The sequence below is a fragment of the Bacteriovorax sp. PP10 genome (genome assembly GCF_035013165.1).
GTDB classification, from domain to species: domain Bacteria; phylum Bdellovibrionota; class Bacteriovoracia; order Bacteriovoracales; family Bacteriovoracaceae; genus Bacteriovorax; species Bacteriovorax antarcticus.
In genome coordinates, this window is sequence record NZ_JAYGJQ010000002.1 from 287,623 (window position 1) to 402,965 (window position 115,343).

108 protein-coding genes (1 of these 108 running past the window's edge) are annotated in these 115,343 nt (G+C 38.9%); 56 read left to right on the forward strand and 52 right to left on the reverse strand.

What is annotated here, in order from left to right:
* Positions 1-19: 19 nt before the first annotated feature.
* The 5 genes from SHI21_RS11390 to SHI21_RS20690 all read left to right on the forward strand — a co-directional run bounded on the left by SHI21_RS11390 (position 20) and on the right by SHI21_RS20690 (position 4,865).
* Positions 20-445: a TIGR02530 family flagellar biosynthesis protein gene (locus tag SHI21_RS11390; RefSeq protein WP_323576709.1), complete on the forward strand. Its 426-nt coding sequence runs from the start codon at positions 20-22 to the stop codon at positions 443-445.
* Positions 446-560: 115 nt separating this feature from the next.
* Positions 561-1,841 (forward strand): flagellar hook protein FlgE, encoded by a 1,281-nt coding sequence (locus SHI21_RS11395; protein WP_323576710.1) that lies wholly within the window; start codon positions 561-563, stop codon positions 1,839-1,841.
* 140 nt (positions 1,842-1,981) lie between these two features.
* Positions 1,982-3,259 (forward strand): hypothetical protein, encoded by a 1,278-nt coding sequence (locus SHI21_RS11400; protein WP_323576711.1) that lies wholly within the window; start codon positions 1,982-1,984, stop codon positions 3,257-3,259.
* Between the two features lie 94 nt (positions 3,260-3,353).
* Positions 3,354-4,487 (forward strand): metallophosphoesterase family protein, encoded by a 1,134-nt coding sequence (locus SHI21_RS11405; protein WP_323576712.1) that lies wholly within the window; start codon positions 3,354-3,356, stop codon positions 4,485-4,487.
* A gap of 120 nt (positions 4,488-4,607) precedes the next feature.
* Complete coding sequence (locus SHI21_RS20690; protein WP_410198821.1) at positions 4,608-4,865, forward strand: catalase; 258 nt, start codon at positions 4,608-4,610, stop codon at positions 4,863-4,865.
* On the opposite strand, the gene SHI21_RS11410 is transcribed toward SHI21_RS20690, so the two are convergent.
* A complete protein-coding gene (locus SHI21_RS11410; protein WP_323576713.1) occupies positions 4,778-5,011 on the reverse strand; it encodes a ferredoxin in 234 nt (77 codons plus the stop codon). The genes SHI21_RS20690 and SHI21_RS11410 overlap by 88 nt on opposite strands.
* A gap of 22 nt (positions 5,012-5,033) precedes the next feature.
* Complete coding sequence (locus tag SHI21_RS11415) at positions 5,034-6,533, reverse strand: peptidylprolyl isomerase (RefSeq protein WP_323576714.1); 1,500 nt, start codon at positions 6,531-6,533, stop codon at positions 5,034-5,036.
* A 190-nt stretch (positions 6,534-6,723) separates the two neighbouring features.
* On the opposite strand from SHI21_RS11415, the gene mreC reads away from it, so the two are divergent.
* The 7 genes from mreC (at position 6,724) to feoB (ending at position 14,193) form a co-directional block, all read left to right on the forward strand.
* A complete protein-coding gene (gene mreC, locus SHI21_RS11420; protein WP_323578341.1) occupies positions 6,724-7,575 on the forward strand; it encodes a rod shape-determining protein MreC in 852 nt (283 codons plus the stop codon).
* Positions 7,572-8,105, forward strand: coding sequence for a hypothetical protein (locus tag SHI21_RS11425; protein WP_323576715.1), 534 nt, complete (start codon positions 7,572-7,574; stop codon positions 8,103-8,105). Before mreC ends, SHI21_RS11425 begins: the two co-directional genes overlap by 4 nt.
* Before the next feature lies 1 nt (position 8,106).
* Positions 8,107-10,182 carry a penicillin-binding protein 2 gene (gene mrdA, locus SHI21_RS11430; RefSeq protein ID WP_323576716.1) on the forward strand — a complete coding sequence of 692 codons (2,076 nt, stop codon included), beginning with the start codon at positions 8,107-8,109 and terminating at the stop codon, positions 10,180-10,182.
* The gene (rodA, locus tag SHI21_RS11435) at positions 10,182-11,288 is read left to right on the forward strand and encodes a rod shape-determining protein RodA (RefSeq protein ID WP_323576717.1); all 1,107 of its coding nucleotides are present in this window, start codon (positions 10,182-10,184) and stop codon (positions 11,286-11,288) included. Before mrdA ends, rodA begins: the two co-directional genes overlap by 1 nt.
* Positions 11,289-11,409: 121 nt before the next feature.
* Positions 11,410-11,874, forward strand: a complete 465-nt coding sequence (locus tag SHI21_RS11440) for a MarR family winged helix-turn-helix transcriptional regulator (RefSeq protein WP_323576718.1) — start codon at positions 11,410-11,412, stop codon at positions 11,872-11,874.
* A gap of 119 nt (positions 11,875-11,993) precedes the next feature.
* Positions 11,994-12,233, forward strand: a complete 240-nt coding sequence (locus tag SHI21_RS11445) for a FeoA family protein (protein ID WP_323576719.1) — start codon at positions 11,994-11,996, stop codon at positions 12,231-12,233.
* Position 12,234: 1 nt separating this feature from the next.
* Positions 12,235-14,193 carry a ferrous iron transport protein B gene (gene feoB / locus SHI21_RS11450; RefSeq protein WP_323576720.1) on the forward strand — a complete coding sequence of 653 codons (1,959 nt, stop codon included), beginning with the start codon at positions 12,235-12,237 and terminating at the stop codon, positions 14,191-14,193.
* Between the two features lie 4 nt (positions 14,194-14,197).
* Here the strand turns inward: feoB and SHI21_RS11455 are convergent, their stop codons facing one another.
* The 5 genes from SHI21_RS11455 to SHI21_RS11475 form a co-directional block, all read right to left on the reverse strand.
* Positions 14,198-14,704, reverse strand: coding sequence for a rhodanese-like domain-containing protein (locus tag SHI21_RS11455; RefSeq protein ID WP_323576721.1), 507 nt, complete (start codon positions 14,702-14,704; stop codon positions 14,198-14,200).
* A gap of 89 nt (positions 14,705-14,793) precedes the next feature.
* Entirely contained in the window at positions 14,794-16,101 is a 1,308-nt protein-coding gene (locus SHI21_RS11460; protein ID WP_323576722.1) for an HD domain-containing protein, read from the reverse strand.
* A 24-nt stretch (positions 16,102-16,125) separates the two neighbouring features.
* Positions 16,126-16,383, reverse strand: coding sequence for a glutaredoxin family protein (locus SHI21_RS11465; protein WP_323576723.1), 258 nt, complete (start codon positions 16,381-16,383; stop codon positions 16,126-16,128).
* A 56-nt stretch (positions 16,384-16,439) separates the two neighbouring features.
* Positions 16,440-17,225 (reverse strand): histone protein, encoded by a 786-nt coding sequence (locus SHI21_RS11470; protein WP_323576724.1) that lies wholly within the window; start codon positions 17,223-17,225, stop codon positions 16,440-16,442.
* A gap of 89 nt (positions 17,226-17,314) precedes the next feature.
* Entirely contained in the window at positions 17,315-19,993 is a 2,679-nt protein-coding gene (locus SHI21_RS11475; RefSeq protein ID WP_323576725.1) for a TadE/TadG family type IV pilus assembly protein, read from the reverse strand.
* 333 nt (positions 19,994-20,326) lie between these two features.
* Here SHI21_RS11475 and SHI21_RS11480 point away from each other — a divergent pair, with 333 nt between their 5' ends.
* From SHI21_RS11480 to SHI21_RS11490, 3 genes are all read left to right on the forward strand, one after another.
* Complete coding sequence (locus SHI21_RS11480; RefSeq protein WP_323576726.1) at positions 20,327-20,893, forward strand: YqaA family protein; 567 nt, start codon at positions 20,327-20,329, stop codon at positions 20,891-20,893.
* An 83-nt stretch (positions 20,894-20,976) separates the two neighbouring features.
* Complete coding sequence (locus tag SHI21_RS11485) at positions 20,977-21,372, forward strand: hypothetical protein (RefSeq protein ID WP_323576727.1); 396 nt, start codon at positions 20,977-20,979, stop codon at positions 21,370-21,372.
* Between the two features lie 142 nt (positions 21,373-21,514).
* Positions 21,515-21,970 (forward strand): single-stranded DNA-binding protein, encoded by a 456-nt coding sequence (locus SHI21_RS11490; RefSeq protein WP_323576728.1) that lies wholly within the window; start codon positions 21,515-21,517, stop codon positions 21,968-21,970.
* 62 nt (positions 21,971-22,032) lie between these two features.
* On the opposite strand, the gene SHI21_RS11495 is transcribed toward SHI21_RS11490, so the two are convergent.
* Positions 22,033-22,467, reverse strand: coding sequence for a hypothetical protein (locus tag SHI21_RS11495; RefSeq protein WP_323576729.1), 435 nt, complete (start codon positions 22,465-22,467; stop codon positions 22,033-22,035).
* Positions 22,468-22,703: 236 nt separating this feature from the next.
* Here SHI21_RS11495 and SHI21_RS11500 point away from each other — a divergent pair, with 236 nt between their 5' ends.
* The 3 genes from SHI21_RS11500 (at position 22,704) to SHI21_RS11510 (ending at position 26,714) form a co-directional block, all read left to right on the forward strand.
* Positions 22,704-23,060: a hypothetical protein gene (locus tag SHI21_RS11500; RefSeq protein ID WP_323576730.1), complete on the forward strand. Its 357-nt coding sequence runs from the start codon at positions 22,704-22,706 to the stop codon at positions 23,058-23,060.
* An 84-nt stretch (positions 23,061-23,144) separates the two neighbouring features.
* A complete protein-coding gene (locus SHI21_RS11505; protein ID WP_323576731.1) occupies positions 23,145-24,929 on the forward strand; it encodes a hypothetical protein in 1,785 nt (594 codons plus the stop codon).
* 195 nt (positions 24,930-25,124) lie between these two features.
* Positions 25,125-26,714, forward strand: a complete 1,590-nt coding sequence (locus tag SHI21_RS11510; RefSeq protein WP_323576732.1) for a methyl-accepting chemotaxis protein — start codon at positions 25,125-25,127, stop codon at positions 26,712-26,714.
* Positions 26,715-26,816: 102 nt separating this feature from the next.
* Here SHI21_RS11510 and SHI21_RS11515 read toward each other — a convergent pair whose 3' ends face one another.
* From SHI21_RS11515 to SHI21_RS11525, 3 genes are all read right to left on the reverse strand, one after another.
* Positions 26,817-27,845: a radical SAM protein gene (locus tag SHI21_RS11515; protein WP_323576733.1), complete on the reverse strand. Its 1,029-nt coding sequence runs from the start codon at positions 27,843-27,845 to the stop codon at positions 26,817-26,819.
* Between the two features lie 151 nt (positions 27,846-27,996).
* Entirely contained in the window at positions 27,997-28,962 is a 966-nt protein-coding gene (locus tag SHI21_RS11520; protein WP_323576734.1) for a thioesterase domain-containing protein, read from the reverse strand.
* 72 nt (positions 28,963-29,034) lie between these two features.
* Complete coding sequence (locus tag SHI21_RS11525) at positions 29,035-30,123, reverse strand: 3'-5' exoribonuclease YhaM family protein (RefSeq protein ID WP_323576735.1); 1,089 nt, start codon at positions 30,121-30,123, stop codon at positions 29,035-29,037.
* 56 nt (positions 30,124-30,179) lie between these two features.
* Here SHI21_RS11525 and SHI21_RS11530 point away from each other — a divergent pair, with 56 nt between their 5' ends.
* The 7 genes from SHI21_RS11530 to SHI21_RS11560 all read left to right on the forward strand — a co-directional run bounded on the left by SHI21_RS11530 (position 30,180) and on the right by SHI21_RS11560 (position 36,643).
* The gene (locus SHI21_RS11530; RefSeq protein ID WP_323576736.1) at positions 30,180-30,641 is read left to right on the forward strand and encodes a hypothetical protein; all 462 of its coding nucleotides are present in this window, start codon (positions 30,180-30,182) and stop codon (positions 30,639-30,641) included.
* 4 nt (positions 30,642-30,645) lie between these two features.
* A complete protein-coding gene (locus tag SHI21_RS11535; RefSeq protein WP_323576737.1) occupies positions 30,646-31,701 on the forward strand; it encodes a hypothetical protein in 1,056 nt (351 codons plus the stop codon).
* Positions 31,702-31,878: 177 nt separating this feature from the next.
* A complete protein-coding gene (gap, locus tag SHI21_RS11540) occupies positions 31,879-32,895 on the forward strand; it encodes a type I glyceraldehyde-3-phosphate dehydrogenase (RefSeq protein WP_323576738.1) in 1,017 nt (338 codons plus the stop codon).
* Between the two features lie 4 nt (positions 32,896-32,899).
* Positions 32,900-34,108, forward strand: coding sequence for a phosphoglycerate kinase (locus tag SHI21_RS11545; RefSeq protein WP_323576739.1), 1,209 nt, complete (start codon positions 32,900-32,902; stop codon positions 34,106-34,108).
* Between the two features lie 87 nt (positions 34,109-34,195).
* Positions 34,196-34,951: a triose-phosphate isomerase gene (tpiA, locus tag SHI21_RS11550; RefSeq protein ID WP_323576740.1), complete on the forward strand. Its 756-nt coding sequence runs from the start codon at positions 34,196-34,198 to the stop codon at positions 34,949-34,951.
* A gap of 72 nt (positions 34,952-35,023) precedes the next feature.
* On the forward strand, positions 35,024-35,485 hold the full coding sequence (gene secG, locus SHI21_RS11555; RefSeq protein ID WP_323576741.1) for a preprotein translocase subunit SecG: 462 nt from the start codon (positions 35,024-35,026) through the stop codon (positions 35,483-35,485).
* 6 nt (positions 35,486-35,491) lie between these two features.
* Positions 35,492-36,643: an aminotransferase class V-fold PLP-dependent enzyme gene (locus SHI21_RS11560; protein WP_323576742.1), complete on the forward strand. Its 1,152-nt coding sequence runs from the start codon at positions 35,492-35,494 to the stop codon at positions 36,641-36,643.
* 21 nt (positions 36,644-36,664) lie between these two features.
* Here SHI21_RS11560 and SHI21_RS11565 read toward each other — a convergent pair whose 3' ends face one another.
* On the reverse strand, positions 36,665-37,807 hold the full coding sequence (locus SHI21_RS11565) for an HD-GYP domain-containing protein (RefSeq protein WP_323576743.1): 1,143 nt from the start codon (positions 37,805-37,807) through the stop codon (positions 36,665-36,667).
* 126 nt (positions 37,808-37,933) lie between these two features.
* On the opposite strand from SHI21_RS11565, the gene SHI21_RS11570 reads away from it, so the two are divergent.
* Positions 37,934-39,169, forward strand: a complete 1,236-nt coding sequence (locus SHI21_RS11570; protein WP_323576744.1) for an MFS transporter — start codon at positions 37,934-37,936, stop codon at positions 39,167-39,169.
* A gap of 71 nt (positions 39,170-39,240) precedes the next feature.
* Entirely contained in the window at positions 39,241-42,360 is a 3,120-nt protein-coding gene (locus tag SHI21_RS11575; RefSeq protein ID WP_323576745.1) for a S8 family serine peptidase, read from the forward strand.
* A 42-nt stretch (positions 42,361-42,402) separates the two neighbouring features.
* Here SHI21_RS11575 and SHI21_RS11580 read toward each other — a convergent pair whose 3' ends face one another.
* The 5 genes from SHI21_RS11580 to SHI21_RS11600 all read right to left on the reverse strand — a co-directional run bounded on the left by SHI21_RS11580 (position 42,403) and on the right by SHI21_RS11600 (position 45,706).
* Positions 42,403-43,245: a S1 family peptidase gene (locus SHI21_RS11580; protein ID WP_323576746.1), complete on the reverse strand. Its 843-nt coding sequence runs from the start codon at positions 43,243-43,245 to the stop codon at positions 42,403-42,405.
* Between the two features lie 166 nt (positions 43,246-43,411).
* Positions 43,412-43,801: a hypothetical protein gene (locus SHI21_RS11585; RefSeq protein WP_323576747.1), complete on the reverse strand. Its 390-nt coding sequence runs from the start codon at positions 43,799-43,801 to the stop codon at positions 43,412-43,414.
* Between the two features lie 18 nt (positions 43,802-43,819).
* Positions 43,820-44,131, reverse strand: coding sequence for a hypothetical protein (locus SHI21_RS11590; RefSeq protein ID WP_323576748.1), 312 nt, complete (start codon positions 44,129-44,131; stop codon positions 43,820-43,822).
* Positions 44,132-44,356: 225 nt separating this feature from the next.
* A complete protein-coding gene (locus tag SHI21_RS11595) occupies positions 44,357-44,812 on the reverse strand; it encodes a hypothetical protein (RefSeq protein WP_323576749.1) in 456 nt (151 codons plus the stop codon).
* Positions 44,813-44,866: 54 nt separating this feature from the next.
* Complete coding sequence (locus SHI21_RS11600; RefSeq protein ID WP_323576750.1) at positions 44,867-45,706, reverse strand: S1 family peptidase; 840 nt, start codon at positions 45,704-45,706, stop codon at positions 44,867-44,869.
* A gap of 481 nt (positions 45,707-46,187) precedes the next feature.
* Here SHI21_RS11600 and SHI21_RS11605 point away from each other — a divergent pair, with 481 nt between their 5' ends.
* The gene (locus SHI21_RS11605) at positions 46,188-48,254 is read left to right on the forward strand and encodes a sodium-translocating pyrophosphatase (protein ID WP_323576751.1); all 2,067 of its coding nucleotides are present in this window, start codon (positions 46,188-46,190) and stop codon (positions 48,252-48,254) included.
* A gap of 115 nt (positions 48,255-48,369) precedes the next feature.
* Positions 48,370-48,726 (forward strand): hypothetical protein, encoded by a 357-nt coding sequence (locus SHI21_RS11610; protein ID WP_323576752.1) that lies wholly within the window; start codon positions 48,370-48,372, stop codon positions 48,724-48,726.
* Here the strand turns inward: SHI21_RS11610 and SHI21_RS11615 are convergent.
* Positions 48,723-49,154, reverse strand: coding sequence for a hypothetical protein (locus tag SHI21_RS11615; protein WP_323576753.1), 432 nt, complete (start codon positions 49,152-49,154; stop codon positions 48,723-48,725). The two genes, SHI21_RS11610 and SHI21_RS11615, sit on opposite strands and share 4 nt — an antisense overlap.
* A gap of 328 nt (positions 49,155-49,482) precedes the next feature.
* Between SHI21_RS11615 and SHI21_RS11620 the strand changes: the two genes are divergently transcribed.
* Positions 49,483-50,979: an FMN-binding glutamate synthase family protein gene (locus SHI21_RS11620; protein WP_323576754.1), complete on the forward strand. Its 1,497-nt coding sequence runs from the start codon at positions 49,483-49,485 to the stop codon at positions 50,977-50,979.
* On the opposite strand, the gene SHI21_RS11625 is transcribed toward SHI21_RS11620, so the two are convergent.
* The 4 genes from SHI21_RS11625 to SHI21_RS11640 all read right to left on the reverse strand — a co-directional run bounded on the left by SHI21_RS11625 (position 50,969) and on the right by SHI21_RS11640 (position 52,930).
* On the reverse strand, positions 50,969-51,781 hold the full coding sequence (locus SHI21_RS11625; protein ID WP_323576755.1) for a TatD family hydrolase: 813 nt from the start codon (positions 51,779-51,781) through the stop codon (positions 50,969-50,971). The genes SHI21_RS11620 and SHI21_RS11625 overlap by 11 nt on opposite strands.
* Before the next feature lie 50 nt (positions 51,782-51,831).
* Complete coding sequence (locus tag SHI21_RS11630; RefSeq protein WP_323576756.1) at positions 51,832-52,140, reverse strand: helix-turn-helix transcriptional regulator; 309 nt, start codon at positions 52,138-52,140, stop codon at positions 51,832-51,834.
* The gene (locus tag SHI21_RS11635; RefSeq protein ID WP_323576757.1) at positions 52,130-52,297 is read right to left on the reverse strand and encodes a hypothetical protein; all 168 of its coding nucleotides are present in this window, start codon (positions 52,295-52,297) and stop codon (positions 52,130-52,132) included. Before SHI21_RS11635 ends, SHI21_RS11630 begins: the two co-directional genes overlap by 11 nt.
* Positions 52,298-52,501: 204 nt before the next feature.
* The gene (locus SHI21_RS11640; RefSeq protein WP_323576758.1) at positions 52,502-52,930 is read right to left on the reverse strand and encodes a response regulator; all 429 of its coding nucleotides are present in this window, start codon (positions 52,928-52,930) and stop codon (positions 52,502-52,504) included.
* Positions 52,931-53,215: 285 nt separating this feature from the next.
* On the opposite strand from SHI21_RS11640, the gene SHI21_RS11645 reads away from it, so the two are divergent.
* Both SHI21_RS11645 and SHI21_RS11650 read left to right on the forward strand, forming a co-directional pair.
* A complete protein-coding gene (locus SHI21_RS11645; RefSeq protein ID WP_323576759.1) occupies positions 53,216-55,111 on the forward strand; it encodes a collagen-like protein in 1,896 nt (631 codons plus the stop codon).
* 44 nt (positions 55,112-55,155) lie between these two features.
* Positions 55,156-56,349 carry a hypothetical protein gene (locus SHI21_RS11650; RefSeq protein ID WP_323576760.1) on the forward strand — a complete coding sequence of 398 codons (1,194 nt, stop codon included), beginning with the start codon at positions 55,156-55,158 and terminating at the stop codon, positions 56,347-56,349.
* On the opposite strand, the gene SHI21_RS11655 is transcribed toward SHI21_RS11650, so the two are convergent.
* Complete coding sequence (locus tag SHI21_RS11655) at positions 56,319-59,330, reverse strand: hypothetical protein (protein ID WP_323576761.1); 3,012 nt, start codon at positions 59,328-59,330, stop codon at positions 56,319-56,321. The two genes, SHI21_RS11650 and SHI21_RS11655, sit on opposite strands and share 31 nt — an antisense overlap.
* A gap of 75 nt (positions 59,331-59,405) precedes the next feature.
* On the opposite strand from SHI21_RS11655, the gene SHI21_RS11660 reads away from it, so the two are divergent.
* The 4 genes from SHI21_RS11660 to SHI21_RS11675 are packed head-to-tail and all read left to right on the forward strand — an operon-like array spanning position 59,406 to position 64,338.
* A complete protein-coding gene (locus SHI21_RS11660; protein ID WP_323576762.1) occupies positions 59,406-61,961 on the forward strand; it encodes a SpoIIE family protein phosphatase in 2,556 nt (851 codons plus the stop codon).
* A gap of 1 nt (position 61,962) precedes the next feature.
* Positions 61,963-62,433 (forward strand): hypothetical protein, encoded by a 471-nt coding sequence (locus SHI21_RS11665; protein WP_323576763.1) that lies wholly within the window; start codon positions 61,963-61,965, stop codon positions 62,431-62,433.
* 1 nt (position 62,434) lies between these two features.
* Positions 62,435-63,943 (forward strand): ATP-binding protein, encoded by a 1,509-nt coding sequence (locus SHI21_RS11670; protein WP_323576764.1) that lies wholly within the window; start codon positions 62,435-62,437, stop codon positions 63,941-63,943.
* Positions 63,940-64,338 carry a response regulator gene (locus SHI21_RS11675; protein WP_323576765.1) on the forward strand — a complete coding sequence of 133 codons (399 nt, stop codon included), beginning with the start codon at positions 63,940-63,942 and terminating at the stop codon, positions 64,336-64,338. Before SHI21_RS11670 ends, SHI21_RS11675 begins: the two co-directional genes overlap by 4 nt.
* Before the next feature lie 5 nt (positions 64,339-64,343).
* On the opposite strand, the gene SHI21_RS11680 is transcribed toward SHI21_RS11675, so the two are convergent.
* The 6 genes from SHI21_RS11680 to SHI21_RS11705 form a co-directional block, all read right to left on the reverse strand.
* Positions 64,344-65,795: a hypothetical protein gene (locus tag SHI21_RS11680; protein WP_323576766.1), complete on the reverse strand. Its 1,452-nt coding sequence runs from the start codon at positions 65,793-65,795 to the stop codon at positions 64,344-64,346.
* Between the two features lie 137 nt (positions 65,796-65,932).
* A complete protein-coding gene (locus SHI21_RS11685; RefSeq protein ID WP_323576767.1) occupies positions 65,933-67,066 on the reverse strand; it encodes a vitamin K epoxide reductase/DsbA family protein in 1,134 nt (377 codons plus the stop codon).
* Positions 67,067-67,079: 13 nt separating this feature from the next.
* Complete coding sequence (locus SHI21_RS11690; RefSeq protein ID WP_323576768.1) at positions 67,080-67,667, reverse strand: polyphenol oxidase family protein; 588 nt, start codon at positions 67,665-67,667, stop codon at positions 67,080-67,082.
* Complete coding sequence (locus SHI21_RS11695; RefSeq protein WP_323576769.1) at positions 67,657-68,730, reverse strand: RluA family pseudouridine synthase; 1,074 nt, start codon at positions 68,728-68,730, stop codon at positions 67,657-67,659. Before SHI21_RS11695 ends, SHI21_RS11690 begins: the two co-directional genes overlap by 11 nt.
* 2 nt (positions 68,731-68,732) lie before the next feature.
* Positions 68,733-69,515: a helix-turn-helix domain-containing protein gene (locus SHI21_RS11700; protein WP_323576770.1), complete on the reverse strand. Its 783-nt coding sequence runs from the start codon at positions 69,513-69,515 to the stop codon at positions 68,733-68,735.
* Positions 69,516-69,539: 24 nt separating this feature from the next.
* Positions 69,540-70,496 carry a P-loop NTPase gene (locus tag SHI21_RS11705; RefSeq protein ID WP_323576771.1) on the reverse strand — a complete coding sequence of 319 codons (957 nt, stop codon included), beginning with the start codon at positions 70,494-70,496 and terminating at the stop codon, positions 69,540-69,542.
* Between the two features lie 252 nt (positions 70,497-70,748).
* Between SHI21_RS11705 and SHI21_RS11710 the strand changes: the two genes are divergently transcribed.
* Positions 70,749-71,414: a diacylglycerol/polyprenol kinase family protein gene (locus SHI21_RS11710; protein ID WP_323576772.1), complete on the forward strand. Its 666-nt coding sequence runs from the start codon at positions 70,749-70,751 to the stop codon at positions 71,412-71,414.
* On the opposite strand, the gene SHI21_RS11715 is transcribed toward SHI21_RS11710, so the two are convergent.
* Complete coding sequence (locus SHI21_RS11715; RefSeq protein ID WP_323576773.1) at positions 71,415-72,068, reverse strand: LON peptidase substrate-binding domain-containing protein; 654 nt, start codon at positions 72,066-72,068, stop codon at positions 71,415-71,417. It lies immediately after the preceding gene.
* A gap of 105 nt (positions 72,069-72,173) precedes the next feature.
* Between SHI21_RS11715 and SHI21_RS11720 the strand changes: the two genes are divergently transcribed.
* Entirely contained in the window at positions 72,174-73,088 is a 915-nt protein-coding gene (locus SHI21_RS11720) for a type I phosphomannose isomerase catalytic subunit (RefSeq protein ID WP_323576774.1), read from the forward strand.
* Positions 73,089-73,208: 120 nt separating this feature from the next.
* On the opposite strand, the gene SHI21_RS11725 is transcribed toward SHI21_RS11720, so the two are convergent.
* The 3 genes from SHI21_RS11725 to SHI21_RS11735 form a co-directional block, all read right to left on the reverse strand.
* Positions 73,209-73,550 carry a hypothetical protein gene (locus SHI21_RS11725; protein ID WP_323576775.1) on the reverse strand — a complete coding sequence of 114 codons (342 nt, stop codon included), beginning with the start codon at positions 73,548-73,550 and terminating at the stop codon, positions 73,209-73,211.
* 155 nt (positions 73,551-73,705) lie between these two features.
* Positions 73,706-74,116, reverse strand: coding sequence for a hypothetical protein (locus tag SHI21_RS11730; RefSeq protein WP_323576776.1), 411 nt, complete (start codon positions 74,114-74,116; stop codon positions 73,706-73,708).
* 90 nt (positions 74,117-74,206) lie between these two features.
* The gene (locus SHI21_RS11735; protein WP_323576777.1) at positions 74,207-75,304 is read right to left on the reverse strand and encodes an esterase-like activity of phytase family protein; all 1,098 of its coding nucleotides are present in this window, start codon (positions 75,302-75,304) and stop codon (positions 74,207-74,209) included.
* Between the two features lie 90 nt (positions 75,305-75,394).
* On the opposite strand from SHI21_RS11735, the gene dacB reads away from it, so the two are divergent.
* From dacB to SHI21_RS11760, 5 genes are read left to right on the forward strand one after another with little or no spacing between them, the layout of a single operon-like run.
* Entirely contained in the window at positions 75,395-76,786 is a 1,392-nt protein-coding gene (gene dacB / locus SHI21_RS11740) for a D-alanyl-D-alanine carboxypeptidase/D-alanyl-D-alanine endopeptidase (RefSeq protein ID WP_323576778.1), read from the forward strand.
* Between the two features lie 8 nt (positions 76,787-76,794).
* Positions 76,795-78,561, forward strand: a complete 1,767-nt coding sequence (adeD, locus tag SHI21_RS11745; RefSeq protein WP_323576779.1) for an adenine deaminase — start codon at positions 76,795-76,797, stop codon at positions 78,559-78,561.
* Complete coding sequence (locus tag SHI21_RS11750) at positions 78,558-78,830, forward strand: GIY-YIG nuclease family protein (protein ID WP_323576780.1); 273 nt, start codon at positions 78,558-78,560, stop codon at positions 78,828-78,830. The genes adeD and SHI21_RS11750 overlap by 4 nt, the downstream gene beginning before the upstream one ends.
* Positions 78,827-79,453: an HD domain-containing protein gene (locus SHI21_RS11755; protein ID WP_323576781.1), complete on the forward strand. Its 627-nt coding sequence runs from the start codon at positions 78,827-78,829 to the stop codon at positions 79,451-79,453. The genes SHI21_RS11750 and SHI21_RS11755 overlap by 4 nt, the downstream gene beginning before the upstream one ends.
* A gap of 23 nt (positions 79,454-79,476) precedes the next feature.
* Positions 79,477-80,082, forward strand: coding sequence for a carbonic anhydrase (locus SHI21_RS11760; protein WP_323576782.1), 606 nt, complete (start codon positions 79,477-79,479; stop codon positions 80,080-80,082).
* Here the strand turns inward: SHI21_RS11760 and SHI21_RS11765 are convergent.
* The 3 genes from SHI21_RS11765 to SHI21_RS11775 form a co-directional block, all read right to left on the reverse strand.
* A complete protein-coding gene (locus SHI21_RS11765) occupies positions 80,075-81,517 on the reverse strand; it encodes a phytoene desaturase family protein (protein WP_323576783.1) in 1,443 nt (480 codons plus the stop codon). The genes SHI21_RS11760 and SHI21_RS11765 overlap by 8 nt on opposite strands.
* Positions 81,518-81,568: 51 nt before the next feature.
* Positions 81,569-81,793 (reverse strand): DUF5522 domain-containing protein, encoded by a 225-nt coding sequence (locus SHI21_RS11770; protein WP_323576784.1) that lies wholly within the window; start codon positions 81,791-81,793, stop codon positions 81,569-81,571.
* A gap of 69 nt (positions 81,794-81,862) precedes the next feature.
* Positions 81,863-82,249 carry an RNA recognition motif domain-containing protein gene (locus tag SHI21_RS11775; protein ID WP_323576785.1) on the reverse strand — a complete coding sequence of 129 codons (387 nt, stop codon included), beginning with the start codon at positions 82,247-82,249 and terminating at the stop codon, positions 81,863-81,865.
* A 187-nt stretch (positions 82,250-82,436) separates the two neighbouring features.
* On the opposite strand from SHI21_RS11775, the gene SHI21_RS11780 reads away from it, so the two are divergent.
* Positions 82,437-84,098, forward strand: coding sequence for an AMP-binding protein (locus tag SHI21_RS11780; RefSeq protein ID WP_323576786.1), 1,662 nt, complete (start codon positions 82,437-82,439; stop codon positions 84,096-84,098).
* 29 nt (positions 84,099-84,127) lie between these two features.
* Here SHI21_RS11780 and SHI21_RS11785 read toward each other — a convergent pair whose 3' ends face one another.
* On the reverse strand, positions 84,128-85,492 hold the full coding sequence (locus SHI21_RS11785; RefSeq protein ID WP_323576787.1) for a hypothetical protein: 1,365 nt from the start codon (positions 85,490-85,492) through the stop codon (positions 84,128-84,130).
* Positions 85,493-85,624: 132 nt separating this feature from the next.
* Here SHI21_RS11785 and SHI21_RS11790 point away from each other — a divergent pair, with 132 nt between their 5' ends.
* The gene (locus SHI21_RS11790) at positions 85,625-89,983 is read left to right on the forward strand and encodes a hypothetical protein (RefSeq protein WP_323576788.1); all 4,359 of its coding nucleotides are present in this window, start codon (positions 85,625-85,627) and stop codon (positions 89,981-89,983) included.
* A gap of 50 nt (positions 89,984-90,033) precedes the next feature.
* Here SHI21_RS11790 and SHI21_RS11795 read toward each other — a convergent pair whose 3' ends face one another.
* The 6 genes from SHI21_RS11795 to SHI21_RS11820 form a co-directional block, all read right to left on the reverse strand.
* On the reverse strand, positions 90,034-90,501 hold the full coding sequence (locus SHI21_RS11795; protein WP_323576789.1) for a hypothetical protein: 468 nt from the start codon (positions 90,499-90,501) through the stop codon (positions 90,034-90,036).
* 135 nt (positions 90,502-90,636) lie between these two features.
* Positions 90,637-91,473 (reverse strand): signal peptidase II, encoded by an 837-nt coding sequence (locus SHI21_RS11800; RefSeq protein WP_323576790.1) that lies wholly within the window; start codon positions 91,471-91,473, stop codon positions 90,637-90,639.
* The gene (locus SHI21_RS11805) at positions 91,473-93,179 is read right to left on the reverse strand and encodes a hypothetical protein (RefSeq protein ID WP_323576791.1); all 1,707 of its coding nucleotides are present in this window, start codon (positions 93,177-93,179) and stop codon (positions 91,473-91,475) included. Before SHI21_RS11805 ends, SHI21_RS11800 begins: the two co-directional genes overlap by 1 nt.
* An 18-nt stretch (positions 93,180-93,197) precedes the next feature.
* Positions 93,198-94,673 (reverse strand): hypothetical protein, encoded by a 1,476-nt coding sequence (locus SHI21_RS11810; protein ID WP_323576792.1) that lies wholly within the window; start codon positions 94,671-94,673, stop codon positions 93,198-93,200.
* 12 nt (positions 94,674-94,685) lie between these two features.
* Complete coding sequence (locus SHI21_RS11815; protein WP_323576793.1) at positions 94,686-95,435, reverse strand: hypothetical protein; 750 nt, start codon at positions 95,433-95,435, stop codon at positions 94,686-94,688.
* A complete protein-coding gene (locus tag SHI21_RS11820; protein WP_323576794.1) occupies positions 95,436-96,557 on the reverse strand; it encodes a hypothetical protein in 1,122 nt (373 codons plus the stop codon).
* Between the two features lie 227 nt (positions 96,558-96,784).
* Here SHI21_RS11820 and SHI21_RS11825 point away from each other — a divergent pair, with 227 nt between their 5' ends.
* From SHI21_RS11825 to SHI21_RS11840, 4 genes are read left to right on the forward strand one after another with little or no spacing between them, the layout of a single operon-like run.
* Entirely contained in the window at positions 96,785-97,960 is a 1,176-nt protein-coding gene (locus SHI21_RS11825) for a hypothetical protein (protein WP_323576795.1), read from the forward strand.
* A gap of 3 nt (positions 97,961-97,963) precedes the next feature.
* Entirely contained in the window at positions 97,964-99,025 is a 1,062-nt protein-coding gene (locus tag SHI21_RS11830) for a tetratricopeptide repeat protein (RefSeq protein ID WP_323576796.1), read from the forward strand.
* Positions 99,026-99,034: 9 nt separating this feature from the next.
* Positions 99,035-99,514 (forward strand): YceI family protein, encoded by a 480-nt coding sequence (locus SHI21_RS11835; protein WP_323576797.1) that lies wholly within the window; start codon positions 99,035-99,037, stop codon positions 99,512-99,514.
* Between the two features lie 4 nt (positions 99,515-99,518).
* Positions 99,519-99,884 (forward strand): hypothetical protein, encoded by a 366-nt coding sequence (locus SHI21_RS11840; protein ID WP_323576798.1) that lies wholly within the window; start codon positions 99,519-99,521, stop codon positions 99,882-99,884.
* A 57-nt stretch (positions 99,885-99,941) separates the two neighbouring features.
* Here the strand turns inward: SHI21_RS11840 and SHI21_RS11845 are convergent, their stop codons facing one another.
* The gene (locus tag SHI21_RS11845) at positions 99,942-100,877 is read right to left on the reverse strand and encodes a hypothetical protein (protein ID WP_323576799.1); all 936 of its coding nucleotides are present in this window, start codon (positions 100,875-100,877) and stop codon (positions 99,942-99,944) included.
* Positions 100,878-101,099: 222 nt separating this feature from the next.
* On the opposite strand from SHI21_RS11845, the gene SHI21_RS11850 reads away from it, so the two are divergent.
* Positions 101,100-102,821 (forward strand): exonuclease/endonuclease/phosphatase family protein, encoded by a 1,722-nt coding sequence (locus SHI21_RS11850; RefSeq protein ID WP_323576800.1) that lies wholly within the window; start codon positions 101,100-101,102, stop codon positions 102,819-102,821.
* A 58-nt stretch (positions 102,822-102,879) separates the two neighbouring features.
* Here SHI21_RS11850 and SHI21_RS11855 read toward each other — a convergent pair whose 3' ends face one another.
* The 4 genes from SHI21_RS11855 to leuS all read right to left on the reverse strand — a co-directional run bounded on the left by SHI21_RS11855 (position 102,880) and on the right by leuS (position 107,961).
* Positions 102,880-103,293: a GatB/YqeY domain-containing protein gene (locus tag SHI21_RS11855; protein ID WP_323576801.1), complete on the reverse strand. Its 414-nt coding sequence runs from the start codon at positions 103,291-103,293 to the stop codon at positions 102,880-102,882.
* Positions 103,294-103,348: 55 nt separating this feature from the next.
* Positions 103,349-103,603, reverse strand: coding sequence for a hypothetical protein (locus tag SHI21_RS11860; RefSeq protein ID WP_323576802.1), 255 nt, complete (start codon positions 103,601-103,603; stop codon positions 103,349-103,351).
* Between the two features lie 255 nt (positions 103,604-103,858).
* The gene (gene metG, locus SHI21_RS11865; protein WP_323576803.1) at positions 103,859-105,412 is read right to left on the reverse strand and encodes a methionine--tRNA ligase; all 1,554 of its coding nucleotides are present in this window, start codon (positions 105,410-105,412) and stop codon (positions 103,859-103,861) included.
* 8 nt (positions 105,413-105,420) lie between these two features.
* Positions 105,421-107,961 carry a leucine--tRNA ligase gene (leuS, locus tag SHI21_RS11870; protein ID WP_410198822.1) on the reverse strand — a complete coding sequence of 847 codons (2,541 nt, stop codon included), beginning with the start codon at positions 107,959-107,961 and terminating at the stop codon, positions 105,421-105,423.
* Positions 107,962-108,072: 111 nt separating this feature from the next.
* Between leuS and coaD the strand changes: the two genes are divergently transcribed.
* From coaD to SHI21_RS11885, 3 genes are read left to right on the forward strand one after another with little or no spacing between them, the layout of a single operon-like run.
* Positions 108,073-108,579: a pantetheine-phosphate adenylyltransferase gene (gene coaD / locus SHI21_RS11875; RefSeq protein ID WP_323576804.1), complete on the forward strand. Its 507-nt coding sequence runs from the start codon at positions 108,073-108,075 to the stop codon at positions 108,577-108,579.
* Positions 108,576-109,151, forward strand: a complete 576-nt coding sequence (locus SHI21_RS11880; protein ID WP_323576805.1) for an NAD(P)H-dependent oxidoreductase — start codon at positions 108,576-108,578, stop codon at positions 109,149-109,151. The genes coaD and SHI21_RS11880 overlap by 4 nt, the downstream gene beginning before the upstream one ends.
* Entirely contained in the window at positions 109,148-109,468 is a 321-nt protein-coding gene (locus SHI21_RS11885) for a hypothetical protein (RefSeq protein ID WP_323576806.1), read from the forward strand. Before SHI21_RS11880 ends, SHI21_RS11885 begins: the two co-directional genes overlap by 4 nt.
* A 10-nt stretch (positions 109,469-109,478) precedes the next feature.
* On the opposite strand, the gene SHI21_RS11890 is transcribed toward SHI21_RS11885, so the two are convergent.
* Complete coding sequence (locus SHI21_RS11890) at positions 109,479-110,345, reverse strand: hypothetical protein (protein WP_323576807.1); 867 nt, start codon at positions 110,343-110,345, stop codon at positions 109,479-109,481.
* Positions 110,346-110,601: 256 nt separating this feature from the next.
* Here SHI21_RS11890 and SHI21_RS11895 point away from each other — a divergent pair, with 256 nt between their 5' ends.
* Positions 110,602-112,197, forward strand: a complete 1,596-nt coding sequence (locus tag SHI21_RS11895) for a hypothetical protein (RefSeq protein ID WP_323576808.1) — start codon at positions 110,602-110,604, stop codon at positions 112,195-112,197.
* Positions 112,198-112,274: 77 nt separating this feature from the next.
* Positions 112,275-113,381, forward strand: coding sequence for a hypothetical protein (locus SHI21_RS11900; protein ID WP_323576809.1), 1,107 nt, complete (start codon positions 112,275-112,277; stop codon positions 113,379-113,381).
* A 2-nt stretch (positions 113,382-113,383) separates the two neighbouring features.
* On the opposite strand, the gene SHI21_RS11905 is transcribed toward SHI21_RS11900, so the two are convergent.
* Entirely contained in the window at positions 113,384-114,190 is an 807-nt protein-coding gene (locus SHI21_RS11905; RefSeq protein ID WP_410198827.1) for a tRNA threonylcarbamoyladenosine dehydratase, read from the reverse strand.
* A 139-nt stretch (positions 114,191-114,329) separates the two neighbouring features.
* Between SHI21_RS11905 and SHI21_RS11910 the strand changes: the two genes are divergently transcribed.
* The gene (locus SHI21_RS11910) at positions 114,330-114,626 is read left to right on the forward strand and encodes a hypothetical protein (RefSeq protein WP_323576811.1); all 297 of its coding nucleotides are present in this window, start codon (positions 114,330-114,332) and stop codon (positions 114,624-114,626) included.
* Here SHI21_RS11910 and SHI21_RS11915 read toward each other — a convergent pair.
* Together SHI21_RS11915 and panB are read right to left on the reverse strand one after the other, a co-directional pair.
* Positions 114,538-115,224, reverse strand: coding sequence for a type III pantothenate kinase (locus tag SHI21_RS11915; RefSeq protein WP_323576812.1), 687 nt, complete (start codon positions 115,222-115,224; stop codon positions 114,538-114,540). The genes SHI21_RS11910 and SHI21_RS11915 overlap by 89 nt on opposite strands.
* Positions 115,221-115,343 carry the end of a 3-methyl-2-oxobutanoate hydroxymethyltransferase gene (gene panB, locus SHI21_RS11920; RefSeq protein WP_323576813.1) on the reverse strand. The gene runs 636 nt beyond the window's last position, so 123 of the gene's 759 nt are visible here — the last part of the coding sequence; its start codon lies beyond the right edge, outside the window; its stop codon occupies positions 115,221-115,223. The genes SHI21_RS11915 and panB overlap by 4 nt, the downstream gene beginning before the upstream one ends.

Here is a 115,343-nt window from a genome sequence, read left to right on the forward strand (position 1 = left end):
AGAGAAAAGAAAAAAGAAAATGGCGAATCCAAAAATTAACAACATTTTAATCCCGAATGTAACATCGTTACCTTCGAACAAAAATGTTGAAAATACTAATAAGCTGAAGTCTGGGGAAACCTCAGAGTTCAAAGGCCTGTTAGATGGAGCTATTGATCAGTCTCAACCTCAAGTCACAAAACAAGATAAAGGTATTCAATTGTCAACTCATGCAATGAGAAGACTGCAAGAAAGAAATATTACAATCGATAAAGATGAATACGCAAAATTACAAACAGCAATGGATCGCCTGAAACTTAAAGGAGGGCAGGATTCGCTAGTTATCACGGGTAAAGCGGCTTACATAGTAGATGTTCCGAAAAACACGATAGTAACAGCGATAGATAAAGATAGTATTGGTGAGAATGTTTTTACGAAAATTGATTCGACGATATTAATGAATTAAAAATTTTAATAATAATAAAAGTCTTAAAGAAAACGGTTGGTCCTTTCCGGAAACCTTAGTTTAAAGCCTGTAGTGCTATAAACGTCTTTAAGCGATTTGGTCTAGGAGGGACAAAATGGGTATTCTACGTTCATTCACAATTGGTGTTTCTGGTTTAAATGCTTCTGGTCAGGGTATGGGAGTTATCGGTGATAACATCGCCAACGCAGGAACAAACGGTTTCAAATCTTCTAGAGCAGAATTTCAAGACGTATTAGCAGTATCACTTAAAGGAATCGAAGGGGGAGACCAGTTCGGTGCCGGTACAAAATTAGGTCACATTAAGCCTCTAATGACTCAAGGGGATATCTCAAGAACAGATTCAGTAACAGATCTAGCACTTTCGGGTGACGGTATGTTCACAATCGACGCTCCAGCAGGAAGAACATTTTCACGTGACGGATCTTTTCACTTTGATAAAGAAGGACAACTTACGACTATGGATGGTTATAAGGTTCTTGGTTTCCAAGCTGATGAGAACGGAAAAATCGTAAATAAAGTAGATGCAATTAAACTTGGTAACACAACAATCGCTGCAAAAGGAACAAAAGACGTAACTATGTCGATGAACCTTGATTCACGTGTTAACAAAATGGAATTCAACATCGAAAGCCCGGAAAAAACTTCTAACTTTTCTAACTCGATGACGATCTACGATAACATCGGTACAGCTAGAACTGTAACTGCTTACTACAATAAAAAAGATAACAACTCATGGGAATACCATATTGGTGTTGATGGGAAAGATGTTGAAGGTGGAAAACCGGATACAATGTACGAGATGGCCTCTGGATCTCTTAAGTTCAATGACAAAGGTCAACTTGAAGAAGAGAGTGTTGGAAAGAACTCTTTCAACTTCAATAAAGGTGCAGCTAAAGATCAAAAAATCGCTTTCAACTGGGGTCAATCTCTTAAAGAAGGTGGAAACGGTCTTGATGCTTCTACTCAGTACGGATCTGATTCAGCAATGGCACGTCACACTCAAGATGGTTCATCGGCTGCAACATTAACTTCTCTTTCGTTCAACGATAAAGGGATTTTAACAGCATCTTACGATAACGGTGAGACGAGAGACGTAGCTCAAATCGCAGTAGCGAAATTTGAAAACAACGAAGGATTATTTAAAATTGGTAAGAACCTATTTAAAGAATCTAAGTCTTCAGGACAAGCTGCACTTGGGAAACCAGGGGAGTCTGGACGTGGAGAAGTTCTAGCTAAGTCTATCGAGCTTTCAAACGTAGATATCGCGAACGAATTCGTTAACCTTATGACTGCTCAAAGAAACTTCCAAGCTAACGCGAAGACGTTAACAACAGCGGACGAAATGCTACAACAAGTTCTACAAATTAAGAGATAATCTTAATTGATTGATAAGGGCCGCTTATGCGGCCCTTTTTTTTTGTCTTTTTCATTCGCGGGATCTAGAATTTGCAGATGAAAAGCCTGGTTTTTGTCCTATTCATATTTTTATCTACTAATATTCAAGCCGAGAGTTGTATGAAAGATTTTGATAAGCTCATCAAGAAGTACACTCTAGACCCTAAAAAAAGCGATATAGAGAATTTTCAAAAGAATGGACAGGCATTGCTCAACGAATCGTTTAGCGAGCGTATAGAGCTGCATAAGACTCTTAAGGATTTGTCTAACGAATGCAAAGTGAAGATGAAAGATGTCTTTTTAAAAATGCGTGAAAGAGAAGACTTTATCGGCGCTCATTATTATACAACTCCTCAGATTTCTGCCGACTCTATTGAATACAAAAAAACTCCACTACCTATTTATGAGCCTAAGGCCTATGCGCCTTTTCATCTGGCCAATAGTGAAGAGAAGTTTGAGTTTAAGACTGGCGATATTCTGATTACGAAAGGGATTAGTTTTACCTCGGCCACTATTTCTGAAGTGGCGTCTCAAAGAGCACTCTTTAGTCATATCGTTTTTATCTACGTGGATGAAAAAACCAAGAAAGTCTCTACGATGGAGTCGTACATTGGTTACGGAGTCAAAACTTATACTATTGAAGAAGCACTAAAAAATGAAAATGCCCGCATTCTGGTTTTAAGAATGAAGGATCAAAAAGCGGCCGCAACTGCTGCGAGCTTCATGTATGAAAAAATCATGAAACTAAAAAGTGAAGATAAAACTATTCCTTACGACTATGAATTGAACTTTGAAGATAATTCAAAATTATCATGCGAAGAGATTGCTTACGATGCTTTTAAAGAAACCAGTAAGGGCAAAATTATTCTTCCGGAAAATAGATCAATTGTTAAAGTACAAGACACAGAGTTTTTAAAAAAGATTGGGGTGAAGCCTGGAGCTTTAATGCTGCCGGCAGATTTAGAAATCGACTCACGTTTTAATGTCGTGCTTGATTGGACAGATTATAAAATTATCCGCGACTCCCTGAGAAAAGACGCCATCATGGGAGTGATGTTTCAATGGATGAATGAACGCAACTATAGAATTCATCAAAATTTCAGATCTATTGCAGCAAGAATAGTTTGGTCTACGCGTTTTATTCCGGGCCTTTGGAATTTAATGTCATCTCTGTCAGGGATCCCAACTGACTTCAAAAAAGATGTCCCTCCTGCGGCCATCTCAACTATCGAAGGCCTTAAAAGTATTGCTGGTGTGATGCTAGAATTTACTACTTTGGCAGACGAAGAGTTTCATCGTCAAAACAATCGTTGGATGACTCCAGCTGAATTGCGCCAGACGATTGATACTTATCTTAAAACTTATCCTCAAGATATCATCAATAACTTTCACGAATAGAGATCTGACAGAATCTCAACAAAACGCTTGCTTGAATATCCAGATTTTTGTCGATAAGATTTTTTAGACGCAATTTTGATCAAGGATGTTCATAATGTTTTCTAAATACTTTTTACTACTGGCCCTGATAATAACTACGGCCGAATCTTTTGGCGCCGATCTTTTTAAAATAGCCCCTTACTCTTTAAAAAATACCAATGGTCATATGCTGCTTAATTTTCAATTAAATGAGGATAAGAAACTGAGTATTGAAGATGGAGTAAAATTAATCAACGAGCGTGATTATAAAAAAGATGTTCATTATCAAATAGAGTTAAGTCTGGTCGATTGTGGAGTGACAAAAGATCTTCGTATTAAAGATAACAATGAAATTATTTTCTCAAAAAATTTCACCCAACCAGCTTGTGCTTCAACACCTGCTGAAAGTGAGTATGTTTTTGGTTTTATCAGCGATACTCAACAGTATACACAAAGACATGAAGCCGTAGCGAAGGTCATTGCTTATCACCACGCGCTTGAGCCACTTCAATTCATTATCAATGGTGGGGATGTTGTTCAAAACGGTCAGAAAGAAGAAGAGTGGATTGAATACTTCAAAGGTGGAAGTGCTTACCTGATGGATATCCCGCAAATTGCGGCCATCGGAAATCACGACTATCGTGGACAAGAGGATAAAGCTCTTCCCAAGTATTTTCAAAAATATATGAGATGGACGGGAACTCCGACGAACGGAAATCTATTTTTCGAAATGCCAGGCCTTCAATTAGTCATCTGGAACAGTAATTCATCTGATTTAACAAGTGCTCAGGAAACAGAGATGTGGGCGTGGCTTGAAGAAAAAATGAAGATAGCAAGAAAATCTGGAACTCCATTAATTCTCGCGACTCATTTTCCGGTTTTTTCTTCTTCTCTAAATCGGTTTACAAGTGCCAGTGTTAGGAAACTTAAATCACATCTTGTTCCACTTGCTGAAAAATATGGAATAAAATTAATTTTAAGTGGTCACACTCATATGTTTGAAAGGTCTTATAAAGATGGAGTGAATTACCTGGTGGCAGGTCCTGCTGGCGGAAGAGCTAATAGCCCATCAATGACAAATAAATACCAACAAAGTTTTGATTCAAGTGCTTTAACGTTTACTAAAATTAAATACAGTAACAAAACGTTAAAACTGGAAACTTTTAATCAAGACAACGCGCTTATTGATCAGCTTTTCATTAATCTATAAATCCAGCGATCTATAACTTGGTTCACTAAAAGGAACCGGGTTATAGGTTTTCTCTATAAGCTCATAACTATTTAATCATTCTAAATTATCGTGGATGCAACGATACTCTTTTTAGAGTCAGTGATAATTAATATTCTTAAAACGGCGGGTGAGCGTGGGTCTTTATCTATTCAAAAAATGTATTGTATTGAAAAATTGGTTTACTTCAACCGTGCAAGAATTCAGGAAAGAGTTGCTTACGCAAAAGGATCTGGAACATACAGAGCTTTAACAATCACAGAAAAGAAATTCTATTCGCCGTCTTCGCCAATCGCTTCAACCGGACAAGCTTCCATCGCACTTCTGCATTCTTCTAGTTCTTGTGGAGTCTTAGGTTGAAGTTTGACATAAGCGTGGCCGTCATCATCGTTCATTGTGAAAAAATTCGGGGCTTCCATCACACATGCATCGCAAGCAATACATTGATCATCTACGTAGAACTTCCCCGGTTTGTTTTCACTAAATTTCGATTTCTTGTCGGCCATCGCTCACTATCTCTTTCGTTTATTACATTCTAATTGCGTTATGATTGATCTTGATTCTTGTATTAGCTTCAAGTTCCTTTAAAACGTTATCCATCATCTTTTTAGCTAATGTGTTTTGCAGGCTTGCCGTATCTGTTGCAGCTTTCGCAGCAGCGTTCAGGTCGGCCACTACAGCACCTGGAGTCGTTCTTATCATGACTAAGTTTGCACCGTCATCAAAAGAATGGAACTGAGGCTTAGTTAAATCAGATGAAAAGATCGTTTTCATGTTGTCAGCTGACAGGTAAGTACCAGCATCTACGCCATCAATACGATTAATTGAGCTTTTGTTATACGCCAGCTTGTATTTTGCTACGATATTCTTAACTTCTGACTCGTTTCCAGCTTCTAGTGCTTTTCTAAGTTCGTTAGCGATTGAAACAGTTAACGTCTTTAGAGACTCAACTTTATCTTTTTGGATTGTTTCACGAGCAAATTTCTCGCGGAAGTCTTCAAATTTCGCTTTCACTTCTGGTGTCTTGTTTTCAACTAAAATCAGGTGGTACCCGTAAGCAGTCTTGATTGGAGCTGAGATTGTCCCAGGTTTTTGCGAGAAGGCCGCTTCATCAAATTCAGGAACCATTTGTCCTTTTGAAAATGCTTTAAGTTCTCCGCCTTTTCCTTTTCCAGATGGATCTTCAGTGTACTGGTTAGCTTTAGCAGCGAAGTTTGCTGGAGTTACTTCTTTAGCGATTTTTTCAATTTGAGCTTTTACGTCAGCATCAGCTTTACCTTGAGACATAATCAGGATGTGGCGAGCTGTAACAGTTTCTGGTTTATCCAGGCTTGATTGTCTTTCTTTAAACATTGATTCAAGTCTTTTTAGATTTGTATCAACAGTAAGAAATCTTGCCACTTCATCGCTTGAAACATCAATGAACTGATTTAGTGAATTTTTAGAGATTGTCACGATTTCAGCATTCACTTTTTCAGCGCGGAATTTTGCCATGTCAGCAATATACCCTTTTGAAAGAGGGAAGTGATTCGTTAGGTCTGCCATTTGCTTCATTCTGATTTGATCAATAACATCTTGCTCGAACTCAAGTGGAGTTAAGCGGTTTGCTTGAAGGACACCTTTGTAGCGAGTGATATCGAACTGGCCATTTGTCTGGAAGTAAGGAAGACCTTTAATTTCAGCTTTCACTTCTTCTTCTGATGGAAAAGTTCCGAGATCTTTAGCGAATTTCACTAATAGTTTTCTCTGAACGATGTTTTTGATAACCATATCTTTGATTTTCATCTCTTCAAGTTGTTTTGCAGAAATGTCATCACCGTAAATTTGTTTATAGAACTGAAGTTGACGATTATACTCTTGTTCATATTCTTCAGGCTTAATTGGTGATCCACCAACTGATCCTACGTTAGAGGCCGATCCTCCACCTTCAAATTGCTGGTAGCCAGTAAACATGAAAGCAAGAATGATAATACCGATTAAAACAGTCGCGAAAACGCCGGCCGTTTTGTTCTTTGTGAATTCAGACATACATTTGATCCTTTTGGTTTTCTAGAGTTCAAAATTTTTAATATTGTAACGATTAAAAAGTTAGTTCGTAAAGTTTATTGGCTTTTTAATAGAGATTGCTTAAGCTTAATTACTATTTGAATTTCTATTAAATTTCTCGGGAGTGAATCAGTTGAGATTGTCTGACTCAGAAGAGCGCCGAACCAAGATTGTGATCAACAGCATAATACTTGCAATATCCCTGTATGGGATGTCGCAGCGAGATTATGTGTTTCAAAAAACTTCTATTGCTGAAAGAGTCATTATTGACCTTATGGCGCCAGTGCAAACATTTGTCACCGGCGTGCAAGAGGGAATGAGCTCTTATGTTGAGCACTATGTTGCCAATTTAAACGCAAGCAAAGAGAACAAAGTTTTGAAATCAAAAATTTCTGATCTTCAGAACGAAGTTTTCAGTTATCAAGAAGCTGTCAAAGAAAGTGACCGTCTTCGCGAGCTGATTAACTACGGTGAAAATCTAGAAAGAAAGAAAATTGTTGCCCGCGTAGTGTCGTGGGATTCAGCGGATGACTACAAAGTTGTTCGTATCAACAAAGGTCTTAAAAATGGAATCAAGCTTCAATCGGTTGTTACATCAGCAGAAGGATTAGTTGGGTACGTATATCGTCTGACAGATCACTTCGCCGACGTTATTACGATTTTAGATGCTAACAACCGCGTTGACGGTGTTGTTGAAAGACTTCGCTCTCACGGTGTCGTTGAAGGTTATAGCCGCGGCCGCTGTATCATGAAGTACGTTAACAGAACTGAGCCAATCATTCTAAACGACATGGTATTAACAGCTGGTTTAGGAAACGTTTATCCAAAAGGTCTGAAGATCGGATACATCTCTAGAATTGAGAGAGAAAGTTACGGTATCACTCAGCACGTAGAAATCACTCCATTAGTAAACTTCTCAAAACTTGAAGAAGTTTTAGTTCTTGTTCACGAGCAAGAAGAACACAAGCAATTAGAGTGGCGCGCTCTTGATGAACAACTGAACTCTGGAGAGGTGAAGAGATGAAAACTAACTTAAAAGACATCATCGTCCCTCTAATTAAGACACTTATTTTGTTGTTCTTCTTAGAAGTTATGACGACTGCTGTATTCCCGAACATCGGGTTAATGAACTATAGAATTCCGTTTAACATCCTTTTAGTTTTATTCTTAGGATTAAGACTAGAAACTCCATACCTTGCGATCATTATTATGATCGTTCAGTACTTTCACGGATTTTTCTCCGTTGAAGGTTGGGAGATGGGAACTGTTACGGGAATCGTAATCTGTGTTGTCGTATCTTACGTTAGAGAGATGATCCATTTTTCTTCGTGGACTATGACGATCTTAATTACTCAAGTCTTCCAGTTACTATGGTTTTTTGTTCAATCCATCCTGATTTACATTCAGTTAGGAAGTTTGAACTATATTTTCGAAAAAGGATGGCGTTTCCTTCCTCAAAGCGTAATTATCGCTCTTTTATCGCCACTCTTTTTCTACTTACTAAACCGCATTTGGAATGTGGATGAGCGTGGAATGTTAGGAGACAAGGTATAAAATGTTTGGTGAAGATGACCTGGTCAAGTCCCATCAGGAAAGAGCAGACGTAATATTCAATATTATTGTCATTGCATTTGCTATTTTACTGGCGCGACTTTGGTACCTACAAATATATCGTGGAAAGCAGTTCTTTAACTACTCACTAGAAAACCGTCTTCGAAAAGACGTCGTGCGTGCTCCGCGCGGGATGATTTTCTCGAGAAACAACGTTCTTCTTACTCATAACGTCCCTCGTTTTGATGCCATCGTGACTCCTCAGTACCTGGAGAGTTCAGATGAAACTGTTGAATACTTAGCAGAAATTTTAGGGACAACTCCAGATTCAATTAAAAAGACTCTTAAAAAATTCCAGGGACAAGCAACTTATATCCCGGTTGTTATTAAGAAGAATATTTCAAGAAAAGAAGTAGCGATTATTGAAACTGAATCAAGCCGTCTTCCGGGTGTATCAGTTGAAACATTTATCTCACGTGAGTACACGGATAGAGATACCGGAGCTCACTTACTTGGGTATATTTCAGAAATTTCTCAGGAAAAACTTCCGCGCTTAAGAGAGCGCGATAAATACGATTACAAACAAGGTGATTTTATCGGGCAAGCTGGTATTGAGCAGCAGTTCGATTTAGATATCAGAGGACAAGACGGCTACCAGTTCATGGAAGTTGATGCCAGAGGACGCGCCAGAAGACACGTTACATCTGATGACCTTTATACTGGTATTGAAAACAAAATCGCTGAGCCAGGAAAAAATATTCGTCTGACAATCGACCGCGATGTGCAGCTTGCTGCTTACCACGCGCTTGATGGAAAAGACGGTGCGGCCGTAGCTCTTGATATCGAAACTGGTGAAGTTTTGGCCATGGTTTCTCGTCCGGCCTACGACCCAGGAAACTTCTCGACAGGATTAACATCGAATTACTGGGGAAGCCTTGTAATGGATGAAAAACGTCCTCTGAGAGATAGAACAATCCAGGAGCATTACTCTCCAGGATCTACATTTAAAACCCTGACTCACATCGCGGCCCTTGAAGAAGGACTGATCAACGAGAATACAAAAATCGTTTGTAATGGTGGATATAGAATGGGTGGACGTGTATTCCACTGTTGGAAAAAAGAAGGTCACGGAGTTGTAGACGTTATTAAAGCGCTTCAGTCTTCATGTGACGTTTTCTATTATATGATCGGTAACAGAATCGACATCGACGTTATTTATAAATACGCGACGATGTTTGGTATGGGACAAAGATCAGGGATCATTCTTCCTCGTGAAACAAGTGGTCTAATTCCCAATCAAGAATGGAAGAAAAAACGTACGGGTGTCGAGTGGCAAAGAGGGGAGACTCTTTCTTGCGTAATCGGTCAGTCATTCGTCAACGTAACTCCACTTCAACTAGCAATGTTCTATTCGACATTAGCAAACGAAGGAAAGTTATTCAGACCTCACGTTGTTAAAGAAGTATTCTCGAATACTGGTCAGGTTCTAAAACGTTACGAACCAGAACTAATCAACGAGTTTAAAATTTCTAAGAAGACAATCGACCTTGTTAAGCATGCTCTTTTTGATACTGCTAACGTTCAAGGTGGTACAGCTTTCGCTCAAAAAGGTGTTGGTCTTCAAATGTCAGCTAAAACAGGTACCGCTCAGGTTATCGGGTTCTCTGCTGATAAAATTTTCAACAAGTGTGAAAACCAGGAATATAGATTCCGTCACCACGGTTTATTTACAGCGTACGCACCAAGTATCAATCCTAAAATTGCAGTAGCAGTTGTTATTGAACATGGTTGCCACGGTGGATCTGCAGCAGGTCCGGTTGCAAAAGCAATGATCGCTGCTTATTTAAATAAGTATTATCCAAAATATCAAGAGAAGCTGGTCGCTCAAGACAAGATGACTTATCAAGAAGCACTTGACGACACCAGAGCTAATCCTGTGCCTATTATCATGGAAACAAATCCAAAAGATTTCTTCGATGAACAAGGTGTTTTAGTGAAGAATTTTTTCCTGGATAAGAGTGGGAAAAACGCAGCGATTGTACCAGTTCCAGCGGCCAGTGCGGCCTCTGAGGGAGAATAATGATTAACTTTAGAGAAGAGCTTAAACGATACGACTATTCTTTCTTCGGAATTTGTACCGCTATTTTTATTATTGGTATTTTAAACCTGTATTCTGCGACACACTCACATGGAGTTGGTCCGGAACAAGGGATTTATAAAACTCAAATCCTGTGGTTCTGTTTGTCATGGATGGCCGGTATTGTTGTCAGTTTTATTCAACCAAAAAACTTTTACCGTTTAGCTTATCCGTCTTACTTAATTTGTATCATGTTCCTCATCATGGTTTTATTCGTCGGTCACTCTGCTTTAGGGGGACAAAGATGGATTGGGATCGCCGGGATGAAATTCCAGCCTTCCGAGTTAGTTAAGATGTCAGTTGTTCTCGTTCTGGCCCGTTGGTATGCGAAAGCTTCACCCGAGCAGGAAACCGGATTCAAAGAACTGATCATTCCATTTTTAATTACGTTCGTTCCGGCCATTATGGTTATTATTCAGCCCGATCTTGGAACGGGGATGTTAACGCTTTTAATTTTCTTCCTAATCACTTTCTACAGAAAGCTAAAATGGAAGACGATTGTTATCATCGGAATTATGGGAATCGTTACTGGTACGGTCATGTACAACTTCGGTTTACGTGAATACCAAAAGAAAAGGATCATCACTTTCATCGATCCAGAGTTCGATGCAAAGGGGTCTGGTTACAACGCTATTCAATCTAAGATTGCTATTGGTTCAGGACAGTTTTTTGGAAAAGGTTTCCGTCAGTCATCTCAGGGTGCACTTAACTACCTTCCGGAAAATCACACTGACTTTATTTTCGCGATTTTCAATGAAGAGCACGGATTCGTTGGATCAGTTTTCCTGATCGCACTTTATCTCGCTCTTTTCTACAGACTCTTGTGGCTGGCCTCCAACGTGAATAAGATGTTCGACTCCATTGTCGTCGTCGGAGTTCTCGCGATTTTCTTCTGGCACACGATTGTTAACATGAGTATGGTTTCCGGATTAATGCCTATTGTTGGTATTCCCCTCCCACTGATGTCCTATGGGGGATCTAACCTCCTCACATTCGGTATTTGCTGCGGAGTGGTGACGTCAATTAGTAATGCGAGAAATTTATTCTAATGTCTGTCATTTAATTAAATGTCAGCATTAGTACTGATGTAAGACTTGACTCTATTGGAATCTTCGTGGGAAAATATTTTAGTCTCAGTAAGGGACTATCAATTATAACCACGGACGTTTCATGAAGAAAGTTTCGAGTATCGGCAGTCTAGTTAAGAAAATCTACCGCACTTATTCAGCAGAACTTTTAATCTCACTTCAGGCGAGAGGGTTTACTGATTTAAGGCCTTCATTTCTTGAAGTACTTCTGTTCATCTGTGAACACGACGGTCCTTCTATTAAAGAAATTGGTGGGGGATGCGGACTTAAAAAACAAACAATGACATCACACTTAAATGAATTGGAAAACCGCGGGTATATTGAACGCAAAATCAATTCACATGATAAACGCGAGCAAAATATCTTTTTGACTGAATACGGCCTGAAATTCAAATTGAATCTTTTTGAATGTATTGGCGATATTGAAAAGAAGTATACCGATCTAATCGGTGACCTGGAATTAAACAGAGTTGAGTTGATTTTAAAGAACTTTCACTCAAAACTCTTAATTCAGCCAGGACTTTTCGAGCATTTCTCTGATCACTGATAAAGATTAGAAAACCATCTATTGAAAAACTCCTCTCATCTGTACTAGTATGACCTTATGTTTGATTATTCAAATTTTTATTTCACGTAGAATAAAAATATTCATCATAAGGACATACCGTGAGTCTTACTCTTGCTGATATTGAAGTTGGAACCAAAGTCGAAGTTGTGAGCTATGAAGGCGAAGGCCTTTATGAGTTCAAGTTCATTTCACTGGGAATTCTTCCAGGCGATCAAGTTATTGTTCAGTCTAAAAGTTTGTTCGGAGGACCGATCGCCATTAAGCATGGTGAGTGGAGCTTTTTTGCTTTGAGAAAAGAGTACGCAAAAAAAATTATTGTTAAAAGGTTGGGGTTATAAAATGGAAAATATTTTACTAGTTGGATTTCCCAATTCAGGTAAGTCGACTATTTATAATATGCTTACTGGGCAGCTGCGAAAAGTTTCTAACTACTCAGGTGTAACAGTAGACTCAGCAAGCTCTGAGTTAATTTCAAATAGTATTAATGATAAAAAATTAAGTGTTGTTGATTTACCAGGAATCTACAGTTTAGTTCCTACCAGTCCTGATGAAGGCGTAACAACAACATCGCTTATCAAAGACTGCGCAAAATATAAAACAATTGCCATGATTTTTGATCTTGATCGTTTCGAAGCTTCACTGTCACTTATGCTGGCAGTGAAAGAACTTTTGAATAAAAGAATTGTTGTTATTGTTAACAAGAATGACCACCATCTTTTAACCAGCGATCATGTAAAAAAATTAGAGAAGAGACTTGGGGTTCCAGTATTAAGTATTTCAGCTATTAATGATGATGAAAAAGACTTAGATACATTCATTAGAACTCACATCGACTCTGAAGTGCATTTCAAGGAAGTGATTCCACAAGTTAAAGTTCATGCTGAATCAAAACAATTCATGCCAGATTTGGTTGAAAGTGAACACTTTGTAGAAATACCTGCAGATGAAGTTATTAAAAGCATAAAGGCACATCAGGCCGAAGCGAGAGATATTATTAGTAATATTTACTCTCATTCTTCTGAGAAAACGAAACTGACTCAAGGAATAGATGCTATCGTTCTTCATAAATTTTGGGGAAGCCTAATTTTCATTGCTATCTTCTATTTCATTTTTCATGCGATCTATTCTTGGGCCGGACCATTGATGGATCTGTCTGAGCAACTTGTGACATCATTGGGGGATTTGGTTGCACCATATTTGGGCAATGGATTTCTTAAGAGTTTAGTTATTGATGGAATCTTTGCAGGAGTTGGAGGGGTCGTTGTCTTTCTTCCTCAGATTATGATTCTTTTCTTTCTTTTGAGCTTACTTGAGCAATCAGGGTATATTTCTAGGGCCGCTGTATTAACTGACAAGTTAATGAGTGTGTTTGGTCTAAATGGAAAAGCTTTTCTTCCTTATATGTCAGGCTTTGCCTGTTCTATTCCAGCAATTATGGCAGCGAGGAGCATTCCCAATCACAAGGAAAGAGCATGTACAATCATGACTATTCCATTGATCACTTGTAGTGCGAGATTACCAGTTTATGTACTCCTGATCGGAACTTTTATTCCTAAAGTAACCTATTTAGGATTTTTAAACTCACAGGCCCTGGCCTTTTTCTTTCTCTATTTTCTGGGAAGTTTCGTAGCTTTAATTATCGCAAAAATTTTCAGACTTACATTATTTAGAGGTGAGACAAGTAATTTTATTATTGATCTTCCTCATTATGAAAAACCTTCTTTGAAGTTTGCTATTAAACAAGCTTTGAGAAAAGGAAAAGTCTTTTTGAAAAAGGCCGGAACCATTATTCTTGGTTTATCTATTTTAATCTGGTTTCTTTCAACGTTTCCTTCTCCTGAAAGTAAATTAATTGAAAATAAAACTCCTGCGGAAATTTCATCTATAACTCTTGAAGGATCATATTTAGGTCAGTCGGGAAAATTTATTGAACCAGCTTTAAGGCCAATGGGGATGAATTGGAAGACGGGAGTTGGGTTGATGGTTGCATTTGGCGCCAGAGAACTTTTCGTTTCAACTCTTGGGACAGTTTATGCTTTAGGAGATGTTAATGAAGAGTCAGCAAGCTTAAGAAGTCGACTTCAGTCTGAGATTGACCCGGCAACAGGAAAACCTGTTTTTAATATGGCCGTTGCATGGAGTATTTTAATATTCTTCGTTTTTGCTCTTCAGTGTATCAGTACACTTGCCATTTTAAGAAGAGAGATGGGGTCTTGGAAGTATCCGGCATTCATGTTCGCTTATATGGGAATCTTGGGATATGCCGGAGCTACTCTTGCTTATCAATTGTTAAAATAAATTATTAAAGATCTGCGCCAGGTTCTGGAGACTTTTCTTTTCCTGGCCAGAATTCATATCCACCAGAAATGTTGTTGATATTGAAGAACCCTTTTTTCACTAAAAGCTCACATGCTTGAATAGAGCGTAGTCCATTTTCAGAGATCACAAGGATAGGCACAGTCTTGCTTGGGATTTCAGAAAAGCGAATATGCAGCTCTTCCATCGGAATATGAACAGCTTCATCAAGGCGATTACCTTTAAATGTTCTCGTCGTTACATCTAAAACAAAAAAATCAATATTAGGATTGTTGTAAATGCTCCAGGCCCTTTGCGGAGTGATGTCGTTATAAGGGCGCCCCATAAGGATCATGCTGTCGTCGATTTCTTCGCCGTTTTTAACACGTACTAAATGGTTTCTTTGAAGGGTGATAGAGAAGTCTAGTTTCTCATCGATGCGTGAAATGTTTTTTTCGATATTGTTTAAGCGCGAATTGATGAACTCTAGCATTTGAAAACTTTTTAAATCCACTTCCGACTCCTTCAAAAGATGTGACTTCTCTATCTTACATGAGAGGGCACACCCATCGGGAGTCGGGCAAAAGCTTCTAGGTTAGAAGCCTATTTCGCGCGGATCAGTTCTAAAATTTGTTTCTGTTGAGCAGGACTTAGATTCTGATAATCACAGTGAAGTCTATTAACCGCGTGGGATTTAGCAAACTTTGTGAATAAATCAGTAGCATCCCCAATATCAAACATGATTTTTTCATCACTTCCAAAAAGTTTTCTGACAACTTTCATCGGGTATTTGCTGATGCTTGTTTCATCAACATAATACTTAGAAAGGCGTCCTGAAGAACTTGAACGGATGAATTCGATATTTTCTTTCGCCAGGTATTCCTGAATCGCAGAAAGCTGAACTTCTTGATTCTCATTGAACGATTCAAAGATTTTCTGAGGAACTTGATTTTTAACAACTGCTTCAGCGTAAGGATTTTTACTACGGCGAAGAATCTTCATTAAATGCTGATCATCATGCTCAATATACTCTTCAATACTTGCTGGGATCACATACTCAGTAGGTGACGTGCGGAAGTATTTATAAAGCAGCTGCTCTAAGCACACAGCTCTATAGTGGAAGTAGACCTGAATGAACATGTGGTAGCGAGAAAGAAGAAAATCATCGAAAGTCACAACTGCACGCTCGTTAATACCAAGGTAAGCGTGGTTATTTTCAATACACAGCTCAAGGTTATCAAGCATCCAGTCCAGATCGTATGAGCCGTAACTTACACCACAGAAATAACTGTCGCGAAGAAGGTAGTCCATACGGTCGCAGTCAAGTTCACTTGAAACTAACTGAGTTAAGATTGGAAAATAGTTAATTCCTTCAATCGTGAAATAAGCAGGATCACTTGTATGGCCCACGATTAAATCAGCAATGTGTTTTCTTTGTAGTCCGAATTTTTTCTCAACCAGTGAAAACGATCCGGAAAACGAAGAGTCGACAATTGATTTAATTGTATAGTCTTCATGTGTGGCCTGACGGTCAGTCTTTTGATCTTTAGCAGATAAAAAGTCTTTAGGGATATTCAGCTCTGAAAGGTTGGGCATCACGATCTCAGTTGAGTGAGATAGAGGAGCGTGACCTACATCGTGAAGTAGACAAGCAAGTTTAAAAGTTTCTTTTAAACGTTGAAAGTCTTTGTCTTGCAAGCGTGTTTTAAATAAACGATCAAAAGCACTCGAAGCAATATTCATTACACCGATTGAGTGAATGAAGCGCGTGTGAGTGGCCCCGGGAAATACGTATTCAGAAAAACCAAGTTGTTTGATGTTTCTCAAGCGTTGAAAAAAATCATCGCGAATAATAGGGATCTCTTCATCGAGAATGTGAATAGAGCCATGAACGGGATCGCGAATTTCCATTGGGTGAGTCCTTAATACTTTTAATTATGCTTTATCTAAATTGTCTAAATTACTTTCCATCCACTTCATGATGTCCAATGATTCAAACATTGGTTCTCCATCAATATATAAACATGGAACGGTTGTTCTTCCTGTATCTGCCTGTAATTTTTTTGCATGAGCAGAATCTTTATGAATATCCATCCAGTTAACTTTGATTTTATGTTTATCAATAACTTTAATAACTCTCTGGCAGTATGGACATGATTCGAAATAATAAAAATCTAACTTAGGAGCGCTCATTTTCTATGCCTTAATAAGAAAAAGGGCTTCCGAAGAAGCCCTTTAGGTTTTTTAGTCTAGTAATCGTCGTCGTCGTCAAGAGCGTCTTCTTCGCTGCTTGATTTTTTACCAAGCGCGTACTGCTCATCTTCATCAAGGTCACGGTCTAAGTCTTCATCTTCCGGTTTATCGAAAGCGTCGTTGTAACCCCATCCGTAAGAGTAGGCACCTGCAGTTTTTTCTACAGCGTCGTCATCTTCAGGATCGAATTCTTCTTCGAACTTAGCAGGTGTTGCACCTTCTTCTTCTTCATCATCGAAATCTTCATCGCCCATGACTTCATCAACAATTACATCATCATCTTCATCCAGATCATCGATGTCTGTTTCGAAATCGTCATCCAGGTCATCATCCATAACCGCGCTCTTTTTAGCAGGGCCTTTAGTTTTAACAGGAGCAATTGAGCTTTTATATTTTTTGATCGCTTCTTCGCGAGAAAGAATAGTTTCTTTTTTTGTAGCTGGAGCTGCTGCTTTTGCCGGAGCTGCTTTCGCTGCTGGCTTCTTAGCTGGAGCTGCTTTTTTAGCTACAGGAGCTTTTTTAGCAGGTGCTGCTTTTTTTGCTACAGGTGCTTTTTTAGCAGGAGCTGCTTTTTTTGCTACAGTAACTTTTTTAGCAGGTGCTGCTTTTTTAGCTACAGGAGCTTTTTTAGCAGGAGCTGCTTTTTTAGCTACAGGTGCTTTTTTAGCAGGAGCTGCTTTTTTTGCTGCTGGTTTTTTAGCAGGCGCTGCTTTTTTAGCTGCTGGAGCTTTCTTAGCTGGTGCTGCTTTTTTAACTACTTTTTTTGCTGCTTTTTTTGCCATTGAAATATCCTCATCATTGAAAGTCTTTTAGAATGGTTTTCTTTAAAACACCCATGAGTATATATGGAATATTGAACTTTTTTCAAGGACTAAAAGTCGAGATAGTAACTATTGTTAAGGCCAGTTGTGCTGTCGGCCTGAATAGCATTTTGCAGAATCATATTTTGCATATCTGGCGGAGATTTAGTGTCTGATTCCAGGAAAACGTCCTCTTTATAGTCATTTGAACTAGCAAAGAGTTTAGAAAGAGGAATAAACTTTGTTGAATAAAAATTTCTGCGCGTTGAGTAGCGTATAGTCGCAGAGGTTGTTCCAATAGGACTTATTGCTTGGGCCACTCTGTCAGCGGCCGCTCCTTGACGCGGAGAGGGATAGTAAGCCGTCATAATTTGCTCTTGATCAAGCTCATTTAGGTAAGTTGATAAGTAGTACAACTTTCCATCACCCGTATTTTTTTTGTCGATGTATTCGATCATTAAATTTTCCAGCGGCACGATTCCACACTGAGTGTTTCTTCCTCTGAAAAAATGATTAAACTTTGAGGCCATATCTTTTGCACATGTCGAAGCAGTGGCATCCATCGGATCTGCACTGACAAGAGCTGGTGGAGTAGGGCTGGTGCTGATTCCGGCATTCGCGTGGATACTTCTTGCTGCAAGAGCATTGATGTTGGTTTTATTATTCACACCAGAAGGAAGTTCATAAATACCTTGAGCAACCTGTAGTAAGGCCTCTAGGTAAACTTCAATCGCTTTGTCGTTAGCTTTCATGTAACTCAAAACAATTGTTCCAACTTCATTATTGGTTTTATATAAAAGTTCACTTCCAACTAAAGGAGCAAAAAGTTTATAGAAGGCACCTTTTCCACCCGGAACCGGATTAGGATCTGCTTTCACCGTTGGATAAGCATTAGGAGTTTCTCCTGATGTAGCTCCGCGAACAAAATCAGGAATCATGTAATTAGCAGCATCGTATTTTGTCACTCGTCTTGCTGTTACTAAGGCCTTCATCAAATCATTCGAAGTCATATTTCTTCCGGTGAAATCTCCACCTAAAGCTTGTTTCAATGCTTTGATCTGATAAGAGTTATAAAGTCCTCTGCGCTCACTCGTCGACATTGAAGCCGTCATCTGAGCACGCACAGTTTGAATTCCTTGTGATCCACCAGTGTTTTGATCTTCAAGTTCTTTATCGCTGTTGAAGTCGTAAATCATATTGGGGATACCATATGAAATTTGTGGATTTGTTCCAGGAACTCCACCCACAACAGACGTCAGGTCATTGGCCCAAAAACTTTCACTTGGAGGAATCGGCATACCTGGTTTGAATTTTGTTGAAAGCTCAACTCTGATACCACTGATATAAGATCTACTTCTTCCGTTATCATCTGCTCTTGGAACAACAGCTCTATCACCATCTAAGAAACCAAAAAGTTTCGGACCAATACGTCCACCAAATGGTTTAGCAGCAGCATACGCAGTTAATTTAAAACTTCCTGCTTGTCCTTCTGTGAGTCTTGGAAAAAAGAGTCCAGTGAACTCTGCTTCACCTTTAACTGCGTAGTAAGTAAGGACTGTAGGATTTTTTACAAACCCCATTAAGTATCCTGGAACGGGCATTGCTGATTTAGAAACAAAACAGCTGGCCTCAGAATCTACTGATGGCTCAAACTCATTTCGTGTTGTCGCAAAAGTTGTAAACATCGTTGCGAAGTTAACGGGTACAGCTTGAAGATCAAGATAATGTTTTGTTAAAGCAGTGAAGCTCGCTTCACCTGGATAAGTAAATGATGAAGGAATTAAAAATCCTGAAACTGATTGCTCAGCTGCCTGGTAAGGTTGTGGAGCTAGTTCAGTCAGTTTAAAAGTAGCGGCCAATTCATCAACACCATTCCCAGAAGAAGCACTGTTGTCGTTTAACTTGTCTTTATATTTTCCGCCACCAATATTTCTGAAGGCCGACATGAAGGCCTTCACTGGTCTTTCGTTTAATCCAATCTCAGCACCGACATTGGCAAATGTTCCAATGTTCGTACGATTAAGTTCAGCAACCGGAGGACGATTCACAATCATCTCCAGGTTTCTCATTCTCATTGCAAGCTCCAGAGCTTCCGGCCATGCACCAGTTCTGTTTGTTGCAATCAGTGGAGCACCAGGAAGTTCTTTAAGTCCCGAGCTATACGCCCATGATAGAGCTGCAAGGAAATTGATCTGCGTTCTCGCCGAACAGTTTTCCCCTTTTTCTTCTACCAGTTTGTTAACGAAGGCTTCGTGAATTTCTGTAATTCCGGCCACACCAATAGCAGGGAAGCGTGGAATCCCTGGTAGAGCGTAGATCGGGCAAATATCTGTCGATGAATTATTGTGAACACAAATTGAAGGGACATTGTATTTATCAAAACCAACTGATGAAGCTGTTCCCGCGACAGAAGGAGTGCGGAGTAAAAAACTTACCGAAGCATTTGATCCTAAAGCACTGTCTGAGAGATTGTTATTTCCTTTAACTAAACCCATCTGCCCTAGAATGTAATATTTAAACATCCATTCTTTATAGGTATTTCTCATTTCCCAATTTACATTGGCGATGTTGGTAAGTTGACGGGCCTGAACAGCTGCACCCGAAAAGGCTGCTGCATCGACAGCGTTTTGAAGATTGATCTTGGCCTTAACGAAAAGCCCGATGTTGATAATGAACGCAAGCATCCCCATCACCAAAATTAGGGCGATTCCCATAAAGATACTTAATTGGCCGCGGTTGCTTTTAATCACTCTATAAAACTCTCTGTAGTGTCTCAATGCTACCGAAGGGGGAAACCATGGTCAAACAATACCTTGATTTTAGGTTCTCATAGGACCAGGTGGTGGTCCTATGGATTGGCCCGATACTTGTACTTGATAAAAGTAGTTCTAGAGACCGAGTCTAGATAGGTGGCACGTTTGCTGTATCTCGGAAATCCCATCACTACCTTCTTCATACCGTGCACGGTGCACTCCACACAAAACCAACTTCACACACCAGGATTCGCGGGAATCCTGGCTCGCCTTTTTTTTAAAGTTTTTTTTATTTGTATCAGACCGGCTAATCGCGGAAGATAGTAGGCTATGGGTTCAGACAAACAACAAAAATATCTGCGTATTCAGATTAAAAAACTCCAACGTCACACAGGTAAGAAGTGGTTTGTGCCTTTATTGGGATTTCTTGCGGCCCTCGACAATATCGTGATCGTGATTCCCACTGACGGTCTCTTGATTTCAAGCTCAATGCTGATTCCAAAAAAATGGCTTACGTTCGCTCTTACTGTAACGATTGGTTCAATGTTAGGAGCGCTTGCACTTGCTTCTATTGTTGAATTCCAAGGCCTGCCGTGGATAGTAGAGCATTACCCGAATCTGCTTCAAACAAAGTCGTGGATATGGTCACAGGAGTTCTTTGAAAATTATGGTCTCTTGTTTGTGTTCGTCGTGGGGTTAAGTCCTCTGATGCAACAACCGGCCGTGATTCTGGCCGCTTTAGTTAATACGCCTTTATACAAGCTTGCCTTGGTAATTTTCTTTGGCCGCCTGATAAAATACCTGCTTGTTTCTTATATCGCTTCTCACTCACCTAAGTACCTGAAGAAAATATGGGGTATGAAAGGGGAGTTGGATGAAGTGGATATCAAACTCTAATACCTGATCAATAGGATAGGGAAAAAGCATCCCACTGATAAATCTTCCAGCTATTGGGTAGAATAATAGCTGGAGATTTAAAATTGAAACAACCACTAGTTAATCGCGTTTATAAATACAAAAACAAAAGCAGAAATTTCTTCTGTCCACTTTGTCGTACAGAAAGAAACGTGAACGCTTCTCCAAGACTCACGAAAAAAAATCACTTCCAAATCATTCTTTGTACTATCGTTTTAGGCAGCATGCTTTACCCATTTTTTGGCGTAGAAAGCTTCGTAGTCTATTTCGCTTTATGGGGAGGATTCGAGCTTGCTATCCGTTCAGATTTCAAAAAACAGGTCCCATGTAACCACTGCGGATTTGACGCGACTTTGTACAAACGTGACGTAAGAGTTGCGCGTCAAAAAGTTGCAGAATTCTGGGCACAAAAACAGACGGTTACCCCATCAGTTTCTGCATCATCTGCTAAGCGTACTTAAGTACTTTCATCATTTTATAAATTGTTAGATTATTCTTCTTTTGCTCCTGTGAAAATTACAGTTTAATGACGTCCATTAAACCAACACACGGTAGCAACAAGTTTCAAACGAAGCACTTGTTGTGACAACAAAAGGAGATCTCATGAGTGTTAACAAAGTAATTATCCTAGGCCGCTTAGGTCAAGATCCAGAGTTGAAATACACTCCAGGTGGAATGGCAGTTTGTAACTTCACACTAGCTACAAGCGAATCATGGGCAGACAAAGCAGGACAAAAACAAGAAAGAACTGAATGGCATAGAATTGTTGTTTGGGGAAAACTTGCTGAGCTTTGCAATCAGTATTTAACTAAAGGAAGACAAGCATTCGTAGAAGGGTCTCTTCAGACTCGTTCATGGGATGATAAAAGTGGTCAAAAACGTTACACAACAGAAATCAACGCTAAGACTGTTCAGTTTATTGGTGGAGCTTCTGCTGGTGCAGGCGCTGGAGCTGAGAAATCAAATGCTGGTGGACCGACTTACGATTCAAGCATGGTTAATCAGGAGTATGATATCTCTACAGATACAAACTTCACATCTGATGACATTCCGTTTTAGTCGTTAGTTTTAAAATTATTTTTAAAGAAGAGGGCCCTGAATTTCAGGGCCCTTTTTTTTTGTTATTCGATGACAACTTTTGCAGGTTCAGTAATTTGGATTGAGATAAGAGAGCTTTCGTCCATTGATCCAAAAGCACGAGCTTTTAAGTAACCAACTTGAAATGTACCACTTTTATAACCAGCACGGATGATGATCAGGTAATTGACCTCAAAACTTACAGCTCCACCACCAGACTCTAATCTTACGATGTCCAAGTCAGTAATTGTGTCATCAATCGTGTACCCTACATTTTCTGGATTTGATTTTAGTGCTGATAAATAAACGTTCAATTTAGAGTTAGGTTTTTTTGCTTCTTTTGCAAATAAATTAATAAGTGCTTTTTCGAAAGAAACACCTTCTTTAACTTTTACTTCTGCCATTGCACCAGTCGCTGCGTTTGCATTAAATGCGAAAGACGATAAGACTAGCGTGATTCCTAAGATAAGATTTTTCATATAATACTCCCAATGATTATTTTTTTATTTCCTTATCATGCTTAAAAAGAGGATAGGTAGCCGCTCTGTAAAAAATCCAAGTTGCTAAAACCCAAAATACAACACCCTAAATTCAGCATAATCAACAACCTGACATAATTTTGACGGTGACCGGCAAAAAATTCACATTTTTTTATCATTTTACTCAACTTTTTTTTCAGCAACCCGATTTGGTGGGTACATCAAGAGAGGAATTTATGAAAAAGATGATCAGTATGATCGGCCTTTTAATGTCCATGACAGTAGTCGCTTCTGCAGGTGAGCTTATCAAGATGCCAATGCAGGATCTCGTTGCTACAGATATGGATTACGTCTTCGAAGTGAAGACTAACAAGTTCGATAAAGTCGTTTTAGATTGCCAGAGTTTTATCACGGGAATGAGCTTCTCGAATGGTGGAGAGTTGAAGAGCAATATCTATCTCGATATGTTTTTATGCGAAGACATGGTGAACTTTCTTCAAGAGTCAAAGCGCGATCAGCTTCCGGTTTGTATCGGGTTGGATCATGACAATGAAGAATTGGTGATTACGCGTGAGACGGATGAGTGTATCTAATTAGTCAGGCATAAATCTAAAAATTATTTACAGTTTTATTTTATTATTCCGTTAGGATTACAAATGTAAACCTGCGAGCAATAAATGAAATATCTATTTTCCTTTGCACTGCTAATTTTTTCTCTTTCTGTACAAGCGACGGAATTAGCATGCACAGATCAAAAAATTATAGAGAAACGAATTCCTGGTGGAGTTGTTTTAACTCAAGAAGATTATTCTCAGTTTCTTAAATTTATAAGAACCAATTACAGCTATTTAATGTTTAATGAATGCTCAATTGTTCAATATCCTGAAATTTACAATCTCTATAAAGAAGTTAGTGAAAAGAAATATGATCGAAAAACATCCTCATTTGTCAAAACACCATTTGCTAAAGAATTTTTAGAAAAAAATAAAAACTTGGGTTTAACTTGGGAATCTTTTGCAGATCCATTTGAGGTTATAAGTTTTCCCAGATTTGTACATTTTGAACAAGAATATATGTTCATGAGAATGAGAGGTAATGAAGCGTTACCTAAAGAGATGCTAGAACTACTTATTCAGCGTTATAAAGAATCTAAAGATTCTAGTGAAAAAAGAAGGCTACTGGCCGAAAAAAATACAGTTGATGTTGAAAAGAAGAGGGTTGAAGAAGAATTAAGAAAAAAGAATGAAGATAAAAAAATAAATGAAGAACAAAAACGAAAAGATGAAGAAGAATTTCGTTTTATAGAGTTGCGCCAATTCTATATTTCAAAGTTAATCGAAAAAAAGGAAAACATTTTAAAAGAAGATAGTGAGTTTGTAAAGAAAAAATTTGCGGACGATAAAAGTGATTTTTTACAAAAAGTGATCTTGGCCTGTTATGAAATGAATTGTGATTCGAAGCTAAAACAAATTCTAAATAAAAGTATTAAGAATAATTTAAACTTTGAAAAATATGGGGGTTATTCTCCTGCATATTTTTTAACTCAATACAATCGTTTGAAAGAGCTTAAAGATCTTATCAAAGTTGATCCAGGATCTTATATAACCAGAAAATCTTTTCAGGTAAGTGCTCACTTACAAGACTCCAAGATTTATAACTATTTTAAGAATGAACTTAAATTTAATTTCGACCTTGAACTAGAGGATTTTAATGCGAATTTTAAGCAAGCAACTATTGAATCAATAGCTTTGTCTGATTCTATGAAGAGCAAAAGAACAGGCCAAGAAAATGCAGTTCATTACAATAATTATCAGAGCAATAATTATAATGTATATTTTATGGATAAGTTTCGTAACTTTAAGCCTAAGCATATTTTAGGATATGCAATTTTTAATTCTTCTTCTCCTGAAATTAATACATTTCGTGACCGTAGTCCTATTAAGGAAGCGATGACCATTTCAGAAATTACTCAATATGCATTTGAAAACCCATCTTGGGACAGTAATAAAAAAATTAGTTCTAAAGAAGAATCCTTTTTTAAAAACTTAAAGGCTGATGAAATTTATTATGAAGCAAGTGCATTTGAATTTAATGAGATAAAAAATAATTGGGTGGGGTTTGAAACCAAAGAAGGAAAAATTTGGATTCATTCTTCACAAATTAAGCACCTCGTATTTATTGACGAGTTTATAAATTCTTCATTGAGTGTGATAGAAAATCCAGATGAGATCTACGACTCACCAAACGGAAAATTAATGGCTAAGCCAAATGAAGTTAGAAAAGAAAATTATATACATGTGCTGCAATCAAAATGGGTTAATGATGAATTATGGCTCTATATAAACTTACAAGATTATGCCTGTGATGGAGCTCAGGGGGATAATATGGTTGGTTTTAATCTTTGGTTCAAACCATTTAGTGGTGAAAAAAAGAATTACAAACATTATTCTAGAGGTTGCTAGTTTAGCGTTTTAGTAGAGATGTAAAGGTTATAAGTATTCTTCGGCAGGCTACCAAATACATTGTATTTAAAACATGCCACTTAAAGCTTAATTTAACCTTAATTTAGATTACAATACCCATAATCGCATTAGGCTTAATTTACTGATTCCGATTAGCTGATGGATATCATGAAAACAACAACGATAAGGATCAGTATGAGTAACAAGTATTTCAAAAGTTTGAATTTCAAACTTCTATCACTAGTATTTATGGGTATTATCCCAATGGTTCTCGGAATGTTTTTCTACGTTCTACCTGTATTTGAAGAAAATCTTTTCGCACAAAGAAAAGAGGAGGTCAGGACAGGGGTTAGTATTGTTATAGGCATGCTTGATAAAATCCAGAATGAAGTTAAAGCTGGAGTTATGACTCAAGAGCAAGCTAACAAAGAAATCCAAAAAACATTTGCGATTCTTCGTTACAATAAAACAGATTATTTTTTCGCTTACGACTCTAAAGGATACAATACCGCTCACGGGACAAAACCTGATTTCGTAGGAACACCCCGAGCAGATTCAAAAGATCCGGATGGTAAGTACTATGTTAAAGAATTCTTAACTTATATTGGTAAAGAAGAAGGTGGATTTGTTGGTTACAAATTCGAAAAAACAAAAGGAACTCCTCCTATTCCAAAAATTTCATATATCCAATACTACAAACCACTAAATTGGATTGTTGGATCAGGTGTTTATATTGATGTTGTTGAAGCTCAAGTAAATGCCATTCGTATGAAAATCATTGCGGGTATTTTGTTTATTACTGCAGCTGCTTTTGCATTCAGTTGGTACTACTCAAACCGCCTATGTAACCAAATTAATAAAATCTCAACTGACCTGTTTAATGAAGCAGATAAAGTTGCAGACGTTGCCATGAACATCAGCAAAGCTTCTGAGAGTTTATCTTCGAGTACAACTCAGCAGGCTTCAGCACTTCAGGAAACTTCATCTTCGATTGAAGAAACTAGTGCGATGATTTCTAAAAACGCTGAGAACGCAAAAACATCTATGGTTGTTTCTACAAAGAGCCAGGTGTCAGTAGAGGAAGGGAAAAAGTTTGTCACTGAAATGATTACATCAATTCAGGATATCGCTGATAGCAATGTTGAGATGGTAAAACAAATTGACCAATCTAATAAAGAGATTGCTGATATCGTAAAAGTTATCAACGAAATTGGTGACAAGACAAAAGTTATTAACGATATCGTTTTCCAGACGAAGCTTCTTTCTTTCAATGCTTCAGTGGAAGCTGCCAGAGCAGGAGAGCACGGGAAAGGGTTTGCGGTCGTTGCTGAAGAAATTGGTAATCTTGCTCAGATGAGTGGAAATTCAGCTAAGGAGATTTCTGATCTTCTAGGCAATAGTATTCAAACAGTACAAAAAACAATTGATAACTCGAAATCAAGAATTACAAAAATTGTTGCTAACGGTGACAGTAAAATTAAACACGGTGGAGACATTGCAAGACGCTGTGGTGAAGTTTTTGATGAGATCGTTCTCAATGTTAATCATGTTAACGAAATGGTTGGTGAGATCTCTGTTGCAAGTAATGAGCAGGCAACAGGGGTTAAAGAAATTACGGCCGCTGTAGCTGAGCTGGATACGACAGGACAACAAAACACAATGCTTTCTCAACAGACATCAGACTACGCTGAGCAATTGCGCTCGCAAGTAAATGCTCTGAAGAAGAATACGAATGCTCTGGATTTCATGCTGAAAGGTGTGGATGAAGATAATAAAGCTGCTTAAATAAACAACTGTGCACTAGATGATTATACGTCTAGTGCACACCTAAATGCTCACCATTTACCCCAGTTTTAATTGAATATTTTTTGAGTGAGTGTATTTAAACTACATTGCACTCAGTTTTTTACCTGCGCACTTTTCTTTTCCACATTTATAAGCACACATCCAATGAATGGGCGTCTTCGATGAAGTCGTCCATGAATCTTCAATCACTGTTTTAAAAATAGGATGATTGAGTATGGCAGATGGGCTGTGATGATAAATGGAATTATAGAAAGGCTCCCAGTTGTCTTCCATTCTTTCGCGATTGTGTTGTCGTTTAGTATCTTCTGAAGAATGTTTCCACCCTCCAATATAAGTGCACGGCCAGAGATTCCCTTCGTGATCAATGAATAGAGATTCATTGACTCTGCTGTCACATACAATATCAAGAGTGGCTAATTTTCCATCCGCAACGGTGTATTCGCTAACGTGACGATCGGGCAGCGAAGCAAGTAATTCAACTCGTTCTTGTTGAGTAAGGTTTTGGTATCTGGCATTGTAGTGAGATGCAAAGTTAGGTTTGGTCTCAAATTTAGCAAACCCTAATTTTGCTGAAAGCTCCCGGGCCTCCTCAATTTGATGTTGGTTATGATCGAATATAATAAACATCCATACGGCACGCCCTCCGGCCTTGATGAAAGTTGCAGCATTCTCCATCACCAGGTCCCATGAAACTCCTCGTCTATAAAGATGATTTGTATCCTTAAGGCCATCAATGGCAAACTTTACAAATCTTCCTCTGCCTTTTAGGCGAGGTCCAAGGGTTTCCCATAATTCTTTTGAACCAAGGCCACCGTTGGAGTGGACGATGAGTTTGAGTTCAGGTTTTACTTCATCGACAATATCTAAAAATTCTAAAAGCTGATCACTCGCAATGGGATCACCATAATTTCCAGATAAAATAATTTCTTCGAGTTGATCAAAAGATGGATCTTTTAGAGCTGCCTTAAAGGCCTGTAAGTCGATATGAACATTTTTTTTATAATGAGGGTTTTCGAGACCAACAACATTCTGTCGATGGCAGTGCAGGCAATGTGCATTACATGTAGCGACCAGGTCTACTTGAAGTAATCGGGCGGGGTCTACTAGCATATGATTATTTTCCTATCAGGAATAATTTTTTATAAGGCTATAGCAATGAAAACTTTAAGTAAATAAAAAATTTATTTAGGCGCATTAAGAAAGAATACGAATGCTTTAGATGTCATATTAAAGGTAGAGATCAGAGAGCATAGAATTTAAATCAGAGGCTATTTTTGATAGCTTCTAATACATCTTTAATCTGATTAGTTTCACTAATTTCGATAAAGATATCTTCTTCGCCATGAGCACCTAAAACATCATTGATCTTGTTAAATATTTCAAACTGCACTTCAGGATTGTCATCCATTTTTGAATGCATATCACTGCGAAGCTCGTTAGTAACTTCTGTGTATTTTGTATTACGGGCAACAGTCGGATCACCATGAACAAAAGGAATTAATCCTTCGCCAAAGTAATTCAGATTGCTTTTAACATTTACAGGAATAATCGTTTTATTCATTCCTACAGCATCGATAGAGACGAGTAGATCGACTGCGCGGAAACCATTTTTAGGTGAGTTTAATTCATTGGCCACTTCAATCGCAGTGTCGCCACCAAAACTATGACCAACTAAAACCACTGGCTGATCGGGAGCGTGCTTTTTAATTTCATCCATGATCTTTCCATGTTCTTCCCATGAAAATCTCTTCGCACCTGGATAATTGTCGGCCATGTCTTTAATTCCATCGCCGTTAGAAATTCCAAACATACTGAAGCCTTCAATGAAAATCACGGCAGGCTTTTTTATAAAGTGAACAGGAGCTTCTGTTTTTTTATCAGCGATCTTCGCTTCAATCTTTTTTGTGTCATTCGGAACGATAATTGGCATGACAGGAGCTTTGGCGATGGCCTTTGCTACATTAGCTGCCTTACTTAAAATTTCACTTGAGCTGGACTTAGAAGGAGACTCAGTTGGTTTTGCTTGCTCTGGTTTGACTTCGGAAGCCTCATTCAATGCTTTTGCTTGATTGGTGATGTCTGCTTTGGGAATTTCTTCACCTAACTTTGGTGCTTCCGTAAGATTTGGTTTCTCGCCGGGAGCTAAAGCTTTCGTACCACGAAAAGACTTCCAGCTCTTCAGATTGTTATTTATGGGAGGTGCGATCTTTTCTGCTACTTTCGTCATAGGACAATTATAGACGCGGCCCAGATTTTTTATAGGCCGGGTAAATAAGTGTCCTTGAAATTATATCAGAGCTTATTCCTCAACTTTAAAGTCTTTTAGAAGATTGCTCATTACTCCCTTAGGTGTTGGTTTTCCCGAAGAAGCAGGTGCTGGAGCTGAAGTTGAAGTAGGTGATGAGTGAGATTTCTCACCTTCAACATATTCAGTGAATGTTGGTAACTCAGATTTATAGACAATACGGTCCATGTGTTTCACGAATCCACTCCAATGACTTGAGCTTGAATCGTTTTTCTTAATCTGCTCGAGTGAGCTCATTTTGGAATCCATTAAATCGATTAAGTGAACAAGGTAAGCTTCAGATGTGTTGGGAATTTTTGGTGACCCGTATTCATATTCTCCGTGGTGAGCAAGGAGGATATGTTTTAAATGAAGTTTTACATTGTATGGAAAATTTTTAATTTTATAAGCGAAGTGATCAACGATCTCTAAACCTTTTACAAGGTGACCAACAAGTTTTCCTTCCTCTGTGTAGTCAACAACCGGGCCTTCTGTTAGCTCGTAAATTTTACAAAGATCGTGAAGGATGCAACCTGCAACCACGTATGAACGGTTCACTTTATAATGAGGAGAAAGTGTTACTGCAAGTTTTGTACATGAAAGAATGTGTTCTAATAAACCAGATTGGTAAGCGTGGTGAATGCTCTTTCCAGCTTGCCAGATTTTTAAACGGCGAGCGATTTCCGGGTCATGAAGAATCATCACCAGTAAGTCTTTGATATAAATTTCTTCTAATGAATCAACGATTGAAAGAAGTTCTTCGAACATCTTTTCCGGAGCACTTCCGGCCTTCTGAATATAGTCTTCACGGATGAATTGATCATCGTTCAGTTTTGAGATTTCAGAGATGATCATCTGCATGCGGCCTTGAAACTGATTCATTTTTCCATTAACAATGACCACATCACCTGAGCGAATTTGTCCGATAATATGTTCGGCCCCATGCCACTTTCTTGCTTCAACTTCGCCTGTTTTGTCGGCAAGGATGATGTTGAGATAGCTTTTTCCATCCTTTCCTTCAGCTGCATTGATGTATTTAACCAGGAAAGGAGAGAGAACATCATCTTTTGGGCCAAGCTTATTTACGAATTGGGTCTTATTCAAGGGAGTGCTCCTAAAGCAAAGTGCTTAAACGACCGAAAATCTATCAGGAGATCTTCATGTCAAAAACAGTGTATTTAATCATATTTTTATCGGTTGTACTTATTAAATCTGAAACTTCTTTTGGGCAAACCTTAAAGAAAGAATTGGGCATTTGCGGTAAAACGATGGGTGCGATTTTAAAAGTAGATCCCAAAACTGAGCCGGTTTTAAAAAGTATGTTCATGAAAGATACAGAGTACTGCGACGATGGACGCTATGAGCTGAATGCTAACTTTGTTATTTATCTCTACAACGCAAAAAATGAATTAGTTTATGACAAGCATGTTTATTTAAATGAACTTACTTTCCATGAAGAGACGAATGAAAAAGGTGAGTTTATCAAAACTAAAATTTCACCAAGTATTAATTCACGTATCGTGAAATTCCCTGTGCCGAAAGAAGTCGGGACTATTCAATCTTATAAAATAGAATCTCTTGCAGATAAAAAAATGTTCGGCATAAAAAAAATAAAGTGGTGATTGTATGAAAAAGAATTTTAAAACATTGATGGCCGGATCTGTTTGTATGCTGGTGATGAATTCAGCGCATGCTTACAAGTACATAATCTACACAGATGACGTGAAGACTGATAAAGCTGAAAAGATTACTGAGCTCATGAGAACGACTTATCCGTTTTCAAAGTTTGATATCGATTTTGAAATCGTCACTCTTAAGCCAGAAGAACTTCCTTGCGGTAGTACGAATGGTATTGATCGTCTGGTAACTTGCGATAGCTCAGGTGATTTACAAAAGAGAGCGATGGAAAGTGGTGGTGACCAAGCGATGATCTTAAAAGATTCATCACAATTTGGTGGCTCAAGCCATATTGGTGGCGGGGTTCCGGTGATTACGACGGCAGCGGATCCGAGAGCTATGCTTCATGAATACCTCCACACGCTGGGGTTGTGCGATGAATACGAATATAAAGCTAGTGAAGCTGTCGTTTATTGTAGCCCTAGCCGTGACAATAAACCCAATGTTGTCTTTATTGATCCATTAAATCCTTACGGCTCAGATAATATGGCCAAAGCTAAACACTCAATTCAGATACCATGGTTTGGCGATATCTTATCATCAACTCCTATCACGAATACTGAAGGAACAATCCTGGGAACAGGGGATGTTGATTCAAAGAAAAAAGCAGCAAGAAATGAATCTACTGAGCCTCAAGTACTTGGGGAGCCGACTGGATTATATAAAGGAAAAGTTTGTAATAATACATTTCCTCGCCCAAGGAATTCATGGCAGCCAGGATCGGGTGTTACTATCATGGAAAATACCAATGCTGGACTGGGCGCGCCATTAGAGAAGATTGTTGAGAAACTTCTTGTCTCAAAAGGGGTAAGAACGAAGCTTCAGTTTATGGAAGAAGGACCAGTGAAAAAACCTTCTCAGGCCCAAGAAGAACCGGCCGGTAGCGTTGTAGTTGATTCCCAACCGATGGAAAAGATCAATGATACTGCTAGGTCTTTTGTGAAATCATTTTTCAGTTGGACGAGAGACCTATTTGAAAATGTAAAAAGGGTCTTAGGTCGCTAAATACTATTTAGGTAAAAGCTGGGTTTGCTAAGGCCAACCCAGCGCGTTTTTCTCAACTTAAAAATCCCTCAAAAACTTCTATTAAAACTCTCATTGACCTTTTACACTACACTCTCTACAACTAGGGAAATTCACCTTTTTCTACGCTAATAGCGCTACATAATTCATGGAGTTTATATGACTAAAATTAAAGTTGGTATTAATGGCATGGGCCGCATCGGAAGAACTGTTTTACGCGAGTTTTTTAACCGCAATGAATCAGCATTCGAAATCGTAGCAGTTAACAATCCTGGAAACGCAAAAGACTACATTCATTTATTAAAATACGATTCTGTTCACGGAGTTTTCAAAGGCGACGTTACTGTTGAAGGCGAGAACATGGTTATCAACGGAAAAGCGATTAAGTTTTTCGGTCAAAGAGACCCAGCTGAAATTCCATGGGCAAGCCTTGGAGTTCAAATTGTTGTAGACGCTACTGGTATCTTCAAAGATAAACCAGGTCTTGGTAAGCATATGGCCGGTGGAACAGTTAAAAAAGTTATTATGTGTGCTCCAGGTAAAGACCTAGATGCTACTTTCGTAATGGGAATCAACGATAACATTTACGATGCTACAAAACACAACATCATCTCAAACGCATCATGTACAACAAACTGTCTTGCTCCAGTAGCAAAAGTTCTTCACGATAAATTTGGTATCGTTAACGGATTCATGACAACTGTTCACTCATACACATCTGATCAAATGCTTCTAGACGGTGCTCACTCTGATCCACGTCGTGCAAGATCAGCTGCTCTATCAATGATCCCAACAACAACAGGTGCTGCTAAGACTGTTGGAGAAATTATTCCTGAACTAAAAGGGAAACTTGATGGATACGCAGTTCGCGTTCCAACTCCAAACGTTTCTTTAACTGACTTAACTGTAACTCTAGAAAAGAAAGCGACAAAAGAAGAAGTCAACGCTGCTCTTAAAGAAGCTGCTGAAGGACCTCTAAAAGGAATCCTAAGATTCGAAACAGAAGAACTAGTTTCTGTAGACTATATGGGAATGACTCATTCTTCTTGCGTGGATGCATCTCTTACAAACGTAATCGGTAACAGCGTTAAGCTTGTTGCTTGGTACGACAATGAGTGTGGATTCTCAAACAGAGTTTTAGACTTAGTAAAATTTATCGGTTCAAAAGGACTATAAGCACATGGCCTTAAAATTTATCACTGAAGAAAGTTTCAAGACTCAAGCGAAAGACAAAAAAGTTTTAGCGCGTTTCGATTTCAACGTACCAATGGATAAAAATAATCCAACGAAGATTGCCGACACGACAAGAATCGATGAAGCAATTCCTACAATTAAAGCTATCCTTGAAGCAGGGGCAAAGAAAGTTATCTTGATGAGTCACTTTGGGAGACCAAAGGGAAAGATCGATATGGCCTATTCTCTTGAGCCTGTTGCGACTTACTTAGCTGAAGCACTAGGAATGGAAGTAACGTTAACTGAAACAGCATTAGACCGCGGAATTAAAACTCTACTTGGTTTAAACGAATCAAAAATCGTTCTACTTCAAAACCTAAGATTCCACCCGGAAGAAGAAGCAAATGACCGCGACTTCGCGAGAACGCTTTCAACTTACGGTGATGTATTCGTGTTCGACGCTTTTGGTGCCGCTCACAGAAAACATGCTTCTACTTATGAGATCAACGCTTTCTTCAAGAACAAAGCTTACGGCGGACTTCTACTTCAACGTGAAGTTGAATCTCTTGATCGCGTAACAAACAATCCAGCGAAACCTTTCGTTGCTGTTGTTGGTGGATCAAAAGTAAGTGATAAAATTAAAATCATCGAAGCTTTATTAACTTCAGTTGATAAACTTTTAATCGGTGGAGCTATGGCCTACCCTTTCTTAAAAGCGAAAGGACACACTGTAGGGAACTCACTTTGTTCAGACGAAGACGTAAGTCTTGCTAAGAGAATTCTTGGTATGCCGTCAAAAAATAAAATCGTTCTTCCAAGTGACCATATCGTATCTCTAACTTTTGGTGGAGCACCGATTGATCTTGGACAGACAAATATTGAAGAAGGACAAATCGGTTTAGATATCGGTCCTTCAACTCTTGCTAACTTCAATGACTACCTGGCGACAGCAAAAACTGTTTTATGGAATGGCCCAATGGGACTATTTGAAAATCCAGTTTACTCAAAAGGAACTTTTGGAATCGCTAAGACTTTAGCATCTCTTCAAGGGAAAGCTTTCACACTTGTTGGTGGAGGGGATTCGGTCGCTGCTGTTAACCAATCTGGTCTTGCTTCTAAGATGTCTCATATCTCGACTGGTGGTGGAGCTTCTTTAGAGTACATTGAAAATGGAACGCTTCCTGGTATCCAGGCACTTAAATTTGGAATCGATTAGTAGGCCGAAACAAATGTCCCGCAGGACATTTGTTACTGTGCTTGAAGAGCATAAAAAGAAAGATATCGTATTAGGAGTTCGGACTACATGAAAAATCTTCGCCCAATCCACATTGTTGGTAACTGGAAAATGAACCAGACTATGCACGAGATCAGTGAATTTTTCATCGAAATGACGAAGATGAAAATGGAACTTAAGTGCAAAGCATGGATCGCTCCTCAGGCCCTTCATATTGCGATCTTAAAAGAGATGGCATTCACGACGGGATCAATTCAAGTGGGAGCACAAAACTGTGCTGAAGTAGACTCTGGTGCACTAACAGGAGAAACTTCTCCATTAGCACTTGCTGACATGGGTGTTGAATTCGTTATTATCGGTCACTCAGAAAGAAGAACTATTTATGGCGAAAAAAATGAACTGCTAAACCAGAAAGTTTTAAACGCTCTAAAAAATGATTTAAAAGTTATCTACTGTGTTGGTGAAACACTTGCTGAACGTGAAGCTAACGACACGTTCAAAGTTATCGAAGAGCAATTGAATGTTGGATTACATAATCTTCCGGCCGATAAAGCTCACTTAGTCTTGATCGCATATGAGCCAGTTTGGGCAATTGGAACAGGAAAAGTGGCGTCAGCTGAGCAAGCTGAAGAAGTTCACGCTTTCATTAGAGGTAAACTAGAGCATCTTAAAGATGAGACGGTTATCCTTTATGGCGGGTCTGTAAAACCAGATAATATCGACTCACTGCTAAGAAAAGATAACATTGACGGTGCATTAGTAGGCGGAGCAAGCCTTAAAGCAAAGGATTTTAGACAGCTGTGCAGCATTGCAAGCGTGATTTAGAAGAATAGTTTGCATATTGTGCTAATTTTGCTATTTAATTAAGACATTATTTTTTTTAAGGATATAGATTTCATGACTACTTCATTAATGGTTCTTCAAGCGATTATCTCAATTCTTCTTATCATTGTAGTTCTTCTACAGTTTGGTAAGGGTGCAGAGGCCGGATTAATGACTGCAGCGGGATCAGAGTCGATTATGTCGAGCTCAACTCGCGGTAACGTCATGACAAAAATCACAGCTGTTCTTGCAGTTCTATTCTTAGGAAACTCAATCCTACTAGCAAGATTACAAGATACAAAATTTCAAAAATCAATTCTAGATACTGAAGCTCCAATTTCTCGCCCGCTTAACTCTGATGCAACTACAGCACCAGCAGCAACAGCACCGGCAGCAACGACTCCAGCGGCAACAGCTCCTGCAACGACTACTCCTGCAGCAGCGACTAAAGAAGCAACTCAAGCTGCTCCTACAAAAGAAGCTGCTCCAGCTAAAACTGAAACTACGGCGCCGACTACGGCCCCTAAAGCGAAGTAATTAGCAATGGATTTGGCCACCACCAGTCTAGTTGAAAAAGAATACGCACATTTAAAAACGTTATACTTTAATTCGGCCTACTTTGGGCCGAGTCCTATTCGTGCGAAAGAAACCATCACGAAAGCGATGAATCGTGAACTCGATCCTTCGTTTTATGCCTATGATGATTGGATGAGTATCTCAGAAAAGCTGAGAGTGAAATTCGCCGATCTTATTCAAGTTTCACCAGATACTATCACTCACTCAACGTCATCGTCAGATGTCGTGAATATCATTGCTAATGGATATGTCTTTGAAAAAGGAGATAGGGTCGCGGCGATCGATAGAGACTATCCTTCAAACATCCTGCCTTGGATGCTGGCCGAAAGACACCATAAGTTTTCGTTTGATAAATTGGAGCTTGGTAGTCAAGTTGTTCCGACTCCGGATTGGTTAGAGAGAAATCTAAAACCACAAACCAAAATTTTTAACATGTCGTATGTCGCATTCGATACTGGTAAAAAAATAGATCTTCTATCAATTGGTAAATTTTTAAAATCAAAAGATATTCTTTTTGTCGTTGATGCAACACAGGCCTTAGGTGGTCTGGAAATCACTCAAGAAGAATTATCATACATCGACGTGCTTACAGTATCGTCATATAAGTGGATGTTAGGCCCTTACGGACATGCCTTTGCTTACTTTAGCCAGAAAGCTCAGGACAGTATTTATCACCTGAACGCTAACTGGATTTTAAGCCCGAATTCAAAACAAGTTTATAACCTGCTCGACTATACAACTGAAACTCTTCCGGGAGCTCGTCAGTACGATAGAGGACAGGCCGCTAATCTTCTTTGCTCTGGCTGCCTTGAAGGAAGTCTAAGCTTCTTACAGGAAGTAGGTCTAGAGACGATTAGAAAGCACAATGCTGAAGTCAGAGATCATTTCTTAGAACACTATCCTAAAAACAAATACACACTTGTGACTCCATTGGATCACATGGCCAATATCGTTTGCATGAAAGCTTCTAATCAGGGTGATAGTATTGCTCTTGAATCTGAATTAAAAAATCGTAATATCGATGTTTCAGTTCGCCAGGGGAACATGCGTTTATCATTCCATATTTTTAATACGAAAGCTCAGGTTGAAGAATTGATTAAGGGAATGGATAGCGTTTAAATGGATAATGCTCTCGCATTATTATCCGACTTTCTTTTTGATTTTACCGAATGACTGCTTAGGTGCATCTTTGTCACCGAAACCTTCAATCTTATAACTTTTCGGAGCTCTAAACGGTAGAACGTTTTGCGGCTGACATGGATCAAAATCTTCCGGCAATTCTTTATTCAATTTACCAACCATTACGAGCTGCTTAACTGATTTAGTGAAGATCTCAAATAAAACCGGATCGATTTTTTTACCAACTGACTTCGACATAACACCGATAGCATCTTCAGTTGATAAAACTTCGTGATAAGTTCTCTTTGTTGTAATCGCATCGAAGAAATCTGCAATTGCAGTCACTCGTGCAAGTAAATGGATATCAGCTCCCGCTAATTTCTTAGGGTAACCGGTTCCATTGAAATTTTCGTGATGTTCGTGAACGATACGTTTAATAATATTAAAATCTACACCGTGACAGTCAGGGCAACCGTTCTCTGTTAAGAGTTCAAGTCCGTAAGTAGGGTGAGATTTGATGATATTAAATTCTTCATCAGATAATTTTTCTGGTTTGTTGATGATGTCGGTAGAGATTTTAATTTTACCGATGTCGTGGAGTAGTCCACCAAGACCGGCCATAACGATTTCTTCTTTGCTGGCATTGGGTCTTGCAGCAGTAAAGAGTGAAATACAATACATCGAAACGTTAATCGAGTGATCGTAAGTATAAAAATCGTGAAAGCTTAAAGAAGCTATGAGCCCCTGAACTTTGGAGACGTCGTAGTCTTTAATAACATCAACCATTGATTCAACAGCGACCTTACATTCAGAAATTGTTTCTGACAGAAGTTCAGTGGTGAACTCTTTTTCATCAGAGAATAATTTATCAAGGTAGTGAATCGCAGATGATTTAATGACGTCGGTTTTTTGTTTATCGCCCACGCCTTTTACTGAGATTAAACTTTTTAAGTAATCATCGCGCTGAGCTTCATGGACATATAATTGAAAGTATTTTTTCTTGAAGAGCTTTAAGTCTTCGAGATTGAGAGGGTCATTTTTAGGGTAGATACGCACGAAGCGTTCACGTTCTTCAGAGGCACTAGAGTTAACATAAAGGTCATAGGGAATCGCTTTATCCAGAAGGATCAGATCGAATGAAACTGAAAAAAAGTTGTTACCCATTTTGCTCATAGCTAGTTATCGGCTGATTCGAAAAGCTTATTAAAAAATGTACTGGAGCATTCTCATAGACTAATATAGATTGTACCAAAATTTATAGGAGTCTGCTAACACAGCAGAAATACTCATATGGCCGCAATTAAAGATCCTTATATTGCTCTCAAATTTCCAGACTATCGATATTACATAACAACCAGAATTCTCCTAGCTATGGCCCTGCAATTTCAGGGAGTCATCGTCGGCTGGCATGTTTACTCTATAACTAAAGATCCTTTATCTCTGGGACTGATTGGTCTGGTGGAAATTCTTCCTAATTTTTCAGTAACATTATTTGCGGGTCACTTCGCTGATATTTACGACAGAAAAAAAATCGCTCTTACTTGCTTAACAATTTTAATGTTTAGTGGAATTGCTCTTTATGCAATCACTCACACAGTGCCTGATGGACATAAACAGATTGCACTTTTTTATATCGTCATTGCCTTAACTGGTTTTGCACGCGGTACACTTTCGCCATCGCTATTTTCAATTCTCACAGAATGCGTTCCTAAAGAGCATTATTTAAATTCAACAACGTGGAACTCAACATTATGGCAAATCGCTATTATGGTTGGAGCTGGATCGAGTGGATTTTTATTTGCGGCCATAGGTTATGATGCTTATCTTGTGATGAGTGTATTGATTTTCTTCGCAATCATCTCATTTAGTTTTGTTTCACCTAAACCACACTTAACAAAAAAAGATGCGAAAGCTCCGATCCTTTCATCTATCAAAGGCGGGATTAAGTATGTTTTTAGTAATCAAGTTTTCTTAGGAGCACTATCGCTTGATCTCTTCGCTGTTTTATTCGGTGGAGCTGTTGCTCTTCTTCCTATATTCGCTCAAGACATTCTAGCAGTAGGTCCTCAAGGGCTTGGCTTCTTAAAAGCAGCACCAAGTGTGGGCTCATTTATCATGGCCGCTGTGAACGTTTACTGGCCACCTGTAAGAAACACTGGAAAGAAGTTACTCTTTGCTGTGTTTGGTTTTGGTGTGTGCATGATCATCTTCGGTATCTCGAAGAATTTTTACTTATCAGTTTTCATTCTTGCTGTGAGTGGTGCTTGCGATAACATCTCTGTTGTTGTCCGCGGAACGATTATGCAGACATTAGTACCGGCCGACATGAAGGGGAAAGTGTTTGCAGTTAACTCTATGTTTATTGGTTCTTCCAATGAAATTGGTGAGTTTGAATCTGGGATGGCCGCGAAGCTTATGGGCGTTGTTCCATCAGTCGTTTTCGGTGGCACAATGACCCTTCTTGTGGTCATTTTTACATCATTTAGGGCGCCAAAACTTAAAAATCTTCACTTTGAAGAGAAATAGCTGATTAATTTTTGACATGAATTTTAAATAATATATAGTTCCGGCACGCTAATCATAAGCAAAGGAACTATATGAAACTATCAGTCGCAATTATCATGTCTTTGGCACTTCTCAGCTCATGTGCACCAAAGAATTCATCTCAATCTTCTTCACTTGATGTAATCGCAAGCAAATATTTCAGCATGCGCCAACAAACAGCTACAACATATATTGGTATCGTTCAGTTAAGCCATCCAGCTCTACTTGCTGAAGCTCAAACTGTTAATGGTAAAGCAGTGATCGATGAAGATTTAAAAGCAGCTATCTTAGCTGAGCAAGAAGAAGTCATCGCTAAATTAAAAGAGATTTCACCAGATATTAAAATTATCGAAACATATAAGTTAGTTCTAAACGCGATCGCGTTTACAGCGCCTAGTGATGTAGCTTCAAAGATCGAAGGCATCGAAGGTGTTAACAGACTTGTAGAAAACACAAACTTCATGAGACCAGCAGCAGTTGATACTGAAAAACAAGTAGCAGCAGCGGTAGCATCTCTTAATGAAAAAAACTCAGTTACTTTCATCGGTGCTGATAAACTTCATAAGCGTGGGATCTCTGGACAGAAAATGAGAGTAGGGATTATCGATACAGGTATCGACTACACTCACATCATGTTAGGTGGGGCTGGTAAAAAAGAAATTTACGATTCAATTAATCCTAATAAAGCAAACGACTACTTTCCAAACGAAAAAGTTGTTGGTGGTATGGACTTCGTAGGAACAAATTTTTCTGCAGGAGATCCTGATTTAGAAAACAACATTCCTAAACGCGATCCAAACCCAATCGATGAAGCAGGTCACGGATCTCACGTAGCTGGTTCTGTTGCTGGTATTGGTGATGGAGTTGTTTCATACTCAGGTGTGGCACCAGAAGCTTCTCTATACGCTTTAAAAGTATTCGGTAAAGAAGGTAGTACTTCAGATATCGCTGTTATCGCGGCCCTTGAATACGCTGCTGACCCGACTGAAATGACAGATCCATCAACTAGACTTGATGTTGTTAACCTTTCTCTTGGTGGTGGATTTGGTAAACCAAAAATCCTTTACACTGAAGCCATCAAAAACTTAACGAAAGCAGGAACAGTTGTTGTTGCATCAGCTGGTAACTCTGGTGACAACCCATACATCACAGGAGCTCCGGCAACTGCTGATGAAGCTATTTCAGTAGCAGCATCAATTGATGATATGGACCAAAACATTAAGTTCGCAGCGGTAGAAGCTTTAATCGCTGGTGAATCAAAACTTGTTGAAACAATCGAAGGGCAGACAACGATTCCTGCCGCTACTAGTAATGTAAGAGGTGGAGTTGTTGCTATCGGTAACGGTGCTGCAGTTCTTACTGAAGAAGTAAAAGCTCAGGCGAAAGGACAAATCGTTCTTATGGACCGTGGAGAAATTAACTTCGAACAAAAATTTATTGTCGCTAAAGAACTTGGAGCTGTCGGTGTTGTTATGGTTAACAATGTTGAAGGGACTCCAATTGCAATGGGTGCAGAAGCAAAATATGATTTCCCAGCTGTTATGATTTCAAGAGAAGTGGGAAATGCAATGAAAGCGGCCCTACTTGCTAAAAAAGAAGTTTCTTTCAATTTTTCAACTGGAAAAATTATTCAACGTAATGACCTGATTGATACAATCACAGCTTTCTCATCTCGTGGTCCACGTACAATGGACTCTTTAATTAAACCTGAAATCTCAGGCCCGGGATCAAATGTTATCTCTGCTGCTTTTGGAACAGGAAATCACTCAGTTCAAATGTCAGGTACTTCAATGTCAGGTCCACACCTTGCTGGTGTTATGACTCTTATGAAGCAGGCATTTCCAAATGATTCAGTTCAAATGTTAAAAGCTCGTATCTTAAACACAGCTAAAATCTTAATGGTAAACGGAGTTCACGTTCCGGTTTCTCGTCAAGGTGCTGGACGTGTTCAAGTTGAAGAAGCTTACCTTTCTCCAGTTGTAGCTCTTCCTGCGACTCTTTCTTTAGGAGAAGTACCAGTTGCTTCAACGAAGACAGTTTCAAAAAGAATTACTCTGAGAAACACATCAGATAAAGATGTTCTATACGCAACAACAGTTATCTCAAGCAAAAACATTAAGGCCTCTCTTCAGAGCGCTATTAAAGTTAAAGCAAGAGGCATCCTTTCTTTCGACGTAAGTTTCACATTAGCTCGTACAGATGCTTCTCAAAACAACGTTGAAGCTGACGGGTTTGTTATCTTAACAAGCACGACAGGATCAAAAATCTCTCTACCATTCCTTGCTGTTTTAAATAAAGTAAGTGACATTAAAGCTTCTGACTTAGTTACTCAAACTGTATCAAAAGTTGATGCAGCTGGATCTGAAGTTAAATTAACTTTAACAAACTCTGGAAAGAGTTCTGGTGACGCTCTTATCTTCAACCTTCTGGGACAAGACGAAAGAAAAACTATTTTAAATCCAAACAACCTGTCGTCAAACACAACTTGTGACCTTGAAGCAGCTGGTATCAGAATTATTGAAAAAACTGAGAAAGGACAAACAACAAAAGTTCTTCAAATCGGTGTAAAACTTTACGATGCAATTACGTTCTGGCAGCCATGTGATATCTCTCTACAAATCGATTCTAACAATGATGGAATCGCTGATCAGGAGCTTATCGGAATCCAGGCAAACAACGTAGCAGGTATTGGTGTTGCGACTTCTATGTCTCTTTTATTAGATGCTCAGAAGGCAAGAGAAATTCGTTTAGAGTATGAACTAACTCCAGGTTTCCAGGAAAACTATATCCCAGCTCTAGTAGATGCTCGCGGTATGATGTTCTACAACCACTCAAACGTAGCTGTAGTTGAAACTGACCTGTCTAAAATTGTTAAAGGTAAGAATGGTGTAGTTGGAATTAAATTAGCTACAACTCACTTAGAAGCAGACTCTAAAGGGGATGACTTCTTAGCTAACCACGGTGAACAATGGCAGAAGCTTAACCTTTCAGAAAATTCTTTAGCGTTCTACGATATGCCTGAAGTTGTAACTGTAAAAGAAGCAGACCTTGAGCGCGTATCAATGAAGAGAGGACTAGGGAAGATGAGAGCTCTTATTCTTTACCCTCACAACACTCCGGCCTCGCTGAAAGATCAGCAGTCGCAGATCTTAACTGAAAAATTATTAAAGTAAAAAAAAGGCCCGCTTAATAAGCGGGCCTTTTTTTTGTCTTATTTAGTCGTTTGGTATTTTAAAAATTGGTGGTGTTGCATGCATCTGGTTGGCAGAATCTAAAATGAATTTTTTAAAGGCACTCACGTATGTATTCATTGCCTGAGTTTCACCGTCACTACGGCCGGTAACGGAACCTACAAGAAGAAGTTCATTATTATTTTTCAAGTAAACTGAGCCTCCAGCTTCTCCGTGATAAGCACCAAATGAGCCAGTATCTTTAATTGTTAAAAACATTGTTTCATTGCGACTCAGGTAAGGAACTCGTGCTTTGTAGATGGTTCCGACAGCTTTACCTAGATCAGTAGCAGATGAGTTTGATTTAAGTTGTTTTATTTCTCCGTGGCCCGCTACAATCAATTCTGTATTTTCTTTGATGTCATAGTTGCTATCTAGAATAGCTACGCTTTGAAAGCCTACTGGTGCCTTTCTCGAAAGCTTAATAAGAGCAATATCATATAGAGTGGCTTCCTCTTTTGTCTTGGTAGGATAGACCACTACACTCGAGGCCATAATAGAGTCTGTTTTATTTTTTTCATAAGTTCCAAAAGAAACGCTGGTAAAGGTATCCACAGTTCTTTTTGATTTAAGCAGGACTTTATCTGACGTCCATTGAGAAACGCAATGAGCAGCGGTTAGCACTAGGTTTTCAGAAATGAGGATCGCAGAACAGTGAATATTGTCATTAAAAGCGCTGGTTAAAGCTAATGACGATTGGAAAACGGTATCTTCTGACGAGACTCTAATCGCAGGCCTTAATGCAGACGTTGTTGTGCCTTTGTTGTCAGTTGCAACTTTTCCACACGAGATAATTAAGAGTAGTAAAAGGATTAAATACGTTTTCATAAACTCGATTATGTCAGGAGCAAAAAAAAGTGCATGTGAATTTGTAAGGATTACTTGTATGACTAAAATTTGTTCAATGATAAATAGTTGTTTCGACCGGAGAAGGTAATGAAGATAAGATTAAATTTATTTCCAGTGAGAAGGCCTTCATTAGAAGGCCTTAAAGTTATATTTTCCTAATACATTTATTGATAGCTTCTTCGCTTTCCATGCCTAAACTTGCACAGGCCGAAATTTTAAAAAGGTCCGCAGTGATTGTCAGGCATTCGTTAAAGTTATTTACATCTTTATAGCCAACACTCAAACAAGCTGCAATTTTGTTGGGGGTTGCTCGTGGTAAAATAATACATTGGTTTAAGTCTGCATCGTGAGCGTAACCAACAGTAACACAGGCCGAAATTTTTTCGGCAGAAGCACTGCTGTTAATGCATTCATTGAAATAAATTGCATCTCGAAATTGTGCTGACGAGCATGCACTGACTTTTTCAACACTCACATCGGCTGCAAAAAGTGATGTTGTTAATGTAAGAGATAATAAAATAAAAAAATTCTGCATGATCATCCCCTTTATGATTTATCCTTCAAATCTTAAAGTTGTTCTTTTAATACAACGATTCATAGCAGATGCAGTTTCAATACCAGATAAAGAACATGATCTGATTCTTGCTACACTTTGTTTTGATTTAATACATTCGTTTAGTGAGTTAGCTTCAGAAAATCCTACTTGTGAGCAAGCTCTGATTGTTGCTGGTTCTGCACCTGATGTTAAACATTTTTGTAAGTGTGAATTTCCGTTAAATCCTGCTCCGTAACAAGCTTGGATAACTGAATCAGCAAATGCCGAAGTTGATAGTGAAAGTGCGATCAAGATTAAAACTTTTTTCATAATCATTCCTCATCAAAAATTAGATTTCTTCATTATCGCATGGGTAAGAATGGAGTAGGGGGAAGTTGTAAAAAGGTAACTTGCGGGAAATGGAATGACTAAAAAATAGACGAATAGTGGGGCCTTAAAAACGTAATATAGAGGAGTTAGGGTAGTTTTAAAAGGGAGTAAAAAAGGCCCGCATAATAGCAGGCCTTCTTATAATACTCGAAGATAATTTAAAAATTATTTTGAAAACTCAACTGATAGTTTCGCTTTGTATGGAGAGCTACACTGTAACTGCTTTTTAAATAGACCAGTTTCCAGACAAGTAACATTTTGGAATTCAACTTCAGAACCTAAGACTTTTACTGGCAATCCTGTAAGCTCAGTTTTCATTAAAGTTACGATAAACGCTTCAACTGTTTCTTGAGAACGCTCATCACTAAGTTCAAATTTCATTGGAAGATCGACTGAACGACCAAAGCTCATAGGAAGAAACGTAATTCTTTGTAGCTCACTAGAGTTTAATCCTGAACCATTATATCCTTGAGAGTTCGTATAAATTTGAACTGTCCCTTTTTTGTCTTTTACATTTACTGTCCAAGAAGCATTACCTGATTCCAGTTTTAGAAAAGTTCCAGCTGAAACCGAGAAAGATAAAGTTGCCATTAAAGCTAAGCAAAATAATTTTGTTTTCATTTGTACTCCTTAAAAAGTCGCTATTAAATTGTCATCGTCATTCGGTAATATGCTTTATTCTTCAGGGTTTTTAAAAACCGGAAGAGTTCCATTTAACTTCTTTGCTGAATCTAGAATAAACTGTTTGTAAGCGCTTACTTTAGAATAATAAACTTCAGATTCTCCATCTAATCCACCAATCGTTGAACCAGCTAGAAGAAGTTCATCTTTTGATTCTAAATAAGCAGGGCCTCCAGAGTCACCGTGATAAGCACCTTCTTTTCCATTGAGTTGATTTAAGATAAGAATATCACCATCAGATCCCTTGTAAGGAATACGGATTTGATATGAAGTAGGAGTATCACTCTCATCACTAGAGGTAAGTCCAAAACCGGCCAGGATAAGATCTTTGTTTCCCACGAGTTTATACTCTGGTGCAAGGATTGCTACGGGTTTAAATTCCTTTGGAAGCACTCCTTTGAATTTTACAAGTGCGATATCATGATAAAATTGTTCTTTTTCTTTTTTAATAGGGTAGAGCTCGACAGCTTCCATTTCTAGTTTTGTTACATCCTCAGATGAGTTCAATTTGAATCCAATATTAGACAAAACAGTCACGCGTTTTGAGCTTTTAAAAAAAGATTTTTCTGTCCATCTGGAAACGCAATGAGCAGCAGTGAGTACTAAATTTTCAGAAACTAGAGTTCCCGAACAAAAGGGGCTACTAAACATACCCACAAGGGCGACGGTAGACTTTGAAGCAAGGTCTTCGTCCTTTATGAGAGTGCCATTAATGATCGACGACGAGGTCGTTTTTGTTATGGCCTTTACAACAGGTGTTGCTACGTCAATCTTGTCTGTGGATTTACCACATGACATAAGCACTAATAGTGTAAGTGGGATTAATTTTTTCATTTATTCATTCTCTTTAAGAATTTCGCTATAGACACAATTTTTTATTTGAACATCTTTATCCGTTATCACTAGCGTAGCCTGGCCATTTTCTGCATTAACTTCAAAACCATTGGCCTACTGTTACAACAGGGTCACGCATGAGATTAAATATATTTTTAATAATGGCAGATTTTGAGACCTAAAAGGTTTGAAGAGTAAATTTTACTTTGCCGGAAATGGAAGTGTTAAAATTTTTGACAGTGAGGTGCCAGAAGGTGCGGCCAGAAGGTGCCAGCAGACTTGTGGTTGTGCAGGTGCTCTACCACAAGTCTGCTGGCACCTTTTGGGAAAATAACTACTTAAGGCGAAACGTTACAGAACTGTAAGAAGATTTCCTTCTCGTGATTATCAAAAACCCCTTGAAATTCTTGACGATTTTCGTCGCATACGGTACTTCTAAGTATTCGAATTTTATTACTTATTTCAAACATGGGGTATAGCAATGTTTAGTGAAGCGCTAATCAATTCTCCGATTTACATCGGTGTTATTGGTTTAATCATCGCCGTCTTTTTTTACATTCGTGTAAAAGCACAACCGGGCGGAAACGAAACTATGGAAAGAATCGCAGCTTACGTACGTGAAGGGTCAATGGCCTTCCTAGTTCGTGAGTACAAAGTTCTTGCAGTCTACTCAGTAGTAGTTGCAGCGGCTCTTTGGTACGGTCTTGGAACTGTATCTGCTGTTTCATTTTTAGTTGGAGCATTCCTTTCTCTACTAGCGGGATTCGCTGGTATGAAAGCTGCTACATACGCAAACGTTCGTACAACTCAAGCTGCTTCGACTGGATCAAAAGCTGCTGCACTTCTAGTTGCACTAGATGGTGGAGCTGTAATGGGTCTTGCTGTTGCTTCTCTAGGTCTAATCGGACTTGGATCAATCTACGTTATGTATAGAGACTCGGCTGCACTTGCAACGATTCTTCACTCATTCGCAGTTGGTGCTTCATCAATCGCTCTATTTGCTCGTATCGGTGGTGGTATTTATACTAAAGCTGCTGACGTTGGATCTGATATCGCTGGAAAAGTTGTAGAAAACATTCCTGAAGATGATCCAAGAAACCCAGGTGTAATCGCAGATAACGTTGGTGACAACGTTGGTGACGTTGCAGGTATGGGAGCTGATATTTATGAATCAATGGTAGCGGCTATCGTTGCTGCTATGGCAATCGCTCTTACTATCCCAGCTTCAGGATTAGCTAGTCTAATTACTGGAACTGATGAAGTAGCAGCTCGTCTTGCTGGTGTTACAATTCCTCTTCTTCTATCAGCTCTTGGAATGGTTATCTCAATCGTAGTAATCTTCCTTGCTCGTATGTTTAAGAATTCAACTCCTGCAACTGTTCTAAGAAACGCACTTATCGTTCCACCAATCATTTTAACTATCGCTTCATACGTTTTAGTTCCAATGTTCGGAATTTCTCAAGGTGTAACTATTGCACTTGCTGCCGGAGCTTTCGGTGGTATGTTCATCGGTCTAATCACTGAGTACTACACAGCTGGTAAGCCAATCCGTTTAACTGCAGAAGCAGCTAAGACTGGAGCTGGTACAGGTGTAATTCGTGGTCTTGCTGTTGGTATGGAATCAACTGCAATCCCAATGTTATTAGTAGTAGCAGCAGCGTTCATCGCTGATAAATATTTAGGTCTATACGGAATTGCACTTTCTGCAGTTGGTATGCTTGCTGGTACAGCGGTTGTTATGACTGTTGATGCTTACGGGCCGATCGCTGACAACGCTGGTGGAATTTCTGAAATGTCAGGTCTTGGAAAAGCAACTCGTGATATCACTGATGAACTAGATGCTGTAGGTAACACTACTGCAGCTATCGGAAAGGGATTCGCAATCGGTTCAGCTATCCTTACAGTACTTGCACTTTTCTCTGCATTCACAATGGAAGTAAACCACGTTCGTGAAACTGCAGGTCTTGCAAAAATGTCTCTTGAGTTAACTTCATCTGGAGTTCTACTTGGTATTCTAATCGGATCAATTCTTCCATGGCTTGTTGGTGCAACTACAATGACTGCAGTAGGTAAAGCTGCTCAGGCAATCGTTGTTGAAATCGCTCGTCAGTTCAAAGAAATTAAAGGTCTAAGAGAAGGAACAGCAGAACCTGAAGCTGGAAAAATCGTAGATATCGCAACTAAAGCTGCTCTAAGAGAGATGATCCTTCCAGGGATGATCGCAATTCTTGCTCCAGTTGTTGTTGGTTTCGCGATGGGACCTCAAGCTCTTACAGGGATGCTTGCTGGATCTCTAGCTGTTGGTGCGACTATGTCTCTATTCATGGCCAACGCTGGTGGAGCATGGGATAACGCTAAGAAGTTCATCGAAAAAGGTGGTCTTCCAGGTCACCCGAAAGGATCTGAAACTCACAAAGCAGCTGTCGTTGGTGACACTGTTGGTGACCCGTTCAAAGATACATCTGGTCCAGGTGTAGCGATTTTAATTAAAGTTATGTCGGTTGTTTCACTTCTGATTGCTTCGTTAATTGCTACTATTGGTGGATAGTTGACCGCAACGAAGAGTTAATACGCTTAACTTGAGTTCGGACAACAAGTAAATTAAGATTTAATAAATGGGCCCACGAAGAAATTCGTGGGCCTTTTATTTTCAGGTGGTAAAAATGAAAGTCTTAGCTAATGTCGGTGTATTTCTTTTTTTAATACTTGCTGGATATATTCTTATTAATGAGAAAGGTTCTTTTAGAAAATCTCCAAAGAGAGTGGCCGTTATTACTGGGTCTTCATCAAAACTCATCGGACAAAAAGCTAGCCACGATCTAATGCCTATGGATCTTCAACGCCAAAGAATCAACAACGAAACAGTTTATAAATTTCAATCCAATGATTCTGGTGAGTCGTATGAATTGGAAGAGAGTGATATGGATAAGTTTGGTGTGCAGTTAATTGATTTTAAGAATGTGAATCGTGACCATGCCCGCCCAGCAGACATGATCAACGATAATAAAAATCGTCTTTAAACTTTCTTAGCAGGCAGTCTTAAAGGCATGATGAATTTGTTTCCAAATTTTGCTTTAAGTGATTTTGCATCGTAAGACTTCAGCTTTTTCTCAAGACAAGATTTTAATCCAGCATCAAGTTTATTCACTTCATCTGAGGCTTCAGCGAAATCAATTTTAGATTTTGAACTCACGCCGATCGCAAGACATACATGATACTCTTCTGTTCGCCCTGCTTTTATAAATTCTGTATAGCAGCTTTGAAGATCAGCTTCTTTTGTTAAATACCAATCAACAGTTCTCTCTTGAAGTTTGTTGTGCTCATAAAGGGTCACTTTCTTTTCACGAGCTTCATCTCTTTTTGTAATATAAGCGTATGACTGTGATGAGCAGTTTTTCTTTTCAGAGAATGTTAATGGTTTTGAGGGAACAGGTGTTGGGGCAAACATTGAACAGCTTGCAAGTAGAGCAAGTGCCGAAATGGCAATAATCGTTTTTATAAAAACTCCTTTTTTAATAGAACAGATATTTGACTTAGAGTGTACATCATAAACTTATTTAGGTGAGAGCGTAAATTAGTGAAAAGTTGTACTAAAAAATGGGGATTTGTTTTAAATGTTTAATATGGTATTATGGTTCGCATGATTCTTCATAACACAGTCGTTTTCCAAATTTCTTCAAGAAAATCTATCACAGTATAGTTAAGACTGGTTTATTCACCAGTCACTAGCGCCCAATTCCCATTTATAAATTTAATTTTATCCTCGGAAACAAAAAATGAAAGTTTTTTTCTACCTCTACTTAGTATTGGTAATTTGCACTTCTCTTATCTTTTACTTTTACATGCCCATTGGGCTGGTGTTTTTAGTATTAGCATTGCCTCTTTCTTTAGTGGGTTTAAGAGATTTGTTCCAAAACTCTCATGCAATTAAAAAGAATTATCCGGTGCTTGGGAATTTACGTTATTTACTGGAAGAAATCAGACCTGAAATTAATCAGTACTTTGTTGAATCAAATACAGATGGAAAACCATTCAGTAGAGAGCAGAGGTCTCTAGTTTATCAAAGAGCAAAAAAACAAGTTGATACAATTCCTTTTGGAACTCAACAAAATTTTTATGAAGAAGGGTATGAGTTTGTAAAACACTCAATGTATCCGACACATTTGAATCCAATGGATATGAGAGTGAATATTGGAAGCAATCTTTGCAAGCAAGTTTACTCAGCTTCAATTCTAAATATTTCGGCCATGAGTTATGGGGCCTTATCAAAGAACGCCATTCTTTCATTGAACGGTGGCGCGAAGATGGGAAAATTCGCACACAATACAGGAGAGGGAGGGATTTCACCATATCACCTGGAGCATGGCGGAGATTTAATCTGGCAGATTGGTACAGGTTACTTTGGATGTCGAGATGAAGTCGGAAATTTCGATATCGATTATTTTAAATTAAATGCATTAAGACCTGAAGTGAAGATGATTGAAATTAAACTTTCTCAAGGTGCAAAACCTGGACACGGTGGAATGCTTCCAGCTTCTAAAGTGACGAAAGAGATTTCTCTAATTAGAAATGTTCCGATGAATAAAGATGTTAATTCTCCTCCGGGGCATACGGCATTTAATGATCCGGATTCAATGATGATGTTCATTCACAGATTAAGATGTTTAAGCGGTGGCAAGCCTATCGGAATCAAACTATGTCTTGGTCATAGTTTTGAATTCGATGACTTGGTTAATAGCATGGTGAAGCTTCAGTTATATCCTGACTTCATCGCTGTTGACTGCGCCGAAGGTGGAACAGGTGCAGCTCCATTGGAGTTCTCAAATAATATTGGGACACCAGGGAAAGACGCTTTAGTTTATGTGTCTGATAAGCTGATTTCATCTGGACTTAAAGATCAGATCATAATTATGGCCAGTGGAAAAATTTCTTCGGCCTTTGATGTGATTCGTTTAATGTGTCTTGGTGCTGATGTTGTGTACTCAGCGAGATCAATGCTGCTTTCATTAGGATGCATTCAAGCTTTAAAGTGTAATACCAATACTTGTCCGACTGGAATTGCGACACAAAATCCTTCTTTGAGTAAGGGACTGCATGTTCCAACGAAAACGTTGAGAGTGAAGAATTATCACAATGAAACAATCAAAGTTGTTTCGGAAATCCTGGGGGCGATGGGATTAAAATCTCATAGAGAACTGACACGCTCACATTTATTTAAACGTGTTCACGATTCAAGTATTAAATCATACTCAGAAATCGGTGCTAGAACTTAAATAAATCGATAGAGTTTTGATAAGCACTAGAGAGTACTTCTTCAAGCGGAACGCTTTTTACTTCAGCAATTTTCTCTGCAATAAACGGCAGGAAGTAAGGAGCGTTTTCTACACCACGGTATGGATCTGGTGTTAAAAAAGGCGAGTCTGTTTCAAGAAGGATGCGATTCATCGGAGTGATTCTTAAAGCATCGCGAACGTTCTCAGCATTTTTAAAAGTGATGATCCCGTTGAAACCAAGATAAAATCCTTCATCTATTGCAAACTGAGCAAGTTCAAGCCCTGAAGTAAAGCTGTGAATAACACCTTTACGTTTTAGTGTCGTAGAGAACTTTTTAAGTACTGCTATCGTATCTTCATCGGCATCACGCGAGTGAATAACAACCGGAAGATCGAAGTCACAGGCAATTTGAAGTTGTTCTTCAAAAGCTTGGAGCTGTTCTTCGCGAGGAGATTTAGAGTAATAAAAATCTAAACCAATTTCACCAACAGCTAATATCTTTTTATTTTTTGGATTTGATAAGTTTCTAATCACATGAGCTTTCACTTCTTCATTCCACTCTTTACCTTCGTGAGGGTGTAAACCCTGTGTGCAGTAAATGTTTGGGAAAGCTTCGGTGATCGCGATGACTTCATCAAGATTTTGAGGATTCGTTGAAATCGTCATCATCTTTTCGATATTGTGTGCATGAGTTTTTGAGACAATCTCTTCGCGAGTTGCGGCCTTCAACATATCCAGGTGGAAATGTGTTTCAATAATAGGGTGAGAAGGAATAGGGATTTCGCGTCTTGATTTACTCATAATTCTCACTTTAGCATAGCTATTTAATTTTTAAAACTGAACCCTTAATTTTAAGATGCTTTCAAATCAACCTGATATTTTAACTTAGATTGTCTAAGTAGATCGTCTACGGCCAGTTTTACAAAAAACTCCTCCGGAAACTCCAGTATCTTTGAAAAACGAGCTGCTCTTTCAGGGCTAATGAGCTTTCTGTTCTTTTCGATATCGCACAGATTTGCTCTAGATATTTTAAGTGTTGCTGCGAAATCAGTTTGTGAGATTTCTTCTGTTTCTCGCAAAGATTTAATAAAATCTCCAAGACTCAAAGGACCATATTTTTTATCAAAATACTCTGATGCTTTTATCAATTTAGTAGTCATGTTTGTGAACCTCTATAACTTTTATAATCTGAATTTCATTGTTTTGAAGTTCAACATAATCAATCCATCCTCTAAACTTCATAATAATTTGAAGTGGTAAGTTTTTTAATTCTTGTTCTACTTTTTTACCAAGTAAAACTTGATGATCTGACATCATAGTAACATTACTCCTCTGAGAAGTACACCGAGTGGTGAATGTTACATACAATGCAAAATAAAATTAAAGACCTAAATCTAAGTGTCTAATTTTATAAATATTAATTGAGGATGGTATTAAACTTTGAATGAGCATAGATCAAAAATATGAACGATGCGTTTCTGTTTTAACGCTCTATTGCTACCACAAGTCTGCTGGCACTATTTAGGCACAAAGAGTTCGACTAATCTTTTCCAGAAAAATATTATAGCTAAATGGTTTAACAATAATATTGGTAATTCCCATGGCCGCAGCAATCTTTACATTATCAGCGTCCACACTTCCTGAAATAATCAGCACTGGAATGTTTTGATATTTCTTTTTTTGTTTTAGTTCCTTAATGAGCTGCAGGCCATTCATTCGTGGCATTAGTATATCCACGATGATCAAACCAAACTCCTGATTTTGGATTTTAGAGATGGCCTCTTTACCATCAGATGCCGTGATGATTCGTTTGGCATCAACTTGTGACTTTATAAGATAGTTAGACATCAGGGACCTAATTTCTTCTTCATCGTCGATAAGGAGAATAGGCTTATTGTGTAAAAACTTATCTATCAGTTCGAATATGAGGTTCGCTTTGTTCTCTTCCATACATATCCATTATAAGGCCTAACTTAATGTTGCTGAAATATGGAATGGATCTTAATGAGGAAATCTTAAGCAATTCATGTAGATTACGTGAGCTTTAGAAAACCTTCTCCTAACTACTAATTTCTAGTGAATGCCAATTATTTGAGCAAAATATCAGTATCCAGAAGGATTAAATGGGCACGCGAGCAGTTTTATTTGGCCTTCCTAACATACGGTAATTTTGATTTTTTTTAAAATACAAAATGACTTCATCCGAGGTTGGAAACTCGACCATATAATAAGAGCATGAAAACAAAAACTTATAAAGCGGCCTTAACTTTAACTCTACTAACGGCATGTATGTCGGTATCTGCTAAAGATAAGGACAACGATTATGCATACTATATAATGAGTCCTAAAAATTGGCATAATGGTAACAGCGGTGGCGAAGATAAATGGCTGCGTTTATCTGGGAAGTCTGGTGAGACAAAAAGTGTAAGTTTTCATGGTGCTCTTCAAGTTCCAGATTCAGTAAAAGTAAACGCTGGCCTATTAAGAGAAGGGCCTTCTCAAGTTTATTTAATTTTTGATAGCGTTCAATGTAAGTACGAAACAAAAGTTAATAGAAGATTCTTCAATTTCACTTACCCATTAGTTTCTTGTAATGATGGATCACGCGCCAAAGATCAAATCAATGTAGATTCAAAAGTTTCAATCTATTTAAAAGAGACAAAAGGATTTCCTGCAACTGCGTACGTTTCAGTAAAAATTTTAGAAACATATGTAAAAGGAATTTCACTTCCTCAACTTGAAGCTGATAAAGGACAGATCCTTCGCTTTGATGGTGAGTTGTGGACGCCAACAGATTACATTCCAGACGGACAAGCATCGGGGGATGTTTTAATGTGGGATGGAACTGGTTGGATGGCCTCAAAACTTACTCAGTCTGGTGGAGCAACTGGTCCACAAGGTGAAAAAGGTGAGAAGGGAGATACTGGTGAACAAGGTCTGCCAGGTTTAGCTGGAGCGAAAGGTGCAACAGGGGCGACTGGAGCAATGGGTGCAACCGGAGCTGTTGGTGCTGCTGGAGCAAAAGGAGATAAGGGAGATAAAGGTGACACAGGAGCGACAGGCGCAACTGGGGCCACTGGTGCAAAAGGTACGACTGGAGCAACGGGTGCAACCGGAGCTGTTGGTGCTACTGGAGCAACAGGTGCAACTGGGGCCGTTGGAGCGACAGGTGCCACTGGAGCTACTGGTGCAAAAGGGGCGACGGGAGCAACAGGTGCAACCGGAGCTGTTGGAGCAACTGGACCTCAAGGTCCACAAGGATTAGCAGGTGCAACGGGAGCAGCTGGTCCTGCAGGAGCAATCGGGCCAATGGGACCCGCTGGAGCAAATGGAGCAGCAGGTGCTGCTGGATTAAAAGGTGATAAAGGAGACGATGGTGCAGCTGGACCACAAGGACCGCAAGGTCCAGTAGGATTAACAGGAGCACACGGACCTCAAGGTTTAGCTGGAGCACAAGGTGAAAGAGGTGCAACAGGTTTAACAGGAGCTGCTGGTGCAAAAGGTGATAAGGGTGATGCCGGAGATGCAGGCGTAGTAAGTTTAACTGCAGGAAATGGAATCGTTGGTGGAACAATCCAAGGTAACGGTGGAGTGATTGCGGTTAATACTGGTGTTGGTGTTGGACAAATTCCAGTGATCGGTGCCAATGGAAGATTGCCTGCTTCGATTATTGAATCACAAAAAATAGTTTATATAAAAGATGTAAAACCAAGTGGTGTGCATGGTGGATCATGTGACCCTACAAAAGGTTGGGAGCAGATTCGTGACTTGAATACAATGAGTGGAGATGCAACTTTTGTATCACTATCACAAAATCAAATTACACTAACTCCTGGTACATATGATGTTGAAGTAAATGCTCCTGCATATCTGGATGGAATGCATAAGGCAGTTTTAGTTAATTCAGCAACAGGAGAGATGGTTTTAATTGGATCGAATGCCAGAAGTCATAACGTGTCTGGTGGAATGGAGCCTTCTCGTATTATGGGAATCGTGACAATTACTGAGCCTACAACATTTGTTATTAAGCACCGTTGTGCAACGGCCATGGCGACAGTTGGGTTTGGAGCTGCGATTTCTTTTGGAGTAGATGAAGTTTATACTCAAGTAAAAATTGTTAAAGCAAAATAGTTTTAAGAGTTCGGCCGACACTGAAATGTGATAACATTTAATTCATGAAATTATTGTTGGCCACTCTTCTGATCTCTCAATCTGCTTTTGCTATCGATGCTGGAGACGGTTCTGATGGCGTTTGTAATATTACTGGTGGTGCGGGAACGCAAATTACGTCCGCAAAAAAATACTACCAATGTTCATCTTTAAATATCGATGCAAATTTAGATGACTTTAAAGGCTCACAAGCAGGTGCTGGTGGAGCTGCTCTTGTTATTAAAGTTCAAGGCAATGTTACTGTTGTGGCCGGTGTGACTGTTGATTTAAGCGGGGATAATGGCCTTGCTGGAAATACAACTGCTGGGGTGAAAGCTGGTGGAGTTGCAGGTGCCGGAGGATTTTCTGGAGGAGCTGCTTCCGGATTAAATCTGGATGGAGTTAATGGCAGTGGCGCTGGTGGTGGATTAAAAGGTTTGCAAGTAGATCAAAACTTGCTTTTCTCCTATGGAGGAGGCGGTGGTGGTGGAAGTTATAAAACTCAAGGAATAACTTTATCCGTGGATGGTGAAGATGTGGGTGGAAACGGAACCAGCAATGGATCCGGTGGAGCTCAAGGATTTGTTTATGGTGATGAGGCCACTTTTGAAACAAGCTTTACCGGAGGTTCTGGTGGAGCAGGTGGTGGTGGCGGACAAGAAAATGGTCAGTCCGATATAAGTGGAAGCAGTGGTGGTGGAGGCGGAGGCGCACTTCATATTATCGCTGGTGGAAATATTACAGTAGATGGATCGATTATTTCTCGAGGCGGAAACGGTGGTGGAATTGCAGCAACTCAATTTGCTGGTGGTGGTGGTGCCGGATCTGGTGGAGCTATCTGGCTTCAGGCCGGAGGAAACTTAATTGTTTCTGCAAGTGGAACAATTACCTCATTAGGCGGAACTCAAGGAACAAATGATGGTGGGTACGATGGTGGAAATGGTGGTGATGGAAGAATCCGTTTAGATGATGGAGATGGAGTTATCACTATGATCGGAGGATCGACTGTCAGTCCAGCTCCTTATAGTACGTCTTTCACACCGACACCTATTACTTCAGGAACAAGTGCAATTAATAGACAATATGCCAGTGGAGTTTCATGCGCGAGTGTTGCTCTAGGCGATGAAGAAAAACCTTTCAATAATTTAATGAATCTTATTCTTGGACTTGGGATAGCAGGATTAGCTCATTACTTAGTTTCTAAAAAATCAAAAGTATAATTTAAATTCAGTCCGTACCTTGAGAACGTATGTTTGTTATTATCTTTCGTTATCGAAGATGAATCAAAGAACGCTCCGACTGCAAAGTTGTTTTGCATACGGTATTGGATGTCAGCGTGGTAGTCGAGAATTGTACCCATTTTCACTTCGGCATTCAGTGTAACCCTATCGATTTCTTTTTGAATGAAAAGACCCAATAGAGGAGAAGTCACACTCTCATCAACAATCGCTAGATTTGATTCAACATAAAGAGTCTTCTTCACAAAGGCCGCAACCGGTCCCCATGAGAAACTCGTCTGTTTTCTTTTTGCTTTTAAACTCAATTCCATATCCATGAAAGTAATCTCTTTAAAAACCTTTCCTCTTGAAATAGATAAGGTAGGAGAGATGATTTGGAAGTACTTCATGTCCAGTGGTCTTTGGTATGTCACAAACCAGCTATTAAGTGCATTACCATCAACCTTGGCCGTATATTGGCTGGCCTTATTTTGGTAGGCGATATGATGAGGAAAAAATCCAAGTCTTAAAAAATGATCGTTTAATTTTTCTTCTTTTATAGTTTCAATTGGTTTTATTTCTTCAATCACAACTGGTTTCGGTTCTTCAATTTTTACAGGTGGGGGAGGAGGAGCGCAGACAACTGAAAATTGACGACGTTTAGAAGTGCTTTCACCTGAAATAATTTTCCAGTAGTACTCACCAGCACGATTATCAAATTCTTTGCATGAAATCTTCAATTCATTCTGAGATGAGTTCTTTTTGAAAATAATATTTTCAAATTCTAAATCACGAGCAATTAAAACCTGATAAGTTTTAGCTTCAGGGATAGCTCCCCAGTTTAAAATTAATTGATCAGCTTCTTCTTTTAAAACGTCAGCTCTATGTTTCGGATTTTGTAATTCGATTTCCATAGGAGGAGCTTTAAGAATTTCCTGATCCTCTGTTGATAACACTGAAACTCTGGAGAATTCAGTTTTTCTTCCCCAGAAATCTGTGTAAGAAACGCGCCAATAGAATTTTCCAGCAGTCGCATTCTTCCAGGTCACATGGGGGACTTCCGTTTCAATTCTAATGATTAAATCTTTAAGATCTATGTCTTTGTAAATTTCTACAATGTAACTCTTGGCCTTGGCGTTCGCTGGCAAGTCCCACTCGGCAACCGCAACCTGATCAGCAGCGTACGTCTTTGAAATAAACAGATCAATCAGATTAAACGAAGACGATTTATCTTCTAAGTATTTCAATTTAATTTTGATATCCGGAGAAACCTCAGGTCTTGCCAGTGGAGGGGCCGGTTTAATCTCTACGCTCACAGGATTAGAGTATTCAATATTAGACCCACGTTTGATTTTCACTCGCCAGTAGTACCTTCCAATCTCAGCTAGAGAAGTAGAGACATTAGTCGCGTCTACGTCACGGGCAACGATAATCTTTTTGAAAGTAGGGTCATCAGATAATTCAAATTGATATTGAAGAGCTTCTTCAACTTTATCCCACTTAAAAGCAACCAACTGATCAGGTTTTTCTAATTCTACAATCGCACCTTCACTAGGTAGTTGTGTGAGATGTAGTGGGGCCTTGATAATAATTTTACCGGTAATTTTATTGGAGTTCACGCCAGAGTTTGTTGTCCCGAAAACTTCCCAGCTATAAGTACCAGCATCTTTTAAACTCAGAGGAATCGAAGTCTGCTCTGTTTCCATATCCAGGACTTTATTATCTTTTATAAGTTTAATTTTGTAGTTCACACCATCGATAGGCCCATTCCACGAAAGAAGGTAGCTCGCGGGTTGATTATTATAATTAACTTTCTCTATGACTTCAGGAGTGACACTTGTGATATTGATCGCGCGGGCTTCATTTAAAGAAATAGTGATGGGTTCACTCCATAGAGCAAGTGGACGATTTTCATCACTGACTTTAACCGAAAGAGAGTATTGCCCTAAAATAGTAGGAGTGAATTCATAACTAGTTTTAGCAATCGTCACTTCTTCTGATTTTCCATTGGGACTTTCGATTTTTACTAAATACTTCTTCCCGTTATTTTTCGACCAGTTTAAATAAACTTTCGGAGTCTGCTTTGGACCTTGATAAAGGACAGTTTGATCAGCATTAAGGGCAGGGGCGACTTCTTCAATTAAAGAAAAACTCTTAATTGGCCCGTCAATTAAATCTGATGAAGTTAGTTTCCAATAATAAGTACCAGGATGAGTAAGCGAAATTTGATAAGTGTTACTTTCAATTTTCTCTTCGGAAACAATCTCAGTAAAGTTTGAATCGCGGGCAATCACAATTTTTACTGGAACCGACTGATTGGTATAAATCCATGAGAAATTGAGTGAAGCCTCTTTCAGGTAGTACTGAGTGTGATTATTCAGAGGAAGCTTAGGAATAAAAGGAATTTCCTTAATCTTCAAGTCACCAGTCTTAATATTCTGAATAACAACCTGATTGGGAAGAATCTCCTGATCAGCAAGTTTAGCCTTCCCATTTAGGAGTAGAAACTTATTTTCAGTTTTTCCCTGCTCAATTTGAATATCAGCATTCTGAGAACTGAAAGAGTATTTTTTTCCATTTAATTCAATATCAAGTTTAGGAGAGTCGGGGCTTAATTTGGCCACCATATTCCCTTTATCAAGAGAGATGGTACTGCCAAGCTTGGCCGACTTAATTCTTAGGAGAGAATTCTCGAATAAACTGATCTCCGGACCATTGGTGAATTTAATATGGGCCGAAGACTGCTCGTGAGTGTAGATTTCATCGTTTTGAGAGAGGCCATCACCGGGCTTAACGTCCATCCAGCCTTGATAAAAGTCTCTTTTTCTTTTTACTGTTTTTAATTGTTCAACTATTGAGGCAACTTTTATCTCACTTCCGGAGTTAAAGTTCACCAGTTTTGCACCATAAAGCATGTAGAGACACAGGAGTGCAAGAGCACTCATGGCGGTAATAAGATAATTGTCAAAAGACTTAAGTCTCATTTCTTCCACTATTCTGGTTTTTAGTAACTTATTGTAACATTAAGCTACATAATTTAATTGCTAGGAAGATTAATCTTGATTAGAAAAGTCAAATTTCCATTGAAGTACAAGTTCGTCTTGGCGATCTCTGTGCTACTCCTTCTGACGATGGGGTTTTACTTATCTTACGCTCTTAATATTTTTAAGGCCGATAAGGCCGCCGATGTTTACTCGATTACACTGACAAATTCTATTTCAGTAGCAGAAAGAACCAAGCTGCTTATCAATGAAGACGTTCAATTTTTAAATAATCTAAAAGATAGTACTGACGGCGATAGTATCTCTAAAAAAATGGAGAACATTACTCAGACGAGAGACGAAGTCCTGGGCGTCGAGTGCCTGGTGAATAATGAAAACTATTTAAGTTCAAAGAATTCAAGAAAGCTTGAAGAACTTACCAATGGGCCGAATGAGTTGGTATTGAATGAGGGGACTGGAGTTTTAGGTATTCTAAAAACGCTGCCAATCGGAACGACAAAAATCGATATTTCTCCAGTGAAAAACTATCCATCTCACTTTTCAATTATCAAGTCTCTAAATCAGAACTTAAAATGTGCGATTCATATCTCTTATGAAAAATTAATGCCTCTGATGAATGAGACCCTGAATTACGGGACTTATATCCTGACCTCAAATGGGAAAACCTTTTTTAAGTTAAACAACATCAACCTTCCGGCAGACGTTAAAAAGATCGTAAACGACCCGACAGTTGTCGATATCGAACAAGGTGTAAAAAAGTTTGATGATAATGGAATTTCTGTTATCCGAGCTTTCTCTAAAGTGCCAGGAATGGATCTGATTGCCATTACTGAGATTGAAGAAAGCAAAGCTTTTATGGCCTCAAGTTTATTAATTCAGAAATCTTTTTATTTTGGATTACTAATTTTATCTATCGCAGTGATTGCAGGGATTCTTTTTACGAAGAGAATGACGAGAAATGTGCAGACTCTTTTTGAGGCCACAACACTTCTTTCTAAAGGGGATTTCAATGTCAATCCGGTGGCAGAAGGAAACGATGAAATCGGTGCCCTGACAGACTCATTCGTCGACATGAAAGACAAGATTGTCATGTTCATGGAAGAAATGAAAGAGAAGGCGCGAATTGAAGGGGAGCTTAAAGTCGCTCAACTGGTACAGAATTCTTTTTTCCCAAAACATGCCGTACTCAAATCAACTTTTGGTTTTGATGGAAGATACATGCCAGCTTCAGAATGTAGTGGAGACTGGTGGGGGTATTTCGAGCAAGGATCTAAGGTTAGTATTATTGTCTGCGATGCTACCGGACATGGAGTTCCCGCGGCCTTAATTACAGCGGCCGCTCATAGCTGTATCTCAACTATTAAAATCGATGCAGAAAAAAACTATGTTTCTCCAGGGCGAGTCCTGGAAAAACTCAATAAAGTTGTCTGCTCAATGAATTCAGAAATTTTAATGACCGCTTTTGTTATTGAAATAGATGAAGTTAAAAATCAGATCACTTACTCAAATGCTTCTCATATGTCGCCATTTCTCATCCATAAAACAGATGGCGATTACACTAAAGAAGGAATTGATCCATTAATTGGTAACAACGGTGCCAGAGTGGGAGAGAAGATGGAGACGACTTATCAAGAGTCGGTTCTCGCGATCTCACCAGGTGACAGAATCGTTATGTTCTCTGACGGTCTGACTGAAATGGAAGTTGATGGTAAAGCTTGGGGACAAAGAAACTTTATTAAAAGTATTTTAAAAGGCTGCAAGAGAGAGTCTAGCGGGCTTATTAAATCTATCCTTGAGGACTTCGGAGAGCATAGAAAAAAAGCAGCACTTCAAGATGATATCACTCTTGTGTGTGTAAGTTTTGAATCAGAAAGACTTGTTGTTGATGACCCTAATGCAAAAATTGAAAGCAATGGCCCTTATGTCATCTCGAAGTTAACAAATGAAGAAAATATTGATTTGTTAGAAAAAAATAAAATTAATCATCTTATTGGGCACAATACGATTGATTTAGGCCATGAAGTACGACTGGTTGAAAAACTAGAAAGTAAAAATAAGTTTATTTTAGAAGACTATATAGATCCAAGTTTTAAATCAAAATCGTGGAATCTGATGTCTAATTTAAAAATCAAAGATGTCATTTCTGATATGAGCTCAATCTTCTCAGACGATCTTTCAGAAGCGGTAAAACCAGAAGTCTTGAAGCTAGTCAGCGAAGAGCTTTTATCCAATGCCTTTTACCACTCAGGTGGGGAAGGGAATCCTCTTACAAGAGGGCAGGAGATCCTGCTGACTCCAGATAAAGAAGTTGAATTCTTATGTGCCACTAATTCTGACTTTGTTATTTTATCAGTCAAAGGTCCTACGAGCTTTTCTTCACGTGAAAAAGTCATCTCAAGTATAAAACGGGGTTATAAAGAAAAGGCCCCTTTAGATGGTAAAAACGGAGCAGGACTTGGGCTCTACATGATTTATGAAAATACTAATCAGTTCTGGGTGATTAATGCCGGCCCGAACTGTGGACAAATGATTTGTGTGTTTGAAAAATTTAACCGTTACAAGAAGGCCCGCGAGCGTGTGACGTCTTTCCATTACCTGGCCAAGGAGAATTAAGATGAGTGAAAAATTATTAATTAACAATAGAATTACCGGCGATGAAGCCCATATTTCACTGGAAGGTATCATTGATGAGGATGCCAACTTTGATAAAATAAAATCCCTTAAGATGAATCAGTTCGTCTTTGATTTTAACAATGTGACCATGATCAATTCATGTGGAATCAGAGAGTGGATTAAATATATTCAGGAAATTGAAAACGCGACAATTTCCTATATCAATTGTCCGCAAATTATTATTGAGCAAGTGAATATGGTTCACGGATTTATCAGAAAAGGTATTACCGTAGAGTCTTTCTACGCGCCATACTTTTGCACCAACTGTGATACCGGAAAAAAGATACTTTTAAAAAATAGTGAAGTCGTCAATATGAAGCCTCCCGCTAAAACATGTAATACATGTAGTGGAGAGCTGGAGTTTGATGCAATTGAAAAGCAATATTTTAGTTTTTTAAGCCAAGGGAAATAAGATGGAGTCTTTTGAGTATTTAGATGATTTGTTTGAGCCGGTTCTTGTGGCCGAGTTAGATGAGAGTATCGCGTATTACAATGCGAGTTTTTTAACTCTCTTTAAAACCACTCCCAGACTAATGCAAAAGCAAACCAGTATTTTAGAATACCTTACGCCGATCATTCCGGATTTCGAAGCGTATTTTAAAAAGATACTCGAACACGGCCATGCCGTGAGTTCAGAGCTGAACTTCTTTTTTGAAGACCAGTCTTACACTTTAATTATTAAAGGTGTTAAAAAAGACATGGACTGTATTATGTTGCTCTTTAAAGATGTAACAGTTGAAAAACAATTAAATGATAAGTACCGTGCTCAGTTGGAAGAATTGAAGAGTTCATACTCTCAAGTCTTACAATTTGATAAATTGAAAGTTGTAGGAGAGATGACTGCTAATATCTCTCACGAAATCAACAATCCCTTAACAGTTGCTGTAGGGAACGCTGAACTGATTACGTTTTGCCTTGAAGCTCCAGATCTGAACACTCAAAAAGATAATATTGAAAAATATAACAGCAACGTAAATCACTCTTTAGAGCGTATTAATGAAATCATCACCAATATGAAAGAATTCCTTCACGTGAGTGAAGAGAAGAAAGAATATTGTGATGCCAATGAAATTATCGAAAAGTCGATTACCTTTGCTAATCCTTCTCTGAAAGATACAGATATTAAAGTCAATGTGAGAGTCAACGGGCCGGCACCGATTCTTTTAGTTAATAAAGCAAAAGTAGAACAGGTCTTTGTTAACCTTATTCAAAATGCTATCGATTCTTTAAAAGAAGCTAATATTAAAGATCCTAAAATTGATATTGAACTTACGACTGAGAAGAATGGAAACTTCATTCGTATCGACGTCAATGATAACGGAACAGGAATCAGTCTGGAAAATCGTGAAAAGATTTTTACTGCTTTTTTTACTACAAAAGAAATTGGGAAAGGAACTGGACTTGGACTTAGTATTTCCAACCAGATCATCCAGTCTCAACAGGGGAGACTTCAACTTGTTGATTCAGAAATCGGTGCTCACTTCAGAATTACATTACCGGCCATTGGAATTGCAGGTCTGGTGAATGGAAACTGGGAAAAACAAATTAACGAAGGGGATAGAGTCAAAAGAATCATGGTTGTTGATAACGAAATCAATATCCTGAATCTTTGTCTGAATTTCCTTTCTGAAAGTGACTTCTCTTTCCTGGGTGTCACCAGCGCAGCGGAAGCTTTAAGAGAAGTAGAAAGAACATCAGTCCATATGATCATTACAGATTTAAAAATGCCGGATATGGATGGAGAGAATTTCGTTCGCGAACTTCGCAAAAGAAATATTAATATCCCGGTTCTCTTTATGACTTCTAAAGACTCAGTAGAAAAATACAAAGATATTAAAACTGAACTCGATCTAAAAGGAATTATCTTAAAGCCTTTTACTCGAGATGAACTAGTTGGCGCAATTGGTGCAATTATAAAATGATTAAGAAAAGAAAATTCGCCATTCTTGTGATAGATGACGATACAAAAATTACAGATATGATTCAGGCGTATTTCAGCGTTCGAAATGCTGATATCCACTGTGTCGTGGCCGCTGATGTTCAGCAGGCAAGTTTAAAGCTTAGCAATCAGGAATTCGATGTAGTGGTGATCGATAATATCATGCCGAGAAAGATGGGAATTGATTATGCTCTTTTTTTAAAGCGCTCGATTAAATACTCAAAGATGTCGATTATTCTTATGTCAGGAGCTCTTCAACAAGAAGATGTCTTAAAGGCCGTAGAAGGCGGTATTAAGGACGTTTTAGTTAAGCCCTTCACCCTTAAGCAATTTGGCGAAAAGATCGCTCCTTATATAGCAAGATACCATCAAAGCTAATGGCCTTATTTGGCCATTGCTTTTTTAGTTTCTACTTTGTCTGATGGCGTACTATCTTTAACTTTTTTCGAATCATTAATTAGCACTTTCTCATCTCTCTTACTTTTTCCATTCACACCTTTTAATGCAGCTAAACTGTCCTGGAGGTCATTGGTATAACAGCTTTTTGCACCAGGAGCGGCGAATATTGGGGTAAGAAAAACTTCATATGCACATTCAGTTGAGTTATCTATATATCCGACAACTGCCTGAACATCACATGTAAGCATCTGCTTATCTGAAAAATACTTTTTACACTCAACTTCATGAGTTCTCTTATAACTTAATAACTGAGCATGTGCTTCCTCTAGCTCATAACATCCTTTTTCTCTGTCTTTAAATGGAACCTTAGGAGAAAAACGAAAATCTTGAGGCAAACTCATCTTTGATGATGGAGTTTTATTTTGCTGAAGAAGTTTGAGAATACTTTCGGGACTTGCATTTGGTGTTTGTAACACATTTACAATTTGTGCCAGTAACTCATCTGAGATATTTTCATTCTTAAACACTTCGTCCATTACTGTGCGATATGAATCTTTAGAAAATAGAGTCTGAATTAAAAAGGCCTGATTATTTGTAAACAGATCAGATTCATTTAAATGCTTAAAGTATTTTTCTACGCCTGGTTTCATATGATTTTTTGAAAGTGTCTCAAAGACCATCGACTTCGCTTTGCAAAGCTCACCATTTTTAAAACTATTACATGTTTGAACATTTGCACTCAGATTACTTTCATCAGCTGCAGGGAAACTTAAACCACAAATAATCTCAAGTTGAGTGTATTTAGAATTAAATTCGAGAGCTTTATTTAAAGGCATCTTCTCTAGTAAAGTCCCTAGTGATAGCAGTTTTTCAGAAGGCAGAGAATTAACTAACTTATCAAGGTCTTTCGGTTTCCCGTGATAGCTTTTTGCTACTAGTCCTGCATTTTTTAATTTCTCAGCTGGAATTCTTTTGATGATATCCATCGTGTCATAAAAGACTTCATCAGTATTTAGATCACCCTCATCCATTCCTTTTCTTTCTGGATAAAGCGCTGCCATTAAGTAAGGAAATGTATCCAGAGCTTCTTCAGGAATGGCCCTAACAACTTTAAGAGCATTGTCGGGAGAGAGTGCTAATCTTTTATAGGTTTGTATTTTACCAGTTCCCCAGAGAACACCAATACCAACCTTCACCTCTGGAAGAACTTCAATTGTGGAGTTCAGTAAAAAGTTGATGGTTTTTTTCTCATCACTACTTCCTGCTGCCAACGCCATCTTATCAATGCTTTTTTCATATTTAGTACAGAGTGTTTCGACTTCTCTCTCATCGACTTCCATTGCTTTTAATCGATCCCCGCAGGAGTCGAATAAAGCATAGGCCTGAGTTGTCATGAGTGATAACCCTAGAAGCGTAAATTTCTTTATCTTGGACATGATAAATCCTATTTAAAAAGCCTGTGTGGACTTATCGGGTATTAGGCAAAATAACTTTAGATGGAGGGGGAAGGACTTGAATTTTTTAGGAGTTAGGCAAAAAAAAAGGCCCGCATGAAGCGGGCCCCTTACAAGAACTATTTTTGAGAACGTTTTAAAATCTCATCCATGATCGCAAACAATTGATCAGATGGAAGAACACCTTCAATCTTCACACCATTCAATAAGAACGATGGAGTTGATCTAATGTTAAACGGAGTCGCGGCAGCGATGATCGACTGAACTTTTTCTTTTGTCTTTGGATCAGCAACACACGCTTCTAATTTATCAGACTTAATTTTTTCAGCGATAAAGTCAGCGATACGATCCTGGTTATGGAAGATCTCATCATGAACAACACCAAAGTCAGCAACTGGCTTACAAACAGCGTAGTATGCGGCCTTACAAGCAGACTGGTGCATTCCACGTTCCATTGATGGATTACATGCGCTATCAAGTGGGTAGAAGAAATATTGAATATCAATTTTTCCACCGTAGCGAAGTAGGATTTGTGGCATCATCTCAGATAGTGCACGACAAGCAGGGCACTCAAAGTCAGAGAAGATTTGCATTTTAATCGGAGCATTTTCAGCTGTCGCGATTTTGAATTCAGATACAACTTTAGGAGCACCAAGATTTGGAAGACCGTAGTACTGATTAATTAAATCATTTGATACAGCAGTCATGTTTTCAATTTTTTTGTTTACGTTCATTTTAACAAGAAAGCCTACAGCTAAAAAGATCACAGCGAAAATCACCAGAATAGCTGGATTCGGTGAATACGAAGGGCTTTTTTTGTAAAACAACCAAAGCGTTAAAGCAGAAGTGATGTAGTAAAGAGTACAGAATGGACATAATCCACCCAGACCGAATAATGAGTAAAAGAAAAGCAGAACACATCCCACCAGATTTATAATAAGAATGTAGTAAATAGTCTTTTCGTAGTTTTCGTTTTTAACGAACATTCCGATCATTGTTAAAGCACCAATCAAAATTCCAAAAATTGAAATCGGAACACCAGCAATATTTGAAGCGGCTGATAGAGTAGTTTTATCACAGTTGAAAAAACTGTTCAGGTTACATAACGATCCTGACTCTAATCCAGTTGGAAATTTTAATTCAAAGTAATGGCCAGTTAGGTAAATAGAAAACCCGATCATAAGGGCACTTAGAACGAAAATTGCGATGGTCGTGTTCATCGAACTCTCAAGGTAGACAGACTTCTTCGTCATAATAAACTCCGTTTTATTTTGGGAAATAGATATTCCAATTTCTCTGAGTAGTTTTATCTCTGCGGTAGCTATGGAATTTTAGATTTGAAAAAGTGCATAGTCCACAGTCTTCAATAACAATACCAAGGTAGGCATCAACTAATTGGCGTGTCGCCACATATTCCATGTTGAAATAAATTTTACCATGATGTTGAGTAAACGCTTCTGAAAAATTAGGGAAATTAGATAAAAAGTCGGGCTGAACTTCGTAATGTTCAGGTCTGATATGAGGACCAATAAAGGCGTAGATAGGATTGATAGATTTCACTAAATCATTTGCGAGAATATTCTGAGCAAGTCCTCGCCACCCAGCGTGAATGACAACGTGTTTGTCTTTTCCAAGTAAAACGATAGGCACACAATCGGCCGTAAGGATTACTTTAGGAACAGAGCTGTCTCCGATGATTCCATCACCTTCGATTTCAACAGAGCATTTGTCTTCGGGAATAACTAAGTCTGAGTGGGTTTGTTTGACTTTAAGGAAGTCAAAGTCAGGTCGGGCGTTAAATACTATGAAGCGCCCTCTTAAGAGAGGCGCTTCGAAAGTAATATCAGAGATCATTCAATGCATCGTTCTTTAATTTAGAGTAAGCGAGAACCTTTTGGAAGATTTCCGGAGGTGGAACTTCAAAGCGCATTCTGGCATTCGTTATTGGATGGATAAATCCTAAAACCTTCGCGTGAAGGAACGGATATTGGTAACCATTAATTAATTCTTTGTAGTCAGGCCCCAGTTTCATGAACTGCTCATTTGGAGATCCGTAAGCGTAGTCACAAATGATCGGCATTTTTAAAACGTCAGCAGTGTGGACTCTGATCTGGTGAGTACGACCAGTTTCAAGTTTAAATTCCATGTGAACGTGTTTTTCAAATACATCGAGAACTTTATAGTTTGTCACAGCACGTTTACCGCGCGAAGTGAAAGCTTTCATCTTAAGTCTGTTAGACGGGTCACGTGCAATTGGATGCTCGATTGTTCCGTATGACTGACAACGATTTCTCATAACCAGTGCTTCGTAAAATCTTTCGATGTCGTGAGTAGAAAATAGTAGAACAAGCCCTTCGTGAGCGGCCTGAGTTTTAGCGATAACCATAATCCCGCTCGTCCCTTTATCAAGGCGGTGGACAATTCCCGGACGCTTTTGATCGCCCACACCCTGGATGTCATGGCAGTGAAACAGAACTGCGTTCACTAAAGTTCCAGTGTAATTCCCTGGTGCCGGATGAGTGACAAGACCAGCTTGTTTATTCACGACAACTAAATGCTCATCTTCAAAAAGAATTTCAAGAGGGATGTCCTCAGGAAGTGCAGTTGATGGAAGCATTGGTGGAACAAGAATATTGATGATCGTGCCTGCTGCAGGCATTTTCTTTAATTCAATTTTTAAATCTGGATTAGGTGAATCATCTGAAACACAAATCTGATCTTTTAAGAAAAGATTTTTTAAGAATGTACGCGAGTATCCTTCCGCACTTTCAGTTAAATACTGATCAAGGCGTTTGTATTTTTCGCGGTCTTCATTTGTAATTGTAAAAGTCATGAAATCTTCAGCAGTATCCGCTGAAGTATCACCTTGGGCTTCATGAGTTTCTAAGGGAGTGTTTTCTAAATTTTCATCATTCATTTTTATGGCTTCAGTTTTTTCATTCTGGCGACATAAGAGTTAGCTACAACTTCAGGTTTTAACTTCAAGCATTTGGCGTATTGGAAAACAAACCCACGCACATAAACCGGTGCAGGTAGTTTACCAAAATCTTCCATCTCAATGCCTTGAAGATACATACGAGAAACTTTCGTCATATCACTCAGTCGGTCCAGATCCAGGTTTTTATATTCGCGGATCTTTCTTAGGAAATCACCGGTAAATTCAGTCGCGTCTTCAACTTCTTTCTCAAAATCGGCGTTGATTACATAATCAAGCGCGAATCTCTTTTGAGTCACTAGTTTGTTGACGTTGGTTGTATTCGATCCTGTGCTTCCTTGTCCATAACCATTTACAGAAACATCTGATCCGGTCGTCTGAGAATTTAAAATAAAGTCGGAACTTGGCATAACTGAGCTTACAGAAGACTGCATTTGGGCTTCACTTCTCTCTTGTCTAAGAGGAGTAACCCTATCTGATAGGTGATTATAGCTCATTTGGTTGAAATCACGATTAAGCCCACGAGCTTCATCATAGCGCTTTCGTTTAGTCGGGTCAGATAGGATAGAATAGGCTTCTTCTACCAGCTCCAGGACGTTTCGGCACTCTTCCGGGCTCATTAGCGAATAAAGTGCTAATGAATCTGAAGAATAGGCCGCGCGCGCTCTTTGGTAGCTATGGTAGATCTCTTCCGAACGGGCATTGTTCGGAATTTCTAAAACTTCATAATAATTTTTTAGATCAGATGTCGTAGTGTTCATGTTCATATGTAACTCTGCTTTAAGCTTTGATTAGTTAATATTCAGTAGACGATGAATGATACGGTCGAAGTTGTTCACGAGAGTTGAATTCGGGAATTCCATTAATAATGGTTTTCTCTTCTTCACACTTTGCCAAACTGTCGCATCGTAATCCAGGTAACCTACGTAATCGAGATTGATCCCAAAGTACTTCTTTGAAATCAGCTTCATTGAGAAACCGATATCAATATCAGACTGAGTACGAACCTGATTAATAATTAACTTAGGCTGCAGACGTTGAATTTCTGCGCGAAGTTTTGCACCCACTGTCGGGTTGATTTCAGCTACGCGATTGATGAGATCGGCAGGAGTAGAGTTCTGAGATAATTTTGCATTCATCGCTTGGTCAATCAGAGGCCCGATCTCTAAAAGTTCTTCGGCCATTTTTAATTTGCGGTGATAAACAGTTTTGATAAATCTGTACGAGTTCTCAATTGAAGTAGGTTCAGGAAGAGTCGTAATGATTCCCTGATCAGCAGCAATGAAGAAGTCGATTGTATTGAAAGTTGTACCAGCACCAAGATCAAGTAGAACGTAGTCTACTGGAAGCTCGCTGAATTGATTCAGAAGTTTCGCTTTGTGCATTTGTTTTAAGTTAGCAATTCCCAAATCATCTTGAGCACCACTGATAATAAAAAGATTATTAATCGCCGTTGGAGTCAGAAGTTCAGTCAATGTTCTTACTTTTTTTGATAGATAATCAGACAGAGTTTTGTCTGGAATTGGCACACCAAGACAAGTGTGGAGATTCGCTCCCCCGAGGTCCAAATCGATTGCCGCAACTTTATGACCCATTAAGGCTAAACAAATTGCAAGATTTGCTGTTACTAAACTTTTCCCAACACCACCTTTTCCACCACCGATGGCCCAAATTTTTGGGGCCCCTTGAGGAGTTAAGTGCTTTTGAAAATCACTACTTAGACTACTTTCGTCGTTGTTATTAAACACAAGATTCCATCCTAAAAACTATGGCAAAATCACATCCAATTGTATTTGCTTAATTATTATAGGAAGAAAAGTTCAGAATGTAAGGGAAAAAATAGCAAACTACTAATTTCAGGTATTCTTGTAATTAATGCATAGAGATTTACTCTTATTTGATCTTACGATAACCTTAAAATCGATAAATTAGATACTTGAAGGAAATAGGCGATCACAAAGCTCAGCTATGTGGATTGCTTGGAACTTAGGAGCCTTTTAATGGGTCAAGCGTTTATGTCACAATTTAGAATTAGTTCTCCGTTACGAATGAGATCAGACCTGCACTTAACACGCAAGGTTTGGCATATCTCTACAGGCCTTATTGGTCTGGTGGTTTATAAGAAGAGTGGATTCACACCAGAATTCACCGCAACTGCATTGCTTACTCTTGCGATCGCGGCTTTCTTATTTGAGCTTCTTCGTTTGAAAAATGAAAAGGTCAACCAGTTGGCCATGGTTCTCATGAAACCGGTGATGAGAGAGTCAGAGCGTAACTCAGTAAGTGGATTACCATTTTATGCGTTAGGCGTGTCATTAGCACTTTTCTTCTTTCCAGAGCGAATCGCAATCCTGGCAATCCTGTTTTTAATCTTTGCTGATCCAATCGCATCTTTCATCGGGATTCTTTACGGAAGAGATAAAATTCTTCCTAATAAGTCACTTCAAGGAACGATTGCAGCTTTCTCAGTTTGTTATATCGCAACACTGGTTTACGGAATGATCTACGTTGGCCCTTCGATGAACCTTCTATTGTTCGCAGTAGCTGCTGGAATCATCGGATGTGTTTCTGAAATGTGTTCGCAATTCGTCGACGATAACCTTTGCATCCCAGTTGTATCTGGACTTGGGCTATTTCTAGTTAATTTCATTTTTCAAATTTTTTAATCAAACAGCATCTTTTATATCTGAAAGAGCATCGAGGCGTTCAAAATTTTTGATCGCCTCGGTCATTTCAGTATCTTCAATCTCGGGAGATTTCCCTCGAAGAACGGCATCCATAAGTCTTATTCGATCAGGCAATGAAACACTCGATAAGAAAATTTCTTTGAGTTCCACATCTTTGATCACCAGCAAGCACAAGTTATTCACCAGCCTGTGTGGAGAGTTCATCTCTTTCAAAAAGCGCGAGCGTTCATTGGTTGAAGTAATATGACGTTGCAACCAGCTTGATAAAATCTCATGCAGTCTCTCGACTGAGTCATCGAGAATGGCACCGACTTCATCATTGTCAAAATAGTCTTCAACTTCAAACACAGGAAAAGGAATGTGCTGCTCTTGAGTCAAGAGCTGGGCCCTGGCAATTCCCTGTACAAGAACTGTCATGCTTTTATCGTCATTGTGTTCAAGCAGCAAAATTCGTCCGATAGTACCTACTCGTTTGGCACGCGTACTAGGGTGGTAAAAGAGTAAGGCCTGATTCTGTTCATGGCACTCTACAAGGACTTCTTTTGAAATCCCATCACTCACCGTAAGTGGAATAACCGTCTGCGGAAAGAAGACGTTATTAAACAAATAGAGGGTCGGATATGACTGTTTCATATGAGGACATTTTAACCGAAATGCCATAGTGACTGTAATACGGTTCTATTAGCTTGAAATCTCTTATAGACCTTGAGATGATGGTGCCCATTCTTAGAGGATTATATGATTTATTATTTAACTCCCTCTACTCACAGAACCATCTGGGGTGGAAAAAAATTAGAGCATTTAAAAAACCTTCCACATGTTGAAGGGGCCGATCCTTATGGTGAGACATGGGAAATTTCCATTCTTCCAAAAGGTCCTAGTTTATGTGATGGGAAAAATCTTGTTGTTGATGAGAGTGTTGAAGAACTTCCCTACATGGTGAAGTTGATTGATACAGCAGCGGCACTTTCAATTCAGGTTCATCCGACTGATGAATACGCACGTCTTCATGAAAATAGCAGCGGGAAAGCTGAATGTTATGTGATTTTAGAAGCAGAAAAAAATGCGATTTTATATCTTGGTATGAAACCAGGTGTGACGAAAGAATCATTTCAAGATGGTCTGAAAAATAAAAAAAATATGAGCGAATTTTTAAACGCTTTTATTGTTAAGCCAGGTGATTTCTTTTTTACTCCTCCAGGGACAATTCATGCGATCGGCGCTGGCATTACCATGGCCGAAGTTCAGCAGAGCTCAGGGATTACTTATAGAGTTTGGGACTGGGATCGTCTTGATTCAGCAGGAAAGCCGAGAGAGCTTCATGTTCAAAAATCTCTTGATGTCATTAATTTTGATCCTGCGGCCAATACAAAAAGTTACTTCAAAGCGAGAGAAGGTCTCTTTAGTACTGAAGGAAAACTTGATCTGGTTGAACATGAGACGTTTAAGTTTTCATTGGTAAATTTAAAGAAAGGTCAAACGATTAAGCTTCCGCTTGAGAAAGCGCGCAGGCTTCCATCTATCATGAACATTCATGGAAAGATTACGATTAATAATCAAAGTGTAGAAAAGTATTCAGCAGTATTATTTAGAAATGAAAGTCTGTTGGATGTTGTGGCACTTGAAGATACGTCGTTTATTTTGATGACTTAAAAGAGACTTCCCCCAATTCATTCCACCCCAGAAAAAAAGAAAGCCTTGCGACAGGGGGGGCTGGGGCAAGGCTTGATATCGCTCTACTTGGGGGGGCAACCAGCGCGATAATTTTTAAATTTATTTCTTTTCACAGCTCAGTGGATACGTCACTTCATGACCTGTTCTCGACTTGATAATGATGTAGTCATTAACGTCTGAGAAGCTGTTCATATCAGCAATGTGAATTGTGTGTTTTTGATTTTCAAATTCCACAACTTTTGTCACACCCATATCTACACTTTTAGTTCTGCTTGAAACAGAAGCTAATGTTCTTTTTGCGTGAGAATCAAACTCGTTAAAGAATGTAACTTTTTTGTCACTCACTTCAAAAATCTTATTCATACGTGGTGTATGGCAAAGAACACTGGCTTCAGTGTTGAAGGTAAGTAAAGTTAGAAATGTCATAACTAAAGTTTTCATAACGTACTCTCTTTTGAGGTTCAGTTATGTTCTATGATGCATGGGATATGCCAAGTTTTAGAATGTGAGTTGTAGGGGTTAGAGAGGATTGGGTGTCTAAAAAATAGCGACTGTCTAAAACATTGACGAAATATTAGACAGTCGCTGGTAAGGGCTTATTTCTTTGTGCAGTTAAAAGAGAAAGATGATGCTGGTTTTTCAATCGAGTACTTTACAGTCGTAGGATTTACAGTAGTAACAGATAGAACCTCTAACTGGTCTTTAAACATCGTTAGAACTTCAATTTGTGATCCACCCTCTCTACATGATGCTTTAACCTGAGAATCGTCAGTAGAAGACTTACGAGTCACTCCATCAACAATATATGATCCAGAGTCACCACTGTTTTCGTCAGCAATACCGATCTTTACTGTATTTGCTGCAGTCTTTTTAACTGATAGATCAAGAGTGTCTCCATTAATTGTACAAGTGTATTCACCAAGAAGTGATTTACAATCATTTAGTCCAATCACTGCAAATGATGGAAATGAAGTTACCAGTAATACGCCTAGAATAAATTTTTTCATATAAGCTCCTAATAAGTTGTTCTGCGATAAGGTTTTGGTGATTATCGCAGAAAATTTATTGAGCTTGATGTGAATTGAAAAACTTACGGCCTACTTGTTTAAAATTTCGACAGCTAGAAAAAGTGTTCTTTGGTCTGAGTTGAAATTGTTATCACTTACAACGATCAGCGTGCGATTCCCGTTTGGTAGGATTGGCCCAAAAGAGATGCCTTCGATATTATCCAGTACCTTTGGGTTCATAAGATCTATAAAGTCGTCCATTTCAAGAACCAGGACTTTCTCAACAGGCGTGAAAGGGGCAGACTTTAGTGAGTCTATTTTAGAGACATCAGTTGTTTTGTCGTTGATTGAGCATTTAAAGATGCGAATGATGTTTTTGTTGATCCTCGCAATCCAGCTGCGCTCCATAATGTAGAAGTTCTTATCATCGATAGCTGCGATATCCACAACACCATTATCACTTGGACCTACGTTAATAGATTTCAAGGCCTCGATCTTTTCTAAAGTGTAGGCCACTTCACTAACAGGTTTTAAATCTTTATAGATAACAATACGTGTAGTGGAAGCATTCGAAATAGAAGAGATCTCTCCATCTTGAATAAGAGCGTCTTCTGCGGCCATGAAAGTTGTCTTGCCATCAAGAGTTGTTGAAAGCGCCTCAAACCCTTTATTGTCGCGAGCACCAGCTGAATCCATTTTTCCTGTTTTTGGGATAAGGAATTTTTCAGGAACAGGTACAACTTGTTTGAAGCTTCCATCTCTCCCAAAGAGATAAAGTTCAGATGAAGTAGGAGGGCTACGTCTGATTGAGCCTTCTGAGCTAATCAGAATATCTTTACCGTATAAAGAGATGCCTTCAAAGTCGGCTTCGTTTTTCTTGTAAAAGGTTCCGTCTGCTTGTTTTAGTTTAACAACTTTTGAAGGAGTCACTGCAAAAGACTTCGCAGTAAGTTTGATATCAAATTCATAAAAGCGAGTTTCGTTGACCCATGACTTATCGTCGCTGATCGCGAGCAATTTGTTTTGAGCTCTATCGTAAGTGATTCCTGAAAGCCCACCGATTTCAGTCCCTTGAAAGACAGTTCCAGTGTTGATGTTTACGTCGCCAATAAAGCGTAGTGTATCAGTTGCATATGCATGTGTGCATAGGAGAGTCATGACTAAAAAAAATCTTATTATGCGAGTCACATTAAGTCCTTGTGGGAAATGGGGTTATGGCGGTAAAATAGTTCCATAAATTCATCAACTCACCAAGCACTTTGTTAGGAAAATAGCACAATGAAATTAAATCTTTTTTTAGCTTTTTTATTTACTTCAACGAGCGTCTTTGCTGTAACGGAAGCAGACTTTAAAAAGTTAATTAAAAAGCATCACTTCAATGAGTCAACTCTTGGTTTATATGTGGAAGCAGATGGAAAAAGTGTCATTGATATTAACGGTGGCAAGTCTATGGTGCCTGCGTCGTTAACGAAGATTGTTACTGGAGGTGCCATCCTTACGAAGATTCCTTTAAATAAAAAATTTGTGACAGAGCTATGGAGCAAGGCACCTATCGAAGGGACAACGCTTAAAGGCGCTCTATGTTTGAAAGGTGGAGGAGATCCATCTTTTGTTTCAGAAAAAATGTGGTACCTGGTCAATGAGTTTGTTCGCACAGGTGTGAAGACAATTGAAGGAGACTTGATAATCGATGCGACGAGATTTGATTCAGAAGGCTTCGATGCCGGACGTGAATCAGTAAGAGTGGATCGTGCTTACGATGCTCCGATTTCTGCCATGTCATTCAACTGGAATAGCGTTAATGTTTTTATCAGACCAGGGGATACTGTTAATGGCCCTGCAAAAATTTTCTTAGATCCGGTTAGTGATTATCTTGAGCTGGAAAATAAAACAAAGACAGTAGAGAAGTCTGGAGTGAAGACACTTGAAGTGTCACGCGTTCGTCTGGGATTAAAAGATAAAATTATTATCACTGGAAGCATTTCAAAAAATGCGACTGAAGCCGTTGTCTATAAAAGTATTTCTAACCCGACACTTTGGACGGCTTCTCACTTAAAAGAATTTTTAAAAGAAAGAGAGATAACGATTAAAGGAGTTGTGAAAGAAGGCGAGTGCGAAACTGATTCAAAAGTTTTAGCTTTCGTTAATTCTAAAAACTTAAATGAGATCACAAGCGACATGCTTAAGTTCTCAAACAACTATGTAGCGGAGATGCTGGTTAAGAACCTTGCAGCGGAAACGGTAACTAAGAATGCTTCGATGAAAGATGGAATTGAGGCGATTAAGACTTATTTAGATCAGGTTGGATTGCGTCGTAGTGATTATGTACTGGAAAACGTTTCAGGACTCACTCGCGACAATAGATTTACTCCAAAACAACTTGCCTTAGTGTTAACTAACATTAAGAATGACTTTCTCATTTTTCCTGAGTTTTTATCAGGTCTGCCAATCGCAGGAATTGATGGAACAATGAAAAATCGCCTGAAAGGTGGACTGAGTTTAGTCCGTGCAAAAACTGGATACCTTGATGGTGTTGTTGGTCTTGCCGGATATATCGGAAGACAAGATAAAGGTCCTTTGGTTTTCGTTTTTCTTTTTAACGGTGGATTTGATCAAGGCCTTGCTGCCCGTCCATTATTTGATGATCTGATTTCCGCAATTTTAAAATAGGTTTAAATATGTCACTAGCAAATAAAAGAACTCAAACCCTAAATCGCGAAGAACTAAAACATGTTCTGGCGGTTGCCCGAGGGGAAGAGCGTCCTGATACAATTATTAAAAACGTTAAGATCTTGGATCTGATTAACGGTGGAATCTTTGACTCTGCGATTGCGATCGCGGGAAAAACAATTGCCGGTATTGGATTGGAGTATCTTGATTTAGATGCACCGAAAGCTCACGAGTATATCGATGCAGGTGGAGCGGTTGCTGTTCCTGGTTTTATCGACGGACATCTTCACATTGAATCTTCAATGATGAATCCATTTGAATTTGAGCGCATGACTCTTCCGATTGGAACGACGACTGCGATTTGTGATCCACATGAAATTACAAATGTTATGGGAGACAGAGGATACGCCTGGTTTCTTCGTTGCTCAGAACTTATGCACCAAAATCTTTTCGTGCAGACTTCGTCATGTGTTCCAGCTCTTCCAGGATTTGAAAGTAATGGAGGAGAGTTCAAGCTTTCTGAAATGCTCAAATACAAACAACACCCGAATGTTTTAGGTCTTGCTGAAATGATGAACTTCCCGGGAGTCATCAACGCCAACGACGCTGTCTTAGATAAGATCGAAGCTTACTCTGATTTAAACCTTGATGGGCATTCACCACTGCTTCGTGGGAAAGCTCTGAACGCTTATATCGCTTCCGGAATTCAAAACTGTCACGAGACAGTGACTCAGGATGAAGGGCGTGAAAAACTGCAAAAAGGAATGGCGCTGATTATCCGTGAAGGGTCAGTAGCGAAAAATATTAAAACTTTTGCACCACTAGTTTCTGAATTCAATTCTATGCAATGTCTATTGTGTACAGACGACAGAAACCCGTTTGAGATTTTAGAAGAAGGGCACATCAATTACATGATCAAAAAGATGATCAATGAATCGAAGATGCCAGTTCACATGGCGTATCGTTTGTCTTCTTACTCTGCTGCAAAACACTTTGGACTAAAACGTTTAGGATTAATTGCTCCAGGTAAACAAGCGGACATCGTTTTATTAAATGATGTGAACACTGTAGATATCAAATCAGTATTCATTGCAGGAAAAGATATTACGAAACTGAAGCTTGATGAAACAATCGAGAAGAAGTTAGCGGATTCTAAACCACCACTAGAAAATACAATTAAAAGAAAACCTCTTAAAGCATCTGACTTCGCTTACAACTTGAAAGAGGGACGCTACAACGTTATCGAAATCGTAAAAGACGAAATCATCACTCACCATTTAGTCAGTCACTTCGACGGACAAAAATTCGAGCACGATGATGTTCTTTTCATGGCCAACATCGAAAGATACGGTGCTGAATTAAAACCTGCATTAGGTTTAGTTCGCGGTGCCGGATTAAAAGAAGGGGCGATCGCTGCTTCAGTTGCCCATGACTCCCACAACCTGATGGTCATCGGTAAAACGATTGAAGATATGGTTGTCGCTGTAAACGCACTAATCGCCTCAGCAGGTGGTTTATGTGTTGTTCAAGACCAAAAGGTCACAGGACTTCTGGAACTTCCTCTAGCTGGTTTATTAAGCTTAAAAACGGGAGGAGAGATCTTCCACGATATTAAGAAATTAAAAGTCGCTTACAAAAATATCGGTATCACTTTAGAAGAACCATTTATCCAGATGGCCTTCTTAGCATTGCCGGTTATTCCAAAATTAAAACTGACTGACCGTGGTCTGTTTGATGTAACGACATTTTCATATATCGACCTCGAGGCTAAATGAATTGGTTCGTCTACGTTATACTAACTGCTAAAGGCAAACTCTACACAGGGATCTCTACAGATCCTGAAAGAAGATTTGTCGAGCATTTATGTGACAGAAAAAAAGGCGCCAAATTTTTTAGAAGTGACTCACCCGTAGTGATGATTCATCTCGAAGAATTCGATACCATGTCAGAAGCACTAAAACGAGAAATTGCCATCAAGAACTGGCCGACAGCTAAAAAGCGCAAAACTTTTTTAAGCAACCTTCAATACGAGTTAAGCGTATGAACAATTTCGAAAAACTTTTCTCAGAAAAAATCCAGAACGTCTTAGGATGTCTTGATCCTGCTCATGATCTCGCTCACGTCACAAGAGTCGTTTCCACTGCTAAAAAATTAGCTCTTGAAGAAAACGCTAACCTTGAAGTTGTGATACCGGCAGCATGGTTACATGATTTAGTTAATCTTCCCAAAAATCATCCTGATAGAAAAAAGGCTTCAGTGCTTGCGGCCGATGAGGCCCTGGTTTTCTTACAATCAGTGAATTACTCACAAAAATATTTTAAAGAAATCCATCACGCAATTTGTGCACATAGTTTTTCTGCCAATATTAAACCAGAAACTCTGGAAGCTCAGATTGTTCAGGATGCGGATCGTCTCGATGCCTTAGGTGCTATTGGGCTTGCCAGGCTGTTTGCGATTACTACCCAACTAGGTAGACCTTTTTACGATTTTAACGATCCATTTGCCCAAAATCGCCCATTAGATGACAAAGACTTTGGAATAGATCATATTTACATAAAGCTCGAAAAGATTTCTAACTCGATGAATACTAAATCGGCCCGCGTCGAAGCGCTGCGAAGATTCAAATTTATTGAAGAATTTTTAGACGAATTAAAAAAAGAAATATAGCTTAATGCTATAGAGGTTCAATTATGAGAAAGGCAGATAACTGGCAAGACGCTTTTAAATTACTAGTAGAAGGAAACATTGCTTTTTCTGAGGGGAAAACAAACCACCCAGAAAGAGGAAGAGAAGTCATGTTCTCGCAATACCTTCAACAGTTCCCATTTGCAGCGATTTTAAGTTGTGCTGACTCTCGTGTTGTTCCTGAACTTGTATTCGATGTTGGTATCGGTGACCTGTTCACATGTAGAATCGCTGGAACTGTACTATCAGATGCCGTAATCGGAAGTATCGAGATGGCAGTAGAAGTTCTTGATGTAAAGCTCATCGTGGTTATGGGACATGAGAATTGTGGAGCTTTCAGAGCTTGTATGAATCCTGAAAAACATCCGAACATCAAAGGTATTTCTTGGCAGTTAATTCCCATTATTGAAGAGCTTCGTCCCATCTATGGTGGAAATCCAGCGAACCATTTATACCATTCAATCGTAGCGAACGCTCGTAAGGTTGCTCAGCAGCTGCAAACTGTTGGTCCGGTATTAAGTCCAAAGATTAAAGCGGGTGAGTTAAAGATCATTCCGGCGTACCACAGTTTAACGACTGGGAAAGTGACGTTCTTCGAACCTATTAATTAGTTAAGTACTCTGTGAGATTTTGAGCTCCAAGCACGACAGCGGCAATTCCTTGTCCAGGAAATTGTGTATCACCAAGCATGTAGAAATTTTCGATTGGAGACTTTGCGATTAAAAAATCCATAGGATTTCTTTTAAGCGAATGTGGAATTCCCCCCACCAGGCCATTGTAGCGATTTGTATATTTGATAAATGACTTTGGCGATCCTGTTACAATATTTTGCAGATCATTGTCTTGAAGCTGAAATTTATCTTTTAATATGTTCAGGATATATTCTGCGCTCTCTGCTTTTTTCTTTTTATAATCATCAATTTCTAATCCAAGCCAAACATTTGCTCTCGTATGAGTTGAAATCGTGACAACTTGTCTTCCATTAATAGATCTCACCTTATCGTCAGGATGAGAGAGCGAAACAAAGAACGAGCGAGTGTCACAATGAGGAATGACATCCGTGTGAATCTGATAATAAAGAGAAGATCTATTTCTATCCGTTGGTATCGTTAGATAAATCATAAAGGCCGACCAGCACTCATCAGGATTAAGAGCAGGATAGTTAAGATAAAAATCTTTAATCTTCTGATCTTCAAATAAATCAACATGATTCCAAAGTGGAATTGTAGAAATTAATTTTTTACTTTTATAAACACCTTTATTCGTAACAACTTCAAATCCACTCACAACAGGAACAATTTTTTGAACTTTATTTCGATAAAATATATTCGAACAATTCGAAGCAATCGCATGGGCAAAAGCTTTCATCCCACCAGTGGCATAAAAAGTATCATCAGGATACCCAAGGCCCATCGATCCCATGAGTAGAGGAGTGTCCTGACGATTGTTCTGGGCCGTGATGAAAAGCATTTCATCAATCATGCTTAGGTATTCGGGATCTGTGATTTTTTGTGAAATTAATTCCTGATCAACACTTTTTAACAATGCAGGTAGAGTTCCAACTGCACCCAATGTTTTAAAATTGAAAAACGAAGATATCTTCTTAAAGGATCTAAGCGGTATATTTTTAAAAGTCGTTGAAAGATTCCATCCCTGGTTTTCAATCTTCAAAAATTTTGTCCATAGTGTTCTGTGATCAATATCAGGAAACTTCGTTTTTAATTCTTCCATCCATTGATCAAAATTTTTAAAGCGATTTACTGTTTGAGACGGCAGTATTGAAACAATACCCGGATCAATATTCGTAAGCTCTAGTTTCAAATCTAATTGTTGAATTAAATTATAAAGCGGACGACCTTTTTTTAACCCGGAAAGCGTCGTTGCTCCGGCATCAAATATAAAACCATCACGTTCGAAATAAGACGAACATCCACCAGGAATCGAGTGAGCTTCAAGCACAGCTACGCTATGGCCTTTTTTCTCCATGAGTGCGGCAAAACTAAGGCCTGCGCTTCCCGCGCCAATGACGATGTAATCGTATTCCATGATTCAATCATAGCTGTAAAATTTCGATATGTGAGATTGTCTAAAGGGAATCTAGTCGTCTTCTTCTTCGTCGTCATACTCAAATGTCTCCCAAGCGTCGTTATACTCCGCTGGAACGTTTGGATCGACCTTATCTGAATATCCATAGGGACAATTTGCACAACCACTCTGACAGCAGTGTCCGCGCTTCAAAAGATAGTGAGCTGTGAATACCAGGTTGCCGTCTTCGTTGATGACGTAATCGAGGTCTTTGATGAGTGTAGGAGAGCTTGTCATAATCTAAAAAAGGGTAAAAAAAACGGCCCCCGAAAGGGCCGCCATATATTTTGGTATATCGTAAAAGAATTAATCTCTTCCGCGTCCGCCGCCACGGTTTCCACCGCCGCCAAATCCACCGCGTGATCCACCGTCACGGTTTCCACCGCCACCGAATCCACCACGTGAACCGCCGCCACCGAATCCACCACCGCGAGATTCTCTCTCTGGTTGAGGTTTCGCTTCAGAAACTCTTAGTGAACGCCCTTCGAACTCTTGACCATCAAGTTGAGATACAGCCGATTGAGCTCCATCATCTGAATCCATTTCTACGAATCCAAATCCTTTTGATCTTCCAGTTTCGCGGTCAATGATGATTTTCACTGATGCAACTGATCCTGCTGAAGAAAAGTGTTCTTTAAGAGACTCTTCTTTAGCTGAGTAAGGAAGGTTTCCAACATACAATTTAGTAGCCATACAAAAAACTCCAAAAAAATGGTCTAAGTCAGGTTAGTACTTAGGACCGAAGTAACTATTAGACCAAAGATATAACACATTTCAAAATCCGGGCAAACATAATATTAAAGAAATTTGCTTCACAGCACTTTGCGCCATCGGGGTTATTCAACTAGAATCTTTAAGTACACTTTTTAGAGAGGATTTTATGGATAAAATTTGGCTTAAAAACTATCAACCTGGCGTTCCGGCGAACATCGAAGATCAGATCGAAAAGTACCTATCAATCGGCGACTTATTAGAAGAAAGTTTCAGTAAATACTCTCAGACTCAAGCGTTTAATTGTATGGGGAAAGGCCTTACTTATCAAGAAGTTGATGTGTTGAGCCGCCAATTTGCGAGCTACCTACAAAACGATTTGAAGTTACAAAAAGGTGACCGAGTGGCCCTTATGATGCCAAATATTCTTCAGTATCCAGTGGCCCTTTTTGGGGTCCTGCGCGGAGGATTTGTGGCCGTAAATGTGAACCCGCTTTACACGGGACGCGAGCTCCAACACCAACTCAAGGATTCGGGCGCCAAAGCAATCGTGGTGTTTGAAAATGCCTGCCATACCCTTCAAGGGGTTCTGGAAAAAACTGATGTAAAACATGTACTGACAACAAATATTGGCGACATGCTTGGATTCCCAAAATCCCTGTTGGTGAACTTTGTTATTAAGAAAGTAAAAAAGATGGTTCCTGAATGGAGCATCCCAAGTTCAAAAAGTTTCATCGTTGAATTAAGAAAAGGAAATCCAAAAACTTTTAAAAAACCAGAGATGAAGTTAGAAGACATCGCATTTTTACAGTACACAGGTGGAACAACTGGTGTGGCAAAAGGTGCAATCTTAACTCACAAAAATATCGTAGCGAATATGTGTCAGGCACGCGCCTGGCTTTCTCCCGGACTAAGCATCGGAAAAGAAATTTTAATTTCTCCTCTTCCGCTTTACCATATTTTCTCTCTGACAGTTTCAATGGTGTTTGTTTCGATTGGAGCGACTAACGTTCTTATTACTAACCCACGTGATATGGCAGGATTCATTAAAGAACTTAAGAAATGGAAGTTCACGGTTCTTCCTGGAGTAAACACATTATTTAATGGTTTATTAAATCACCCTGAATTTAAGACTGTTGATTTTGGACCAATGAAAATTGCTCTGGGTGGTGGTATGGCCGTTCAGAAGGCCGTTGCTGATAAATGGAAAGAAGTCACAGGAAAAGTTCTATTGGAGGCTTACGGGCTGACAGAAACATCGCCAGCAGCTTGTATCAATCCACTGAATCTAAAAGAGTATAACGGCTTTATCGGAATGCCGATTTCTTCGACTGATGTCGTGATCAAAGATGATAATGATAAGACGTTAGGAATTGATGAAATAGGTGAGATTTGTATTAAAGGTCCACAGGTCATGCCAGGTTATTGGCACCGCGATGATGAGACGGCAAAGGTTATGACTGCTGACGGATTTTTCAAATCAGGTGACATCGGTTTTATTAACAACGACGGATATGTTAAAATCGTCGACCGTAAAAAAGATATGATTCTAGTGTCTGGTTTCAACGTTTATCCAAATGAGATTGAAGACGTTGTAGCGACTCATCCGAAGGTTTTTGAAGTGGCGGCCATTGGTGTGCCGGATGAAAAAACAACTGAGGCCATTAAGCTTTTCATCGTGAAAAAAGATGAGAGTTTAACAGCGGAAGAGATTATTGCATTCTGTAGAAAAGAGCTAACGAACTATAAAGTTCCAAAGCTAGTGGAGTTCAGAACTGAGCTTCCTAAAACGAATGTTGGTAAGATTCTAAGAAAAGATTTAAGAAACTAATTTTTGATTTCAGCTTGATGAACACTCGACTAATCGACAAGTTCATCAAGCTGGATTTCAACGACTTCAGAGTGTTCATCCGTACGTTTTTCATCTTCTTTTTTTGTTCTATCTAATTGCTCAGCATGTTTTTTATCATCCACACTTTCTTGTTTTCTAGTTACGACATCCTCTTGATCGGCTTCATCCAACTCAGTCACTTGTGACCCGTCTCTTTGCTCAACAACAGTTGCTTCATCTTTCACTGCAAAGTATCTCTCATACCCAACACCAGCGACAACAACAGACCCTGTTCCAATCGTCAGTTGCTTTGGAGTAATGCTTGTAATTTTCGCATACACTCTTTTAAAGAATCCGATTTTCTCTTCTTGGGTTTCAGCTGTTTTCTTTTTAATGAAAGCATCAAAAATTTCTTTAAATTTTAAAGCAGGTGTTTCAACAAACTTTTTATAGGCCCAATCAATTTTCGTCGCAGAGATGGTCTCTCTGATGAAAACTTTATTAGTCACTCTATAAACCCCGTAAGTCGTAGGTTTCAATTCTGGTTTAGCTAAAAGAGCATTAAGTTTTTCAAGCTCTAAAGCTAACTCAGGATGAGCTCCGTCGGTATTTTTAATCCCGTATTCAAACTCTCTTTGAGTAATTGTGAGCATATCATTAAGAGCAGCTTGTCTGATAATGCGCTCTTTTATTTTTCCGTTTTTAAGGATAGTACCATCGAGAGCTTTGATCTCGGCCTTCAGTCTTTTCACCTGGAAGTTTTGGTCTTTATCACTTTTTCTTAGTGTAATGACTTCTTCTTTAAGTTCACCATTTCTTTTAACGACGAGTTTAATATCTTGAACATCTTCAGTTTGCTTAAACTTCTTTAGAATTTTTAAATTGTATTGAAGCGAGATTCTTTCTTCTAAAAGATTATCAACATCTTTTTGGTACTCTTCAAAGTTTTTCATCCAACCTGATACTACTTCTAAATTCTTTGAAGCTTCAGGGGCCGGTGTCACATCATGGGTAACCATGCTGTTGATTGTCTGAAAATATCTTTTAGCTTCGGTGACAACTTCTTCATCGCTAAAAATATAAAATGCCGGATACTTATTATTGTTCCAGTTTTTAAGTGACCTGTTTAAAGCAGCACGCGTGCGATTCATCCAGTCCATGCGAGGGTGTTGTACCGTCACAAACTTATTGGAAAATTTTAAAAGCTTTTTATCAATCAGTGCCTGATTCAAATCTTCTTTATAGTTCTCTTTCATGAAAAGGCTTTTTGCCAGGTCCTGGCAACTAGCAGGCTCTTCAGCAGGCATACGTTCAAACCCTGACTTCTCCTGCATATTTGAGCAAGAAGCGAGCATGAAAACTATAGTGAATAGAGAGATCTTTTTTAAAAGCATATTGATCTTGTCGGGTATATCTCGAAATAAGTTTAGCTCTATTTTTAATCTAACCCTCTGATATTAAAATCGCTAAAGAAATACCTGACGGTGCCGATAGGCTATTGATCTATTGTCTTATGGAGTTTTTTTATGTGGTTTAAAACAAGTCTGCTCATTACATGTCTTCTCGTTCAGTCATGTTCGATGAACTTCACCGAATGGGGGAGAACTCCTGCGGCCGAAGCAAACTTCGATGACATGATTGCGAACATGAAGGATTTTAAATCCCGCGTGATGGGTTCTGAGAAAGATGCGACTTGTTCTAAAGAGCAACTCGACGCTGACTTTAAGAAGCTGATGGCCTCGGTTAAGCGCGACTCTTGTTCAGTAGATAATTACTCTATTGACCGTGAAGAGTTTGAGAAAAAGGCCTGTCCAAAAGTAAAAGTTGAAGGGTACTTCGATAAAGTTGTTAAACAAACAATCAAAGAAGAAAAAGCTAAAAAACCATTAACATATTTCCAGAATAAAATTGATCCGGAATTCGTCGGGTTCACTAAAGAAGCACAAAGTTTTTTACTGAAGCTGGGACCCAATATTCACAATGCAAGTTTTCCTATTGAAGACAGGGCCGCACTTTTAGCTGAGTATGTTGAAAATGTTGTTATGCCGATTAGAGATATTATCGTTATCAAACGTTCATATGTGACGAATGAAGATGACGGAAGAATTATCTATGACAGCTTACAGCCTTATATGACTCGCGAATTTGTAGAAAATCTTGGTCAGAGTGACTTAGGTTTAATTACTCAAGGTCCAAACCCAGGGACAACTCCATTTTATATGGAAGTGAAAAAGTCTGAAGGTGGAAAATCTTATCGCCTGAGTTTTTCTGAAACCGATATTATCAGACACGACGTTCTAACTTTATTAAAAGCACCGTCATCTAAAAACTATGTCATCGCACTAAAGTGGATGACGTTGCACATGATGCTTTCACAAGTTTATTTATATGAAACGATTCTAGGAAATAAAGCAGATCTTACTATTCCTAATGCCTGTCAGACTCATTTTAATGGAAATTTACCTGCTAAATTTAAATTCTCATATGAAGATGGTGTTGGTGAGCAGTTTCTGGATAACATTCTGGCAAGTCATGGTCTGACTTATAAAGAAGACGACATGTCTTACTTAGATTACTACGTGGACAACGTGAGTAAGGACCCGACGAAAGAAGGTTACAGTGGACTTGTCCCATTCGAAAATTATAAAAACGCCTTAAAGAGTGCAGAAGAGTCTGGGGCGACAGCGCTTCAACCAAACTTTGATGATGTCTCTCACTTCCAGTCGATCATGCAGTTTAAAGCTGGTGAAGCTCAAGGTGCATTTAGAACAAGAGTGAAAGGGCAGAACGTGACTCTTGCTGGTTATGAAACTTTCCAGAAGATGCTGGGAGAATACCCGGCCGATGAAATTGCTGAAGTGAATACCAGCGAAGGTGTTCAACAAATTTATCCGGGGAAACAAAACCTTTCGCCGTATTTATTAGAAGTCATGCAACAAAATGGAGTGATTGATTATTCTGATCTGATCACTTCAAGAATGAAGAAAAAGTTTGTTGATAAAAAGGTCTCAATTGATTTTCCTTCAATGTATTCTTCACCTGTGTGGAGAGACTGGAGCTTAAGATACCTGGCAGATACGATTTATACTCAAAAAGATGTACCAGCTAATTCAAAATTATACGCCTTGATTAAAGAGTCTTGTATGATGAACAGTCGCCGTGGTGACGTTCTTGATAAACTTTGTCTTGAAGGAAATCCGGTCGTTAATTTATCAAACTTCCTGGAAGAATTCCGCTCGGGAGAAAAATACATCCCGACAAGAAGACTGGAAGAAGCCAAGTTTAGAGAAGTCTATCCGTACTTAACTTTCATTTGGAAAAACATGAGAGACAAGTTTGATCTCTTACCAGATGCGAAGCCATTTGAATTGAACTTCCTTTTAGATCAGATGTCTGCGGGAAATCCATGGGCACGCTTAAAAATGAGTTACATGGTTGCTCTTGATCAGCTTGAATACAAGCAAGAGGGAGTTGTTCCACAATACGGGCCGAGAAGAAATGCTTATACGCAGACTGAAGCGCAATGTAAGGCAAGCAACGTCACTGTTCAGTACAATGCTTTAATGAAAGCAGGAAAAGTTTTAGGACTTGATAAGCAACTTTCATACAATCATGGTGGATCTATATTATCGACAAAAGAAAAGTCGACAGTGTGGAAAACGATTGTTGATGATATTCAACAAAGAAATGCTCAGCTCTTCAGTGTAAAAGGAAAAAATAAAGAGACGTATTATAAGACTGCAGAAGATCTTTCTTATAAGACAATCCTGACGAAAGATGCGGCCCTGTCTACAGGGATTAACCTTAGTCAAAATACAGTTAGTGCTATTAAAAAAGTGGCCCAAGGTGACGATGCTCAACTGGGAGAATTCTTTTTAAAACTTTATAAGATGAAAGACCCAGTGGCACAACAGAAACTGTTCGAGCAGTTTTCAATGGTCAACGGGATCGATAATACATTCAGCTTGAAGTTGAACTTCTTAGCAATGGATGACGCTTATAAGAAACCAATCTATAAAGATTTATTAAAGCAAGCAGCTCTGTCGAGAAAACTTCAAATTTTATCTGAGCTGGATAGATTCTGTAAGATGGATGTGAATGATGAAATGGAATTTAAAAACATTTTCTATTCAACAACCAAAGCGCAAAACGACCTGAATCAAATGGCAGGACTTCCTGCTGTTCCGACTGAGGTTATGGACAAAATTAGCGAGATGACTTCCAGTGAATGGCGTGACATGTGGTGGGGTATCGGTTCAGGTATCACTGCTATGGCCGCGATCGTTGTTGGTGGTGCGTGTACAACTTTATCAGGAGGGATTTGTGCTCCTCTAGGTGGAGTGATGGCAGTAGCGGGTCTATCTTCACTTGGTATTCAAGTGAAGCTGACGACCAATGAGTATGGCAGAAAAGTCGAGGCCGACATTTCTGAAGCACAAGTTAAAGTGATGGAGGATTTAGGTTTTGCCAATGGCGGCAGTGCTGATGAAGTCCACCGCTCGTATGCTTGGACGGCCTTTGAAGCGATCAGTATTTTCCCGTTAATCGGGATTGCGACCAGGTCACTTTCTCTCGGGCCTAAGCTCGTGTATGTTTCTGCGCAATCGGTTCTCAGAAAAACAGGTAAGGCCTCTTTCAAGGCCGCAGCTAAAACTGTGACTCAGGAAGAAGAAGTGCGAGCAGCTCAGTATCTGCTAGGACTAACGACCGTTAGTAAAAATGCCGGAGTTGATGCAAAGTCACTGGCAACTGCAACCGAAAAAATCAGTAAGATCAGAAAGCTTTATACATCTGGTGAAATTGATTTAAATACGATGATGTCAAAAATTGGTGGAGTCCTTGATCCAATCAAGCGCGCGAAACTTGCTTACGCTAAAACTGTGAAGAATGAAATCGGAAAAGTTTCAGTGAAAGTTAGCCAGGCCAATATTGATAAACAAACAGCGACCATGATGTCTAACTACTTTGGAGACAATCCAAAAGAGATGTTGAGACTTGTTCAGGGTTATTCAGGCGAGCGTTTAAATAAGGCCGTCAGGATCATGGGAGAAGTGAATGCAACTGACCGTATCGGTAAGCGCATTCCGGTTTTCTCTGGTGTGAAAGACTGGTACTTAAAAATGAGAAACGAAAGCCTTGCTAAAAATGCGGCGAAAATTTTAAAGCTTGAAAAAGATTTAACTGCGATGGGAAAAGGCAAAGGCCAGCTGCAAGCTTACATTAATAAAAACATCGAAGACCTGACGGATATCTTCATTGATATTCCTCTGAGAAAAAGAGAAATTCCTTACTTCGTATTTGTTCAAGGGATGCCGGACATTAACTTCTATAAAGGAGCGAAGTTCCCAATCCTAAGTATGATGTCGGAAGGACAAACTCTGAGACGTCTCGTGACGGCGAGAGCGAGACTGGTGCATGAGACTTATAAATCTCAGGCGCGAGCGACGCTGAAGCTTCAACGTTATGTAAAGTCTGAGACGACGTACGAAGCTTTCAAATCATTCCAGATGTCAGTTGCTGAGCTTGCCAATAGAAAGACCGGTAAAGAAGCTGCGAAGGTTATGAGTGAGTATCGTGCAGTAGAAGAGCAGTTAACGAAAAAACTTTATACTCAGTTTAAGGGCACGGGCCAGAACATGGATTATAAAGCTTTCAAAGAATTGCTGATGAATCCATCAACACTTAAAGATAAGGCCACTGCTGAAGCGATTTGGGAGTCGGTACCTGCTGATGAGTTGATGGGATTAAAAGAAGTGGGCGAGTTTGCGCACAAGGCGGTTCAGGAATTAGCGAAATACTCTGATGTGGATTCATTTGAGAGATATTTGGCGGCACTGAGAGTACTTGTGATTAATAGAAATCCTGCAGTACTAGAAATTATGTAGATGATAAAGCATGGCAAATGAAAAATTTTGCCATGCTTATTTATAGTTTTTTAAATCTTTTCGTTTACGCAAGTTACAAGAGCTTTGTTGATCAATTCAGATCTCTTCGTTTTAGCATTCACTTTATATTTTCTAATTCTTAATTCCATTTTATAAACATTTTTATTGTCATTGATCAGATAGACCTTAGACAGCATTTCAATTTGCGAACTATCATCAGTATCGTAAGTGGCCCCGATTGTAATGTGATCAGCAAAATCATTGAAATTATCAGTTTCAACTGTCACAGATGCCTGGTTTTCATTAGCTAGTTGAAGTACTTTTGTTCTAGCAAGCTCATTGATTTCTTCTCCAGATTGATTTCCGTTATCTGTTAGAGCATTACATTTAAGATCAACATCATAATTGTAAATATTAACTAATTTTGTTCTATAAGATAAAGCTTCATTATAGTTAGTGCTTCTAGCAGAGACTGCAAAAGAAGAAACAAGCAATAAAGTCGTGATAAACATTTTCATAAAAAGCGCCTTTTTAAAGGGGTTAATTATGTCCATTTTACTATTTTTAAGAGGGAGAAATGTGAATAGTGAAAGATTTATGGCCCGGTCAAAAACCTGCCTAATCTTTATACATCGAGGTTAGAAATCAACGATTTACTTATGAAAATGGTTCTTTAAATCATCCGCAATCTTCTCCAGATGCCTGTAGTTGTCCCCCTCACGAAGCTTCAAATCACGTTTATCGCCCTTTAACAGGTCTTCAACGTACTTTTCGAAAGCATAGAGAGGACCAGCTGTTCTTTGTGAAAGAATGAGTCCGGCAAAGAATGAGATCGTCGTAAAAAAGAGAGTAATCGCAAGGTAGCTGATAGCAAAACCAATCGCCGGTGATCTGCTGGCGATATTAGCACTCTGAAGAGTTAGGGTAAGGTATGAAAGTGCAAAAAGGCCTAAGACCAGACAAGTGCATAAAGAAATCGCAGCAAACTTTAAAGCAAATTTCATCTGTTCTTTGGCATTGACCAGAGAAAATCCTCTTTGGTTTTCTGGATACCAGATGATGTTGTCTTTCGTAATAATCTTATATGCAATAATCGCAGCACCAATCCACTGAAAGACGTCTGCGGGATTAAAGACAATCGGAGGTAGAAGGGGAAGTTTCATTGGAAGGAAATCAAGTGTTCCACCATGAATCGCTCTATCAATAACATTGCCGATAATTCCACCAACCAAAAGTCCGAGTCCTGCTTTAAGCATGTTGAGTTGGGGAGAGAGCATGATAATAAAAATAATATAAATGAAAAAAAGCAGCCCTCCCATTGAAGAGAGTGTGACTAGAGTTAAACTCGCAGGAAGATCCTGAAGAGTTCCAAAAATAAAGCCTTTATTGATATGACTTAATTCTCCTGCCATCTTCATCTTCCAGATGAAATCGATGGCAAGAGCAAGAAGAAATAAGACGAGAGAAAGTATGATGCCTTTTTTAAACATTATTTACCTGATAAATTTTTCCATACAGTGATCTGGCCTTCAATCTCAGCTGCGTTGGCATTACAGTCACTCCAACAGTTGTGTTTGTTGGTTTTAAGTTTCACTGAAATTTTTGAAGCTGGGATGTTTGCAAAATTCACCAATGCAGTTTCAATGACATTTGTATGGGCCACATCAACATTCGCAGAAGAGTGAAGTGGAGGCTGGTTTGCACCATGGCATGTAACACATCTAGCACGCAGTATCGGGTAGAGTGTCTGCTCAAAACCTTTAACTGATGTGAGTTTAGTCACAACAGGAGCTGGTGGTGTCGTTGGGTTTGGAGTGACTGGTGTCGGCGGAGTCACTGCAGCTGGTGCTTCTGCTTTTATATGAGCAAAGTTAAATGATAATTTATCCGTAGCAGGACCTTTATCTTTTAAAAGAATCATTGAATATGCTGAAAGCACACTATCTGCTGGAGTGACTTTTTTATCAACAACTAAGTAAGTCGCGTGTTGTGGATTGAAGCTTCCATTCACCAGGACTTTTAATGTTTTTACATAAAACTCTTTTGTCGTTCTGATGCGAGGATTACTTAGCTTGTAGCTATACATATCGTATTCTTCGATATCAATATCAAACATTGAGCCAGCGACTCCAGATAAATGATCTAGTGGCACACTGATTGTCGACTTAAGTGCTTTAGCTGCAGTTGGGCTAAAGTTAGGATCATTAGTAATAGTGATTTTAGAAATTTTAACTCCATCATCTCTTTGACGAATATCGACTCCGTAAGCGTTTCCGCCAGGAATATAAAAAGGTGAATCTAGAAATCCCGTTGTACTTGTGACTTCACGCCATTCAAAACCTTTTGTTAGTTTGATATGCCATTCAATCGAAGCACTACCAGCGACTTTTAAAAACATCGAATCCGAATTTTGATCAGGGGCATCTACCAGCATCCAGACTTTATAAAAATCAGATGTGGTCACTTTAAAGTTCACGTAAGCGAGACCAGCATCAACACTCGTTAGTGTTTTTAATCCTTTTCCTTCCGGTGCCCAGATGTAGCTCACACCATTGGCAGTTGCTTTTTCCATAGGAGCGCGGAGTGACCCACTCTCGGCCATCATGGTAATAGTTCCTTGATCAATAGCATTTTCTGGATTTAAGATATCTTCAACGGTTTTAGTTTCTTCAGTTGTTGTCGCTGAAACGTTATTAGTCGTATCTGTTGCTTCTGGAGCTTCAAGATTGATGAGTCTTTTCCATTCTGTAATTTGATTTTGCATTTCGGTCGCATTGGCCGCGCAATCTCCCCAGCAATTGTGGTGATCATTTTTTAGTTTTAAAACCATGCGGGAACTGGCGATATTATTGAAATCAATTTTATAGTTATCAATGATGGAATTAAATGCGGTCTCTGCATTTGATGAAGCGTGAAGTGGAGTCTGAGTTGATCCATGACAGCTTACACATCTTGTTGTTGTAATAGGGTAGACTGTTTTTTTGAAGGCCGCGAGTGAGATCGCTTTCACTTCTGCAGAGGTATAAGTACTCTCTGGTGCGCCATTATTAGTACTAGAATTTGTACTCGTGCCTTTAGATGAAAATTTCATCGCAGACTTCTGATTACTTTCCGGCATCACACACTGATTGTATCCGACTAGGATGACGGCCAGACCAACAATAGATGATAATTTATATTTTAATGATCTTTTCAAAGTCTACTTCCTTCAGTCTTAAGTTATTTTATTAAAAATGAGATAATTATTAAGATTCGATCCAAAAGGATTATCGCCAACCACATCAGCAAGCATTGACTCTTTTCCGTTAAGGGAAAGGTAGTTTGCGACTAATGCTTTTGATAAATTCGTCACACTATTACTAATTAGTGTTGCTGTCGTATCAACGGAACCATTGTCTTTGAAACTTCCAATCTGTCTTTTATTGGCCGTTCTTAAAGTGGCCTTACCAGCGTTTCTATATAAAAGCATGAAGCTTGATGATCTTTGTGAACTGTCTCCAGTCCATCCCATTTTACCTCTACCTCCGGCAGAGTTATCGATTGATCCACCAGAATAAACGCCACCATCCGTGTAAACATAAATCAGAATGTCTTTTTTCTTTAGGGCCGCTAGTTCCATTACTTTTCCGATCAGGTCACCAGCTTCACTGTCGCGCATCTCTCCCGATGAACGAGTGTCATCGTGATAATCGAAACCACCTTTTTCAACAGTCCCTACACCAATGAATCCATCAAGGATAAGTTTCGCCATTGTGGCAGTTTTTCTTTGATCTGAGTTATTGGCAAGATTAGGGAAGACCTGCTTTACTAAAGGATCCTGATTCGGATCTACGGCCGTCGTTGAAAAACGATTTAATAAATCCTGTGATTGGATATAACCACAACTCACCAAATCTTTAATTTGATCAGGAAGAGATTTAGCAGTTAACTGCTTCATCTTTTGAGTGCTTAAATTTTCAATCGTCTTTAAAACTTTTTGCGCTTTTTCTGATCCATACAAAGTTCCAAGGCGACCAATGTTCACCAATCCTAAAGCATCCTGTGGAGAATTTAAAATAACTGGTTTAAGTGTTGCGATAAGCGAGCTTTGTGGAGCGATCGAATTCCCGCCTGACGGACCATTTTCTGTTCCGGCGATTGGGGCCAGTTCACCCGTTACACCTGCTCTGGCAAGCCAGTACATAGGGTTATGAGGGTTATTTTCAGTGTCATCGTTAGATGCTGAACAAAATACACCACCTTCAACGTTTGCTCTGGTAGTGACACTTGTTGAGGCCTTGATCCCTCGAAGGATAGCAGAGTCATTATGAAAAATAAGTCCAAGTTCATTATTGGTTTGTCCTGCATTTTTTGGATGCATTTCCATTGGCAGGCCAAGGGTGTCGTAACTGGCAAGGTAGTCTTGCTGACCACCGGCCTTTCCAACCATAACATTTGATCCAATCAGGTTTGCTCCACCAGATAAGTCAAAAATCATGATAGGGATTCTTGTTGTTGCTACCTGCTGACCTAGTCCACACTCAACCGCCTGAGCAGCATTAGAGTGAAGAATTGAAATCAAACTTGGAAGAACTGTAAAACTCAGACCCGTTAAAAAACCTTGAGATAAAAAATCTCTTCTGGATTTTAGAGTATGGTTATCGTGCTTTAATGGAGCATCTAGTTTCTTTTTATTATTTTCATCATTCATGATTAGTCATTCCTACAAAAATGTTGCGTGAGCACTGGCCAGAGTTGAAATACACATTCCTTTGACAATCTTTTTCGTTGTCACACTGGAACCTAGATTTTCACCTGTCAGCAGGTCATCAAATAATTTAGACAGCTCATTAGAAGTTACAGTTTGTTCGTTCGCTTCCATCGGAGGAAGAAAACGAGTTATGGCCTGAGTAATAATTAGTTGCTTGTTAGTCGCATTGAAAACCTGAGTAGGGGATTGATTAAAATTAATAGTGGGCCATACAACGACTCTTAAATCCTGTGTCTCAACCAGTTTTTCACAAAATTCAGCTGCAAGCTTTGTAATCGCGACCTGATTTGCTGGAAGAAAGCTTTTGATGTTGTTGTCGGCCGGAAGCTGGACAGAGAGTTCTTTGTAAAGAGACTGAATTCCAGTATCGGCCGCACTAACGCCAGTTGCTTCAGACATTGAAATCAGGATTTGTTCAAAGTTTTTAACCCCTACATCAATGGCGTCCATTTCCGATTCTACTACTGGCGCGTTGATTGGAGGCATAACCAATCCATCTGGAAGTTCTGCTTCGTTTTCAATATCACCAGCATCTTCAGTTGATGTATCAGGAACGGAAGTAGAAGCACTTGAAGATTTTGATTTTTTCGTATTCGTTTTTTTCTCGGCCACACATTGATTGAAAGCAAACAGTATGACAACCAGTGTTCCCATTGAGATAGCAATTCTTATATTCGTTGGGAGTTTTTTATTAAAGTTCATTTATTCTCCCATGCAAAGAATCGATGTCTCTGCAAAAAGATTTTTCATACTAAATTTATCATTTGCCTGGAAAGTATCCGCCAGTCTCTTGATCTCTTTTTTCTCAGAGTCAGACTTTGGTTTATGCACACACACCAGTTCGAAAACTTTTGTCGACATACACTCAGCAAATGCTCTGGAGCGGGAAACTAACATCCCAAGTTCTCTGGCGCCTTTACCTGTTTGTTTATTCGGCCATCCGAGGTTGGAATTTTGTCCATCGGCCCAAATGTTAACCCATTCATCATCTTTAGTGATAAAACCCTCAGCGTAGTTATTATTCTTGTTGATCTTGTCGACCACTTTTCCTTCAGTGTATTTAATTTCGTTATCGACGAAGTCAAAGTACGCCCAAGCTCCACCTAAACCATCCTGACCGGCATGACAGCCTACGCACTGATTGCGGTAAGTTCTACTATCGCCACCTGGATTTCTCTCAACATCTCTTCTTACGTGATAGTCGGGAACGTTGATATCGTGAACAGCTTCAAAATCTCGGCAAAGATAATTCATAAAAGTAAAACGAGTCATTCTTCTGTTAGTTCCAGCAGAAAAGAAAGCACTTGCCGAAGCTCTGGTTGTAATAACTCCGGCCGTATCTTTAATACCTGTTGTTTCAGACTGGCTCACGCGAGTGAGATAGTCTTTTAACGAAACAAATTTATTTTCCATTTCAGCATATTGGTTATTATCTTTTTTGCTGTAAGTGGGGATTGTGACAGGAGTATTGGCAGCAGCAATATAAAGATGATCACCGTATAAGACTTGATCAAAAGGAATATCGTCTCTCACCATTCCGATAACTGTCGCGACATAGTCATTAAGTGGAACACGTGGGCTTGCATCGACGTTAGTCCATGGCTTGACCCAATTTTTAAGTGTCAGGTTGTAAAAATTTTTATTATCCAGGGCCACTAAAGCAGCTTGTTTGCTTGAACCATTTTTAATCAGAGTTTCCATCTGACTCAAAACGGCAGGTGTGGGTGGTACTCCGGCGATGCGGTTGTGAAGTCGGTAGGCCTGAGTCTTTGCACTGGCCAGAACTTCAATTGAAAATAAAGCGAAACAAGAAATTAAAACCAATTTCTTTTTTGTGTATTTTGGTAATTTAATCTGGCCTCTCCCTTAAATAAATTCACTTCAATAATGCTAACATGTAGTAGTCATATATTTAGATAAGCAAATAGTTCCGAAATAAAAAGTACCCGAGATTTTTAGTCTGTTATCTGAAGGTAAATTATTGATGTTATTCTTTAATTTTCGATTATTATTAAGGAACATTTTTAGTTTATTTAGGAAAAAATACCAAAATGTCGAAACATTATACTCTTCCAATTTTGTCTTTTATTGGAATGCTTTTACTTGTGCCATCCAAAGCACACGCTTATCCAAACTTTATTGGACACGGTTATAATTCATGCATTACATGTCACTATAATCCCTTCGGTAATGGCCCCATTAATGATTACGGACGTGCTTTTTCCGCGACAGCAGTAAGTTCACGCGGTTTTTATAATGATAGCAAACCAGAAGAGCTTATCAGTGAAGAGTCTGGATTTTTTTTCAAACAACCTAAGAATAAACATTTTCGCCCACAGGCCAGCTACAGAGGAATGCTTCTTAAAAGAAATTTTGGAGAAGTAGGCGAGACGACTGACTATATTCACATGCAGGCCGATCTTAGTCTGGTGGCGAAGTTTGGTGAGAATGATAAATACATTTCAAGTGTCACTTTTGGATACGCACCGGTACCACGCTCACTTCAAGGCACTCCTGCTGCTGACAGTGTAAAAGAATACAGATCCCGTGAACATTATGTTGGTTATAGACCAACTCCATCTTGGGGATTCTATGCAGGACTAATGGATAAAACTTACGGAATCAGGATTGCTGAGCATATCTCTTATGCCCGCACCACTCCACAAGTCACAATGGATGATCAGTCTCATGGGGCCATTCTTCATTATAACAATCCAAACTTTGAAGCAGGATTGAATGCCTTTGTTGGAAATCTTACTCAGGATGCAAATCTTCGTATGAAAGGTTTTGCTGGAACTTTTGAATATACACTTTTAGAAAAAAATCGTCTTGGTATGTCGTTTATGTCAGAGGCCAATGAGTTTTTAGAACTCACAGCTCAGGCCATTCATATCCGTGCAGGCTTAGATCATGGAAACAGTATTCTTTTTGAAGTTGGTAAAGTTGATAAAAAACCAAAGCTGATTGCCGGTGATAAAACTGAGTACTACGCCAATTTTCAAAATCACATTAAAGCAACCAGAGGTGTGTACTTATTAAACTCGGTTGAATATTACAAGAATGCCAATGATAAAAGTTATCGTGTCCGCTTCGGGCCAAGCATTCAGTATTTCCCAGTTTCAAAAGTTGAATTTCGTGTAGATCTTCAGAATACGAGAAATTTTAGTCAGGAAAACAGTATTAAAGACAGGTGGGATTTGATGGCACAAATCCACTTATGGTTATAACAGATGAAAATTAAATATATCATTCTATTTATGTTAGTGATGGTGTCGTTTAAGACATCTGCAAAAACTACTTTTGATAACATCAAACTTATGCAGCTTTATCTGGATAAAAATCAGTTGGAAAAAGTTGAAGATCTTTACGATGAAGAAGAAGAGACTTTAGGTAAGAACTGGATGGCACTTGAAAGACTTGCCATTAGTTTTGAGCGTAGAGAGAAGTTAAAAGAGGCGGTTGAAATTTACCGCAAAATCATCACTAACTTTAATCAGGAAGCTCACCAGAAAGTATTAAACACTCCGGAAGGAAAATTAGATAGCACTGTTTACGATAAAACGAAGCTCTCTCTTTATTATTACAAACTGGCCTTTTTAAATACCCAACTTTTTAATAAGACCAATGATTACACGCCACCTTCAGAGCGCAATAAATATAAGAAAAATGCTGAAGGATTTATCGCCCTTGGCCGCAAAGTAAAAGTTGATGAAGCTGAATTAAAGTTACTAGAAGATCAATTGCAGGAAAAACTTAATAACGATGACAGTCTGGCCTATAAAACAGGTTGGTACGTATCGCTTGATTTAATCAGCTGGCAAGACCGTCTTTATCTGGTTGATCAGAGTACAGGTGTAAAAACAGATCTGCTAAGCACTGCCATGGGATCATGTCTGGGTGGTGGAAGAAAGTGGGAAAACATTAAATACGAATTTAACTTTGAAGGATGTTTTGCTGTCGCCACTGCTAGCATCAGCTCCGAAAGTACGGCCGTTAAATACCAACAATCATCTGTTTCGGTAAAAGGATTTATGGCCGGACCTGGAATGTACTTTAAAACCATTTCAGACAATGTACTTTTAGGAGTTCAATTGCCGGTAAAATACCGCCAGGGAGATTGGACTAATCCTGATGAAACTCGTTATCGCTTTGAAAGAGAAAAGACATTTGAAGCAGGATTTTTCCTGCAATCAAAAATTAAAATAAAAAAAGTGGCCCTAAGAACCAGATTAGGAAAAGTTTTTCCAAATCCTGGAAGTCTTTGGTCGGTAGGTTTACTGTATGATTTTTAGGAGATTAAAATGAAGAGTTTACTAGTTATTGGTGCGAGTTTTTTAATGATGGCGTCTCTTTCGGCGCATGAAGTGACAGTAAAGGTTACTTTAACTCCAGCAGGAAATTTTGAAGCGAAGTCTGCAAAAGTAAAAGGCGATGTAAAGAAAAGTGGCGCAGGATTCACTGCTGAAAATCTATGGGTAAAAACAGAAGAACTAAAGACTGGAATTGACCTTCGCGATGAGCATTTTCATAAACATTTAAATGCCGCTCAATTTCCTAAAATTAGCTTTACTCAAATCACTGCTGCTGACGGAAAAGGGACGGGGACATTGAATGTTAACGGCGAGAAAAAACCGGTTTCATTTACATACAAACCAGCAGGTCCTGGTAAAATCGAAGCCTCTTTCACTGTGAAGGCCTCTGATTTTAAATTAAAAGAAGCAAGCTATATGAGCATTGGTGTAAAGGATACTGTTGATGTTGTGGCAATCATCGAAGTTTAATTTTATGAAAAAAATATCATTCTTATTATTTTTGCTTTCAATACTCTCTGGTTGTGGCCAGGACTATAATAGCAACTATGGTGATTACTCTCAGTATTCTCCGGTTGAAGGAATTGATTCCTCAACGCCGGAAGGACTAAGACTTCTTGAAGCTTACAAAGTGATGCAAACAAACTGCTTTCAATGTCATTCATGGTCTGAGTATAAAACATCAGCGCAATGGGTGAGTGCAGGTCTCGTGACAAACGGAAATCTTGGATCATCGCTACTCTATACCAAACTCAAGAATGTTGGCGGGAATATGCCACCAGCAGGGCAGCTCTCAACAGCTGACTTCACTTCAATAGAAAATTGGATTTCAAATCTATAAAATAAAAAAGGCCGATCAATTGATCGGCCTTCTTATTTAAACTTTCGAATTTTTTAATTACTTAAAGAAACACTTTTTAGCTTTTAGCGTTTCATATTGCTTAGTAAGGTACTCGTTTCCTTGTGCCTTATCTTTAAGCGTACGGTAGAAAGCTTCTTCAGCAGTTACACCGTCTTTCTGAGCGCGAGCAGCTACTTCATCAAGAGTCTTAGTCCAACCTGCCATATCTTGAGCAGACATATCGTCAGCTAGGATCTTCCAAAACTTATGTGGGTTTTTTGGATCGATGATGTTTACTTTACCTTTTACAGTTGAAACTTTTTTGATTGAAGCGATTAGTGCTTTTTGTTCAGCTGATCCAGCGTCTGCAAGACCTAGGAAAAGTGCAAGTGACTTTTCGTCTTCTGGAAGAACAGCTTGTGGAGTTACTTTAGAGTAGTCTCCCATTCCAAGTCTTTTCATACGAGCAGAAATGAATGTATTAAGTTGAGCTGGGTTCTTTGGAATAACGTCGCTTAAAAGTTTTTGAGATGAAGCGTTTTTAATTGTTTCAACTGTAAACTTAAATCCGTCTTTCGCTAAGTTTTCATTCACACATTCAGCACATGTAATGATCACTGATTTACCGTGGCGGTTAGCAAGATAGATGATGTTGTTGATAGCTTCAACTACGTCAGCTTTTTTAATGCTTGCTTCTGGCTTATCAAGAAGAACCTGTAGGCTTTTTCTTACGTTAGCATCTGGCCCTGTTACCGGAAGTTTACTAAGCACTGCTAGTAATTCTTCGCGAGAAAGGTTTGTTCCTTTATTTCCAAGCGCAGATAAAGATGAAGCAACATAGCTTTGCACTTGTTTTGCATCACTACCTTTGATTCCGTGCTTAGCTAAAATTTCCGTTACTCCTGTCCCACTAACAAGATAGTCGACGAGCTTTACAGCTGAAGCAAAAGACATGTTAATAGATAAACAAAAAATCAGTAAATACTTGTACATACGTCATCCCTCGCATTTGGATTCAATTTCTAGTGGATTATTCGGCATATTGGGTCAAAAACTTTAGTAGCGTCATTCTTACATAGATACATTTTTTTTGTGTCAGGAACAGGGTATCAGACACTTGGAAAGAAATCTTTGGCAGGCAAAAGTTGAAGATCGACCTTTTTAGTTGGTAAACTAATGACCATTATTAGTTGATCCTTAGAGTTGGAGAATTTCGTGAAGAAATTTTTACTTATCTCATCACTGCTTTGTATAAGTGTGGTGAAGGCAAACATTTTAGATGTTCCAGCACAGAAATCTCCAGAAGATGATGCTGCTAAGATTTCGGAATATCAGGATCGTTGCGAGGCCATCAAGGCCTTGATCGTTAATAAAGAGTACGCACTAGATTGCTACACTAATTACAATCACTACGGTCCAACATCAAATGCGGTACGCTCAACAGGTGCTCTAAAGATCGCCAATTACAATCTTCTTCACCCGGGTACTTCAAAAGCTTTGTTCAAAGATTACACTTTGATTGCAAAAATCATGAATCGTTACGATATCGTTGCGGGACTTGAACTTTTAGCAACAGTTGGCCGTGATGAGCAAAATAACAGATCAGTTTTAGAGTTGATTCAAGGCTCGGCCGATATGGTGACGAAACTTCGTCAGCAAAAATCAAAACTGAAAGACTCATTAAAGATCCAGGAAATGGATGTAAAAATTGTTAAGTTAATTAATGATACAAGAACGGCTTACGATCTTTACCGTGCTCCAGGGTATTTAAGAGTTCTAACAGAACTTAAAAAACTAGACCCAAGTTGGGCACTGATTTTATCTCCGAGAGGGGATTCAGCTTTAGCTGGATCAGTTGAAGAACTAAGTGGATATTTCTATCGTTCAAATGCAGCGACTCCTACAGTGAACCCTCATTGCAAAGAAGTGGCAGACACAGGTGGCGGAACTCCATACGCTTGTCTAATCACATTGACTGAAGACTTTATGGGCAAGGACTTAGCAAAACATTTTGCAAGACGTCCGTTCATGGCAAGCTTCAAGGCAAAAGGAAAAACTTTTACACTGGTAACTTCTCACATGGTATTCACATACTCAGGTGATGAAGAAGCAGAAAAAGATCTTATGCAAAAAACGTTCGGTGTTGATAGCTACAAAGAGTTAGGCGGCGGAATCAACTCAACTAACTTTGCTCGTTATGCTGAAGTAAAAAATACTTTAACTTTCATGGACCTTTATAGAAAAAAATATAAAGACAACAGAATCATGTTCATGGCCGACACGAACCTTATTTCAAACAACATTTACTGGCCGGAAATTTTAAAAGCTTTCCCAGGTGGGCAGCTTTTAATCAATGAACCGACGACACTTTCTCCAGCTAGATATATGTCGAATGGTAAAGAGACAAACGGTGTCGCAAATGATTACGATCATTTCATTTTAGATAAGACTGCTTTTTTTGAATGTAATGATGGTGAAGTTTATAACTACTATAATGAAAATATTTATAAAGACATCGAAAGCCGCTACGTCATTAGAAAAGAAACTGTGGGGCTGAAGAAAAAAAATTTCAATTTTAACATTGAGACTTATGAAGCTGAGCACGTATTAGGTTTAGATTCAGAAGACAGCGCGATTGTTGAAGATGGAGATATCCCACCAGTAGATGATCCGGCAACGATTAAACTTGAGTACCCATTAACACCTGCTGGTCAGAGTAAGATGGATAAGTTTGTTTCGGGGTTTGATAAGTATCTTACGAATCTATATACAGTAAAAAGAAATGAAGTTGTTGGGGATGAGTTTCAAGTGCAAGAAAGGCTTGAAGGGTTGAAGAGAAGAGTCTTCTTGAGACAATTAACGAATCCTTACTACTATCGTTTTATGCAGGAAGTTCTGAGCGATCACTTTCCTGTGGCCATAACTTGTAAACAATAAGCAAAAAAAATGCAGCTCAGAGGCTGCATTTTTTTTGTCTAAATTTCTAAATTTAAAATTAACCTAGTGCTGCCTTAACAAGTTCGTTAGCAACTTTGCTATCAAACTGTCCTTTAATTTTCGGGCTAAGGTCTTTCATAACTAAACCAGCATTGTGACCAGGATTAGCTGCGATAATCTCAGCGATATACCCTTTAACAACTGATTCATCTAATTGCTTCGGCATGTACTCAGAAAGAATTGTAATTTCTCTTTCTGTTTTCTTTCTGATTTCATTTTCAGCTGGAAAGTTTTCAAGCGAGTCTTTTAACTTCTTTACGTGCTTAATTAAAACATCCATTTCAGGAGATGCAGCTTTTGCAGAAGTCTTATTTTCAATCAGCATACTTTTGAAGTAGCGAAGAGCGTCCAGACGTTCTTTGTCTTTTGCGAACATTGCTTTTTTGATGTCTTCGGTAATTTGGTCAAACATAAAGGCCTCCATATAGGAGGCCATTATTGACTAAAAATTTATCATAAACAAGATATTAAGCGTGGTAACGCACAACTCTGTCATCGAAATCTGTCACTTCCCAGCCAGCGCCTTTACCACCTTCTAGTACCGGAACGATGTCTTTAATGTCACCCTTGATAGCAACTGAAAGCATAACTTTTCTAATGGCAATTTTCGCGTCCATAACAGCTTGCATACGTCTGCGGTCATCAGCGTTCTGGTTTTGCTTATACTTCTGCAAGAGCAGATTTAAGCCTTCCTCGACTAATGCTAATTGTTCTTCATCCATCTATTCACCATTTATAAAAGTCGTTTCTTTCGTATTGTTTATTCTAATCTGCTTTTAGCGCTGATAGTTCAAGCACAGCTTAAGTTTATGGGAAAGCTGAATAAATTTAAAGATTTAAATGAGGTCCTGAAAATGCCGGTGGGATGTATAACTAAGCAAATTTTATGTTTTTTTGCTTAAAAAGTGTGTCCTTTTAGAGGCGACGAGTGCAAATACAGGGCACGGCTTAAAAGGCACGTGCCCAGATATATTTGATTAAACTGATTCTGGTTTTGGCGGCTTCGGTGCTTTTGGAGGCTTCGGAGCTTTAGGTGCCGGAGCTGGAGCGGCCGGAGGATCAATCTTAGGAAATAACGGCATTGGCTCAGTTAGTTCATAAGTAATTTTTCCAAACTTCACATCTTCAAATTTCCCAAGCTTCACACCTAATGGTTGTAGAGCTTTTTCTGCTGTATCTGGAAGAAATGCAGTTAGAAGAGTTGAGATCGCATGAATAGAGTAAAGGCAGTTATAAACAACTTGTTTAAGCGCTGCTTTGTCGTCTTTAAGCTTCCATGGCTCTTTAGTGTTTACGTATTGGTTCATCGAGTTCACGCCTTCCCACAGGGCCTCTAGGGCTCTGTTGTGCTCGCGTTTTTCCATGAACATTTTCATCTTCTCGAAGTTCTCATCGAAGTTAACTTCTTGAGTGATGCCTTCTCCAGATAGAGTTGGTTCATTGTCTTTTAAGTAAAGTTTAATTACTCGCATGATCAAGTTACCAAAACTGTTTCCAAGTTCTGAGTTATGTTTTTCAATCAATTCTTTTTCAGAGAAGCGTCCGTCGTTTTGAGCAGGGATCGCACGAAGTAAATAATAACGGAAACTATCCAGTGGATATTTCGCCAGGATATCATTCGGGTCGACAACGTTGTTTAACGACTTCGACATTTTCTTTCCATCTTCGGCCATGATCATTCCGTGAACATAAACTTGTTTCGGAAGAGCGATGTCAGCGGCATGAAGCATGATTGGCCAGATGACTGTGTGGAACCATGTAATGTCTTTACCAATAACGTGCATTGAAGCTGGCCAGAACTTTTCGTTCGGCGTTCCTGCAACAGCAGCGTAGTAGTTAATTAAAGCATCAAACCAAGTGTACATAACGAACTTTGGATTTCCCGGAACAGGAATTCCCCAATTTTCATTTGGACGAGAGATTGGAAGATCTCTTAGTTTGTCACCTTCAAGGCGTGAAAGCATTTCATTGTATGAAGAACTCGGAACAATAAAGTTCGGGTGAGTTTTAATGTATGAAATGATCCAGTCTTGGTAAGCACTCATCTTAAAGAAATAACCTTCTTCTTCTTTTAAAGTTAAAGGAGTGTTGTGAGCAGGACAAATATTATCCGGAGCTTGTGTTTCAGTGTAGAAAGACTCGCAAGCAAGACAGTACTGTCCAGAGTATACACCGAAGTATACGTCGCCTTTTTTCTCTAATTTATTCCATAGACTGATACAAACATCGTGGTGACGCTTTTCAGTCGTTCTGATGAAATCATTATTTGAAATATTTAAATCAGCACAAAGCTTTTTGAAGATGTTTGAGTTCTCATCAACATAAGCTTGAGTCTCCATTCCGTTAGCTTTCGCTGACTCAATTAACTTTTGTCCGTTTTCGTCAGTACCAGTTAAGAAGTATGTTTCATAACCTAAAAACTTGTGCCATCTGGCGTACGCATCACTAACGATTTTTTCTAGAGCGTGACCCATGTGCGGCTTTCCATTTGGATAGTCGATAGCGGTCGTAATATAAAATTTTTCTGTCATATAATTCCTTATGCCTTTACTACAAAGTTTACAATTTTACCTGGAACGTAAATTTCTTTAACGATTGTTCCAACCAGGTTCTTAGCTACGTTCTCATCAGCTTTTGCCAACGCAAGAATTTCTTCTTGAGTAATTGTTGGCTCAACTTCAAGAGTCGCACGAAGTTTTCCGTTAACCTGAACAGCAACAGTGATCGTATCATCTTTCGCTAATTCAGCGTCGTACTTCGGCCATGCTTCATACGTTAACGTTTTCTTTCCACCTAAGATTTCCCAAATTTCTTCACCAGCATGTGGTGCCATAGGAGCAAGGAGTAGTGTAAAGATCTTTGCCGTATCTTTTGTCACTGTACCAGCTTTATAGCAGTGGTTAGTGAAAATCATAAGTGCAGAAATCGCCGTGTTGAATCTAAGGTTGTCATAGTCTTCAGTTACTTTCTTAATTGTCTTATGAAGAAGCTTAGTCGTTTCATCTTGTTCAGCTCCACCAACAATCTTTGATGGATCAGCGAAGAATCTGTAAGCGCGGTTCAAGAAGTTAAATACTCCTTTCGTACCGTTTTCATTCCATGGTTTTACTTTTTCAAGTGGGCCCATGAACATTTCATAAAGTCTTAGAGAGTCACCACCAAATTCTTTTACAACTGAATCCGGGTTAACAACGTTTCCACGCGACTTACTCATTTTCTCACCATCGCTGGCAAGAATTAGTCCTTGGTTCACAAGTTTTTTGAATGGCTCTTTTGTCGAAACATATCCAAGGTCAAATAAAACCTTGTGCCAGAAACGAGCGTAAAGTAGGTGAAGAACCGCGTGCTCAGCTCCACCAATGTATAAATCTACTGGCATCCAGTATTTTTCAATCTCAGAGTTCCATGGTTCCTTTTCATTTTTAGGATCACAAAAGCGTAGGTAGTACCAGCAAGACCCTGCCCAGTTAGGCATTGTGTTTGTTTCGCGTTTTGCTTTCTTTCCAGTTTTTGGATCAGTAATCCAAAGCCAGTCAGTTGCGTTGGCCAGTGGAGATTCTCCACTTCCTGATGGTTCATATTTTTCTAGTTCTGGAAGAGCTACCGGTAATTCATCAGCATCTAAGCAGCGAATTGTTCCGTCTTCATATTTTAGAAGAGGGAATGGTTCACCCCAGTATCTTTGACGAGAGAAAATCCAGTCGCGAAGTTTATAGTTAATTTTCTTCGTTCCAAGTTTTTTCTCTTCAAGCCATGAAATCATTTTAGTGATAGCAGCTTTTTTATCTAATCCATCAAGGAAATCAGAGTTGATGTGTTTTCCGTCACCAGTATGTGGACCAGAATCATCATTTCCACCTTCTAAAACTTGAATGATAGGAAGATTGTATTTTACTGCAAATTCATGATCGCGTTCATCGTGTCCAGGAACGGCCATGATAGCACCTGTTCCGTAAGTCATAAGAACGTAATCAGCAATCCAAATAGGAATCAAGTTATTGTTAGCTGGATTGATTGCGTATGATCCAGTGAAGACACCTGACTTATCTTTGTTAAGTTCAGTTCTTTCTAGATCGTTTTTAGCAAGACAAGCTTTTTGGTAAGCTGCAATTATTTCTTTATGTTCTGGTCTTGTAAGCGCACTAACCAATGGATGCTCAGGTGAGATAACCATATAAGTAGCACCAAACAAAGTATCTGGTCTTGTCGTGAAGACTTCTAGCTCATGATAAGTCGCTATATCAATATTTTGATAAAGTTCAGGGTGTGATGTTTGAGAAATAACATCTACAAAATTATTATGAGCAGGTTGTGTGAATGACATTTGGTATTTGTCGTTTTCAGCTACAGCTTTAAATTTTACAGTCGCACCTTCAGATTTTCCAATCCAGTTACGTTGCATTTCTTTAATTGATTCCGGCCAGTCAACATCGTCGATATCAACAAGCAGTCTTTCAGCGTACTCAGTAATACGAAGCATCCACTGACTCATCTTCTTTTGGATAACAGGGTGTCCACCCACTTCAGATTTACCGTCGACAACTTCTTCGTTAGCTAGAACCGTTTTTAAAGCTGGGCACCAGTTAACATTGATTTCGTCTTCGTAAGCTAGACCTTTGTTGTAAAGCTGAACGAAAATCCATTGAGTCCACTTGTAGTAGTCAATGTTTGAAGTCGCGATTTCTCTGTCCCAGTCATAAGAAAAGCCAAGGGCCTTTAGCTGACGAGTAAAAGTCGCGATGTTCTTTTTAGTTGTCACGTCTGGATGAGTTCCAGTTTTCATTGCATAGTTTTCTGCAGGTAAACCAAACGAATCCCAACCCATTGGGTGAAGAACATTGAATCCGAGCATTCTCTTGTAGCGAGACATGATGTCAGTCGCTGTATATCCTTCAGGGTGACCTACGTGAAGTCCATCTCCTGATGGGAACGGGAACATATCGAGCGCGTAGTACTTCGGCTTCGTAGATACATTTTCCGTTTTAAAAGTTTTGTTAGCGTCCCAATACTTTTGCCATTTATCTTCGATGCGGGCAAAGTCGTATTCAACTGGGTTTGACGAGGAATTGTTTTCAGACATGATTAGAAATCCTTGGTAAATGAACCTGATTATTGGAAGTCAAAATTCTAACACTAGGAATACTTTTTATAAAGTGTATAATAGGGAAAAGAACCTATTGCCGAGGCAACAATGAGCGAGAAAATTATCGTTTACCCAATCAGTGCAAACCCACCAACATGGGGACACGCCGACATCATGATGAGGGCCGCTACTCATTTCGATCAGGTATACTGGGTTGCTGCGACGAACCCAAGCAAGAAGTATATGTTCACATTAGAAGAGCGTCTGGAAATGATGCAGGCCTACGTGGATTACTATAAATTAAAAAACGTGAAGATCATGTCTCACGAAGGAACGATTGCCCGTTTCGCCGACTCAATCGGGGCGCAATTTTTACTGCGTGGTTTAAGAAACTCATCTGACTACCAGATGGAGCTTGAACTCTCGGTAGGGAATCGCGGGATCAACAAAGACATCGAAACGATTTGTTTATTTGCTAAGCCTCACTTTGCGACCATCTCTTCGAGTTTGATTCGTGAACTAGCTTCATTAAACGAGCGCATCGATCAATACGTCATGCCTTCAATTGCTAAAAAAATTCTGCATAAAATTCATGGAGACAAAGCGATCAAATGAGAACGCTTATTATATTAGGGCATCCTGATAAAAAATCTCTCTGCGCTGCTATCGCCGACAACTATGAAAAAGGGGCGATGGAAAAAGGCGGGGAAGTCGAAAGAATCAATCTTTCCGAATTATCTTTCAATCCAAATTTAAAACAAGGTTATCGAGTTGTTCAAAATCTCGAGCCTGATTTATTAGAAGCTCAACGCTTAATCAAATGGGCCAATCACCTGGTGATTGTTTATCCAGTTTGGTGGGGATCAACTCCTGCTATTCTTAAAGGTTTTTTAGATAGAACTTTTCTTCCAGGATTTGCTTTTAAAAAGAGAGAGCACTCGACTGGATGGGATAAGCTTTTATCAGGAAAGAGTGCACGCCTGATCGTTACGAGTAATTCGCCTTCATGGTGGCTTTATCTGAACTACTTCCATCCGGGAGTGAATATGATGAAAAAAGCCGTGCTGGAATTTTGTGGAGTCTCTCCAGTCAATGTCACAAGTTTTGATTCGCTTCAAGATGTAAGTGAAAAACGAGTAGAGGGGATTCTTTATAAATCATTCCGTGCTGGTCTGGACGACAATTGAAAATCAGATTAGTGAGAAATTCCTTATTTGCTAAACTTTTAAAAGTTGATGGCATTGTTTTATACCCCTTCATGTTTTTTTCTGAAATCAGACCGAGTGTCAAAACGATTAACCATGAACTCATTCATATTCAACAAGTAAGACGTGATGGATTTATTCGTTTCTATTTTAATTACTTAAAAGAATACTCTCAGTTCCGCTTGAAAGGTATTCCTCATAGGGAATCTTATCTCTCGATTAGTTATGAAGTAGAGGCGTATTCAAATCAAAATGACCTGACTTATACTGGGTTGTGGGCGACAAATCTCACTGCTTAAAAAATAATTATTACCACTCGAAAACTAGATCATCTGAAAACCATTTTTTCTTAATCTGATAATCTTTCAATGATTCATTCGCAGTATAATTTTCCAGCTGATAGTTTTTCATACTGTCAGCAAAATCTTTACTACACCCATTCGGAACGTTCGCTCCCATTGTGGTGAAGCTAGAAGCGATCGCTCTTTCAACCCCAGACAATGAAGTAATAGATGTATCAGAAATAATGCTAGGAATTCTATATTCAGTACAACAAGGCTTGTCTGCCATGAGTTCTTTGTGCGTTTTTTCTTGATAAATTTTACCAAAGAAATCAAAAGTCTCCTGCACCGAAAGATCAGGCATTACTTTCTTTAAATTCTGAGCGGCCTTTCCTGTTGCAAAAACTTTACTAACTTTTATATTGGCAGAATTAGAAGTTAAAGCAAGTTTACTATAAGTATCACTTGTCGCTTCAATCGAAAGTGGAAGCTCTCCCGCGCAGATGAAACTCATAATATGAAATTTAGTTTTCAAACTATTCTCAGCATCTTTTTCTACGAATATATATTGTTTCTGACTGGCATTAGGAACATTCTCAAACTCCGTTTTCATCGGAGTTACAGTAATACTATTTTTTTCGTCTTTATCTTTTTTAGCTTCACTCTTAAGTTTAAAAGCATTCTGCTTAATAAAACATGCTGGTTTATTATCAACAGACAAAGGGACATTCACTACACTTTTTTCGCCATAGTCGACACTGCTTGAGCCTCCACCAAATGAAATACCAAAACCGGTTTCATGATAGATCCCAATAGCATTTGTCATGCATTTAGATTTAGCAAAGGCCGATGGAGTGATGAGTGCAGAGATCAAAAATAGGATGGAAGTTTTCATACGATTTTATCGGTATTAAGACCTGTCCTCTAAAATAAGTTTTGTTGAAGCTGTCTAAAATGTAGACAGATTTTTTAGGTCCTGCTCTTGAGGCTTGATAACTATTGATTTTTTCAGATCTTTTATGATGACTAAATTTGTGTCGTGCTGACAACAGTAGGCCGTAAAAAATTCTCATGAGAGTGAAATCACGCCATTTTGCATTACTTTATAGGAATTAAATAATTAAAAGTTTTTACCTTAAATTGGACGCTTTATGAAAATGACAAACGCACTTACGACATTCACGCTTTTAACCACATTATGCTTTTCTTCATTAGTTAAATCCGATGATGTCGTGGTTCCAGTAGTCGCTAAGCCTTCTATTCTTCAGGAAGGAACTCAAAGAGAATTAACTGCAGGTCAAATTGCAGAATTACTTCCATGGGCAAAGAACTCAAAAGTTTTTTTAAATGATTTATTGAGTTCTGTTCAAGGCTTAACAAGCGTCGACAAACTAGAGCGCTTTGAAGATGGAATTAAATCAATTGTAGGAGAGAGTGCTCCGAAAAATTCAGAACTTTTAATGAGATATATTTTAAACCGCGCTCTAGTAGTTAATGATTTATTAAAATCAGAAATGAATGCAGATGAAGTCGGTACAATTGATACAAAATTAAGAGTGCTTACTTTATCAATCAAAATGGCGATTACTTATTATGATACTGATATGGATACACTTAATAAGAAAACTACTGCACCTTTTATTGAGTTTGGAATTCAGTATTTCAATTTTCTATCAGAGTTAAATAAGTCTATTTTTGATGCTTCTGCCAGCTACAATATTCAGAGAACTGCTCTTGAATGGCTGCAGTGGGACCTTTACCGTGATTTAAATAATCAGCAGATGGCGTCTCAGATCGTAAAGATTAATAATTCACTTAAAATTTATCCAGTAAAAAGAATGTCAGATACTCAATATATTAGCGGTATCAGACAAATGAAGCTTCTTAGTCAAAGTCTAGATTTGAATAACTTTTCTACGAAAAAAGTTTCTTCTAATAATGATTATTCAAGAAACGATTCTGATTCTGATTCTGACTCTAGTTCTAATAACAATTCTCCAAAAGATGGCGCTGCAAACCAAGCTAATTTAATCTCTCAATGTGGAAGCTCATTTAGTGATGCTGCTTACAGAAGTTCATGCGTTGCCGATGGTATCGCCTATAACTTAGATGTTAAGTTAATTCAGCTTTGTGGTAATACCCTTAGTACGAACAGCTCAAGGTATGATTGTTTGACGAATATTAGAGGAAAGACAGCAACTATGTACAATGTGAAAGCTTATAAAAATTGTGGCTCATCTTTTTCTGATAATGCATACAGGTTAGTATGTATGGAGGCATACAATACTTACTCTATGCCTACAGAAGATATCGCAGCATGTGGTGCAGATCTATCAACAAATGATTCTCGATACTCATGTTTAATTGAAGTCGGGAAGCAAAAGAAACAAGGTAATTCAGTAAGGACAATCAATGCATGTGGTTCGGCCTTGTCAGATAACGCTTATAGGATTTCTTGTATTACTAATGCTGTAACTACTCAAATAACAGATGATGAAATTAGCGTGTGTGGGTCAAGTTTATCAACAAATGATTCAAGATTAGGTTGTATGTATACTTTAAGTAAGAATAGAAATACTAATTCTAAATCTATAGTTAAGGCATGCGGAAGTGCAATGTCAGATAATGCCTATCGAAATGCATGTATCGATACTGCGACATCAAAAAATACAAATTCATCAAATATAAATGCATGTGGTGCAATGGGGACGAATGATGCAAGAATGTCATGTCTCTATGGTCTTTAAGATTATTTGTTAGCAATTGAATTAATAACATGACCCGCGGCCATGAATCCAAAAATGGCCGTGATATGAGAGACATTATGAAAACGACAAACGCACTTACGACATTCATGCTACTCGCTTCACTTAGCTTCTCTACATTAGTGAAGGCCGAAGATGTAGTGATTCCAGTAATCGCAAAACCGTCAGTTCTTCAAGAAGGAACTCAAAGAGAGTTAACAGCTAATCAAATTGCGGAATTACTTCCATGGGCTAAAAACTCAAAAGTTTTTTTAAATGAATTATTGAATTCTGTTCAAGGATTATCTAGTGTCGACAAACTTGAGCGTTTTGAAGATGGAATTAAGTCAGTTGTAGTAGAGAGTGCTCCAAAAAATTCAGAACTTTTAATGAGATATATTTTAAACCGCGCTCTAGTGGTTAATGATTTATTAAAATCAGAAATAAATGCAGATCAGACCGGTGCAGTTGATACAAAGTTAAGAGTGCTTACTTCATCCATAAAAATGGCAATTGATTATTATGATACTGACATTGAGACCCTTAAGAAGAAGAGCAATGTTCCATTTATTAATTTTGGAATTCAGTATTTCAATTTTCTATCGGAGTTAAACAAGTCTATTTTTGATGCTTCTGCCAGCTATTATATTCAGAGAACTGCCCTAGAATGGCTACAGTGGGATCTTTACCGCGATTTAAATAATCAGACGATGGCGCCTCAGATCGTAAAGATTAATAACGCACTTAAAATTTATTCTGTAAAAAAAATGTCAGATGCTCAATATATTAATGGCATCAAGCAAATGAAACTTCTTAGTCAAAGTCTATATGAGGATAACTTAGCTACTCAATGTGCAAGTACTTTTAGTAATCCAACATTTAGTAGTTCATGCGCACGAGAAGGCATTCGTTATAATTTAGATGTTGAGTTGATTCAGATTTGTGGAAATATCTTTAGTACGACAATAGACATTGATAAATGTGTGACGTCAATAAGAGGAAAAAAAGCTACGTCGTACAATATGACAGTTTATAAAAACTGCGGCTCATTCTTTTCTGCTGATCACTATAAGTTATCATGCATCGAAGTTTACAATGTTTATTCTTTGCCTACAAAGAATCTAGTAACATGTGCTGATGAGATGAATTCTGATAGCGAAAGGATTTCATGTCTAACTAATATTTAAGTTTATTTTTTGGCAATTGAATTAATAACGTGACCCGCGGCCATAAATCCAAAAATGGCCGTGATATGAGAAACAGAACCCATACCAGTTTCGCAGTCCAACTTCAGGTTAGTTTCTGAATCAGGGATCGCACAAGTCCCACCATCCGCAGTCGGATAAACCTGCTCTTCAGAAGAATACACACAAGTAATCCCAAATCTTTGTTTCTTTTGCGAAGTTGTTTTAGCAGCACTTGGAAATCCAAACTCTCGACGAAGCTTTTTTCTTAATCTAAAAAGAAGTGAATCGTTTTCACTTAATCCTAAATCTGCCACTCTTATTAATGTCGAATCAATCTTACCAGCACACCCACCAGTGATTAAAACCGGAAGGTTTCTATCCTTGCAAGAGGCCACAAGTAGAGCTTTATTTTGAAGGCTATCGATAGCATCGATAACGTAGTCATAGTGATTATCTAAAATGGCCGCTGCCGTTCTATCAGTGAAGAAGTCTTCAATAGCATGAACCTGGCATTGAGGATTAATCGCAAGAATGCGATCTCTCATAGCGTGGATCTTCATCTTTCCATAAAGCCCAGTCATCGCCGGAAGCTGACGGTTGGTATTGGTAATACAAATATCATCCAGATCCACCAATGTGATGGCCCCAACTCCAGAGCGGGCAAGGGACTCAGCAACCCATGAGCCTACACCACCAAGACCTACAACCAGGACGCGCGCTTTCAGGAGGTTTTTTAACCCCTGTACGCCGTAAAGCCTGGCAATCCCGCCGAAGCGCTGTTGGTAGTCTTCGCTATTAAATTCATTGATCATATAAACTCAATATAGCCACTTTAGAGCGCTTTAGGAATAGCACAGTACCTAAACAACTATAAAAATTACAAGGGGACTATTAAGGACGGTCGGATAATCTATACTCAACTATCACTTACACGAACTTGAGGATTTTATGGCATTAGCAAAGTTTAAAATTGTTTCTCCAAAAGACGGGCAATCAGTAGATAACATCTTTGAAACCCTGCTTATTAACACAGATCATATCGTAAGCTTAAAGCCGATTCGTATGGTTGTTGATGAGAAGCTTGTTTTAGGTTTCTGGATCAGAACAACTAACGGAAAAAAATACCGTGCAGTAGATATCCCATCAAGCTTAAAGGCTACTCTTGGCGAAGATGAAGATCATGGATCAACGACAGTGCTGAATGTATTAAGTGACGATCCGTCTCAGCATGAACTTTTGAACTAATTAATTTTTTAATTTCATTCGCATCGCCCCCGGTGAAAACTATTTTATCGGGGGCGATTTTCGTTATGACCTCTTCAACACAAGCTTTCAAATACAATTCAGTGGCCTTTAGAATCGCTTCATTCGTCGTGTGAGGAAGGTCTGCATTTCCTTTGAACAATAAATCTTTTGATAGTGTGGGAAGTTGAGCGCTCTCTGTATAGATTTTTAGAAAACGGCTGATTCCGGGAAAGATATAACCACCCTGGAAACCATCTTCAGTAATAAAGTCTGTTTTTAAAAAAGTTCCGGCATCAATGAGTAAAACTCTTTCACCCTTTTTTAGTTTCTTGAAAACTCCATAACTGGCAATCAGGCGGTCTTCACCTAATGTCTCAGCGTAGTTAACTTTCATATCAAAGAAATGAGTTGGTGTGCGCTTCGTTTTCAAATCAAAACTAGGTTGAATCGAAAGTTTTGGGCCTACGCTGGCAATGAGAACAAAGTCACCCGGAGTAGGCGAGTATTGATCAAGAGGGACGACACTTTGAAGAACTCCTTCCGTGAAGAATCCAACATGTGGGTTCGTGTTGCCGTTGTCTATAGTTACTAATCTCATTTTAAATAGTCTTCAATTAATTTTTTCTTAATCTCGTAAAGGTTGCCGATCGGCTTACAGAATTTTGGTGGATCTTTTTTACCATTGTGAAGAAGATCGTTAATAACCAAAACTTGTCC

Bases quoted from the DNA above. Each gene is read 5' to 3' on its own strand.
- SHI21_RS11390 (WP_323576709.1), top strand. From the start codon at position 20: ATGGCGAATCCAAAAATTAACAACATTTTAATCCCGAATGTAACATCG.
- SHI21_RS11395 (WP_323576710.1), top strand. From the start codon at position 561: ATGGGTATTCTACGTTCATTCACAATTGGTGTTTCTGGTTTAAATGCT.
- SHI21_RS11400 (WP_323576711.1), top strand. From the start codon at position 1,982: ATGAAAGATTTTGATAAGCTCATCAAGAAGTACACTCTAGACCCTAAA.
- SHI21_RS11405 (WP_323576712.1), top strand. From the start codon at position 3,354: ATGTTTTCTAAATACTTTTTACTACTGGCCCTGATAATAACTACGGCC.
- SHI21_RS11410 (WP_323576713.1), bottom strand. From the start codon at position 5,011: ATGGCCGACAAGAAATCGAAATTTAGTGAAAACAAACCGGGGAAGTTC.
- SHI21_RS11415 (WP_323576714.1), bottom strand. From the start codon at position 6,533: ATGTCTGAATTCACAAAGAACAAAACGGCCGGCGTTTTCGCGACTGTT.
- SHI21_RS11425 (WP_323576715.1), top strand. From the start codon at position 7,572: ATGAAAACTAACTTAAAAGACATCATCGTCCCTCTAATTAAGACACTT.
- mrdA (WP_323576716.1), top strand. From the start codon at position 8,107: ATGTTTGGTGAAGATGACCTGGTCAAGTCCCATCAGGAAAGAGCAGAC.
- rodA (WP_323576717.1), top strand. From the start codon at position 10,182: ATGATTAACTTTAGAGAAGAGCTTAAACGATACGACTATTCTTTCTTC.
- SHI21_RS11440 (WP_323576718.1), top strand. From the start codon at position 11,410: ATGAAGAAAGTTTCGAGTATCGGCAGTCTAGTTAAGAAAATCTACCGC.
- feoB (WP_323576720.1), top strand. From the start codon at position 12,235: ATGGAAAATATTTTACTAGTTGGATTTCCCAATTCAGGTAAGTCGACT.
- SHI21_RS11460 (WP_323576722.1), bottom strand. From the start codon at position 16,101: ATGGAAATTCGCGATCCCGTTCATGGCTCTATTCACATTCTCGATGAA.
- SHI21_RS11465 (WP_323576723.1), bottom strand. From the start codon at position 16,383: ATGAGCGCTCCTAAGTTAGATTTTTATTATTTCGAATCATGTCCATAC.
- SHI21_RS11470 (WP_323576724.1), bottom strand. From the start codon at position 17,225: ATGGCAAAAAAAGCAGCAAAAAAAGTAGTTAAAAAAGCAGCACCAGCT.
- SHI21_RS11480 (WP_323576726.1), top strand. From the start codon at position 20,327: ATGGGTTCAGACAAACAACAAAAATATCTGCGTATTCAGATTAAAAAA.
- SHI21_RS11490 (WP_323576728.1), top strand. From the start codon at position 21,515: ATGAGTGTTAACAAAGTAATTATCCTAGGCCGCTTAGGTCAAGATCCA.
- SHI21_RS11495 (WP_323576729.1), bottom strand. From the start codon at position 22,467: ATGAAAAATCTTATCTTAGGAATCACGCTAGTCTTATCGTCTTTCGCA.
- SHI21_RS11500 (WP_323576730.1), top strand. From the start codon at position 22,704: ATGAAAAAGATGATCAGTATGATCGGCCTTTTAATGTCCATGACAGTA.
- SHI21_RS11505 (WP_323576731.1), top strand. From the start codon at position 23,145: ATGAAATATCTATTTTCCTTTGCACTGCTAATTTTTTCTCTTTCTGTA.
- SHI21_RS11510 (WP_323576732.1), top strand. From the start codon at position 25,125: ATGAGTAACAAGTATTTCAAAAGTTTGAATTTCAAACTTCTATCACTA.
- SHI21_RS11515 (WP_323576733.1), bottom strand. From the start codon at position 27,845: ATGCTAGTAGACCCCGCCCGATTACTTCAAGTAGACCTGGTCGCTACA.
- SHI21_RS11520 (WP_323576734.1), bottom strand. From the start codon at position 28,962: ATGACGAAAGTAGCAGAAAAGATCGCACCTCCCATAAATAACAATCTG.
- SHI21_RS11530 (WP_323576736.1), top strand. From the start codon at position 30,180: ATGTCAAAAACAGTGTATTTAATCATATTTTTATCGGTTGTACTTATT.
- SHI21_RS11535 (WP_323576737.1), top strand. From the start codon at position 30,646: ATGAAAAAGAATTTTAAAACATTGATGGCCGGATCTGTTTGTATGCTG.
- gap (WP_323576738.1), top strand. From the start codon at position 31,879: ATGACTAAAATTAAAGTTGGTATTAATGGCATGGGCCGCATCGGAAGA.
- SHI21_RS11545 (WP_323576739.1), top strand. From the start codon at position 32,900: ATGGCCTTAAAATTTATCACTGAAGAAAGTTTCAAGACTCAAGCGAAA.
- tpiA (WP_323576740.1), top strand. From the start codon at position 34,196: ATGAAAAATCTTCGCCCAATCCACATTGTTGGTAACTGGAAAATGAAC.
- secG (WP_323576741.1), top strand. From the start codon at position 35,024: ATGACTACTTCATTAATGGTTCTTCAAGCGATTATCTCAATTCTTCTT.
- SHI21_RS11560 (WP_323576742.1), top strand. From the start codon at position 35,492: ATGGATTTGGCCACCACCAGTCTAGTTGAAAAAGAATACGCACATTTA.
- SHI21_RS11565 (WP_323576743.1), bottom strand. From the start codon at position 37,807: ATGGGTAACAACTTTTTTTCAGTTTCATTCGATCTGATCCTTCTGGAT.
- SHI21_RS11570 (WP_323576744.1), top strand. From the start codon at position 37,934: ATGGCCGCAATTAAAGATCCTTATATTGCTCTCAAATTTCCAGACTAT.
- SHI21_RS11575 (WP_323576745.1), top strand. From the start codon at position 39,241: ATGAAACTATCAGTCGCAATTATCATGTCTTTGGCACTTCTCAGCTCA.
- SHI21_RS11580 (WP_323576746.1), bottom strand. From the start codon at position 43,245: ATGAAAACGTATTTAATCCTTTTACTACTCTTAATTATCTCGTGTGGA.
- SHI21_RS11585 (WP_323576747.1), bottom strand. From the start codon at position 43,801: ATGCAGAATTTTTTTATTTTATTATCTCTTACATTAACAACATCACTT.
- SHI21_RS11590 (WP_323576748.1), bottom strand. From the start codon at position 44,131: ATGAAAAAAGTTTTAATCTTGATCGCACTTTCACTATCAACTTCGGCA.
- SHI21_RS11595 (WP_323576749.1), bottom strand. From the start codon at position 44,812: ATGAAAACAAAATTATTTTGCTTAGCTTTAATGGCAACTTTATCTTTC.
- SHI21_RS11600 (WP_323576750.1), bottom strand. From the start codon at position 45,706: ATGAAAAAATTAATCCCACTTACACTATTAGTGCTTATGTCATGTGGT.
- SHI21_RS11605 (WP_323576751.1), top strand. From the start codon at position 46,188: ATGTTTAGTGAAGCGCTAATCAATTCTCCGATTTACATCGGTGTTATT.
- SHI21_RS11610 (WP_323576752.1), top strand. From the start codon at position 48,370: ATGAAAGTCTTAGCTAATGTCGGTGTATTTCTTTTTTTAATACTTGCT.
- SHI21_RS11615 (WP_323576753.1), bottom strand. From the start codon at position 49,154: ATGTTTGCCCCAACACCTGTTCCCTCAAAACCATTAACATTCTCTGAA.
- SHI21_RS11620 (WP_323576754.1), top strand. From the start codon at position 49,483: ATGAAAGTTTTTTTCTACCTCTACTTAGTATTGGTAATTTGCACTTCT.
- SHI21_RS11625 (WP_323576755.1), bottom strand. From the start codon at position 51,781: ATGAGTAAATCAAGACGCGAAATCCCTATTCCTTCTCACCCTATTATT.
- SHI21_RS11630 (WP_323576756.1), bottom strand. From the start codon at position 52,140: ATGACTACTAAATTGATAAAAGCATCAGAGTATTTTGATAAAAAATAT.
- SHI21_RS11635 (WP_323576757.1), bottom strand. From the start codon at position 52,297: ATGATGTCAGATCATCAAGTTTTACTTGGTAAAAAAGTAGAACAAGAA.
- SHI21_RS11640 (WP_323576758.1), bottom strand. From the start codon at position 52,930: ATGGAAGAGAACAAAGCGAACCTCATATTCGAACTGATAGATAAGTTT.
- SHI21_RS11645 (WP_323576759.1), top strand. From the start codon at position 53,216: ATGAAAACAAAAACTTATAAAGCGGCCTTAACTTTAACTCTACTAACG.
- SHI21_RS11650 (WP_323576760.1), top strand. From the start codon at position 55,156: ATGAAATTATTGTTGGCCACTCTTCTGATCTCTCAATCTGCTTTTGCT.
- SHI21_RS11655 (WP_323576761.1), bottom strand. From the start codon at position 59,330: ATGAGACTTAAGTCTTTTGACAATTATCTTATTACCGCCATGAGTGCT.
- SHI21_RS11665 (WP_323576763.1), top strand. From the start codon at position 61,963: ATGAGTGAAAAATTATTAATTAACAATAGAATTACCGGCGATGAAGCC.
- SHI21_RS11670 (WP_323576764.1), top strand. From the start codon at position 62,435: ATGGAGTCTTTTGAGTATTTAGATGATTTGTTTGAGCCGGTTCTTGTG.
- SHI21_RS11675 (WP_323576765.1), top strand. From the start codon at position 63,940: ATGATTAAGAAAAGAAAATTCGCCATTCTTGTGATAGATGACGATACA.
- SHI21_RS11680 (WP_323576766.1), bottom strand. From the start codon at position 65,795: ATGTCCAAGATAAAGAAATTTACGCTTCTAGGGTTATCACTCATGACA.
- SHI21_RS11685 (WP_323576767.1), bottom strand. From the start codon at position 67,066: ATGACGAAGAAGTCTGTCTACCTTGAGAGTTCGATGAACACGACCATC.
- SHI21_RS11690 (WP_323576768.1), bottom strand. From the start codon at position 67,667: ATGATCTCTGATATTACTTTCGAAGCGCCTCTCTTAAGAGGGCGCTTC.
- SHI21_RS11695 (WP_323576769.1), bottom strand. From the start codon at position 68,730: ATGAATGATGAAAATTTAGAAAACACTCCCTTAGAAACTCATGAAGCC.
- SHI21_RS11700 (WP_323576770.1), bottom strand. From the start codon at position 69,515: ATGAACATGAACACTACGACATCTGATCTAAAAAATTATTATGAAGTT.
- SHI21_RS11710 (WP_323576772.1), top strand. From the start codon at position 70,749: ATGGGTCAAGCGTTTATGTCACAATTTAGAATTAGTTCTCCGTTACGA.
- SHI21_RS11715 (WP_323576773.1), bottom strand. From the start codon at position 72,068: ATGAAACAGTCATATCCGACCCTCTATTTGTTTAATAACGTCTTCTTT.
- SHI21_RS11720 (WP_323576774.1), top strand. From the start codon at position 72,174: ATGATTTATTATTTAACTCCCTCTACTCACAGAACCATCTGGGGTGGA.
- SHI21_RS11725 (WP_323576775.1), bottom strand. From the start codon at position 73,550: ATGAAAACTTTAGTTATGACATTTCTAACTTTACTTACCTTCAACACT.
- SHI21_RS11730 (WP_323576776.1), bottom strand. From the start codon at position 74,116: ATGAAAAAATTTATTCTAGGCGTATTACTGGTAACTTCATTTCCATCA.
- dacB (WP_323576778.1), top strand. From the start codon at position 75,395: ATGAAATTAAATCTTTTTTTAGCTTTTTTATTTACTTCAACGAGCGTC.
- adeD (WP_323576779.1), top strand. From the start codon at position 76,795: ATGTCACTAGCAAATAAAAGAACTCAAACCCTAAATCGCGAAGAACTA.
- SHI21_RS11750 (WP_323576780.1), top strand. From the start codon at position 78,558: ATGAATTGGTTCGTCTACGTTATACTAACTGCTAAAGGCAAACTCTAC.
- SHI21_RS11755 (WP_323576781.1), top strand. From the start codon at position 78,827: ATGAACAATTTCGAAAAACTTTTCTCAGAAAAAATCCAGAACGTCTTA.
- SHI21_RS11760 (WP_323576782.1), top strand. From the start codon at position 79,477: ATGAGAAAGGCAGATAACTGGCAAGACGCTTTTAAATTACTAGTAGAA.
- SHI21_RS11765 (WP_323576783.1), bottom strand. From the start codon at position 81,517: ATGGAATACGATTACATCGTCATTGGCGCGGGAAGCGCAGGCCTTAGT.
- SHI21_RS11770 (WP_323576784.1), bottom strand. From the start codon at position 81,793: ATGACAAGCTCTCCTACACTCATCAAAGACCTCGATTACGTCATCAAC.
- SHI21_RS11775 (WP_323576785.1), bottom strand. From the start codon at position 82,249: ATGGCTACTAAATTGTATGTTGGAAACCTTCCTTACTCAGCTAAAGAA.
- SHI21_RS11780 (WP_323576786.1), top strand. From the start codon at position 82,437: ATGGATAAAATTTGGCTTAAAAACTATCAACCTGGCGTTCCGGCGAAC.
- SHI21_RS11785 (WP_323576787.1), bottom strand. From the start codon at position 85,492: ATGCTTTTAAAAAAGATCTCTCTATTCACTATAGTTTTCATGCTCGCT.
- SHI21_RS11790 (WP_323576788.1), top strand. From the start codon at position 85,625: ATGTGGTTTAAAACAAGTCTGCTCATTACATGTCTTCTCGTTCAGTCA.
- SHI21_RS11795 (WP_323576789.1), bottom strand. From the start codon at position 90,501: ATGAAAATGTTTATCACGACTTTATTGCTTGTTTCTTCTTTTGCAGTC.
- SHI21_RS11800 (WP_323576790.1), bottom strand. From the start codon at position 91,473: ATGTTTAAAAAAGGCATCATACTTTCTCTCGTCTTATTTCTTCTTGCT.
- SHI21_RS11810 (WP_323576792.1), bottom strand. From the start codon at position 94,673: ATGAATGATGAAAATAATAAAAAGAAACTAGATGCTCCATTAAAGCAC.
- SHI21_RS11815 (WP_323576793.1), bottom strand. From the start codon at position 95,435: ATGAACTTTAATAAAAAACTCCCAACGAATATAAGAATTGCTATCTCA.
- SHI21_RS11825 (WP_323576795.1), top strand. From the start codon at position 96,785: ATGTCGAAACATTATACTCTTCCAATTTTGTCTTTTATTGGAATGCTT.
- SHI21_RS11830 (WP_323576796.1), top strand. From the start codon at position 97,964: ATGAAAATTAAATATATCATTCTATTTATGTTAGTGATGGTGTCGTTT.
- SHI21_RS11835 (WP_323576797.1), top strand. From the start codon at position 99,035: ATGAAGAGTTTACTAGTTATTGGTGCGAGTTTTTTAATGATGGCGTCT.
- SHI21_RS11840 (WP_323576798.1), top strand. From the start codon at position 99,519: ATGAAAAAAATATCATTCTTATTATTTTTGCTTTCAATACTCTCTGGT.
- SHI21_RS11845 (WP_323576799.1), bottom strand. From the start codon at position 100,877: ATGTACAAGTATTTACTGATTTTTTGTTTATCTATTAACATGTCTTTT.
- SHI21_RS11855 (WP_323576801.1), bottom strand. From the start codon at position 103,293: ATGTTTGACCAAATTACCGAAGACATCAAAAAAGCAATGTTCGCAAAA.
- SHI21_RS11860 (WP_323576802.1), bottom strand. From the start codon at position 103,603: ATGGATGAAGAACAATTAGCATTAGTCGAGGAAGGCTTAAATCTGCTC.
- metG (WP_323576803.1), bottom strand. From the start codon at position 105,412: ATGACAGAAAAATTTTATATTACGACCGCTATCGACTATCCAAATGGA.
- leuS (WP_410198822.1), bottom strand. From the start codon at position 107,961: ATGTCTGAAAACAATTCCTCGTCAAACCCAGTTGAATACGACTTTGCC.
- coaD (WP_323576804.1), top strand. From the start codon at position 108,073: ATGAGCGAGAAAATTATCGTTTACCCAATCAGTGCAAACCCACCAACA.
- SHI21_RS11880 (WP_323576805.1), top strand. From the start codon at position 108,576: ATGAGAACGCTTATTATATTAGGGCATCCTGATAAAAAATCTCTCTGC.
- SHI21_RS11890 (WP_323576807.1), bottom strand. From the start codon at position 110,345: ATGAAAACTTCCATCCTATTTTTGATCTCTGCACTCATCACTCCATCG.
- SHI21_RS11895 (WP_323576808.1), top strand. From the start codon at position 110,602: ATGAAAATGACAAACGCACTTACGACATTCACGCTTTTAACCACATTA.
- SHI21_RS11900 (WP_323576809.1), top strand. From the start codon at position 112,275: ATGAAAACGACAAACGCACTTACGACATTCATGCTACTCGCTTCACTT.
- SHI21_RS11910 (WP_323576811.1), top strand. From the start codon at position 114,330: ATGGCATTAGCAAAGTTTAAAATTGTTTCTCCAAAAGACGGGCAATCA.
- SHI21_RS11915 (WP_323576812.1), bottom strand. From the start codon at position 115,224: ATGAGATTAGTAACTATAGACAACGGCAACACGAACCCACATGTTGGA.